The following is an 81,260-nucleotide window of genomic DNA, read 5'->3' on the forward strand; positions in this document are numbered from 1 at the left end:
GCCAACAGCAGGCAGACCGTTTTTTTCCAGGACCTTCAGGGTTCGCAGAATTCCCTCCAGACCTTTGTCCGCCATATGGTTATTGGCGGTAAGCGCCACATCAAATCCCGCGTTTTTCAGCGCTGTGGCGATGGCATCCGGGGAACTGAAATAAGGAAAGCCCGAGTAGGGTTTTCCGGAAAAAGTGGTTTCCACGTTGCACAGAGCCAGATCCGCCGCCTCAATGTAGGGCTTTACATATTGAAAATTGTTGTCGTAATTGTACTCTTTTTTCTTCGAATCGTACTGGGCCTCGGTCTGGGGATTATGGGACATGATATCTCCCACGCATACGATTGACAGCGGAATCTCCCTGGCCGGCTTGCTTGCATCTGTCGGAGCCCCAGCCGGCGCGGCGGCCGACAATTTTGTCCAGGCTAAAAGAATAGCCAGCCCCAGCAGAGCCAGGGCCAGCATACTAAAGACTCCTATTTTTAATTTATTTGTCTTTTTTTCCATTTTTTCTTCCGTAAAAGTTACTGAACTGCTTCGACTCCCTTGATCTCCGGATAGCTTTCCATCAGGATTCTCTCAACAACGCCTTTGATCGTCATCTGAGCGCCCGGGCATCCCGCACAGTGTCCCTGCAGTCTTACTTTTACAATGTGATCGTCCGTATATTCTACGAACTCGATGTCTCCTCCGTCTCTCTGGAGGAAAGGTCTGATCTGGTCTAATCCTTCTTTAATCTTCTGTTCCATTATTCATTCTCCTTTTTCTTATCTTTTTTCTTTGTGTTTTTTTCCGGTTCTACCGGATCAATGGTACATATCGGCTTGATTTTTTTATTAGCAATTGTATTTATAACAACGGATTTCTTAGGATCTCCGACGCTATCAAATGTAATCTTTCCCGAAGCGCCTTCAAAATCGGCAGTCTCGGCCAGGGCCTGGCGGATATCTTCACCGGTACTGTTTTCCCCTGCTGTCTCAATGGCTTTGATTGCCAGCAGATAGGCATCAAAGCCCAGAGCGGTTTCTGCCGCCGCGGTCTCATCCTTGCCGTACTCTTTGCTGTAAGCATCGAGGAACTCCTGAGACGTTTCCGTAACAGCCTCCTCTTCCGTATACAGCGTGGAGAAGGCAACATTATTATAAACGTATTTTCCGGCGCTGTCCATAAATTCATCGGTGGACCAGTCGCTGTCTCCCAGGAATGTCACATTGCTGATTCCCATTTTCTTGGCCTGTTTGAGAATATTGGCCGCATCGGGAATATCTCCCGGAAGGAATACCGTGCTTACTCTGGAATTGGCAATCGCCTGCAGCTGCTGGGAAAAGTCCTTATCTCCGCCCTTGAACTTCTGATAAACGGCTATAGCCTCCGAATCCCCGGTCAGCTCAACGAATTTGTCCTTAAAACTGCTGGCCATGGCAGTGGCCTGATCGTCGTCCTCCGGCGCCAGTATTCCGGTTTTCTTTTCCTTTAGCTGTTCGTATACGTATCTGGCCAGAGCATCGCCCTGATAGGACTCCACAAAGCACACCCGGAAATAATAAGGATGATTTTTGGTCACCAGCGGATTGACGTTGGTCATGGCGATTCCCGGAATCTTAGCCGCTTCCAGGTAATCGTTGGCCACCAGCGAGTAGATGCTCCCGTAACTGCCCAGAACAGCCAGAGGCTGCTTTTTAATCAAGTCGGCCATCGCCGTATCCGCGGCGTCAATATCCGATTTGTTATCGGCATAAATCAGCTCTACCTTTTTTCCCAGAACCTTGGGATATAGTTCGTGGGCCAGCTCGATCCCCTGGACTTCCAGCTCACCCTGCTGTTTATCCGCACCGCTCATAGGCTCGTAAACTCCGATTCTTATAGTATCATCCGCCTGTGGATTTTTATTTATAAATGCTTCTTTAAAATTGTCAAATGTCGTGCATCCTGCGAGCGACAATGAAAAAACGCCCGCCGCAAGAATGCCGGCTATTATTTTCTTCGCCTTTGTCATGCTATCATCTCCACCTTTTTTCCCTTATTCTCTAATCGCGAAACCGCCCTTCCGGGTTACATGTACATCAAATTATACCTGTTTTTTGCAAAAAGGTAAAGTCTGCTTAAAAAAAAGGTTGTTTCAATCCATATAAAGGTGGTATAACTAAGTTACAGCAAATTTACAAGAAAATATTGGGAGGTAGAAAATTATGAAATGGACTTGTTCAGTATGCGGATACACTCACGAAGGACCGGAACCACCAGCTCAGTGCCCACAGTGCAAGGTACCCGCTGAAAAATTCGTAAAGGTAGAAGAAGGAAAGAGAGAATGGGCTGACCAGCACGTTGTCGGCGTTGCGAAGGACGTTGATCCGGAAATCGTGCAGGGCCTTAGAGATAACTTTGCAGGGGAATGCTCCGAAGTAGGAATGTATCTGGCTATGGCAAGAGTTGCCCACAGAGAAGGATATCCTGAAATCGGACTTTACTGGGAAAAAGCTGCCTGGGAAGAAGCTGAGCACGCTGCAAAATTCGCAGAGCTTCTGGGCGAAGTTGTTACAGACTCCACTAAGAAGAATCTGGAAATGCGTGTAGACGCTGAAAACGGCGCGTGCGCAGGTAAAAAAGCTCTGGCTAAAATGGCTAAGGATCAGAATCTGGACGCAATCCATGATACGGTTCACGAAATGGCCAAGGACGAAGCAAGACACGGCTGTGCTTTCGAAGGTTTACTTAAGAGATACTTTGGTTAAAATCAAAGATAAAAAGGATGCGGTTATGTCTGCATCCTTTTTTCGTACACAGGAAAATTAATGGAAAAGGAGCAACACGCTTTATGAAAAAGTTTCAATATTACATCCCTACCCGGATTCTCTTCGGCAAGGGAGCCCTGGACGGGCTGCACAAGCAGCAGCTGCCGGGCAAAAAAGCGCTGATCGTAATCAGCAGCGGAAAATCCACCAAAGCCAACGGTTATCTGGCCAGAGTGGAGGAGCAGCTTGAAAAAGCAGGCTGTGAGCATGTACTGTTTGATAAGATCCTGCCCAATCCCGTACTGCGCCACGTCACGGAGGGCGGCGCTCTCGCAAAAGAGGAAGGCTGCGATTTCGTCGTTGGCCTGGGCGGAGGCAGCAGCATGGACGCTGCCAAGGCCATAGCGGTTATGGCGACCAACCCCGGCGATTATTGGGATTACAATGGAGGCAAAACCGGCAGGAATTTGCCGCTGGTCTGTGATCCTCTGCCGATCGTAGCCATCACCACCACCGCGGGCACGGGATCGGAAGCCGATGCTGCCACGGTCACCACCAAAGAGGAAACCAATGAAAAATGCGGTTTTGTTCACGAAAAGCTCTATCCGGCTATCTCCGTGGTAGATCCTGATCTGATGATGACCATTCCGCCGATGCTGACCGCCTACCAGGGATTTGATGCTTTGTTCCACGCAGTGGAGAGCGTCATCAATAAGTATGAAAACCCCATGGGCGAAATGTTCGCCCTCAAGGCCATCGAGTATATTGCCAAATATCTGCCGGTGGCCGTAAAGGATGGGAGCAACGAGGAGGCCCGCAGCTATGTGGCTCTGGCAAACACCCTGGCCGGATTCTTTATGATGTGCACATCGGAGCATTCCATGGAGCACGCTCTCAGCGCTTACCACCACGACCTGCCCCACGGCGCCGGACTGATTATGATCAGCCTGCCTTATCATAGTCATTTTGTGGAGACGCATACTTGTGACGAGCTCTACATCAAAATGGCTAAGGCCATGGGCCGTTATCATGCCAAATCGGCAGATGACTTTATCGATGCCCTGCGCCAGCTGCAGATCGACTGCGGCGTGGACCAGCTGAAAATGAGCGATTACGGAATCAAGCAGGACGACCTGTCGAAATACGTAACCAACGCAAAGGAATCCATGGGACGCCTCTTCGCCTGCGATCCCGCAGAGTTGACCGATGAAGATGTACTGAAAATTTATCAGCAGTCTTATCGCTAAAACAGTTTAAGGAGCGGCCGCCGGCTGATTTTGCCCGGCGGGACGCTCCTTAATTTTATTGGGAATCATTGGATCCCGTCATACACACTTTTTATTGAAAATTAATCTTCATATCTCCCATATCGCACTGGGATTCAATTCGATTGGCCGCAGCGGGATTTTCCATTACATAAGTGCCGCCTACGCTTTGACCGTTTATGGAGCAGTCTCCCATATTGGTCTCTGTCTTAATGGCATATGTGTTCTGCGGCAGTGAAGTAGTCAGCGTACAGTCCCCCGTATCACAGTCTATTTTCGTCGTCCCGGCAAAGGCTCCCGACAAGGTCATTGCTCCGGTGTTTAGTTCAACATTCGCAGAGGATGAACGGATCTCATTGCCTTTCAGGTCCCCGATATCAGCCCGTAGATTCATTCCCCCTACCGTAACCCGTTCTATAGTCACGTCGCCGGCATCGGATCCCACCTCCAGTGTTCCCGCGGTCAGGTCGCTGATTTTTACATCTCCCATATCACTTTCGACCTTAACCCGATCAAATTTCGTTCCCTTGGGATAATAAATCTTTACGACTGTGCCTTTATAATCTCCGGTGCGGAAGATATTCAGGTTAAGCCAGTGTCACCTGTGGTCGGCGGGCCGTACGTTCAGAATCCCGTTTTCCACGGACACTTTTGGTACGCCCGCCCGCTTTTCATAACTTACCTCCACCGCAAACTGCTGGCCTTCCATAAGTTCCACCTGACCCAGATCAGCATCTACATCAATGGATGAAAAGCTTTCCGCTGCTATCCTCTGGTTTTCTCCCTGCCCATAGGTAAGGCTGATCCAGGGGACTCTGTCTTCTACTCTGGACAAGCTCCCGATTCCCCCAAGCGCCGCTCCGACGATGCTGAGGATAAGACCTGTGCCTACCACGATTCCGCAAATCGTCAAAAACATTTTCATTCTTTTATTCATGTCTGCCTTCCTCCTTTGCCAGCTTTCTCTCCCGCCTTCTCTGGCTGCTCCTCTGCATTTCTTTAGCAGTAACGCGAAGCAGCGCTCTGGCGCCTATTACAACACCCACACACAAAACAGCCGTCAGCCCGGCGGCCACAAGACCCATACCGATCAGCATCATACCACTTGCTATGCTTCCGCCAAGCCCCGCAAAACCGATTCCCACCAGTGCGATGCCTCCGGCGCAGAAAGCAATCAGGCTGGCCAGCAGAGCGATGATCACTATGAAGATGCTGACGAAAACAGCAAAGGCCACGGCTCCCAGCGCAATGGCTACCGGAAAGGCTACCGGAGCCGCAAAGATTCCCAGGATCACCCAGAGGACTGCCGACAAGCCCTTTCTGGTCGTCTGACGCCCGTTCTCGCTGTCCAGCTGGCGAACCGCGTAGTCAGCTTTGATCTGCGTTGCCACCTTGGATGGACCCCCAAGCTCCCGGATAGTCTCCTCTTCCCTGTCCGGTCCGGCCTCATCAAAATATTCGCTGTAATAATCCATGGCCGCCCGGATTTCTTCCTTCGGCAGCTTTGATAACTCCGCCGCCAGCCGGTTCATAAACTCTTGTCTATTCATTATCTTCACCCCCGCTAAGCAAGGTATCAATTTGACCCTTGTAAACTTTCCACTCTTTCCTATACATTTCACATCGTTCTTTGCCTTTTTCCGTCACGGTATAATACCGCCGGTTCCTGCCCTGGTAGGGCTGATCATAGGTCCGCAGATAATCTTCCTTCTGCAGACGCCGCAGCACCGGATACAGGGTTGACTCGGAAATATCCAAAACCTTTTTCATGGATTGGGTCAACACGTATCCATAGGTGTCTTCTTTTGAAAGGACCGACAATACACACGCTTCCAGAAGGGCTGATTCAATTTTAAATCCCATAGCTCCTCCTTCTTTCTCACGCAATTCCTCCTTACTGCAAAGCCGTCTCAGCGTAAGGAATATCGCACACTATATTGTTTATCTATCAATACTATACGACGTATAATATTGTTTGTCAAGCAAAAATTATGAAAAAGTTATTGACTAAATCGGTCAACAGAGTTATGCTGGTGTTGACCGATTCGGTTAACGAAAGGAGTTTGCCCATGAATGAGAAGTTTTTTAATCTGACTGCGGAAAAGCAGATGGCTATTGTCAACGCCGCGCTTCACGTATTCGCCAGGAACAGCTACAAAAAGGCTTCCACTGAGGAAATCGCCAGGCTGGCGGGAATTTCCAAGAGCCTGCTTTTTCATTACTTTGAAAACAAGAACGGACTCTACTTTTATGTGTATCAATACGCCGAAAAGGCTATGCTTGAAGGTATGAAAGACTACTACGACGCCGATGAGCGCGACTTTTTCAAGGTGCTGATCAGCGCGCAGATGGCGAAAGCTCAGGTCCTTCGCAGGCATCCGGCTCTGATAGAGTTTCTGATGAATGCTTATCTGGAAAACGACGACGCTGTGGAAACTCAGATGGACAGCCGTTTTAAGGATTTGATCGCATCCAGCCGCGAGGCGATACTGGCGCGCACCGATACCTGCAAGTTTAAAGATGAAATTTCCGTCGCCCAGGCGCTGGACATTATCTTCTGGATGTCGGACGGTTTTATCCGCTCCCGGACAGAAGCGCAGCTTGCGGACATAGAGACGCTCAACGAGGAATTTCTTTTTTATATGGAGCTTCTGCGCCGTCAATTCTATAAGGAGGAATATCTGTAATGAAGATGATCGAGACAAAGGGCCTGACAAAATACTACGGAAAATCCAGAGGAATCATAGATTTGGATTTGTCGGTGGAACAAGGCGAGATCTATGGGTTTATCGGGCCAAACGGAGCGGGAAAGAGTACGACGATCCGCCTTCTTCTGGGGCTCATAACGCCTTCATCCGGCCAGGCAGCCGTAATGGGCAGGGATTGTGTCAGGGAGCGCACGCAAATCCTGTCTGAGACCGGTTACATGCCTTCTGAGGCTATGTTTTACGACAACCTGCGTGTAAAGGAAGTGATTGATCTTTCCGCTAAGCTGCATAAAAAAAATTGCAAAAAAGAGGCCGCACGCCTTTATGAACCCACCAGCGGTCTGGACCCGCTCATGCAGAAAGAATTTTTTTCACTGCTTGCGGAACGAAACCGGGAAGGGGCTACCATCTTTCTATCCTCCCACGTCCTCTCTGAAATCCAGCGCCATTGCCAGTCCGCGGCCATTATCCGGGACGGACGGCTGATCGTCAGCGATTCTGTGGAGGCGCTTTCCCGAACATCGGCGCGCAGGGTGGAGATTCACGGAATCAAGCAGCCTCCTGCGATCGACGGCATCGTTGACATCGACTGCGGCCCTGACAGCGTTCGTTTTCTGTACCAGGGGGAAATGCAGGCGCTCATTGCGTCCCTCAGCGGGCTTGGCATTGAAGATTTGTCCATATCGGAACCGGACATTGAAGAAATCTTTATGCATTTTTATAACGGAGGAGGTGCCGGAAATGGTCTTGTTTAGACATGAATTAAAACAGAGCCGTAAAATGCTGCTGATCTGGAGCTGTGCGGTCGGGTTCATGCTGCTGATCTGCATGCTCCTGTATCCGGAGATGGAGCGTCAGATGGGAAGTATGGATAAGATGTTTTCCTCTATGGGCGGCTTCACACAGGCCTTTGGCATGGACCGGCTGAACTTTGCGTCGCTCATGGGCTTTTATGGTATTGAGTGCGGCAATATTCTTGGAATCGGAGGTTCCTTTTTTGCAGCTCTTTTGGGAATCGGCATGCTGTCCAAGGAGGAAAGCGGCCATACGGCTGAATTTCTTCTGACCCATCCCATCAGCCGCATACAGGCGGTCTGGCAGAAGCTGGCGGCTTTGATCTGTCAGCTGGTTCTGTTCAATGTGATTTGCCTCGCCTGTGCGTTCCTCTCTTTCGCGCTCATTGATGAAAGCGTGGACGGAAAGGCCTTTGCCCTTTTCCACCTTGCGCAGTTTCTTCTGCAGCTGGAGATCGCCTTCGTGTGTTTCTGCGTTTCCGCTTTTATCCGCAGGAGCGGTCTGGGACTGGGGCTCGGTCTGGCAGCACTGCTCTATTTTCTCAATATTATCTGCAATATCAGCGATGAAGCCAAGTGGCTCAAATATATCACGCCCTTCAAATATGCGGACGCTTCCTCAGTAATTCCTGAGGCTCAGCTGGATGCCGGTCTCGTCACTTTGGGGGTGTGTTATGCGCTGGTCGCCGTCCTGGTCGCTGTCTTCCATTACCAGCGAAAAGATATCAGCGCTTAAACAGGAGGGGCTGTTTGGGGCATTTCCCGCTAAATGGGATGATTCTAAAACCAGACCATTATAAAGACACCCATATTTTCCTGAAAACAAGAGAATATGGGTGTCTTTTTTATTCGATTATGCTTCCGATTTCCTTTTTCAGTTCACTCAGCTCAGTGATGCTGTTGATGCTGCGCCGCACAGCCGCGGAGCCGCGGATTCCTTTCAGGTACCATCCCACATGCTTGCGCATCTCCCTGACGGCGGCATACTCCCCTTTGACCTCTGTCAAACGGTCGAGATGGATCAGCATGGTTTTCACCCTTTCCTCAAGAGATGGCGGATCGGGCTTTTCTTCGCCTTTCCAGATGGCGATCGCGTCCCGGAATATCCACGGATTGCCGAGGGCTCCTCTAGCGATCATTACCATATCGCAGCCGGTCTCCTCAAGCATGCGGTTGGCGTCTTCTCCTGAAAAAACGTCTCCATTGCCAATGACCGGTATGCTGACGCTTTCTTTCACCCTGCGTATCATATCCCAGTCCGCAGTACCGCTATAATACTGCTCTCTGGTCCTGCCGTGAACAGCTACGGCAGATGCTCCCGCCGCCTCGATGGCCCTGGCGGTCTCCACTGCGTTGATGGAATCCTTATCCCAGCCAATGCGGATCTTGGCTGTTACCGGTTTGCCCGCTTCCGAGACAGCGGCTTTCACCAGATCATAGATCAGGTCAGGGTTTTTCAGCAGGGCTGACCCCTCGCCGTTTTTAACGACTTTGGGAACCGGACAGCCCATATTGATATCGAAGGCTGCGTTCCTGCGGTCCCGCAGACTTCTGGCCGCATGAGCAATAATCTCCGGCTCGCTTCCAAAGAGCTGGAAAGCGATGGGTTCTTCACCGGGAAAGATTTTCAACAGCCTCTCCGTATTTTTATCCCTGTACCAGAGTCCCTTGGCGCTGACCATTTCCGAATACAGAAAAGCGGCCCCCTGTTCCTTCGCCAGACTTCTGGTCGGTCCGTCGGTGATTCCCGCAAGAGGGGCCAATACAAAAGGATTGTCCAGCTCAATGTTTCCGATCTTCATCATTTCTGCCTTTTGTTCTTCCTATGGATGATTTCCAGGCCTTCAAGGGTCAGCAGCTTGTCCACATGGTCGATACAGTCGATTCCGCTGTCGATGAGGGTAGCCAGACCTCCGGTAGCGATGACCTTTACCGGTTCTTCCGATTCGCTGTAATCCTGCAGTTCTTTTTTCATTTTTTTCACGATATAGTCAACCGTTCCCATATGGCCGTAAACCAGCCCCGACTGCATACTGTGGATGGTATTTCTGCAGATCACGTTTCCCGGCTCCTCCAGCTCTACCTTGGGCAGCTTGGCTGTTTTTTCGAAGAGGGCTTCGGAAGAAATTTTCAGTCCCGGCGCAATGGTTCCGCCGATGTATTCCGCCTTTTCAGAAACCGCACAGAAGGTTGTGGCAGTTCCGAAATCAATGATGATCAGCGGGCCGCCGTACTTGGCATGGGCTGCCACGGCGTTTACGATCCGGTCGGCCCCCACCTGCTTTGGATTATCGTATTTTACCACCAGGCCGGTCTTGATCCCCGGTCCAATGACGATTGCTCTTTTGTTGAAGTATTTCATGGACAGGTGCTGCAGCGTGAACAGTACGGAAGGTACTACCGTGGAAATAATCACATCTTCTACTTCCTTTACGTCCAGTCCTTCATACTGAAACAGCTGGTTGATTACCATTCCATATTCGTCGGCGCTCTTATTGTTGTCTGTCTCCAGTCTCCAGTTTTGGATCAGCTCTCCTTCTTTAAAAACGCCAAGTACAATATTCGTATTCCCTACGTCAAATGCTAGTAGCATGGTTCTTCTTTCTCCTTTGCTCTGCCTTTTTTGAATTCTGCAAGCTATTATACTCTAATATGCGGGCTATGTCGAGCTTATTTCCGCCCAACAATGAAAACTGGCGGGTGAAGATGCCCCGCCAGTTTTCCATCATAATTACATTTACTTATTTTAAAGTAACCAGAACGTCTCCGGCATTTACGGAAGCGCCCTTGGTTGCAGGTACGGTATCTACGGTTCCTGCAGCCGGTGCCATGATTTCGTTCTCCATCTTCATAGCTTCCAGAATAATCAGCACATCGCCGGCGTTTACGGCCTGGCCCGGTGTAACTTTAACTTCCAGAACAGTTCCCGGCATTGGAGCGCTTATTGTTTCAGCGCCTGCTGCTGCCGCAGGTGCGGGAGCCGGTGCTGCTTTTGGAGCTGCTGCCGGGGCAGGAGCTGCCGCAGGAGCCGCAGGAGCTGCTGCTCCGCCTACTTCTTCAACTTCTACTGCATAAGCAGTGCCATTTACAGTAATGTTATATTTTTTCATTTTCGTTTACTCTTCCTTTCCTGATAAATCCTACACTTTAAAACTTTCTGCTGTCAATACAGTCGGCACGGCCAGCATCGCTCCATGCTGTCGTTTCGCCTGACATTCTGCGAATTTTCCGAACTATGAAGTTGTTGGAGCCCCCTTGAAATGCGGCTATTGCTGCAGTGATGACTGCGATCAGGCTGTCATCGGCAGCTGCGTTTACTGTTGTTGCTGTTGCTGCCGGGGCTGCTGAGGGCGCGGCGGCGGCATCCGCCTTCTGCGGCGCCGTGTCTCCCTTCTTCGGACGATATGTAAACTTCGTCATTATCGCGATACATCCCCATAAGAGGATCAGTACGATAAAGGTGATTCCCATACCCATCAGGGTGGTGATTCCTGCACCCGCCAGTTTTTCACTCATTGACAGGCTGTGCATCATCTCGGGATTTGCGAATTGTTCCATTAAACTCATAGTGCCACCTCCTACAGCGGAATGTTACCGTGCTTCTTAGCAGGTAAGGATTCTCTCTTTGTGCTCAGCATATCCAGAGCACTGATGATTCTCTGTCTTGCTGTAGCCGGTTCGATGATGTCGTCTACATAACCCATCTCTGCGGCTCTGTACGGATTGTTGAATCTATCTTCATATTCTGCGATCTTTTCCTGTCTCTTGGCTTCCGGATCATCGGCTGCTTTGATGTCTTTCTTGAATACGATGTTAGCTGCTCCGGCTGCTCCCATTACGGCGATCTGCGCGGAAGGCCATGCCATAACGATGTCAGCGCCCAGTTCCTTGTTGCACATTCCTATGTAAGCGCCGCCGTAGGCCTTTCTCAGAATCATTGTAATCTTAGGAACCGTTGCTTCGCAGTAAGCGTACAGCATCTTGGCTCCGTGGCGGATGATTCCGCCGTATTCCTGGTCGGCTCCAGGCAGGAATCCCGGTACGTCTTCCAGCGTCAGAAGCGGAATATTGAACGCGTCACATCTTCTGATGAACCTTGCGGCCTTATCGGAAGCATTGATGTCCAGGCAGCCGGCTCCGAACTTCGGCTGGCTGGCAATAACGCCCACTGTCGCCCCGTCCATTCTGATATAGCAGGTAATGATATTTTTCGCGTAGTGCGGCATAACATCGAAGAATTTGCCATCGTCTGCGATCTTTGTGATGACATCGTACATGTCATACGCTTTATTTGGATTATCTGGAATGATATCGTTCAGTTCTGGAATCATTCTGTTAGGATCATCGTTGGTCGCGTAAATCGGCGCTGTCTCCAGATTGTTGGAAGGCATGTAGCTGAGAAGCTCTCTTACCTGCATCAGTGTATCTGTGTCATCCTTGCCTATAAAGTGAGCAACTCCGCTGACTGTGTTGTGTGTCATAGCGCCGCCCAGCTGCTCTGCGGAAATATCTTCACCCGTAACCGTTTTGATTACTTCCGGTCCGGTTATGAACATCTGGCTTGTTTTGTCTACCATGAAAATAAAGTCTGTAATGGCTGGTGAGTAAACAGCTCCGCCCGCGCAAGGTCCCATGATAACGGAAATCTGCGGAATTACTCCCGAAGAGATCGTATTGTTATGGAAAATCTTTCCAAATCCGGAAAGTGCGTTAACGCCTTCCTGAATTCTCGCTCCGCCGGAGTCATTTAAGCCAACGATCGGCGCTCCCATTTTCAGAGCCATTCCCTGGACCTTTACGATCTTCTCTGCGTGGTATTCACCCAGAGATCCTCCAAGTACTGTAAAGTCCTGCGCATAAGCAAATACAAGTCTGCCGTCCACTGTACCATAACCAGTAACAACGCCATCCCCAGGAGCCTTCGTGTCAGCCATGTCGAAATTGGTGCATCTGTGAGAAACAAACACATCGTTTTCTACAAAGCTTCCTTCGTCAAAGAGAACGTTCAGTCTCTCTCTTGCGGTCAGCTTGCCTTTTTTGTGCTGCGCATCGATCCTTTTTTGTCCTCCGCCCTGAGCTATCTTTTCTTTCAATTGGCGAAGTTCTTCAAGCTTGTTCATATATATTTCCTCCTTAAGTATTTTGGATGTTTTGTGAAATATTTATCAGTGCATGGTACACCAACCTCACTATAACGTACTTCAAGCCCTTTTGCAACCAAATTTCCGTTGTATACATTATTCTTCCAGCTGGTCTTTACAAGGGAAACAGCCGTTTTTACCGGGCTTCCGAAGATATAGTATAACCAGCGTGTTTCTACTAACACTATCTAGTAAAAGGAGGTGGTAAAATGGATCTTGGCGATATGACTTCAAAGGATCTGGGCAAACTGACTTCGGCAGGCCTTGTCAGCATGGGCAAAAAGGTTCTTGAAGAACAGGAAAGCGATGTCCCCGGAGCTTTAAAAAATCAAAATCTGGGCCACAATTCGAAAAAAGAAGGTCTGGGCCCCAACACAAAGCGATAAGTGAAAACAAAAGACAGAGCGGATCAATTGCTGATCCGTTTTTTCTTTCTTCTCACAGCGGTCCCGCCTGTGGCACTGTCGGCGCAGGCCAGACATAAGGCCTTGATGCGAGCCACTCACCAAAAAGAGCAGTTCCGGTAACTATTCCTAATTTTCGCGGAAAGTTACGCATTTTTCAACGATCCCGCAGCCTTCAGAACGGCCGGAAGCACAAATTTTCATTTTTTGCGATCTCGAACGCCCGCAAACCCACATCTTTGCGTAACTTTTCCTGATTTTTTTGAAAAGTTACCGCAGCCCGCTAGCGGGGCCGGAATGAGTCTCTTGGGGCTGGTGCCGCACGAACCCGACCATTGGGGACTCGCAAACCCTGCCATTGGGGTGGGGACTCGCAATTTTAACAATATGCACATTTGCTCAACAACGGATTTATTTCGGCTTTGTTGTTGATGTATTTCCAAGCTTTACGGTCTCCACTCCTGCGAAAATCCGCATATTGATCAAATTTCTCTGCCCGTATACGCCGTATCCTTGCAAAAAGTTCAACAAAAGTCTGGTTTCTGGCTGCCTGTTGATAAAAATTGCAATTTGCCTTTTGGGGGGCAGTTTTCATACAGACCGATTCTCAAGAACGGAGCCCAGTAGTGAGCTCCAGCAGCGAATTCCGGCAATGAGCTCCAGCAGCGGATTTCAACATCGAGTTCCAGCAACGAATTTCAACAGCGAGTCTCAACATCCAGATCTCCTCAGCACGCCATCAGAGCCCAAATGTCAATAGGCGCACAGCAGCAGCACAATTTTGATACTTTCACAGCGTTTTGGGTCAATGGAAGTCACTGAATATCAATGACACGTATTCTATTGCGCTGTTTTGATACTTTCGCCTGGATTTTACCGCATTCTTTCCTGAAAGTATCATTTCGCCTCGATATAATTCTATATTTTGATATTCACCCTCAGTTTTCGGTAGCAATCCAAGCAGAACTATCATTTTTTTAGTTTTTTCGGAGCCGGCTTGATATTTACTTATTTCCAATACCCAATGGCCGGGCATAAAGCATGATGCCCACAACTTTTGAGACCAATTAACATACGCAAAAGGAGCGAGATCCTGCCCACATTGCATCCCACTCCTTTTTATCGTTTGGCTGAGAATCGCTCACCAAAAACGCAGGTCCGGTAACTTTTCCTATTTTTTTCGAAAAGTTACGCATTTTTCAACGATCCTGCGGCCTTCCGAACGGCTGATAGCACAAATTGTCGTTTTTCACGATTTCGAACACCCGCAAACCCACATCTTTGCGTAACTTTTCCTGATTTTTTCGAAAAGTTACCGCGGCCCGCAAATATACTATTTCTGAATCGTATGCAGCGGATACTTTTCGCAAAGCTCCTTTACGATTGCTTTTGCCTGTTCCATGGCCTGTGGATCGTCAGGGTTGTCCAAAACAAGGGCCATAGCCTCTACGGTTTTGGCAACATCCTCTTCCTTGAAACCTCTGCTGGTCATGGCAGGGGTTCCCAGTCTCAGGCCGCTGGTAACGAAGGGGCTCTGCGGGTCGTTGGGAACAGAGTTCTTGTTGGTAGTAATATTGGCTTCGTCCAGCAGGTTTTCCGCCCGCTTTCCGGTCAGATTTTTATTGACCAGGTTCACCAGAACCAGATGGTTGTCCGTTCCGCCGGAAACCAGGTTAAATCCTTTTTCAATCAGTGCTTTGGCCAGCGCCTGGGCATTGTCGATCACCTGCTGCTGGTATACTTTGAATTCAGGTTCAGCCGCTTCCTTAAAGCATACGGCTTTTGCTGCGATAATGTGCATCAGAGGGCCTCCCTGGGTTCCCGGGAAGATTGCCTTATCGATGGCTTTCGCATATTTTTCTTTGCACAGGATCAGTCCGCCCCTCGGACCGCGCAGGGTCTTGTGGGTCGTGCTGGTAACGATATCCGCGTATTCCATCGGATTTGGATGATGCCCCGTTGCCACCAGACCGGCGATATGCGCCATATCCACCATCAGGATAGCGCCCACTTCATCGGCGATCTCCCTGAACTTATCGGTTTCAATAGTTCTCGGATAGGCCGATGCTCCCGCTACAATAAGTTTTGGTTTATGTTTCAGAGCCAGCTCTCTTACATTATCAAAGTCTATTTTCTCCGTTTCCGGGTTCAGTCCATACGCCACAAAGTTATAAGATTTTCCTGAAATATTGACCGGGGAACCGTGGGACAAGTGTCCGCCGTTGGAAAGATCCATGCCCAGAACGGTATCTCCATATTCCAGCACCGCCTGATATACGGCTGTGTTGGCATTGGCGCCGCAGTGAGGCTGCACGTTGGCATGATCGGCTCCAAAGAGCGCTTTTGCCCGTTCAATGGCCATCGCTTCCACTTCGTCTACGAATTCGCAGCCGCCGTAATAACGTTTTCCCGGATAGCCTTCTGCGTATTTATTTGTCAGGGCACTGCCCGCCGCTTCCATGATCTCGTAATTTACAAAGTTTTCCGATGCGATCATCTCAATCTTCGTTTCCTGCCTGCCGATCTCGCGTTTGATAGCTGCGCTGATCTCCGGATCAGCCTTGTCCAAGTAATTAAAATACATTCTGTGTTCTCCTTTTTATACAATATAAGATGCGCGCCATACCGCGCTTTCTTCGCTATTCTGTACTTTACGGCAGCGCCGTACAAGTCGGGGGCGAAGCCCTTTTTATCAATATACATATTTATTCAACACCGGAGTCATTTTAGCTTTGTTGTTGATGTATTTCCAAGGTTTGCGGCCTCTGTTCCTGTTCAAAGCCGCATATTGATCAAAATTTTATGCGCTCGCACAGTGTATCCTTGAAAAAAACTCAACAAGAACCTGATTTACCCCGGGGTGTTGATGAAAATCGCGATTTATCTTTTGGGCCGGTTTTCGTATGAGCCAATTCCCACAGCAAAGCCGATCCAAAATAAAACAGCTTAGCTAACCACCCGCTCAAGGCGTTTCAGGGCCAGAGCAATCGTCAGCCCCGGGATGACCCGGTTGCCGGTGATTTCCACTCCCAGCACGTCGTTGATCCGTTTCAGCCTGTACTGAACGGTGTTGGTATGAATCCCCATAAATTCAGCGGTTTTACCGCTGTTCATCCCGGCATCCAGCACAAAGGTTTCCAGGGTATCCAGCAGCTGCTTGCCTTTGTTTTCGCCGGCGCCTTTAAATGGCTCCAAAAGCTCCATATAATTTTTTTTGACGTAACCGCCCTGCAGCTGAATATTGATACAGTTGCTAACCAGGGCCAATTCGTATTTCGTGAAAACCCGCTTGTATGGAAATACGTTCTGGACAAAGGACCAGCTCTCGCTGATCAGGCGGTAGGCGTCTCCCGCGCCCTCAATGCCGTCCAGTCCCGTGACATGAAAAATACGAACAGTTTTATCCTCTTTCAGCTTATTGAACAGCTTAACACAGCTGCCCTTTCCGTCGATATCCACATCCGGATCATCCCGGTCAATGAGAATCATTCCGTAAGTCTCATCGCCCTCACTGATCTTCATGATATTCAGGCCCTCTTGTTTTTCAAATTCCGTGAGGATTCCCTGATTGATCCCTTTGGCAAAGAACACGCTGAGAATATCGTCGCCGTCTATGCCGGCCTCGTCCTTGAGGGTATACGCCAAACTCTTGTTACCCCGCATGAGCGCCTTAATAAACTCGGCCCTGGCATCCCGCTCAGGCGTGTATTTCCACATGCCCATGGCCAGCTCGATGATTTCCGCCAGCTTGGTTATTTCACCGGCGGAATAGGAATCTTCATTGTCCACGATGAACATAAAGTATTTATCATTGTTGATGGTAACGGGTCCCCAGTAGGTCAGGACGCCGTTGACATCGATCATGGTATAAACTTCCGATTGTTTTTCCACTTCCCGTTCTTTCCCCAGGCGAATCGCCTCTGCGATGGTCGCCTTGTGGCGGGTTTCCACGGAGAGAATCGGGTTGAAATCTTCGCTGAGAAGAATCAGCTGAAAATCATTATTGATGGCAGCCTCTCTGACTGCGGACTGAAAGTTGCTGTGTTTCTCAAAATTCAACAGATGGAAGATCGTGTTACTGATAAGCCGATTGCTGAAATTGTCGCTGTAAAGGACCTTTTCCATGATCTGTGTGATGACATGGGAATAGTGGACACGGCTGTCCTTTGGCATGACAATCAAAGGCAGTCCTGCCGATTCCGCGGCTTCAATGACCTTTTTATCCAGAGCCTGCACCACTGCGCCCACATAGAACACAACCAGCGCCGCGTGGCCGTCGGAGGCCACCTGCTTCACAATCTGGCATTGCTGAGAAACATCGTTTCTGACTGCGAAGAATCCGGTCAGAAGCAGCTCGCCTTTATCATCCGCATAGGCTTTCACCTCGTTGGGCGCCGTAGCCTCCAGAACCGAGACCGCTTTTACATCGTTTCCCAGCCCTGCTTTTCCCGCGACTACCTTCGCGCCTTTAAAAGCTCTTAATTCCAGGCAATCCTTTACTGTAACTTTCATCTATTTTTCCTCTTTATCTTCCTCCGAAGCCTTTTTCCTTTTTTCCTCTGCTTCTTCGTCGTCCGTCTCTTCCTCTGACGTTTCGTCTATTTCCTCATCGTCGTCCGCAAAATAGTCTTCGTCATATTTCGCCAGCTCTTCTTCACTGGGCATATCGTCGTCCGGATCTTCTTCATCTTCGCCGTCCGTTACCCAGTTCTTTTCTTCTTCTTTATCCAGAATCATATTGTTGAGCGCTTCTTCCGCCTCTCTGGCCTCGCGCTCTTCCTGCTCTCTCAGTAATCTGGCGGCTTCTTCTGCTTCGGCTGCGTTCTTTTCGCGGCGTTCGTCCTCCTTGGCCAGCACATCGTCCGCCAGCTCCTGGGCCGTCATTTTACCGCTGTACAAAAGCTCGAACTGCTCGCCGTCCAGCGTCTCGATCTCCAGCAGGGCTTCCGCCACTGTATTGAGTTTGTCAAGGTGTTCGGTCAGAATCGCCTTAGCCTCTTCAAAGCAGGCTTCCACGATGTTTTTAACTTCTTCGTCGATTTCAGACGCCGTCTCCTCCGAATAGTTCTGTCTGGTGGAAAAATCCTTTCCAAGGAAGACTTCATCGGATGAGCTGTAGTTAACCGGGCCCAGCTTATCGCTGAATCCGTACTTGGTTACCATGTCTTTGGCGATCTCCGTGGCCCGCATAATGTCATTGCTGGCTCCGGTGCTGATGTCGTCCAGGGTCAGCATTTCCGCCACACGGCCGCCCAGGAGATGGATAATCTGCTCCCGCATGGTCGTTTTGGTACCGTAATATTTATCTTCCTTCGGCAGAATCATGGTGAATCCGCCGGCACGTCCTCTGGGAACGATGGTAATCTGGTGTACCGGGTCTGTCTTTGGCAGTGAGTGGGCGACTACCGCATGGCCCGCTTCGTGGAACGCGGTCAGCTTTCGCTCTTCCTCGCTGATTACCCGGCTCTTCTTTTCCGGACCGGCGATTACTTTTGTAATAGCCTCCTCGATTTCGTCCATACGGATCTTGAGTCCGTTTCTCCTGGCGGTCAGAAGCGCCGCCTCGTTGAGCATATTTTCAATGTCCGCAGGGGTAAATCCCGGCGTCCGTCTTGCCAGGACCTTCGGGTCCACTTCGTCAGCCAGCGGCTTGTTCCTCGAGTGCACTTTGAAGATCTCTTCTCTTCCTTTGATATCCGGCACGCCGATCACAACCTGACGGTCGAATCTTCCCGGTCTCAGGAGCGCCGGGTCCAGAATGTCCGGCCGGTTGGTGGCAGCCAGAATAATGATGCCCATATTCTCTCCGAATCCGTCCATTTCAACCAGCAGCTGGTTCAGCGTCTGCTCTCGTTCATCGTGGCCGCCGCCCAGGCCCGCGCCTCTCTTACGGCCTACGGCGTCAATCTCGTCGATGAAGATGATGCACGGCGAATTTTTCTTGGCCTGTTCGAACAGATCCCTTACTCTGGAAGCGCCGACGCCGACGAACATTTCCACAAAATCGGAACCGCTGATGGTAAAGAAAGGAACCCCTGCTTCGCCGGCAGCGGCTTTGGAGATGTATGTCTTACCTGTTCCCGGAGGGCCAACAAGCAGAATGCCCTTTGGTATCCTTGCGCCCAGGCTGTTGTATTTCTTAGGATTCCGCAGAAAATCAACGACCTCCTGCAGCTCTTCTTTCTCTTCATCCAGGCCAGCCACGTCCTTAAAGGTGACTTTTCGCAGATCGCTGTCCTTCTGCAGCTTGGCCTTGCTCTTTCCGAAGGACATGGCCTTGCCTCCTCCTCCGCTCTGATTCATAATGATAAAGAAGAAGAATACCAGCGCACCGATCATAATCAGCGTCGGCAGCAGGGTTATAAAGATCGATTCTTTATGCGGCTCATCCGTCTTATACTTCAGCGTCTTGGCGTCAATCTGCGGATAAACGTATTTTTCATTGAACCACTGCAGGTCGATGGCGTTGGATGCGTATGCGTATACCTGCTGATCGTCCTTCAGCGTGGCGCTGATCTTGGTCTCGGTGATGTTGATCTCCGAAATCTGGCTGTCAGCCGCGTATTCAGCCATTGTGGAAAAAGAAACTTCCTTTTCCGCATCCTTGTCGGAACCGCTGCTGTAGAACCATGCCATAGCCAGTACCAGCCCGAAGATGATCAGGTAAATTCCTATATTTTTCGATAACCTTTTCAAATTTCCGTCCTCCCGTGTCGGTATTTTTATCTAAAATTTTGTTCTAATATCCAAAATTGGGTATGTCATTTTATCACATTTCACAAATAATTTCAAGCACAAGGACCATTTTTGTTGATGAATCCAATTTATATTTTTCACTGTAACGATGGGATTTAAAATCCGTTTTTCCATCGGCTATGATCCACAGTATTTCACTGCCAATGGCTGCCAGAGGTACGCTTTCCCGGTCCTCTTTCGGCACCTTCCTATCCACGAAGAAGTCCTGAAGCTTCTTGCGTCCGTTTTTTAGGCGAATATAATCGCCCGGCCTTCTTTTCCTCAGCTCTATCCCCGGAGCCTCTCCATGCGCCATACAAATCTTCTCCCAGTCAAAAGCAGCCGCACCGGGTGGAAGAGCCCGACCCGCACGCACAACCTCCGTCCGCAATCCCAGGGCGCCAGTTTCCTGCCAACTGTCCGTTTCATTGGCAGCCGCCGGTTCTTTATAGAAGCGAACCTCGTCATAACCGATGGTCATTCGGTAGCCGCCGGGGAAATCCAGCGTTTTAGAGGTTTCTCCCCCTAGCAAAAGCTGATCCGCTGCCGCCAGATGCCGCTCTGTGATATCCTGGTCCAGACCGCAGTCCGCGAAGGCTTTTCGCAAAACCCGGTGGCGGATAGCCGCGTCCAGCCCTTTCAGCCCTTCCAGTTCCAGAACTCCAGGCTTTATCATAATCTCTTTATATGACTGCTGTGTGATTTTCCAGAGATATTCTTTATCTTCCCCGGCAATTTTCGCCAGCCGCACCAATGCGCCTTCGATATTCCCGTTGAAATGCTCCTCCAAATATGGTATCAATTGCAGTCTCACTTTATTCCTGGTATAGATCGGCTGTAAATTGGTTTCATCAATCCTTGGGTTGAGCTTATGGTCATGGCAATAGGTCTCGATCTCCTGCCGCTTTACATCAAGCAGGGGCCGTATAATGGCAAAATCGCCTTCCCTGCGCAGGTAGGCCATTCCTGCAAGCCCATCGGGGCCGGTCCCCCGCAAAAGCCGCAGCAGCACGGTTTCCGCCTGGTCATTGGCGTTCTGTGCCACAGCGATCTTTATTTTCTCCGCCGGTATTCCGCTTTGCACCAGCTTTTGACCCATTTTATCGAAGGCTTCATAGCGCACCTTGCGGCCCGCCTCCTCGCCGGTCATTCCCAATTCTCCGGCCAGCTGCAGGCAGTCGCGGACAACGGTTTCACAGGGGATGCCTTCCCTGCCGCACAGCTCTTCCACATAAGCCTGGTCCTCCTCGGCCGCGCCGGGACGAAACTTGTGGTTCACATGGACTGCGTACAAAGAAAATCCCAGCTCCGCGCTGAGGGTTTTCAGAACATGAAAAAGGCACACTGAATCAGGGCCTCCGGAAAGGCCTATGACAATGTGCTCTCCTCTTTGTATTAAATTATGCCGAAAAATCGTTTTTTTAATCTTTTCTCTGACCATGGGATCAGTATACCATAGATCAACTGACTCTTACAGACAAAACCGTCAAGTCGTCTTTTTCTTTCAAACCGTAGTTTTCCACGGCCCGGTTCATGATTAAATCGCACATGGTCTGGGGGTCCCTGGATTTGATTTCGTCGATCGTCTCCTGGAGCCACTCCATGGAAAGATCCTCTCTTTTGGAATCGGTGACGCCGTCGGAGATCATAATGACCTGGTCCCCCGGATTCAGATGCACCGTCACATAGTCGATCTTCAGTCCGTCCACGATGCCCATAGGCATGGCCGAAACCTTCACGGTCTCTACGGAGTTTTTCCGTTTGATGAATGTCGTCGCCGCGCCGATCTTGTAAAATTTCATTTTTCCTGTCTTTTTATTGAATATCCCCAGGTCAATGGTGGAAAATATCTCATTTTCCGCATTGAGAAGGAGGATGGAGTTGAGCAGCTTCAGCACCAGTTCCACTTCCAGGCCCGCTTTCAGCAGCTTGATTACCGTGGTCACTGCCAGGCTGCTTTCCGTTGCCGCAGTCTTTCCGTTGCCCATCCCATCGCTGAGGACAATGGCGAATTTTCCGCCCGGCAGTTCCTCCCACATATAACTGTCGCCGGAAATTCCCCGGTCTTTGGCATAACCGGCCCAGGCCGGCTCAGCAGTAAATCGTGCCGGACCTTCTTTATTTTTATGACTGATTTCTCTGATGGTATGGTCCATAATTCTGGACATGGCTTTAAATTGGTGGGACATGAGGATACGATTGTTTTCCTGCGAAACAAAAAGGGAAGACAGGTCATCAAAATTTTTTTGAACCCGCTCCAAATAGGCGGCCGCTTCCGCGTTTTTTCGTTTTTCCTTATAGGTGCCGCAGCGCAGGAACGCGCAGAGAGCCGTGTCCAGCCGAAAAACCCATTTCTGCGGCAGAAACGCAAGAACCGCCCCCGCCGAAAGGGGGCCGTAAAAGGGCAGCGCCAGATTGACGGAAAGGTCCATCGTCCCCGCTCCCATGGTGACAGCCGCAAAGCACAGGGCCGCCACAATTTTATTCTGTCCCCTTGAAAATCCTGCTGTGAGCCCTCCCAGCGCCAGAATGAAGACTGCTCCGAACGCTTCGCCGCTAAGAATCAGGAAAACACCCGAAACAAAAGCTGCCAAAAGCCCCTCCATGGTCCCCAGCAGGTATCCTGCAAAAAGCGTCACCAGCATGGCCGCCGGCAGCAATATCCAGGAAAACCCCGTCCCGGAAACAACCAGCATGATTGCGGAAATCAGGGCAAGCAGCCCTCCCGCTATGCCGCTCTTAGGTTCCTTTTTTTCAAGCAGCTGCAGGAATATCTCAAATATTCCGCACAGCACTGCCACAAAACAGCCCTCAAGGAGAAGATCCGCCATGGAAATCCGATATGTAAATCCCGCGGCAATATAATAGACGCTCCTTGCAATTACCGTGATGGACCCTGCGATGATGGATTTTTGCCATGCTGCAAAACGGATTTTAGCGGTACACAGAAAAACCAGCGCGCATCCGCACAGTGCGCCCACATCCCCCCAAATGGAGATCCCACTGCTGTAAAACGTTCCCAGTCCGATGAGCATAACCGGAAGCAGATAAAAGTTCAGGGTGTAAAACGAAAGCAGCACCGTAAGCAACGCAATCCCTGCCGGAAACGTTTCCCCCATAAAACAGGCTCTGCTGACCAGAAAGCTGAATATGACCACAGCCGCCACAGACCATATATTAATATCCCCTTTTTCTTTGCCGATCACCGGTCTTTTCGATATAAGTTCCATTACAGACTCCTCCTTTTGTACAAGCCTGTCCGTATTATACCTCTGCCCAATATTTTCCTTTGTCGAAATGGGAAAGGAAAGACCGGTTTTTTTACGACAAATTTCGGGAGGATGGGTGCTGATGGCCGGAAAAGATGGGTACGGGATCCCGGGAAAAAGATGGGCACGAAAGGCAGGGAAAAGGTGCCGTTTTATCAGGGAGCCGGGGTCATTTTTAGCAATATGCATATTTGCTCAACAACGGGTTCGTTTTCGCTCTGCTGTTGAAGTATTTTCAAGGGTCTGCAGTCTTTGTTCCTGTTCAAAGCCGCATATTGAGCAAATTTCCGTACCCGCACCCTCCAGAGCCTTGAAAAAAGCTCAACAAGCATTTAATTTTTCGCTGCGTGTTGATAAAAATAGCAAATTACCCTTTGCACAGAAGCTTTCTAAGGACAGAGGTTTTATAAATGCATGGTTTGCTGTAAAGCTTGATGCAAAACCATGTCCAACCGGTAACTTTTGCTGATTTTTTCGAAAAGTTACGCACTTTTCAACGATCCTGCGGCCTTCAAACAGGCCTGTAGCACAAATTTTCATTTTTGGCAGTCCCGGGCACCCGCAAACCCACAACTTTGCGTAACCCGACGTCAGTTTTTTAAAAAAGTTACCGCAGCTCCGAACACAATAAAAAATGGCCGCAGGTTTGCGACCAAATTCTTCAGAATGAAATATTAAAAAACCGCTTGGCGTTTTCTTTGGTGCGTTCCGCCACTTCCTCCAGCGTGAGGCCCTTGATCTCGGCAATCTTCCCTGCCGTATATTCCACGTAAGGCGGAATATTGCGCTTTCCGCGAAACGGCTCCGGCGTCAGGTAGGGGGAGTCCGTTTCCACCAGCAGCACCTCCAGCGGCAGATCCTCCACAACGCCAATCGTCTTTTTATTGTTTTTATAAGTCACCGGCCCGGCTATGGAAATCGTAGCCCCCAGCCTGACGTACTGCTTCCCCAGTTCTCTGCTGCCCGAAAAGCAATGGAGCAGGACGCGGGCGTCTCCGCTTCCGTCATAGCGGGGAGGGAACCAGCCTTTTCTCTCCTGGGAAAAAGCGCCTTCTTCCCTGAGAATGTCCATGACTTCCTGATCCGCTTCCCGGGAGTGGATGACGATGGGCATTTTCAGCTCATTGGCCAGCCTGATCTGCTGGCGGAACCAGTGTCGCTGAATGTCCCTGTCCGAATAATCGTAGTGAAAGTCCAGGCCAATCTCTCCAATGGCCTGCACCTTATCCTTTTTAGCCAGCCCCTTTATCATGGCCAGCTGAATCTCATCCATGTCCTTGGTGTCATGGGGGTGGCATCCCACCGCAGCGTAGCACCATGGCAGGCTCTGGGCATGCTTTACCGCCAGGGCCGAGCTTTCCAGGTTAAAGCCGATGTCCATGACATAGTCCAGTTTGGATGCCTCAATTTTCTCAATGAGCGCCTGGCGCTCCTCCTCCGTGAAGGATTCATTATTTATGTGCGCATGTGAATCAAACAACATTTTCCTATTCCTCCGCTTTATTTCTCTCCGGCCCAGCTGTACTCGTAATACTGCCCGCCGAAATACAGATAGATCTGCACTCCGCCGCTCTTCCACTCCTTCGGAACCTCAGCCACCGCATGGAGCAGCTGGCTTTCCCCAGGTTTGAGAAAGGCCAGGTCCTTCATATTTTTACCGTCTTTCGTTTCCGTAGCGATGTAGCCGTAAGCCGTTTTATTATCTTTATTCGCCGAAATTCCAATGAAATTCGTGTCCCGGCATTTCTTGCTCTGCTGGTTTTCCGCCTGGATCTGAACATCCAGCAAAACGGTACCTGTTTTCTTTGGAGTGTAATAGGTATACCCGTCATATTTGGATGCCTTCGTAGGCTCAACTTTTTTACCGGTGCTGACCTTTTTCAGGGTCATTTTTCCATAGCCGTCGGCTGTAACAGTCTTTCCCTTTTCCAGCGGCACGGTCACAGCCACAGCTTTATTCGTATCCATATCCAGGTGATAAATGTCCTCACCCTCATAGCTGCTGTTGGTAAAGGTCATTTCCATGCTGGCTTTTCCCCTTGTGCTTTGCTCCCCGTCCATGAGAATATATACGGTTCCCTCCTGACCGGGCTCGATGGCGTCTCTCGTTGAAAGCAGCGTATTGTTCTCGGTCAGCAGCATAGTCTGATAAGTATCGTATTCCTTTTCTCCCTGCTTGAGAATCGACGTCACGAAATTCTGCATCTTGATTTTGTCCTTTGAGAGATTTTTTACCTTTGCTACCAGCGCCACATAAGCTGGATCTTCCAGTTCACCGTTGTAAACCCATCCGCTTTCATTGCCTGTGGGAGCGTACATTTCGTCCCCTGTCGCCAGGACATTTATCGGGGTAAATTCAATATAATCTTCCAATACCGTCTTTTCGCCCAGCTTCATGGAAATATCCTCCGCTCCGCAGGCGGACAGCGCGAGGGCTGCCAAAACTGCCAGCGCAAGCAGTAAGGCAATACTTTTCTTTTTCATTTCTATGCTCCTTTGAAAAAAGCGGACCGCCAAAGCAGCCCGCCTGAAACTTACCTGAAACTTACAAGATCAAACGTGTTTTATGTCACCGGGTTTCCGTCATCCGCTGCCGTTGTTACAAACTCAAAGGTCTCTTTTCCATCAACCTCATTATCAGCAAAGAGGATCATGCCCTTCGATTCCAGGCCTCTGAGCTTTCGAGGCTTGAGGTTGGCCACGATGACCACTTTTCTGCCAACGCAGTCTTCCGGCTTATGGTAGTCGGCTACACCTGATATGATCTGCCGCCTCTCCGTTCCCATTTTAACCTGGAATACCAGCAGCTTGTCGGCCTTCGGATGCTTTTCGCAGGAAAGGATCGTTCCCACCCGCAGATCCAGCTTGTCAAAATCGTCGTATACGATTTCATCCTTCAATTCCAGAGGAATGTTCTCTTCTTCGCCGCCGCCCTTGAGGGCTTCCAGCTCTTCCAGTTCCTTTTCAATGTCCAGTCTCGGGAAAATGGCCTTGCCCTTTTTCACCTGCTCGCCCTGCATCATATCAAAGGTGAAAGCGTCCTCCCAGGCAACGTCCGCGTACCACAGTCCCAGCTGCTTTCTGATCTCTGCTGAGGTGGTGTGCATGAACGGATAGATCAGGATCGATACGATCCGCAGCGCTTCCGCCAGGTTGTGGAGCACCGTGTCAAGGCGAGGCTTGTCCGCCTCGTTTTTAGCCAGGATCCATGGCGTGTTTTCATCAATATATTTATTGGCGCGTCTTACGACGATCCAGATTTCCTCCAGAGCCAGATTGAATTCAAACCGGTCCATGTGGGCTTCCACTTTGTCCGCAGCTGAAACAGCAATGGATTTGAGATCCTTGTCGGTTTCATCCTCCGGCGCAGTGCTTTCCGGCACATAGCTACCGTTGTATTTTTCAATCATGGAAACCGTTCTGGATACCAGATTGCCCAGGTCGTTGGCCAGATCGTAGTTCATCCTCTTGAGCATCACTTCATTGGTAAAAATGCCATCCTGTCCGAAGGTATATTCTCTCAGAAGAAAATATTTGAGAGCGTCGATTCCGTAGCGTTCGATCAGCTTTACCGGGTCCACCACATTGCCCTTGGACTTGGACATCTTGCCGCCTTCCAGCAGCAGCCATCCGTGACCCCTTACCTGCTTCGGAAGCGGCAGTTCCAGGGACATGAGCATTGCCGGCCAGATGACCGTGTGGAAACGCACGATTTCTTTGCCAACCAGGTGAACGTCTACCGGCCAGTATTCGTTGTAAAGCTCCGGATCATCCGGGTAGCCCAGGGCCGTGATATAGTTGGTGAGCGCGTCCAGCCATACATAGATGACATGCTTCTCATCGATCGGCACGGGAATTCCCCAGTCAAAGGTGGATCTGGAAATGCACAGATCCTCCAACCCCTGTTTTACGAAGGAAATCATTTCGTTTCTTCTGCTGTCCGGCTGCAGGAATTCCGGGTTGTTTTCAAACAAGTCCAGAAGCCTGTCCTGATATTTGGAAAGACGGAAGAAATATGCCTCTTCCTTTGCTTTCTCCACCGGGCGTCCGCAGTCCGGGCATTTTCCGTCTACCAGCTGGCTCTCTGTCCAGAAGGATTCGCAAGGCGTGCAGTACATGCCCTCGTATTCTCCTTTATAGATGTCGCCCTTTTCATAAAGCTGCGTGAATATTTTCTGAACCCGCTCCACGTGACGCGGTTCCGTGGTTCTGATAAAGTCATCGTTGGAAATCTCCATAGTCTTCCACAGGTCTTTGATGCCGTCCACGATTTTGTCCACGTATTCCTGAGGGGATACGCCCTGCTCTTTCGCTATGGTCTGGATCTTCTGTCCGTGTTCGTCCGTACCTGTCAGAAACCGTACATCATAGCCCGACAGCCGCTTGAAGCGCGCCATGGCATCTGCCATTACGGTACAATAGGTATGTCCTATATGAAGGTTGGAACTCGGATAGTAGATAGGCGTTGTAATATAATATTTGCCTTTTTTCTCTGTCATTTTCAAATCATTCCTTTCTTACGCCAGCCGCAAATGAGCGGCAGCAGTGTAACGCATGGAGACTTTACCCCATACGCCCGGGCAGATCCGTCCCCGCAGCGAAGCCGCAGTCAATGGATGGAGGTGCTATTCATTAGAATATCACGGTTGGGGTACACCCGTCAATGAAGGCAAAAATCTTTTTTAAAAAAAGTGTTGACAGATCCGTGCGTCCATAGTATACTTTTGGTTAGTTAAAGCTAACCAATTATTGAACAAGTCGCTGCAGGGAATTGCTAGATTCCTTATTTTTTACCTCATTGGTTAGCAATAACTAACTTTCAGGATCAGGAGGAACTCATGTTAGATAAGCATCTGGTTGCCCATTGCTCGCCAACACTGGCCGGACTGAAAAGTGCCAACATATTCAATTACTCTTTTAAATCAATAAAACTTTTAGAGCAGCAGCTGGAACTTCTCCGCGCCGATCTTCGTCCAAAAGGCGTATCCCTCCGTGTGCTGCGCAGATCAGGAAAACGTGCTCTGATCTATGTGTACCGCAGCGCCAGGGTCCAGGAAGAATTACAAAGACAGGGTGTTTTGGACTTCCTTTCAAACTATGGCTATGAAACGGACCGACTCGAAGTTTGTTTGCAATATCTCAGCGTGCGAATATCTTCTCACTTAGAATTTCCTCACGAGATCGGTCTGTTTCTCGGCTACCCTCTCGATGATGTCAAGGGCTTCATCGAAAACAAAGGAAGGAACAGCCGCTGCTGCGGCTGCTGGAAGGTCTACTGCAATGAATGTGAAGCGCAAAAACTTTTTGACCGATTCGAAAAATGCAGAGCTATTTATTGGAATCTGTTCAACCGCGGCAAGTCCGTCGTTCAACTGACGGTGGCCGCATAGCTAGTAAATAGCCATTAATAAAATCATGTAAGCGCCTGTACAGAGCAGGCGCTTGCCTCCTTTTTTGGGCAAGATCCTTGTTTGGGGCGGTATCCATAATTGTTCAACACCGCGTCCATTTCGCCTTGGTTGTTGAGGTATTTCCAAGGGTTGCGGCCGCTGCTTCTGCTCCAAGATCCCTCTTGACCCAGTTTCTACGCATTCATGTCCTGTTATCCTTGAAAAAAGATCAACAAAAGCCTGGTTTCTCGCTGCGTGTTGATGAAAATAGCAATTTGTCTTTTTTTGGCAGTTTCTCATAAGGCCATACTCGCCGCAAAACCATACCCGACCGGTAACTTTTCTCGATTTTTTCAAAAAGTTACGCATTTTTCAACGATCCTGCGGCCTCCCAAAGCGCCCGAAGCACAAACTGTCATTTTCTACGGCTCCGGGCACCCGCAAACCCACAGCTTTGCGTAACCTTGCACCGATTTGAAGAAAAAGTTACCGCCAGCAGTCCGGCTGCAACAAAAAATGGCCGCGGGTTTGCGGCCACCTTGATTTTAAAAAAACGTTTTAAATCCAAAATACCCCAGCACGATCACGCCCAGCACGATCCGATACCAGCCGAACACTTTAAAATCGTGCTTCTTAATATAATTCATCAGGAATTTGATGGCTGCCATGGAAACCAGGAAAGCCACGATCATTCCGTTAATCAGGAGCAGCGATTCTTCTCCTGTAAAGTTCATACCGAATTTAACCAGCTTGAGAAGGCTGGCGCCGAACATGACCGGGATTGCCAGAAAAAAGGTAAATTCCGCCGCCGTCGTTCTGCTGACGCCGATCATCAGTCCGCCGAGAATTGTCGCGCCTGAGCGGGAGGTTCCGGGAAATACCGCGGCGATCAACTGGAAGACCCCAATAATCAAGGCCTGTTTGTATGTGAGGTCGTCGATGCTGTTTACTTTTGGAACAGCCTTTTTATTGCGGTTTTCTATGACAATAAACAGCACACCAAAAATAATCAGCATGATTGCTACTGTCTGGTAGTTATAGAACAGCGCGTTGAGCACATCGTCCAAAAGAAGCCCCACCACTGCTGCCGGCACACAGGCCACAACGATCTTCACCCACATGATCCAGGTTTTTTTGCTGGTGGGAATGAGCCTTCTCCAATAGATGACCACTACCGCCAGAATGGCGCCCAGCTGTATGACCACCAGAAACATCTCCAGAAATTCCGGGGTTACCTTCAGCTTGATAAATTCATCCACCAGAATCATATGCCCGGTACTGCTGATGGGTAGCCATTCCGTGATCCCTTCCACAATACCGAGAACTATCGCTTTTATAATTTCAATCTCCATTTATTTTTCCCTTTCCCCTGTTTTAATGATGGAACAGCCTGAGCCCCGTAAAGGCCATGGTAATCCCGTATTTATCACACGTCTCAATAACATTGTCATCCCTGACCGAGCCGCCGGCCTGGGCTATGTATTTAACACCGCTCTTATGGGCCCGCTCAATGTTGTCACCGAATGGGAAGAAGGCGTCGGACCCCAGCGAAACTCCGTCCAGCTTTTCCAGCCAGGCTTGTTTTTCTTCTCTTGTCAGCACCTGTGGTTTTTCCGTGAAAAAGGCTTGCCAGATTCCGTCCCGCAGAACATCGTCGTAATCGTCGGAAATATACACATCGATGGTATTATCCCGATCAGCGCGCCGGATATCTTCTTTGAACGGAAGATTCAGCACCTTGGGATGCTGACGCAGAAACCAGATGTCTGCTTTGTTTCCGGCAAGACGCGTACAGTGAATCCGCGACTGCTGGCCGGCACCGATACCGATGGCCTGGCCGTCCTTGGCATAGCAGACCGAGTTGGACTGGGTATATTTCAAAGTAATCAGAGCAATCAGAAGATCCCTCTTTGCCTCTTCCGGCAGTTCCTTCTGCGCAGTAGGAATTTCGCGAAGCAGTTCTTCTGTAATGCGAGCATCGTTTCTTCCCTGCTCAAAGGTGATACCGAAGACCTCTTTTGTTTCCTGCTTGTGCGGGATGTATTGGGGGTCGATCTGAATCACCAGATAGCTGCCCTTTCTCTTGCTTTTAAGAATTTCCAGAGCTTTTTCTGAGTAGGACGGCGCGATGATTCCATCGGAGACTTCCCTTTTCAAAAACTCCGCGGTCTGCTCGTCACATTCATCCGACAGGGCTACAAAATCGCCGTAGGAGGACATGCGGTCCGCCCCTCTTGCTCTTATGTAGGCCGTCGCCATATCAGACAGCTCTACGCCTTCTACAAAATAAATCTTTTTTAAGGTCTCGTCCAGCGGCGTACATACCGCGGCGCCCGCCGGGCTGACATGCTTGAAGGACGCGGCGGCGGCCATGCCGGTGGCTTCTTTCAGCTCCTTTACCAGCTGCCAGCTGTTGAAAGCGTCCAACAAATTGATATATCCCGGCTTTCCATTGAGTATTGTAATGGGCAGCTGTCCATCCTTCATATAAATCTTCGCCGGTTTCTGGTTGGGGTTGCATCCATATTTCAGTTCCAGTTCTTTCACGTTTTATTCTCCTCTCAGCGTTGTACGCATAATTTTTAACATTCCAAGAAATATATTATCGGATATGCCCTCCAATGTCAAAAATATCTGTTGCTTTTTTTATTATAATCTGTCATACTTTAAAACATAATATTGAAAATTATATTAGGAGATATCAATTATGACAATTCGCACTTTTAAACCCAGAGAATATTGGAGCTTTTGGACCCACTTTATCGGAGCGATCCTGGCTGTTGCCGCTGCCGTACTGCTGGCTTGTTTCCGCCGGGAAGAAAACTCCTGGTCTTATGTGGTCTTTGGGCTGTCCCTCATCGCGCTCTATTCCTGCAGCAGCATCTATCACTATTCGCAGGGGTCTGAGAGCAGGGTGCGGAGGCTTCGCAAGCTGGATCACTCCATGATCTACGTTTTGATCGCCGGGACCTATACACCGATCCTGGCCAATTGTATGGAGGAAAGCCGCGGCCTTATCTGGCTGATCGCTGTCTGGAGCGTCGCCATCGTGGGAATTGTCCTGAAAGTCTGCTGGCTCAACGGCCCCCGCTGGCTGTACACTTGCCTGTATTTAATCATGGGCTGGGCGATCGTCTTTCAGATCGGGGCTCTGAATGTATCATCCGAATTTGTCTTCTGGCTGGCTGCCGGCGGAATCCTTTACTCCATTGGCGCAGTTATGTACATTATAAAAAAGCCAAACATCTTTGCGACATTTGGCTTTCATGAGATTTTCCATATATTTATCATTTTAGGCTCTATGTGCCATTTCCTGGCAATCTTCTTATTTATCTGAGCCGTCTTTACAGTAGTCCGACAGATATCTTCTTATTTCGGGTTCGGTATCAAAGCTGCAATCCTGCCCGCTGATATATGAGGCCGTGTCCCGCCAGCCCCTGCCTGTGTAAAGGTTATGGGGAATCCGATCGATTGCACGCAGAATATCGGCCTTTTTGCCGACCTGATGCAAATCGGAAAGAAAGCTGCATCCGGCTTTCTCGGCAATCTCTTCAAGCAGCAAACTGCTGTCTTCCATGGCAACCGTCACCTCCCCTGTTTTGGTCAGAAAATCAGACAAAATTCGCCAGCCATGATATACTTTTTCAGGAAGGATTTTTGCTCTATTTGCTTGAATTTTGCCTTATGTACCATGAAAACAGGGCTGGCTAAAAAAGTCTACTTTTTTTACCACAGGCCTCAGCCGTATCCGGGACGGGAGCTCGTTCTAAAGGAAGTCCTTCGCCCATTTGAAGAAGGTGTTGTGGGTTACGTTAAGCCTGCGGGCGGCTTCTCTGCCGCTGATCTGGCCCGTTCTCCACATTTCCCGCAGGAAAAAGAAATCTTCAGGAATCTGCTTCTGCGGCCTTCCAAAGCGCACGCCTCTGGCTTTGGCCGCCGCGATGCCTTCGGTCTGCCTCTGGCGGATGTTTTCCCGCTCGGTCTGGGCCACATAGCTGAGCAGCTGCAGGACGATATCGGCGATCAGAGTGCCCGTCAGATCCTTGCTGCCCTGAGTGTTGAGAAGCGGCATATCCAGCACCGTCACGTTGACCCGCTTCTCCTTGGTCAGCAGTCGCCACTGCTCCAGAATTTCCTCGTAGTTGCGTCCCAGCCGGTCAATGGATTTGACAGCCACTACATCCCCCGGTTTCAATCTGCGCAGGAGCCGTTTGTACTGGGGCCGGTTAAAATCCTTTCCGCTCTGCTTATCCAGATAGATGTGATCGGCCGGAACGGAAAATTCTCTAAGAGCGATTATCTGCCGATCTTCGTTTTGTTCCCGGGTGGATACCCTTGCGTATCCATAGAGTTGTTTCATAATCTCTCCTCTCTCCTTTTCTTTTTTTCGTTAGTATATCCAATTGAATACCGAATCAAGCATTTGCGCAAATCAAAAAGGACCGTCATCCGTCCCGACGGTCCTTTTGTTTCAATTGTTCGTTTGCCGCTATCGATCCAGCTTCAATTCCAGATAATCCTTGATGATCTTCACGATATTTTCTATGGATATGTATCCGCTGTCAATACACAGGTTGTAGTTGACCGGATCTCCCCATTTGCGGCCGGTGTGGTAATTATAGTAATTGGCACGGGCTTTATCCGTATCGTTCATGATTTTTTTAACATCCTTTTCAGGCACTCCGTATTCTTCCACCGCGCGTTTGATCTTATCCTCCGCCTCTGCGTAAATAAAGATATTGGTTGCGCCATGAATGCCGCGAAGCACATAGTCCGCACATCTTCCTACGATGACGCAGGAGCCTTCATCTGCGATTTTTCGGATCGTATCGAACTGAGCCAGGAAAAAGCGTTCATTCAGAGACAGGCTGTCCGGGCCGGAATCCCCGGTCCCAAAGGCGGAAGACAGACTGTAAAAAAAGCTGTTTTTCGCTTTCATCTCTGCCTCTTCCATCATTTCTCTGGAAAAGCCGCTTTCTTCGGCAATCCTCGAAAGGAGTTCTTTATCATAATAGGGAATCCCTAAATCGTCAGCCAGACGTCTTCCGATCAGTCTACCCCCGCTGCCAAACTCACGGCTGATGGTTATAATTTGCTTTTTCATAACGTTGCCTCCCTTGATTTATTTTTTCTATTATACCAGATTTGCGTTGATTATTCCAATATCATTTCTGTACTGCATTCCATCAAAGGAGATTCGCTTTACATTATCGAAGGCTTTTGCTCTTGCCTGCTCGTGGGTATCGCCCGTTGCCGTAACGCCCAGTACCCGGCCTCCGGAAGTTACCACCGCGCTGCGGCAGGAATTTTCATCGCACAGATGCTGGGAGGCAGTGCCGGCATGGAACACGACCACGTCTTCATCGACCTTATCCAGCCCCTTGATTTCTTTGCCCTTTTCATAGCTTCCCGGATATCCGCCGGAAGCCAGCACAACGCATACGGCCTTTTTATCGCTCCATTTGATCTCTACATCAGCCAGCTTATTTTGTGTCACTGCCAGAAAAATATCGAGCAGGTCGCTGTCCAGTCTGGCCAGCACAGACTGGGCCTCCGGGTCACCGAAGCGATTGTTGAATTCAATTACTTTGGGAGCGCCTCCGGAAATCATCAAACCGATGAAAAGAACGCCCTTAAAGTCCAGTCCATCCTCCTGAAAGCCTTTGAGGGTCGGCTCCAGAATCTCTTTTCGTATCCGTTCTTCCAGCGCTTCATCAAATACCAGGCTTGGAGAATATGTTCCCATTCCCCCTGTGTTGGGGCCTTTGTCCCCATCCAGGATTCTTTTATAGTCCTGAGCGGATTCCATGGGAACGATGGTGTTTTCATCCACAAAGCACAGCATGGACGCTTCGATTCCCGTAAGGAATTCTTCCACTACCACCTTGTCTCCGGCACTGCCAAAGACCCGGTCGCCCATCATTTCCTCAATGGCTGCCTTTGCGTCCTCTTCATTCTCAGCGATGACAACGCCCTTGCCCGCCGCCAGCCCATCGGCTTTCAGCACCATCGGATAGCCAAAGAGACCCACTGCGTCCAAAAGCTCCTGCTTGTCGGTGAATTCCTTGTATCCCGCCGTAGGGATTCTGTGTCTCTCTAAAAAGCTTTTGGTAAAGGATTTGCTGGCTTCCAGCTGAGAACATTTTTTATTTGGCCCAAAGGCAGTGATTCCCGCCTTTTCCATTTCATCCACAATTCCCATAGCCAGCGGCACTTCCGGTCCGATGACCGCCAGATCGATCTGATGATCTTTAGCAAAGGCGCGGAGGCCTTCAATATCCTCGGCCTTAATGGCAACACACTCGGCGTCCAGAGCAATTCCCGCATTGCCCGGTGCGCAATAAATTTTATCTACTTTCGGGCTCTGGGCCAGCTTCCACACGATGGCGTGTTCTCTGCCGCCGCCGCCCACAACTAATACTCTCATATGCCTCTCCTGAACTTAATGTTTGAAATGACGGACTCCGCAGAATACCATAGCGATACCCAGCTCGTTGGCCTTATCGATGGATTCCTGATCTCTCATGGAACCTCCCGGCTGGATGATGGCCGTAATTCCCGCCGCTGCCGCTGCGGTTACGCAATCGTCGAAGGGGAAGAAAGCATCCGATGCCAGCACCGCGCCTTTGAGCGAAGAGTTGGCCTGACGAATGGCGTTTTCCACTGCCCAGATACGGTTCACCTGTCCCGGTCCGATGCCTACGGTAGCCTGATCCCTGGCGATAACGATACCATTGGATTTAATGTGCTTGACAACCTTCATCGCCAGCTTCATGTCTTCCATTTCCTTTTCAGTCGGAATCCGGTCTGTCACCACCTTCAGCTCCGCTTCGTCAAAGAGTATGTCATCGGTTCCCTGTACCAGCAGGCCGCCGCTGACCTTTTTAATATCAATCTGCCCCTCCGGTCCCTTGTCGCCGATATCTTCCAGCTTGAGCAGGCGGATATTCTTTTTCTGTGTGAGGATGTCCATAGCTTCTTTGGTGAAATCCGGCGCAATGACGATCTCAATGAAGATCTTGTTGATCTCTTCCGCCGTAGGCCCGTCGATGGGACGGTTAGCCGCTACGATTCCTCCGAAAATGGAAGTCGGGTCGCAGTCGTATGCCTTTTTATAGGCGCTCAGGATATCGAATCCGGTTCCCACGCCGCATGGATTAGCATGTTTTACCGCCACTACCGTCGGCTCTGTAAATTCTTTCAGCGCTGCCAGGGCTCCGTTGGTGTCATTGATATTATTGAAAGAAAGCTCTTTGCCGTGCAGCTGCTCAGCTCTAACCAGGCTTCCGGCGGCCGGCTGAATTTCTTTATAGTAAGACGCCTTCTGGTGGGGATTTTCTCCGTAGCGCAGCTCCTGCACCTTTTCAAAGGTCAAGGTGAGGTTATCCGGCAGCTCGCCGTCGATCTGTTTTCTCAGATAATCGGAGATCATGGCGTCGTAAGCGGCCGTATGCTGGAAAACCTTCAGCGCCAGCCTGTATTTCGTGTCATAGGAAACCGTCTTGTTTTCCTTCAGCTCTTCGATGACTTTCCCGTAATCCGCAGGATCGCAAACTACAACCACGTCCCGGTGATTTTTCGCTGCCGAACGGAGCATGGTCGGTCCTCCGATATCAATATTTTCAATGGCGTCTTCCAGAGTCACGCCCGGCTTTAAGATCGTCTCCTTGAATGGATACAGATTGATGGCAACAATGTCGATCGTTTCGATGTTCAGATCCGCCAGCTGCTTCATATGATCCGGCTTGTCCCGCATAGCCAGAATTCCTCCGTGTACCGCCGGGTGGAGGGTCTTGACTCTTCCGTCCAGACATTCGGGAAACCCGGTTACTTCTGAAATACCGATCACATCTACGCCGTTGTCCGCCAGCCGCTTGTGGGTTCCTCCCGTGGAAATGATCTTTACGCCTAATTTTTCAAGTTCCTGCGCGAATTCTACGATTCCGCTCTTATCCGAAACACTAAGTAATGCTCTCATTTTTCATTATTCCTTTCCGTTCCAACAATAAGTGCAAAGGTTACAGCTGTCCACGCCAATAGCCTCTATGGTATCCTCCAGGTTCTGGAATTTCAGGCTGTCAAATTCAAGCCTGCTGCGGATTTCCTCGACCATTGCCTCATGCTTTTGGCTGTTGCTGTCCGCGTATTCCGCCAAAAGCTCTTCCGGAATTTCATCCCCTTCGATTTTTTCCAAGTGTTTAATTACCCGGCGGGTGATTAACTCCATATCGCTGACTGAGCGGGAAAAATTGAGGAATTTGCATCCGTACATGATCGGCGGACAGGCCGAGCGGACGTGGATCTCCTTGGCGCCGTTGTCAATGAGGTAGGACACGGTTTCTGAAAGCTGCGTTCCCCTTACAATGGAGTCGTCTACCAAAACGAACTTTTTATCCCGGATGATCTGGAATACAGGCACCAGCTTCATTTTGGCGATCAGATTACGGGCCTTCTGGTTCTGGGGCATAAAGCTCCGGGGCCAGGTCGGCGTATATTTAATCAATGGCCTTGCGTATGGAACCCGCGATTGATTGGCGTATCCCAGGGCATGGGCGATACCGCTGTCCGGAACACCTGCCACATAGTCCACGTCCAGATCCCCGTCTCTCTGGGCCAAAAGCTCCCCGTTGCGGTTCCGCATCAGCTCTACGTTTCTGCCTTCATAGATGGAAGTGGTGTAGCCGAAATAAGTCCACATGAACGCACAGATACGCATGCCCTCCTGCGGCTCACCGACGGTCTTCTCGCTGTCGGCAGTGAGAAAGGCGATCTCCGCCGGACCCAGTTCTCTCTGGTATTTATAGCCTACATTGATGAAAGCAAAGGATTCGGAAGCCGCACAGTAGGCCCCATCCTTTTTGCCGATAATCAGGGGAGTCCTGCCGTACTTATCCCTGGCGGCATAGAGTCCCTGCCGTGTGAGAATCAGCATGGTGAGGGAGCCGTCAATTTTGGCCTGGGCAATACGGATTCCGTCTACAATATCGCGCCCCGTGGAAACCAAAGCCGCAACCAGCTCCGTATTGTTGATGGCCCCACCGCTCATGGACATAAACTGTGTCGGACGGTCTTTCAAAAGCTCCTTCACAATTTCCTCTTTATTATTGATACGTCCCACCGTAGTGATGGCATAATCTCCCTGTCTGCTGCAGACAGTCAGCGGCTGGGGATCTCCGTCACTGATGGCGCCGATTCCCATATTGCCCTCCATCTCTTCGATGTCGCTTTCGAATTTGCTGCGAAAAGGTGAATTTTCTATATTATGAATCGAACGGTTAAAGCCGTTTTTCTGTAAAACGCACATGCCGCCGTTCTTTGTTCCTAAGTGAGAGTGGTAATCTGTTCCGAAAAACAGGTCCATTACGCAGTCCTGTTTGGAAACAAATCCAATTACTCCGCCCATTGATTGCCTCCTTCTTTCTCTGGCAGTTCTGCCATTACCTTCTTGATTCCTTCTGCTAAAATTACATGCTCTGTTTCAAGTACTCTGGCGGCCAAAGTATCCGCCGTATCGCCGGGCTTCACCGGGACCTCTCTTTGAAGGATAATCTCCCCGGTGTCTACGCCCTCGTCCACAAAATGCACGGTAGCTCCGGAAACAGATTCGCCTCCGTCCAGCACGGCCTGATGCACCCGCTTGCCGTAAAAACCCTTGCCGCAGTATTTTGGAATCAGGGACGGATGGATATTGATGATCCGCTTGCGGTAGGCATCGATCACCGCCGGTTCCAGCACCTTCATATAGCCCGCCAGCACCACCAGATCGGTCTCCGCCTCGGCCAGCTCCTGCAGCAGCCTGCCGGTCTCCTTAACCACTTTTCCCTTGATTCCGGCTTTTGCGGCCCGCTCCAGGGCATAAACCCCTTCTCTGCTGGCGATGACCTGAACGATTCTGGCGCCTTCCAGTTCCCCGCCCTGAATCTTATCGATAAGCGCCTGCAGATTGGTGCCGCCGCCGGAAACCAGCACGGAAATATTCACCATTTATTTGTCCTCCAAAATCACTTTATCGTCATCGGTTTTAACTACCTGACCGATAATGTCCGCAGTCTCGCCGGCGCCGCGCAGCGCCTTTACCACTGCGTCCGCGTCTTTGGCATCTACGATCATCATCATTCCCACACCCATGTTAAAGGTGGAAAACATTTCCGTCTTTTCAATGTTTCCGCATTTTTTAATGTAGGGGAAGATCGGCGGCACCTTCCATGTGCCGATTTTAATTTTGGCGGCCAGGCCTTCCGGCAGAATCCGCGGGATATTTTCAAAGAATCCTCCGCCTGTGATGTGGACGATTCCGTTGACTTCGTATTTGGGAAGAACCGCGTTGCAGGCATTGGCATAGATCTTGGTCGGAGTCAGCAGTGCTTCGCCCAGGCTCATGCCCAGCTCTTCCACATGGTCCCTGACGTCCATTTCCATCTTATCAAAGAAAACCTTTCTTACCAGGGAGTAGCCGTTGCTGTGGATTCCGCTGGAAGCGATTCCCACGATCACGTTCCCTTCGGCTACCTTATCTCCTGTAATGATCTTCTCTTTGTCCACCATACCTACTGAAAAACCGGCCATATCGTATTCGCCTTCGCTGTAAAAGTCCGGCATTTCCGCGGTTTCTCCACCTACAAGCGCGCTTCCCGCCTGACGGCAGCCTTCCGCGATTCCTTTCACAATGTCGGCGATCTTCTCCGCTTTTACCTTTCCCGTGGCGATGTAATCCAGGAAAAAGAGCGGCTTGGCTCCCTGACAGAGCACATCGTTGACGCACATGGCCACGCAGTCAATCCCTACGGTGTCATGCTTGTCCATGAGAAAAGCGATTTTCAGCTTTGTTCCAACTCCATCGGTGCCGGATACCAGGACCGGCTGTTTCATTGCGGCCACGTCGATCTGAAAAAGGCTGCCGAAGCTGCCCAGACCTGTGAGAACATTCTCATTAAAGGTCCTTTTCACATGATCTTTCATCAGGGATACCGCCCGTTCGCCTTCCTTTGTATCTACACCCGCATCCTTGTAGGTCAGTTTTTTCATATCATCCATGGTTCATCCTCCAGTTCCATGTCCAGTTCCGGCAGCCTTATGGGATACTCTCCCGTAAAGCAGGCCGTACATACCTTATCTTCACCCATTCCAATGGCTTTCAGCATACCTTCCACGCTGAGATAGCCCAGAGAATCCGCACCGGTCTTTCTGCGGATCTCTTCCACGGAATGGGCTGCTGCAATCAGTTTACTCTTATCAGGCGTATCGATTCCGAAAAAGCAGGGGTCGGTGACCGGTGGAGACGCCACTCGCAGGTGAACCTCTCTGGCACCGGCGTCTTTGAGCATTTGGACGATTTTGCCGCTGGTGGTTCCCCGTACTACCGAGTCATCCACCATGATGATCCTCTTGCCCTCCACGTTATCCTTGAGCACATTTAGCTTGAGCTTTACGGAAAGCTCGCGCATCCGCTGGTCCGGCTGAATGAAAGTCCTTCCCACATAGCGGTTTTTAATCAGTCCTTCTCCATAGGGAATTCCCGATTCCTCCGCATAGCCGATGGCGGCCACCGTCCCTGAATCGGGAACGGAAATGACCATGTCCGCCGCTACGGGACATTCTCTTGCCAGGATCCTGCCGCATTCGCTCCGGGCCGTATAAACGCCGATCTTGTCCAGCCTGCTGTCCGGCCTTGAAAAATAAACGTATTCAAAAGCGCAGGACGCCCGTCTCTCCCGGGGCCCATAGCTGAAGGATTTCAGCTCTCCCTTTTCAATCACAATCATTTCACCCGGCGCCACGTCCCGCAGGAGCTGTGCTCCCAGTACCGGGAAAACGCAGCTTTCCGACGCCAGCACAAAACCCTCGTCATTCCTGCCGATGCATAAGGGCCGTATTCCGTTGGGGTCCCGCACGCCGATCAGCTTATCGCCCGCAGTGATAACCAGGGCATAACCGCCCCGGATCACATCCAGCGTTTTAGTAACTGCTTCTTCAATTGTCCCTTCATTTCCGTATCTGGCAATGAGGGCCGCGATCACTTCCGAATCAATACCTGTCTGAAATTTGACGCCGTCATCCTGCAGGTTCTTGCGCAGGATATGGGCGTTCACTAAATTTCCGTTATGGGCCAGCGCTACCGCTCCGCCTCTGTAATAGGCCACCAGAGGCATGGCGTTGACGGCATGGCTTTCACCCGCCGTAGAATAGCGCACATGGCCGATGGCAATATCCCCCTGCAGCCGTCCGATGATCTCATCGTTAAAGATCTCCTGGACCAGGCCCATGTCCTTATAATACCGGATTTTTCCGCCCCTGTTGGAAGCAATTCCCGCGCTCTCCTGTCCCCTGTGCTGCAGAGCGTGCAATCCGAAATAGACGCCGCGGGCAATGTCTTCTTTTCCCGGAGCATATACGCCTACGACGCCGCATTCGTCATGAAACTTCTCATCCTCGAGCAGTCTGTCCAGCCGATATTCTGTTTTTCTCTCTTTCATCCCTTTTCCCCTGAATTTATTTTTGTACTCGTTTCAGCACTTCCTGGTAGGTCTCTTCCACATTGCCCAGGTCCCTTCTGAAACGGTCTTTGTCCATCTTTTCGTTGGTCTTCACGTCCCAGAGTCTGCAAGTATCGGGAGAGACTTCGTCCGCCAGGATTACTTCTCCGTCATAAAGGCCAAACTCAATCTTAAAGTCGATGAGTTTCAATCCTTTTTCCAGGAAGAATTCTTTCATGGTCTCGTTAACGACAGCTGTATATTTTTTGATGGTTTCGATCTGCTCTTCTGTGGCAAGTCCCAGGGCCAGAGCGTGGGATTCGCACATGAGCGGATCGCCCAGGTCATCGTTCTTATAGGAGAATTCGAAGGTCGGATTCTCGAACACAATGCCCTCTTCCACGCCGTATCTCTTAGCGAAGGAACCGGCGGAAACGTTTCTGGTGATTACTTCCAGAGGTAAAATTTCAACAGCCTTTACTACAGTTTCCCTGTCGCTCAGCTGCTCCACGAAATGAGTGGGAACGCCCTTCTGTTCCAGCAGCTGGAACACGATGTTGCTCATTACGTTGTTTACTGCGCCCTTACCTGCGATCTGGCCTTTCTTTTCGCCGTTGAAAGCCGTGGCGTCGTCTTTGTATTCTACGATATACAGTTTCGGATCATCTGTTTTGAAAACTTTCTTTGCTTTTCCCTCATAGAGCTGTTCTAATTTTTTCATTGGTATTTCCTCCCTTTATTTATCTGAAATAATGACTTTCTGTTCCGGCGGCGCGTTGAATTCCTCGTCCAGCTTGATAATATCTTCTTCCATCTTCTTCTTGTAATCTTTGATGGCCTGTCTCAGCTGTGGGTATTTGGTGCTGAGGATCTGCACGGCCAGAAGTCCGGCGTTTTCAGCTCCGTCAACCGCCACGGTGGCAACAGGCACGCCCTTTGGCATCTGCACCACGGAGAGCAGGGAATCCAGTCCGTCCAGAGTGCTGGATTTCATTGGGATTCCAATTACCGGCAGCGGAGTCGTAGCAGCCAGAACGCCTGCCAGATGCGCGGCTTTTCCCGCAGCTGCGATGATTACTTCAAATCCCTTTTCCTCTGCCGTGGCGGCAAAGTCTTCGGCTACTCTCGGTGTTCTGTGCGCGGAAATAATTCTGGTTTCTGTCTCCACATTGAAATGTTTTAAAATATCTTCGGCTTTCTGTACCACCGGGTAGTCGGATTTACTGCCCATAATAATTGCTACTTTCACTTCTATTACCTCCTGATTATACTTACTCTGTTATTTAAAATACTTTACACCGGATTCAAAGATCTGCTGATCCTTGTTTCCGTCCACATTCTTATATACATACTGTCCGATTCTCTCTGAGTGGCCCATCTTACCCAGCACTCTGCCGTCCGGGGAAGTGATTCCTTCAATGGCCATATTGGAGAAGTTGGGATTGAAGGCGATGTCCATAGACGGATTGCCGTCAAAATCCACATATTGCGTAGCCACCTGTCCGTTGGCGATCAGAGATTGCATAACCTCTTCACCGGCGATGAACCTTCCTTCTCCATGGGAGATGGGAATCGTGTGGATATCTCCCACCTGGGCGCCGGCCAGCCAGGGCGACTTAACCGATGCCACCCGTGTGCGGATCAGACAGGATTCATGACGCCCGATCTTATTATAGGTCAGAGTCGGGCTGTTTTCGTCCGGATCGACGATCCTTCCCTGCGGCACCAGTCCCAGCTTGATTAAGGCTTGGAAACCGTTGCAGATTCCCAGCATCAGGCCGTCTCTGTTCTCCAGAAGATCAGTAACCGCTTCCTTGATTCTCGGATTGCGGAACACTGCGGTAATGAATTTGGCGGAACCATCCGGTTCATCGCCGCCGCTGAATCCTCCCGGAATCATGATAATCTGGCTTTCCCTTATTTTGCGTTCCAGCTCTTCGATGGAATCAATCAGCTGGCTCTGGGTCATATTGCGGATAATGTGAATGTCCGCCTGGGCGCCGGCCCGCTCGAAAGCTCTCTTGGAGTCCATCTCGCAGTTGGTTCCCGGGAAAGCGGGGATCAGCACCCTTGGCTTTGCGATTTTTACAGCCGGAGCTTTGGTGTTTCTCTCTGTAAAGGAAAGCTTTTGCGGTTTTTCGTCCGTATTGTCCTTTGTCCTTACCGGGAATACGCTTTCCAGCGGCTGCTCCCAGCGGCTGATTATATCGGAAAGATCCATGGAGACACCCTTCATCTCAATGATGCTCTCTTCCGTAGTTTTTCCAATTAATCGGTATTCTACGCCCTGTAAAATGGCAGCGATATCTTCACTGGCATCCAGCTCCAGCACAATGCCGCCGTAATCCAGTCCTGTGTTCTCCGTATCCGGCGCCGATACACCGATCTTATTGCCGACGGCCATCTTAACCAGGGTCATAAACAGGCCGCCTTCGCCGATGGCGGAAGCTGCCAGCACCTTGCCGGCTTTCGTCAGCTCTCTTACTTTATCCATCGACGTTCTGTATGCGTCAAAGTCGATAATTCCCTCTTCATCTCTGGAGGACGGCAGATAAACCAGCCGGCTTCCTGTTTTCTTCAATTCCGTGGATACTACCTGATCCGCATCCAATACCGCTACAGCAAAGGATACCAGGGTCGGAGGAACGTTGATGTCCATGAAGGTTCCCGACATGCTGTCCTTGCCTCCGATAGACGGGATTGCCAGTTCTCTCTGCACCCGCAGGGCTCCCAAAAGGGCAGCCATGGGTTTTCCCCAGCGCTTGGGGTCCTGTCCCAGCTTTTCAAAGTATTCCTGGAAGGTGAGGCGGATGGTTTTATAGTCCGCTCCCATGGCTACCATCTTTGTTACGGAGTCAATGACTGCGTACATAGCGCCGTGGAACGGGCTCGTCTTCGCGATCTTGGGATTGAAGCCATAGGTCATCAAGGTGGCGGTCGTTGTTTCCCCTTCCGTTACCGGCAGCTTGGCTGCCATTCCCTGTGCCGGGGAAAGCTGGTATTTTCCGCCCAGAGGCATCAGCACGGTGGAGGCTCCGATGGTGCTGTCGAACCGCTCGATCAGTCCCTTTCTGCTGCAGCAGTTGAGATCCTCAAGCGCCTCCTCAGCGGAGAAGGTCTCCGTCAGCGCCTGTGGGTCAAACCCGCCAGCTACATCTACCGATGCCTCCTGCCTGGCGCCGTTGGTATCGAGGAACGCACGGGAAAGGTCGAGAATGAGCTTGTCCCTCCAGTACATTCTAACCCGGCCTTCATCGGTTACTTTGGCAACGGTGGTTGCTTCCAGATTTTCCTCATGGGCGTAAGCGATGAATTCCGCTTCTTTATCTTTTTCGATCACTACGGCCATTCTCTCCTGCGATTCGGAAATGGCCAGCTCTGTTCCGTCCAGACCTTCATATTTTTTCGGAACCAGATCCAGGTTGATATCCAGACCCTCGGCCAGTTCGCCGATGGCAACGGATACTCCGCCCGCTCCGAAGTCGTTGCAGCGTTTGATCAGTGTCGCCACTTCTTTTCTGCGGAACATTCTCTGAATGTTCCTTTCTACAGGAGGATTTCCCTTCTGTACCTCTGCGCCGCATTCAAGGATGGAATCTTCGGTATGTTCCTTCGAGGAACCGGTAGCTCCGCCGCAGCCGTCTCTTCCTGTACGTCCGCCCACGAGAATAATCACGTCTCCCGGCTGCGGAACTTTACGAACAACGTGGTCCGCCGGGGCCGCGCCGATTACCGCGCCGATCTCCATGCGTTTTGCCACGTAATCTTCATCATAGATTTCGTCCACCAGGCCGGTGGCAAGGCCGATCTGGTTTCCGTAGGAGCTGTAGCCGGAAGCCGCTCCCTGGGTAATCTTTCTCTGAGGCAGCTTACCCGGAATCGTCTCGGAAACCGGCTTTCTCGGGTCCGCCGCTCCGGTCACGCGCATAGCCTGATAAACGTAGACCCGCCCTGAAAGGGGATCGCGGATCGCTCCGCCCAGGCAGGTGGCCGCGCCGCCGAAAGGTTCGATCTCCGTCGGATGGTTGTGAGTCTCATTTTTAAACATTACCAGCCAGTCTTCATCCTTGCCGTTGATTCTGGCCTTTACTTTTATGCTGCAGGCATTGATCTCTTCCGACTCGTCCAGATCGTGAAGAACGCCCTTCTTTTTCAGGTATTTGGTTCCCATGCAGGCCATGTCCATGAGGCAGACATCCTTTTCCCGGTCGCCGTAAACCTCATTTCGCATGTCCAGATATTCGTCAAAAGCTTTCTTTACCATGGCGCCGTAAGGCCCCTCTTCAAACCGGATATCCGTAAGGCTGGTGTTGAAGGTGGTGTGTCTGCAGTGGTCGGACCAGTAGGTATCGATTACCTTCAGCTCCGTTATGGATGGATCTCTCTTCTCTTCGTTTTTAAAATAGTCCTGAATCACCCGAATATCGTCAGGGCTCATGGCAAATTCCATTTCTCTGCGGAACAGTTCCAGAGCCTCTTCATCTTTTTCAATAAAGCCGTCCATCGTCTTCACGTCCTCCGGAACCACGGTCTCCATTTCAAGTGTCTCCGGCTTGGCGTTTTCCGCGATCTGCGAATCCACCGGATTCACGCAGTAATTTTTGATCGCCGCGACCTGCTGTTCCGTTACCTCGCCTTCCAGCACAATGACTCTGGCAAACTTTACGGTCGCGTCTGCCTGAGCGTTAATCAGTTTGATGCACTGGGCCGCGGAATCCGCCCGCTGGTCGTACTGGCCCGGCAGGTATTCAACAGAAAAAAAAGTTGCAGAACTCAGCTCCTCCGGCATATGCTCATCGTAAGCAATGTCAATGGCTGGTTCTGCAAACACGGTATATCTTGTTCTTTGGTAGGTGGCATCGTCTATGCCGTCCACGTCATAGCGGTTTAAAATTCTTACTCCCTTTAATCCGTCTACATGGAGGTTCTGCTGAATGTCCTCCAGCATACTCTGCGCCTCTACGTCAAATCCCTTCTTCTTTTCTACATATATTCTTCTTACCATGTTTCCGCCCTTTCCGTACATTTTTGGTATCATAGGCAAATATTGTTCGCCTTTTTGTCGGTTTTTACTCAGTTTACGGAATAATTTTAGCATCTTTGGGCGACTTGTTCAATGAAGAATGGGCGAAAAAAAGAAGTTTTTTTGAAGTACATCGAACGTTTAATCGGCATACAGGCTATATTGTTCGCCTTTTTGTCCTTTATTCGTCTTTTTGGCTTTTCTGTCTCCTCGACAAAAGACAGGCCAGCGCGGCGGCCGTTACTCCCGCCGTCAGTTTGCCCGCCAGCAGAGGCACGATCATCTGCGGGCTGTAGCTGGCGGTAAATCCCAGATGATCCCCCAAAACAAACGCGCCTGAAACAGCAAATGCCATATTCATAACCTTTCCCCTGGGGTCCATGTCTTTCAGCATACCGAACATGGGAATGCTGTTGGCCAGGCTGACCAGGAATCCGGCCGCGGCAGGACGGTTGATCCCCAGAAGGCGGCCTGCCTTAATCAGCGGCTTTTCAAAGAGACGGGTGATCAAATGCACCAGCGGAAAGGCCCCGGCCAGCAGGATGGCGATATTTCCTATAATAAGAAATACTTCTTTGAGAGAAGTCATACCCTCAAAGGCCGCAAAACCTGTAAGCTGGTCAACAAGCCCCAGCGCCAGGCCGATGATGCTGACAGTCACAATAAACCTGCCAAACCACACAAAAATTGTAATCAGCCTTTTTTCCCACTTCCACATTCCAAAAGCAATAGCCAGAGAAATAACAGCAATAGGGATGGTATTTCTCAACACCATCCCTGCTGAAAATCCGGCAGTCAATCCGCCCGTAATCACTCCCAGGGGAATTGTAATCAGTCCGGTCAGGATACCTTTTGCCAGAATCTGGCGGTCTTCGCCGCGCACGATGCCCAGAGCAACCGGTATTGTAAAGACGATCGTAGCCCCCAGCATGGAACCGGTTATGATTCCTCCGAGAGCCGCGGCCTGCGCGTCAGCTGTCATCTCTGCCGCCAAAGGCGCGCCGCCCATATCAATGGCAAAGAGAATACCGGCAAACATCGCCGGATCAGCGCCGATTTTCTGAAAGACCGGTACGATCACCGGACCCAGATACCTTGAAATTACCGGCGTCAAAACAAGCAGTCCCGCCATAGAGATCGTAAGCGGCCCCATAGCCATAATGCCCTCTGTGAATTTACCGCCCAGTCCGAACCGGTCTCCCGCGATATAATCGGCTGCGCCCAGCAGCGCGAAAAATACCATAATATAAATAATGATCTGATTGATGTCGATTTCAGTTCCCTCCCCGGCGCTGCGCTGTTCCTCACGCCTCAAGTATTATATCAACCTCTTTTCCTCAAGTAAAGGGACTCCTCTCACATCTGCGTCAGGACCCGATCCATTGTCCTTTCCAGGTCCCTGCGGCAGTTTTTCTTCAGCTCTTCTTCACTCCTGTAAATGCCGGGATCTGTCTGAAAGACTTTTTCCACTCCCAAATCGTAAATTGGCGATACGTCTCCTTTTACAGTTCCCACCACTGCAATCACGGGAACTTCCGCTTTCCTGGCGCGTCTGGCTATACCTACTACGACCTTTCCGCCCAGACTTTGCCGGTCCAATTGTCCCTCGCCGGTAAAAATCACTTTACACTCTCTGAGGATCGTTTCAAAGTTCAGCAGATCAAGGATCACATCAATCCCCTGCTTCAGCTCCGCTCCCAGAAGCGCAGAGGCTCCCGCCCCCATTCCTCCTGCGGCTCCTCCTCCTGTGAGCAGGGAGACGTCAATTCCGGTTGCTTCCAGGATGCGCCGTGCGTAAACCCGCAGATTCTGGTCCAGCCTTTTCACCATATCAGGATCCGCGCCTTTCTGCGGAGCAAAGACGCAGGCCGCTCCATTGGGCCCGTAAAGCGGGTTGTCAATATCGCACATGGCTTCAATTTCCACGCCTTTCAGCGTTCTTTCGCACTCTGCGGTATCTATGCGGCAAATTCGGTCAAGGTCTTTCCCCGCAGGGATAAACTCCTCCCCTTTCGCATCGTAAAACTTTACTCCCAACGCTGCCGCCATCCCCGCGCCGCCGTCATTTGTACAGCTTCCTCCCAGACCCAGTATGATTTTTTTCATACCGTCGGACACGGCGGCCTTCATTAACTCTCCCACTCCGTAAGTAGTTGCCGCCGAAGGATCGTTTTTTCCCTCTTTTCCTTTGGAAAATCCCGATACGGCGGCCATTTCCACAACTGCGGTCTCCCCGATCCTTCCGTAGCAGGCCCACATGGGCTTTCCGTAAGGGCCGGTTACCCGCACCGTTCTTTTCTTTCCGCCAAAGGCATGAAGAAAGCAGTCCACGGTTCCTTCACCGCCATCGGCGATGGGCACGCTGATGACCTGGGCCGCCGGATCGTGCCTCAGAATCGAGGCTTTCATGATCCGGCAGACTTCAATGGCGTCCATCGTCCCCTTAAATGAGTCCGGCATTAAAAAATATTTTTCTTGTGTCGGAGTTTCTCTATCCATTCTTTACATCCTTTGATTCCAACTTCTTGTACATTACGCCGCATACGATAGCTGCCGCCGCGCAAAGGCCTGCCGCTACAGCAATGAGCAGCATGAACGTATCAAAAATTGTTGCTGGTCCATAGACTTCGGCATAATATGCCGGGTCTTCATATCCGGGCAAAAACAGTCTTCCAATAATCATCAGCACTGCCAGAAGCCCAAAGGCGAAAGCCAGGCGTTTTGTATCTCCCACTGCCAGCTTCGTACGATTGTTGATGGGATACTTCTGCGGATCGTTCTTATACAGCCCTCCATAGGCCCGTTTAAACAGGATATAGGCGATCGGCCCGCTGATCATCCCCAAAAGCCCCAGTACAAAATAATCGGCTCCATTTATATACAGCGCAATGAAAGCTACGATTACCGGTATGGCGCAGAAGATGTCCGTGCCCACTTTTCCCAGGCGGATCCTGTAGCGCCTTGGCAGATCCGGCTCGGTCCGCCGCAAAACGATCTGAGAAATCATAATCAGTGAATAGAGTCCCAGGTTGAACAGAGCTACGATCGTAACCAGAATATCAAAGTTAAAAGCGCATAAAACCATAGATACAATCGCAAGGCTCAGAATCGCCACATAAGGTACGCCGTGTTTCTTATCGCACTTTGTCAACGCTTTCGGCGCCAGATTGTCTTCCGCCATTACGAAAAATCCCCTTGCTCCTGAGGCCAGATATACATTGAACATGGAAATGTTCGAAATAAAAGCCACCAGCATAAACGCCACGCCAAAAGCCGGTGCGTACTGCATAGCCACGTTCACATAGGAAACGCCGTTGGAGCCCCAGTCCTCCCACTGGCCGATGGACCCAAGGGAAGCGACGGTCGGCAGCACATAGGTGCCTATGATCAGGGGCAGCGCTATGATAATTGCCTTTGGTATGATCTGCGGATTTTCCAGTTCTCCCGCCAGGCTGGACATGGACTCGTAGCCGGCATACATCCACATGCCGATGGCTATGCTGGAACCAATGCTGCCAATTGCGGTCTGACCTGTAGCGATCACCGGTTCAAAGGGATTCTGGGAGAAGTTCAAAAATCCGATAATGGCAATGCCCGCAAAGGCCACCAGGATCGCACCCGAAATAATAGAGCTGACAATCGCCACGTCTTTTACGCCCCTCAGATTAATCCATGTGAAAACAGCGATAATGACGATTTTGCAGATATAGCTCTGGATATGGTTCATCCCTATGTAAGAAGCCAGATAGTCCGTAGCCAATACCACAAATACCGCTACATTGATATATATGCCGATATTTTTCAGCCAGCCGATCTGGAATCCCCAGAATTCACCCAGCGCCCGCTGTACCCATCTGTAAAATCCGCATTCATCGGGAATTGCCGATCCCAGCTCACAGGAGGCCAGCGCAATGGGGAAAGCCCATACCAGCGGCAGAACGAGCAGCATGATGATTGTCATGCCCGGCCCCGAAGCGGAAATCATATCTTCAATCCCGTAGGCTCCTGCCGCAGTCATGGCATAGATCATCCCTACAATACCGATTACCCCTACCTTATGCTGTTTCAGTCCGTTACTGCTCATTTTTCTACCCTTTCTATCAAACTCTGATCGTACGGCATTCCGCATCCCGCGGCTGAATCCCTGAAATAATCCAGCATCAGATAGTTGATTCTCGTATGGGGCAGCTGTTTTTTGATCTTTTCAGTCAGGGCTTTTGCCGCCTCCAGACTCTGGGTAAAGGCCTCCTGTGACAGATTTTTCAGTTTCTCCTGATTTCCGTCATATTCTTTTTTCGCGTTTTCCACCTGCTGAATAAACTGGTCTTCCATAGGCAGGAAGACTTCCTTTGCCAGCGGAGCGAAGTCATCGTAGCTCAAAGCGATATACCGTTCCAGCTGTGTGAAAGTCCACCACGGACTGTTGGCACTGTACATGCCGTCAGCAATGGCCAGCTCCTGCGGAATCCATCCTATATTGAACTTCGGCGTAAAGATCGAGCAGCACGGAGGCGCCATGCTCCCCCAGTAGACAAACTTAAAGGGATCCTCTGCGTTTTTATCCAGGGAGCACACTACGCTGGCCGCGGACGCGCAGCCGTTCATTCCGCCCGGATGACAACAGATCGTCGGCATCTTGGAAGTGGCGATATCGTAAGGCAGCGGCTTGCGGTAATCGGCATCGTAATGATCTCTCAGATTATTCATCATCATTTTTACGGTAAAGGGCTCTCTCCCCGTCATCAGCTCCTCCTGCCGGATATACCGGAAATATGCTTCGCCATCCTCGTAATCACAGTCGGAGATGGAGAAGGTCTGGCTGATGTTGATGCGGTCCTCTTTTCTGCACCATCCCTTTTGGGAGGCCTCTTCAATTACCTTGCTGCCGATCATTTGATAGTCATCGGTCAGTGCGTAGATATTTCCAATGTGCCCTACATGTTCGATCTTCCTGGCAGCCCACATCCGCTGGCAGGATTCGAACATATATGCCTCTTCACAGTCAGCTATGATATAGTTGGCGTTGAAATACTGCGGGCGGATCAGCGGGTCCCCGCCTGTTCCGTAGGTTTCCAGCAGTTCGCCGATAATCTCCACGGCCTTTGCCGCGCTGTCCGCACGTTCCAGAGCCAGCCTGAGCATGTCCATGCCGATCAGTCCCCACTGGCGTTCCGGCGTTTCTCTGCCCGTAACCGCCTCGTTGCCGATCATGACACCTTTTTCATTGATTCCGTGTTCAAAACCGAAAATATTATATGGTCTTGAGCCGATATATCCGTAGGTATGTCTGACCTGGGGAATCTTAATATAGGTACATTGTACCATATCTCCCTGCCTGTGATCCGCAGGCGGATAATATTCCAGCGGCTGTGATTCGTTGACCGGACGGTCGCTGTTCTTGCCAAAGATAATATCTCCCTGTTTAGTGGCACTTTGAAGCGCGATCAGTGTGGAACATGATCTGCTGGTGCCGGCGCTTTTTTTCATTTTCCTACCTCCGTTGGGAGCATCCGCTGCTGAGCGGATGCCTCCTGTCCCATAAAATTGTTTTAAAACCATTATACAAATCCATGGAACAAATAGAAATGGGCATCTGCCTAAAAATAACGCCGTATTATTGTTACACGTACTAAATTGCGACACTCGTACCGCCGCAGCAACGGAGTTTCATATCTTCCACTCATTCTTCCCTGCCCCTATAACATCCTCAAATACCCGTCCAGCCTCGCATTCACATATCCGGCAAACAGTTTCTCCATCCCATCCGCCTTATGCTTTGCCTGATACTCATCAAAAGCCCTATAATACGCCACCCGGTCCGTAAATTTAATATCAATGGGCGGATATCCTGCTTTCATCAGTTCCAGATTTACAAGCAATCGCCCAGTGCGGCCGTTCCCGCCGATAAAGGGGTGAATTCGCTCAAACTCGATATGAAACCTTGCCAGTTTCGAAATGATGTGCCCTGTATTGTTCCGATAGCTTTCCAGCAACTGTTCCATCTTCGGCTGAATCAAATAAGGCTGTGCCGGATCATGCTTTACTCCCATAATTCTCACAGGCACTCTCCGGTAAACGCCGCGGTCCTCTCTTTTATCCGCCAGCACAAGATAATGGACCTGCTTGATGATTCTCTCGGATAAAGGCGCCTGCTTTTTCACCAGCTCCTGCACAAACTGGAAAGCCTCTTTATGACCAACCGCCTCCATATGATCCTTCAGCGGTTTCTGGTCAATGGTTAAACCACGCAGCACCATATCGGTTTCACGAAGCGTCAGCGTGTTCCCTTCGATTGCATTGGAATTGTAAGTGTACTCCACTACAAACTCTTCTGTCAGCCGTTCCACTTCTCCCTCCGTCAGTGGCCGTCTGGTATCCAGCTCCGCTTTCTTTCTGTCGATCATCTCCAGCAGACTCTCCGCTGTTTTATAGCGCCCATCCTCCGGCTTCTCCGCATCTGCCGGTATCATCCAACTGCGTCCCTCACGGGTAACTCCCGGAATTTTCCCCGCCGAACATAGGGCCCGTACTCTTCTATCTGAAATACCCCATTTTTCCGCAGTTTCTTTTACTGTCATAAACATAGATTTGCACCTCGCTTCAAAAGCAGTATACCCTCTATTCGGAATAATAGCAATGCTTGCGGAATGATATTTCCCATTCATCGGAATAATATAAAAATTTGGCAACCGTATCAAAACTCTGCGGAATAAATCTCCGTATAGGTAAGAATTCCTTTGATCCGTTCTGACCGCACCAGGCTGATGCGGTCGATCCGCTGTGTTATCTCCGGCAGCTCTTCATTGACTGTTTCCAACTGAAAGCCGCTGTCCATGACCGCACGCCTTGCCAGGGTGACATGCGGGCGAAATTGTTTTCCATCCGGCTGAAAGCCTCTCTGTCGCAGCTGGCAGATAAGCTCTTTTTGCATTTCTGTCAACTGCTGATTTTCCAGAGCCCCCAGCCAAAAGAGACTCTCCGCTCCCCGGGAAAAACTTCCGATCCGGTTAAAGCGCAGCTCCAAAGCGGAGCAGTCGATGGTATCCATAGCACACTTTACATCGTATACACGATCCTCCGCCACCTCGCCTAAAAAAGCCAATGTTAAATGCAGATTCTCCCTGCGGGTCAGGCTTCCCCGTTTCATATATTTTTTCAGGGTACAAGCGATCTTCCGCATTTGCCGTTTCGTTTCTTCGTTAAAATTGACTGCAATGAATAAACGCTGTCCGTTCATGATAACACCTCCCTTATCATTCTTAATATACCACAGCTCCGCGCCCTTCAGGAGGTCTGCGCGGGCCAGTATTCCTGCAGCTCCCGGTAGTCCTGCCAGCTCAGTCCCGTAATCTGCTCGATCATCGGCCACTCCATGCCCATTCTCCGCATCCGTCTGATTATGGATATTCTGGCCTCGATGCGCCCTTCCCGGTAGCCTGCGCGGAAAGTCTCCTGTCTGATTTCCGTAAGCATGGATTCTATCTCAGTCCTTGGATCATTCTTTTGCTGCATGTGCTCCATTTCCATTGCCGCTTCTCCCTCCATGTAATATTTTTACATTTACATTCTTTTCCATATCATAACGTGCCTTTGCCCTTTTGTCAACCATATTTTTCCATTATTTAGTTATCTTTTCGTTTATGTCTTTCACAGGCTTTCTCTGCTGTGGTATAATAGGCTCCAAGAGAAGGGGGATTTTTATGGATTTGTCCGTTTACGAGCTTGCAGCTTTCTTTTTTATATATGGCTTTCTGGGGTGGTGCACGGAAGTATGCTTTCAGGCTCTGAGCAAAGGGAAATTAGTCAATCGGGGCTTTCTCAACGGAGCGATATGCCCGATTTACGGCGTGGGAGTGGTCAGCGTGGTCTGGCTTTTGGAGCCTCTGGCTTCCCACGGACTGGCTCTGTTTTTCGCATCCATTGTTCTCTGTTCTTTACTGGAATGGATCACCGGCTTTGTCCTGGAAAAGCTTTTTCACCAAAAATGGTGGGACTACTCAGATGAACCGTTCAATATCGGAGGTTACATCTGTCCCCGCTTTTCCATCATGTGGGGGTTCGCATGTGTGTTCGTTGTATATATTGTTCACCCAACCATCGCCTGGCTGGCATCCCTGGTTCCGCACACATTAGGGATTGTGCTCCTGTCCCTCCTGGGCGCGGCCTTTATCACGGACTGCGCCGCAACTGTCAAGACTATGATCGGCTTCAACCGGGAGCTGAGGCGAATCGACGAGGGCGCAGCCAAACTAAAAGAGATTTCCGACGACCTTACCGAGGCTCTCTACGAAGGAGCGGTCAGGGCCAGGGAAGAGGCGGAAAAGGCCAGGGAAGAAACCGAAGAATTCAAGGCCAAGGTATCCGCAGAAAAGGCCCAGCTGGAAATTCGCAGAAAAGAATTGGAGAAAAAGCTTACTTACGGGCAGCGCAGATTGCTGAAAGCTTTTCCCGGCGTGAAATCCACCAGGCACATCGAGGCTATGGAAGAAATGAAGCGCCGGCTTGATGAATATATAAAAACAAATAGGAGATAAACATTATGAAAGTATTAAAAGTATTTGTGGCGTTGATCGTATCGTTCCTGCTCCTCTGCACGCAGGGACTGTTGATGGGAGCATTCGCCTGCGACCGCTCGTTTTCTGCGGGTTCTGTGACAAAGGCTATTCAGGAGACCAATTTCACCAAAGAAATCTATGAACAGGCTCTGGCCGCTTCCGATCAGGACGCGGACAAAAAAGTCCAGAGCTTCCTCCTGCAGGCGATGGGGACCGACACCGCAACAAACGCCATCGGCCAATACGCTTCATCCGCGATTAATTCCGTCCTGTACGGAGAGCAGTTCAGTCAATTTACGTTGGAAGATCTCAATCGACTGGCGGAGGACAGTCTGAACGAATTGTCTTCACAGACCGGCGTCGCCATTTCCGACAGTCAGAAGGAACAGGTGCTAAAATATGTAAATAAAAATGGCCCCGAGATCGTAAACGAGATCAACAACACCCTCCCGGTCCTGGAAGACGATTCAACCATGGGCAGCAGTGAGCTGGCAGCCATTTCTCAGGTGCAGACTTTCCTGGGGACGCCTATACGAATAGCCCTCTGTGCCGTTTGTCTGATTTTAGGAATTATTTTGATTGCTCTGTTCTGGGGCAGCAAGCTGGGCTATATCTGGTGGGCTTTCGTCAGCTTTATTCTGGGCTCCGTATTCCTGCTTCTGGGGACCTCCAGCAACATGCTCAGCAGCTACATTCAGGACACCGGAGAAGGTACCACCTTTTCTCTGCTCCTTACCGGAATGTTCACACGGGGGTTCACCTTTGTGGGCGTCGCCTCCCTGGTTCTGATGGCAGTTCTCATCGTACTCTGCCTTGTGGGCAGGAGCGTTTCCAAAAGACGCGCCGCCTGATCGGCAGGAGCGCTCAAAACCGGATACAATACAGCGTAATACAAAAAGATACGGCGCAGCCCCTTGATTGGAACCGCGCCGTATCTTTTGCATTGTCCTTACTTTACCATATATGCATCGTAAACGATCGTCTGCATGTCCTTTATGCCGATCACGGCGAAGCAGCAGGCCGCGTTGAGCCACTGATACCGCGGATCGCCGGTCTCGAACAGCAGGTGCTGACGAAAATAGTAGTCGTCCGGGTCCACATACTCACCCCGCTCCATTGCCGCGTCCTGCTCCGGCTTTATCGCCGCCCGCCCGACGGTGGACAGAGAAATCAGTGCGCCATCGTCAGTTTTCAAAAGATAGCGGGTATCCACGCAGTTGAGATAGCTGGGATACATCAGATTCCAGTCCGCACCGAAATCCAGCACCTGACCCCGCAGCTTTTCACCCTCGAACCTTCCTCCGGAAATGGGACAGATGACCAGATCGCCCCTGCCCACATCGCCCACCTTATACTCTTCTTTGTGAAGCGTTACTTCGATATAAAACAAATGCTCCAGCGCTGCCTCCGGCAGCTTCATACGTTCTTTCATATCACACCTCCCTGATGGGAATCTGTATTTCCGTCAGATAATCTTCCCCAGATCACCTCTCCTTCAAAAACAACGGAATGGAATTCAATATCCTTGATCTTCCCCGGCTCCACGGAAAACGGATTTTCTGAAACAATGCAGAGATTAGCCAGCTTGCCGGGTTTCAGACTGCCCATGATTTCCTCCCAGTGAAGCTGCTCTGCCCCGGCAATTGTGTAACCCCTGAGCAGCACCTCCAAAGACAGACGCCCGTTTTCCGGCGGCCGCACGCTGCCGGGATAAACCTCAGGGTCCAGCGGGAACTGCGGATCAATCCGGGTATTGGCCACCTGTATGCCGAAAAACGGATTGGCCCGGTCCAGCTCATAATAGGTTATCACATCGCTGGAAAACGCCACCTGTGTTCCCGCGGCCAGCATAGGATTGAATTGATACATATTGTTCCACTTTTCTTCGGAGATAAAGTGCTTGGCATCATCGCCAAAGTAGCCGCCGGACCAATGGCAGCTCCAATTAACGCGGATGCCCAGCTGAGCGGGCTTTTCCATATCCGCCGGGTCCACCAACTCGCAGTGGGCGAATACAATCTGGGAAACCCACTCCTTTCCCCGGGCCGCCGCTTCCTTTTTTGCCGCCGCTGCAGCCTTCCAGCCGGTGCGGAAGGCCCGGTCCCCTACAATATGCAGGTGCACATCCAGCCCTTCCTCATTACAGAGCAGAAAGCAGCGCTTCAGCTCTTCCTCCTCCATCTTGATTTCCCCGTAATTGGCTTCCGAAGGGTCGTTGATATGCGGCTCCAGATAGGCGCCGTTTCCCGACTCATTGGTCCCATCTAAAAACAGCTTCATGGTCTGCAGTTTGATATGACGGCTGCCATATTTCCTTTGATACTCCCGCAGAACGGCAATTTTTTCCGGCAGATCGGCAAAAGACCGGAAGCGCACCGCTCCGTCATAATACAGCTTCAGCCTGCCCCCATCGTCCATAGCCCGGAGCACGCTCAGCTGCTCCTCACTTTCAACGACGGCATCGAACAGCGCCGTAATTCCGTTCTCTTTAAAAAAATTCAGAACTGTTCCCAGGGACTTCTCCGTAATTTCTTCCGGCGGTTTCCAGCCGATTTTTTCATACATTTTATCTGCAAAGGACATCCAGGCCCTTTCCTTTACCCAGCCGGTAGGATTGCCCTCTTCATCGCGCACAAACATTTCCAGACCGGGTACCGGGTCCGGCGTACGCGCATCCACCTCCATCAGCTCCAGCATTTTAGAGTTGACCCAGTGCATGTGGTCGCCAAAGTCCTGGCAGAGACACGGCCGGTCGCTGACTGCCGTGTCCAAAAGCTCTTTTGTCGGCCCGTCCGCACTGAACATATTGGTCGGATAATATTCGAAATAGAGGAACGGGATCTCTTCTTTCGGGTGATCGGCTGCGTAGGCTTTGATATATGCCAAGAGTTCCCCGGCCCGCTCAAACATGGGGACTTTGATGTGCCAGTTGCTCATGGCCACTGCTGCCGGATGGATGTGGCTGTCGATAAATCCCGGCAGAACAAACTTCCCGCCCAGATCGACAATCCGGGCCTCTTCACCGACTAGCCGGCCCCACTCCTTGGGATCGTCCTTTCCCACATAGATCAGCCGTTCATTCTCATAGGCAACGGCCTCCGCATACGGCTGCTCTTCCTCTGCAGTAAACACCTGCGCATTTCTCAGTAACGTAATCATAGCGAATAAACCTCTCTGCCTTTAAAAAATGTCTTTTCTGCTTTCAGCGTTTCAATTTCCTCTTTCCTGACATCTGTGATCCGTTTATCCAGTAGGACAAAATCCGCCGATTTCCCTTTTTCCAGCGACCCGGTCCGCTCATCCAGAAAACACTGATAGGCGCTGGAAATACTGTATCCTTCTATCATATCGTCTAATGACACTTTTTCTTTTTCCGCGCCCAGAGAAATCCCTTTATATTTTTGATATTCCGGATGAGCCGGTGTGATTTCTCTGGTCATGCCTGTCTGTATTCCGATAAAGGGACTGGGCGGGATGGTGACCGGAAAGTCGGTGCCGCAGCTGATCCGGCAGCCGGAAGCTCTCAGCGAGCCGAAGGGATACGTCCTGTGTATCCGCTCCTCACCCAGCATGGCTGCCCCCGCTTCCTCGCTCATGCTGTCGGCGATGGCCCACATGGGCTGTATGGCGGCGATGATGCCCAGCTCTCCCATCCTGCGGATGTCCGCTTCGTCAGCCAGCATGATATGGGTAATGGTATGGCGGTTCTTTCGGATATCGTTAAACCCGGCCGCGTATTCAAACGCATCCAGGGCCATGCGGACGGCCCCATCAGTCATACAGTGAAGATGAATCTGCAGTCCGGCGCTGTCCAGTTTGAGAAAATATTCGTTTAGTTCCTCCTGAGTCCACTGGGCATAGCCCCGGTAGCCCTCTTCCATGCCGATGCTCTCCAGCCATTCCTTTTCAAAAGGCTCATTGAGGAAAAATGTCAGGCCCGACCCGTCGATAAAGAATTTGACCGTCCTGATGGTAAATCCGTCGGAACAGTACCTGTCTTTCTCCGCGATGATAGTGTCAAATTGTTCGGCAGGAAGGGACGGGTCCGCGTAAAAGGAGGATCTCACCCGCAGGTTCAGCGCCCCTTCCTGTTCCAGCTCCATGTAAGCTTTCCTGGCGTTTTCGCTGCAATAGGCATCGAAGATCAGTGTATTGCCGTAGAGACTGCCGAACTTAGTCTGGTAGTATTTGATTCCCTCTTTATATTCCTCGACCGAATAGTCGGCCCCGGGCAAATTGCGAAGCAGCAGATCGATGGCCGTCGTTTCCTGAAAAATTCCGGAGGGGTTGCCTATGGGCCCTCTTTCCACAACGCCGTTGCGTGGCGACGGAGTGTCCTTTGTAATTCCGGCCAGCTCCAGGGCCTTGCTGTTAACCCAGAGATAGTGGTGGTCAAAGGAGCGGAGGATTACCGGAATGTCCGGGCAGACTGCATCGATATCCGCAGCCATAGGCTGCCCCATAGGATCGGAAACAAACAGAGTCGGATTCCAGCCCGACCCCCGGACAATTGCCACATCCCCATTGTTTTCCACATAAGCCTTAATTTTTTCCTGATATTCCCGGATGTAATCGTCCCGGGTCTTATCCGGCGTGAATTCCACACCTCTGAGATCAAAATCAAAGATCAGTTCTGCGGTCATGGACGCATGGAGATGGGAATCAGCCAGACCCGGCAGCACCGTCTTTCCTTCCAGATCGAGGATTTTCGTTTTTTCAGCGATCAGCGGTTTCATGTCCTCATTGGTACCCAAAGCCAGAATGGTTTCTCCTGAGACTGCCATGGCCTCGTATTCCACCCGCTTTCCGCTGCTATTAATGGAGTAAATTTGTCCGCCCCGCAAAATCAGATCCGCCGTATTGTTTTGTGAAAACATAGTGATCCCCTCTTTCTACTGTTCCTTCAGTTCTGTGTATTTTCTCTTGGAAGATGTGCAGATACCTCTGATAATGGCTACCACAACCAGCACGCCTGTCATAATCAGCCAAGGTATGTGATATGCGCCAAAGGTCTGATACAGTACGCCTACTGCTGTGGCTCCGATGGCACCGCCGATGCCGACAAATACATTGACGTATCCAATCAGCCTTCCCAGTTCTTTTTCTCCGTACATATGGCTCATCATCAAAGGCGAGATGATGTTGATGGCCGGAACGCCGAACATATATCCGATCATGAAAACCGGGGTGCCCCAGGCCGCTGTACCAGTATAGGCCAGGCCAAACACAGCCAGAGCGAAGAAAAGCGCAGTCCCCGCAGCTGCTACCGACAGTCTGAACTTATCGCAAATTATACCGATGATCGGTCCTGTAACAATCATGACTAAAGACATGGTTGAAATGAGCGCGGTAGCCTTTGTCTGTGAAATGCCTCCGATTACCATGGTGGCGATGCCGTGCTGCAGAATTGAACTGGATACAATAACAGCCAGAGTGCAGGATATGAAGGCCAGCCAGGTGATGGGCTTTTTCAGTGCGGCCGCAAATCCGATTCCCGACACTTCCCCCTGCTGCATAGCTGCCATTTCGCTTTCATCCAGATCTCCCACTCGCTTGATTCCCTTCTGCGCCGGGCTCCATACGACAGCCTTGAAAGCAATCAGCACACAGATCGCAACGCATACCGCCAGGATCACGTACCCGGTTCTCCATCCATAGGAAAGAATCACATAGTTCAAAGCATTCATCAGAATTACGGTAATGATGGACATGATGGCCAGGAAAATACTCATAGCTCTTCCTCTGGCTTTCTCGCCAAACCAGTTGCTCACCAGAATCTGACACGGGGTCATGGTGAAGGCGCCGAAGCAAAAGCCCTGGGGAATCGCAAAAATGTAAAACCACATCAGAGATTTCGCCATGGCAAACCCGATAAAGGAAACGATTCCCAGAATCCCTGCAACGATCATGATTTTTTTAATGTTCCTTTCGTTGAGATATTTGGAAATGAACAGCAAAGTCACGATGTTTGTCAGGGACATGATGGTTATGTAGAAAGAATAACCTGCTACCGGCAGACCCAGCGACTGGGTGACCGGCATCAGAAATACGCCTGTAACCGAGACAATGCCGCTGTAGACCAGCCCGCAGAAGATGGCTGCCGCCAGGACAATCCACCATCCGAAGTAAAATTTTCCGTTTTCATCGCGGAATGTAAATGATTTCATAAGACTACCTCCTTGGCCTGAAAATAAAATGATATTAATTGAATCTTTTAAAAGTTCACACTTATAAAATACAGTATTTTCTGAAATTTACAATTCAATTTTTGGGGTATTTTTATGTTTAAATAACACGAAAAAAGCCCCATCCACTAAAGTGGACAGGGCCATCTTCCAAAGAAACAGTTTATTTTTGTAATTCCATACTGCGCCGTGCTTCCTCAATCTTCCTGTGTTTTTTTACCTGCAAACAGGCTGCCCAGCATCATGAGAATAATGGGCACGCAGAGGGAAACCGCCATCCCGAGAAACTGATCCCATTGGTTATCCGAGGGCACGGCGATCCAGATCAAAAGTCCTGCGATAATCCCCAGCGAGGTTGCCGCAATGGGCAGGTTGCCGAAGTTTTTTCGAGCGAGAAACCCTATAATCAGCGGGCCGCAGGGGGCTGCAAAGAAAATGGCACAGAAAACGTCGATGGTCAGAAGACTGATGTCCTCCAAAGAAATAGCTACCAGTGCGCAGAATACACCTATGGCTACAGTCATCACCCTGCCGAACACCAGCATTTCTTTTTCCGAGGCCTGGGGCCGCAGCACCGATTTATAATAATCCGTGGCAAAGATGCCCAGCATGCCCATCAGATAGTGGGCAACCGTGCTGATACCAATAAAGGTAATCACAATGGCAAAGATCACGGCCACGGTTCCTGTAAACAGCTCGGCGGTGTCCTTGCTGGAAACAATCGAGGCTCTGCCCAGATACAATGAGCTGATCAGCGACAGGCTCCCCCACAGGAGAATGCCTCCGATGAGATAGGTTTTTTTCAGCTGACGGGTATCCGCGGCCAGCTTTCCCTTTATATAATAAGCCGGGTCGAACACCAGCTGACCGAAGGCAATCACAATGGCCATTACAAAATACCGGGCTGCGGGAATAAACACCGCGGCCATTGTCCGGCTTCCTTCCAGCTGCGGTTTGATCGGGTCGCCTTCGGGACTCCCGTGCCGGATAAGGAGGACTGCCAGCACTGCGAACCCGCCAATAATGACCCAGGAAGTGATTTTTTCACTGGTCAGCAAGCCTTTCATTCCGCCCAGGCAGATAAAAGCTACCGCCAGCATGACGCTGCAGAAAGCCGCCCATTTAAAAGAACTGCCGAAAAGGTTTTCCAGAAGATAAGCCACCCCTACCGCCTGCTCGATCAAAACGTAGGCCGAAACCGCAAAGGCAAAGATGTAGAAAAAAATCTTTGTTCTTTTCGAGTACCGTTTTTCTAAAAAATCCAGGTAAGTAACCGCCTCGGGCATCCTGTTTCTCAAACTGCACAGAACTGGAACAAACAGCCCAAAGGCGATACATGCTCCGACCACGTATCCCAGCGGTCCCCAGATACCGTATAAGAGATAGGCTTCGGAGGCGCCAAAAACAGAGGTTGTCCACATCCATGCCGCCAGCACGCTGAAAATCAAAGTGCTGTCTTTTGCCTTTCCGCCGGCAAAGATCATATTCCTGACGCTGCGTCTGTCAATACGTTTTTTATTTTTCAGATATAAATAAATCAGGCACAGCACCAGGCCGTAGCCGATCAGAATCAGGAACCCGGTCATATCTAGCATCCTCCTTGGTATTCAATGACAAATTCCCGTATATTATAGCACACTATTTTCCCCGATTGGAAGCGGCGTTGCGGGAAATTGAGGACTTGGATCGCAAACTGCGGCAATGGGCTGCGGTAACATTTCGAAAAAATTAATGCAAAGTTACGCAAAGTTGTGGGTTTGCGGGCATCCGAAACCGTAAAAAGTGAAAATCTGTGCTGATGGGCGTTTTGGAGGCCGCGGAATCCTTGAAAAGTGCGTAACTTTTTGAAAAAATCGTGAAAAGTTACCGCCTGACCGGCTGCGGGTTTGCCCAGTGGATGCGAGAAATCCACTCTTGACAAAATTCATTTTTGTTTTAAACTATTGGTATACAAATAATTTGTATACCAATAGTTTATTAAAGAAAGGATTACTGACTCAATGGATACCAGCTTACATTATTTATTGATGATCGTTCATTCCCTGTTTCAAAAACAGGTTCTTGGGGAGCTTTCTTCCCTGGAGCTTACCGCTGGCCAGCCCAAGATTCTGGATTACCTGGGGCGGCACGATGGCAGCGTGCAGAAAGCTATCGCCACGGGCTGCCAGATCGACCCTGCCACACTGACCGGCCTGCTCAATCGGATGGAACAAAAGGGACTCATCGAAAGAAAAACAAAGGATGGCAACCGCCGTTCATTTCATATTTATCTCACCCCCCTGGGCTGGAAGCGGCAGGAGGAAGTCATGTCTGCTTTTAAAAAGTGCGAGGAAAAGCTGCTGCGGGATCTCAGCGCCGACAGGCAGGAAGAATTGATCCGCACCCTCTCCGAGTTCTGCGGTAAAATGACGGATATCGAGGTGCTGCAATGAGTAAGATTGAATTATTGAAACGCTACATATTCTTTTTTCTGGGGCTGTTTATCAACTCCTTTGGAATCAGCTTTATCACCAAAGCTTCCCTCGGGACATCCCCGATTTCCAGCGTGCCCTATACTCTGAGCCTGGCCTTTACGCCAACCCTGGGCATGTTTACCTTATATATGAGTATTGTGCTGATTATCATTCAGCTCATTTTGCTGCGGAAAAACTTTCCCAAACAATATTGGCTGCAGCTGCCGATCTCTTTTCTGTTTTCCGGGTTCATCGACCTGACCATGTACCTGCTGAACGCCCTGGCACCGGAAACTTATATCGTCAAATTCCTATGCCTGCTTTTGGGCTGCGCAATCCTGGGGTTTGGTGTCTTTATGGAAATCGTGGCCGATGTGGTCATGCTGCCGGGAGAATGCTTTGTCAACGCCATATCCAAGACCTTTCACACGGATTTTGGAAAAACAAAAGTGGCGTTCGACTCCTCTATGGCCATCTCCGCTGCAATTATGAGTCTGATTCTGTTTCGCGAGCTGGCCGGTGTGCGGGAAGGCACCATTATTGCCGCGGTCCTTGTGGGAATGATTGCCCGTTTCCTGAAAAGAAAAATCGGCGCCCGGGTGGAGAGAACCTTCTTCTATTCCAAGGCGCAAAGGGAAGCGAAAGCGGCCGCGCCGCAGGCACCCGGCGTTTGCGGGCAGGAGCCCGTCATTATTACCGTTGCCAGAGAATACGGCAGCGGCGGCAGACAGATAGCGAAGCAGGTAGCGGAAAAGCTGAATTTTGCCTTTTATGACAGAGAAATTATCTCTAAAACCGCTGAGCGGCTTCACATGGCGGAATCGGAGGTTGAGAAAAAAGACCAGAAGCTGTCCAGCATCTTTCTGTATGACATGTTCTCCCAATTCTACGAGTTCTCCGAGCAGCAGCCCATACTGGATGAGGTCTATGAAGCGGAAAAGCAGGTAATCCTTGATGCCGCCGCAAAAGGCAGCTGTGTCATCGTTGGGCGGTGTTCGGACTATATCTGCCGGGAGCTTGCCAACGTAAAGCGAATTTTTCTTTATGCGGGGGAGGCCCACAAGGTACAGGAGATCATGGCCCGCGAAGGTTTTTCAGAGGCTGACGCTCAGAAGCGCGTAAAAGAGGTCAACCGTGAGAGGGCCTCCCATTATAAATATTATACCGGAAAGGTGTGGGGCCTTGCGGAAAACTACGATCTTTGTATCGATACCGGAAAAGTCGGTGTCGATAAGACCGTAGATCTGATTACTTCAATGATTTAGGCAGTCCTCCGACTTGCCCGGGTCAAATCAAATACCCTCCATTGATATTTCGCCGCTTCTATTTCCCCAAAGCGCTGTAAAAATATCAATATTATATGGTTTCTTTACAGGTATTGATATTTTGATGTTTTTGACCGCTGCCGGCGCGATTGCTACGCAGGAAGTTTACAATATCCTCTGTTTTGGGAACGTGTGGATAGGTATATTGGTCCGGTTCCGACTTTACCGCCTCCGCTACCGTTTGGATCAGCTCAGGGTCAGCGCCCAATTCCTTTAAGTTGGGAATACCGACATCCTCCGCCAGTTTTTCCACGGCTGCCGCAACCAGCGTGCCCAAATCGTCAATATCCATATCGTCAGGAATTTCCAATCCCATAATTTCGCCAATTGTTTTCACCTTTTCAGGCATAGCATGTACGTTGTCTTTGATTGAGAAGGGCAGCGCGATCGCGCAGGCAACTCCATGGGGGATATGCCAATAGGCTCCCATGGGATGAGCAATCCCGTGTCCCTGATTCTGAAAAGCATTGTTAAAGGCAAGTCCGGCCGTCAGACAACCCAGGCACATGCCCGTTCGATATTCAAGATTGTGCCCGTCATTTACCGCTTTGGGCAGGTATTCTGTAATCGTGCGGATCGCCTGCAGGGATAAGGCTTCTGTAATGGGCGTCGCGATCATCGACATATACGACTCCACCGCATGGGCCAGCGAGTCCATACCGGTGGCAGCCGTTATTCCTTTAGGAATGCCCAGGGCCAGAGTCGGATCGATCACTGCCAGATCAGCGCCCAAATGTTTGCCCCAGATGCTCACCTTTCGATTTTCCTCCGGCACGCTTAAAACGCCGCCGTCCGTTACTTCGCTGCTGGTGCCGAAGGTTGTCGGAACCAAGATCAGATATCCGCCCGGATATCGCATCGTGTCATAATCGTGGGAATAATCAAGGATGTTTCCCTCATTGCCCAACAAAGCATTTACACACTTCGCCGTGTCCATGGTGCTACCGCCTCCAATTCCCAGCACGCCTTTCACCTTGGCACTGCGGGCGATACCGGCCGCTTTATCCACGAGATCGGCAGGCGGATCGGAAACCACCTCATCGAATTCCACCACAGAAATCCCTTCGCCGCTGACATTCCCAAGAACCCGTTCTACAATGCCGGTGCTTTTAACGCCTTTATCATATATGCACATAATTTTATCAATCTCGGCTTCCTTAAAAAACTGACCCACGCTGTCCGCGTAATTTTCTCCAAACATGATCTTGCTTGGCACGTTAAAAATAAATTCCATGATTCTCTCCTTTCCTATAACAGCTCTTTAAATTTTTCTGTTGAATATAGCTGCCCCGCCTCTTTGAGGGCAATTGCTTCTTTAATCGCCGCATGTCTTTCTTTTGTCATCGGATTTGTGGCCGTTGAAATAATGGATAACAGCAGGAAAAAGCTGGTTCCCGCCGATAATAAAACGGCAAACCCCGTCAATGTGGTCTGCGACTGCTCCGCCAGCCCGGGATCATATCCCATCCAGGTGATGATCCATCCGCAGATGGCGACTGCGATGGCCGAACCCAATTTTTGAGTAAGGGAAGCCATAGAATAATAAAGACCTTCTTTTCTCTGTCCTGTCCGGAATTCGTCCACCTCAACGCAATCGGGGATGGATGCCCACGTAACCTGATAAATGGCGTTGTAGCCAACTACATAAATGCTGGTCATGACATATACCGCAATGGCATTACCCGGAGCATTGATTATCCATACGAAGATGAACAGGGTCGCGATCCAGATGACCATGGAAAAATTCCAGGCTGCCTTTTTTGAATATTTCAAGGCGATATGATTTGTCAGCGCGATCCAGAAAAAGGCCACTACCCACATAATTACCATTGCCGCCGAAATCTGATTATCCGACAGCTGCAAATTATAGGACATGTAATAAACAGTTACGGAAACCGCAACGGTCTGTCCGACGATTCCAAACAGATAGGAAAGCGCCACATGGCGAAAGGACTTATTGGAAAACGGCCCCTTAAAGGCCTTGGCCAGGTTGAAAGGCTCCACATCCGCCATTTCTGTACTTTCCCGCCCCTTGGTAGTCTTCCAGGCAATGAGAATCGTTATCGTGCACAGCACGCCGAACATCAAATTTGCCACAGACCACCCGAGTCGGGCCGAATCAAACAGTTCGCCCAAATACGCGGTTATTGCCATTGTAAATCCGCTCACGATGCCGCCCACCGTAGCCCAGGAGTAGCGGATGGAGCTGAGCTTCGTTCTTTCGTCGTAGTCCAGCGTCATCTCGGACCCCAGGGCCGTATAAGGAACATCGACTAAAGTCTGTACCACGTAAAACATAATGATCAGAACCGCAAAATAGACCATGGACATTGCCTGCCCGAATCCCCAGTCCGTAAACAGGAGCCAGGTGACGATGCCAAAGGGGATTGCAGCCGCAAGTAAAAATGGACGCCTCCTCCCTTTTCCGGGATCTCGCTTGTCACTGATCGTACCGATCATCGGATCCGTAATCGCGTCGACAAATGTGCCGATGCTCAGCAGCATCCCGGCAAATCCCGCCGACAGCCCCACCACGTCGGTAAAGAAATATAGTCCGTATGTAATAACGATTGTGAAAGTAAATAGTGTCGCATACCCGGCCGAGCCGTACCCGACCATTACTTTTAACGGAAGTCCTGTTTTTGTATTGCTGTTCATTTGCTTCCTCCTCATATAAATCTACAACACGTTTCCAATAACGACTTGTTATAAAAACCCCGGAAAACCCGAAGCCTCATGCTCCGGTAAATTTCCGGGGTTCTATTTTTTTAATCCTTTAAGTAATCTTCCGATTTAATTTCTTCCAGCACCTGATCGAAGTCAATCTCCTTCTTTACCTTGTATTTGCCGCTCTTGCTCATAACCGTAAAGATAACGTACGGAATCAGGAACCATGGAATTCCCACAATCACTGCGATTCTCGTATCCGGGTAGTAGGCGGTGATTCCAAAGGCCAGCGCCAGAATAATCAGCCCTACGATATTGGGCAGCGGGTACAGAGGCGTGTGAAACTTGAGATTTTTCTTAGTCAGCCCATGCTCTTTCAGTCTCCTTCTGAAGATCAGCTGGGAAATGCAGATTGCCGTCCAGCAGAAAATCGTCGCGATTCCCGATACGGAAAGCAGGAAGGCATAGAAGGAGCCGGAGCTGTCAAAGGAGTAGATAAACAGAATGATCCAAACTACCACCAGCGAGAAGATAGCCGCTGTGATGGGAACGCCTTTTCTCGTGGTCCTTCCCATAACACCGGGGGACATTCCTTCCTTGGACATGGAGAACATATCCCGGATCGCCGCATAGAGGTTGCAGTTGGCGCAGGACAGCGCCGCGACGATGATAATCAGATTGAACACATGGGACAGTCCGCCGAATCCGTTATACGCCAGCGCGTCCGCAAAGGCGCTCGTGTCATAGCTGCAGGTCGTCCAGGGCAGAATCACCGTAACCAAGAAAGTGGGGATGATAAACAGCAGTACCACTCGAATGGCTCCCGCTCTTACTGCGCTGGGCATAACCTTAGCAGGATTTTCCGTTTCCCCCGCTGTCAGCGCGACGATTTCGATTCCCGCAAAGTTCATAACAATGATGGACAGATTGGCAAAGATCGCCATAACGCCCAGTGGGAACAAACCGCCCAGCCCCGCCATATTGGACATTCCCGGCGCTTCATGGGTGCCGATGACGCCAAAGGCGATCAGAACCGCCAGCACGACGAAAACGACGATAGCCGCTACTTTGGTTATAGCCAGAATGGATTCAATCTTGCCCAGGTTGCTTACCTGCCGCAGGTTAATGATGGTAATTACAAGGCATCCCAGCACCGCTCCGGCAAATACGGAAATCTGCGGCACATACATATTGAGAATCGTTCCGATTACAATGCACTCCGATGGTATGTATACGATAATCGCGATCCAGTAGGTCCACCCTACGCCTGCCGCGCACCCGTCAGAAATAAATTCTCTGGAGTAAGAGATAAAGGAGCCCGTGGTCGGCATCGCTACCAGGAGTTCTCCCAGGCAGTACAGGGTGCAGAATACCAGGATTCCTCCCAGCGCAAAGGCCAGAAAGGCTGCCGGCCCGGTCATTTCTATGAACCCGCCCACTCCGTAGAAGTAAGCGGATCCGATTACCCCGCCCAAAGCCACCATTTGTACATGCAGTTTTTTCAGCCCCTTATTCAGGGTTCCGTCTTGTAATATTTTTTCTTCCATACCGGTCTCCTTTCCTCACTCTAAAGGATGCTGCGACTATCTACTTGATCTGAGCCTTTGGCTGCTGGAGCGTCATGCAGTGAACATTTCCGCCCGCCAGGGACCACTCTCTCGTATAAATGGGAACAATGTCTCTGTCCGGATAAATTTCCTGCATCTTTTCCATGGCTTCCTTATCCCTTGGATCTCCGAACTGGGGAACGAGAACCGCGCCGTTGATGAGATAAGAGTTGATATAAGTAACAGCCAGCGGAAGTCCCGATTCTCTTGAAGCCGCGTCCTGACAAATGTCAATGCCGTCGTTTTCCTCTTCCGTAATGTAGAGAACCTCCGGAATGTGGATCTTGATAATTTCAAACTTTCTTCCTTTGGCATCGGTTTCCTTGGAAAGAATATCGTAAGCTTCCTTGAGGCACGGATACTGCGGATGCTTCGGATCGTCCACCCAGGACAGCACGATTACGCCCGGTCTTGCAAAGAAGCATACATCATCCACATGTCCGTCCGTTTCATCAAAGGCCATACCGCGCTTCAGCCAGATCACCTTGTCGATGTTCATGTATTCCTTCAGGTATTTTTCTGTTTCCTCTTTCGTCATATCGCCGTTTCTGTTGTGGTTCATGAATACCTGTTCCGTTACGATCAGCGTGCCTTCGCCGTCAACCTGAGTGGCGCCGTTCTCCAGTACAAAGCCGGTGGCATCGTATCTGTCGCAGTTTTCGATTTCCAGAATCTTCTGTCCTACCTGAGAGTCCAGTTTCCACGGGAAGTAGAGTCCGCCTTCCAGTCCGCCGTAAGCGTTCCAGCCCCAGTGGACGCCTCTCACTTCACCCTTGTCGTTAATCACAAAGCTGGGTCCCTTATCCTGAGTCCAGGCATCATCCGTTGACATTTCAATGACTCTCACTGCTTCCGGAAGTCTTGCTCTCGCGTTTTCGTACTGAGCTGCCGATACCAGTACGGTCAGCGGCTCGTATTTTACCAGCTTTGTCGCCACGTCTACGAAAACCTTCTGCGCAGGCTTGCCGCCGTCTCTCCAGGTATCAGTTCTCTCCGGCCAGATTAACCAGGAACGTTCATGTTCTTCAAATTCTCCCGGCATTCTGAATCCGTCCTGTTTCGGTGTGCTCTTTAAAGTTCTTGCCATTGTCGTCTCCTCCTCATTATTTAAAGGTGTTTTCAGGTGATAAGTTTTAATCAGGCGACCGAATTGATTTACTAGACCGACCGGTCGGTATTGAAATAATACAATATTTTCTGAATATTGTCAACACGGAATTCTGCGAATTGACTTTTTATTTTTTTTATGCTTAAATGTTTTGACAGTTATCGAAACGACATTGGAGGTCAGCTATGAAATCAGCACGGAATACAAAACAGGAAATTGTCAACGCTTCTCTGGAGCTCTTTGCCAGTAAAGGGTACGGCGGAACCTCCATGAACGATATTATTTCTGCGGTGGGAATCAGCAAAGGCAGCGTCTACTGGCATTTTAAGAGCAAGGAAGAGATCTTCATGCAGGTTATCACGGAAAACTACGCGGAATGGATCGACCTGCTCAACAGGGAATTGGCCGTTATTGACAATCCCATCGACAAGCTGCGCAAATACGGCGAACTGTTCATCGCCACCATCGACATGCCGGTCTGGCGTATTTCACCGGAAACCTACTGGAACGAATTCAGCGCCGAAAACCGGGAGATTCTCGACGCCTGCTTTTCTCAGGATGACATTATCATCCGGCAGATTTTTCAGGATGCCATTGATCGGGACCTGATTATCGGAGACAATTCGGAAAAACTGATGTGGATCTATATTTCCAGCCTGGAGGGCATGTTTGAGAAGATTATTCTCTCCTACAAAAACCACGATCATAACTGCGAAACCCTGGAGCAGTACGCTGCCTCAGGTATTGAACTGTTTTTGAGTACCATTCAGAAGTAAGGCTGCCGTCTGCTGACGGGCAGTCTTTTATTCCTTTCGTGTCAGCCGCTCTGACTGACTTTTCCGGCAGGCCGGCCTCAGATCATCCCCGCTGTCGCCATTGATTTTACCCCTTGTCTGTGCTAAACTGTTATTCATAAATGATTAATTGTTATTCACGGATGATTAAATGCACGATTGCGAGGGGACTATGAAGAGTAAATCGGATACAAAGCAGCGGATTTTGGATTCCTCTCTGGAGCTTTTTGCTTCCAGAGGATATTCCGGTACTTCCATGAACGATATTATTTCCCAGGTCGGCATCAGTAAGGGAAGCGTTTACTGGCATTTTAAAAGTAAAGAGGAAATTTTTGTCCGTGTCCTTACCACCAACTACGCCAAATGGATCGATTTAATCAATTCTGAATTAAAGGGTATTGACGATCCCATCGAAAAGCTGAAAAAATACGGTGAGCTGTTTATCTCGACCGTAGAGATGCCCATCTGGCGCATTGCTCCCGAAACATACTGGAATGAATTCAGTGAGGAGAATCAAAAGATTTTAGACAAATGTTTTTCACTGGATGACGAAATTATACTGAACATTTTCAATGACGCGCTGGATAAGGGCCTGTTAAAGTACGAGGATACGAAAAAGCTTACCTGGTTCTACATCTCTTCCCTTGAAGGAATGTTTGAGAAGGTAATTCTTTCCTATAAAAGCAAAGACGGTGACAGGAAGAAAGCCGAGGACTACGCCGTATCGGCCATTTCCTTCTTTCTGGATACCATCACCGTTTAAGATTACATACGTCAAAGAGGGCATACCGCATCAGACAAAACTGAATGCGATATGCCCTCTTTTCTTTAGCTGCGGTCCGGATTGCCGGGCCGCGTTTATTCTAATACCATTTCCGCCGGAAGCTTTGTGAAGAACTTCGTTGTCCAGGCCAGATAGAGCAGCCCGATAATCAGCCAGCTGAAGCCCAGGATCATGGAGAAACGGTCCAGGCTTACCCAGATGGCAAAGGTAAAGGCGGCTCCCAGAAGCGGTGCTACCAGGTAGCGGAAGATATCCATGCCATGTCTGCACTTGCCCTTTACAAAATAGTGGGCGATCACGGAGACATTGACCATCGTAAAGCCCAGCAGCGCTCCGAAGTTGAGCAGTGAAGTGGCCGTAGTCAGAGAAATAAACAGGGCGGCCAGGCTGACAACAGCCATAATCAGGATGCTGTAGGTCGGAGTCTTTCTCTTGGGGTTCAGATATCCGAACACCTTCTTCGGCAAGATCTGGTCTCTGCCCATTCCGTAAAGCACACGGGAAGCCGACGATACGGACGAGATGGAGGAAGCCAGGCAGCCGATGGAATACGCGGCTGTGAAGAAATATGCCATTCCCGCGCCGGCAATCTTCATGATAACCTCATAGGAGTTATCCGGATCAGCCATATCCATCCATGCGGTTGGCCAGGCCAGCTGCAGCACATAAGTCAGAATAACGAATACCGAACCCGCACCGATGCAGGCGATGAGGATCGCCCGTCCGATGTTCTTCTCAGGGTTGATCGCCTCTTCACTGAGCGTCGAAATCGCATCGAAGCCCAGATAGGAAAGGGCCAGTATCGAAGCGCCGGAGAACAGAACCGGCAGGCCCATCCCCTCCTTAACCAACTCCGTGGTATTGGCAAAAGCGCTTACGTCCAGCAAAGTACCTGCTCCGCCGCCGCCAAGGATATATTTGAGAGTGATGATTACAAATACGGCCAGGAAAATAATCTGCAGCCAGACAATCCCCTTGTTGAAAATATCGGTAACCTTAATTCCAAAATGGTTTACAATGGTAACAATGGTAATCATGCCGACGATCCAAACCCACTTGGGCACCTGCGGAATCGCAGAGCTGAGATACATGGCGGACACCAGGTAGTTGAGCATCGGCAGGAACATGTATCCGATGAGAATTACCCATCCGGACAAGAAGCCCAGGTGAGGGTTAATGGATTTATGTACGAAGGTGTAAACCGATCCTGCCACCGGATAGGCCTTTGTCATCCTCACATAGCTGAACGCCGTAAAGGCCATGCAGAATGTGGTGACAACGTAAGTCAGGGCCACCATGCCGTGGGTCAGGGTTGTCGCCAGACCGTAAGTCGTGAAAATCGTCAGCGGCACCATGAAGGCCAGGCCGTAAAAAATCAGAGAGGACAGCGGGAGCACCCGGTTCAGAGTCTGTTCGCCGGTGTCTTCTGTCTTTGATAGATTCTCATTTATCGCTTTATTTTCCATATCTCAATTTCTCCTTTTTCTATAAAAACTTTTTATACAATTCAGGTCTGTAATCGGGAACGCCTGTAAACCGGCTGTTCTTTGCCAGCCTTCTTGTGGCCAGAGACAGATCCAGCGTCTCCATGTAAATGCCCTCCTGAACGTTATCCTTGTTTCCCGCATAGTAAGTCATATTGGTTTCGAAAAACGGAGTGATCTTCGGCCCGATGATGCAGCTGCCGCCGCCGAAGTAATTCACCTGATCCGTGCCCGTCAGGTTGGCGCTGGCCACAAAGATCGTATTGCACAGCACTCCGTATTCCAGAGTCGGCGCATAGTAGTCGATAAACGCCTGACGGCTGCCCTCTTTGGGAATCTCTTCGATAACCGCGGTGGGGTTGAGATACAGCCGGGAACCCTTATAAACATAGTGGCGCATCAATTCCGGGAACTGATAGGTATCAAAGCAGATACCCACGGAAATCGGACCCCAGGGGGTATCGAACATGAAAGGCTCATCGCCCTTTTCGCACCAAACGCTTTCGGTCTCGAAGGGATGCATCTTCCGGTACGACCCGATAACGCCCTCCGGCCCTGCTGCTACCGCTGAGTTATAAAGCACCGCGTCCTCTGTGTCCTCTTTCTTCTCCGCCATGCCGAAAACCGTATAGATTCCGTATTTTTTCGTAATCTCCGCAATGGCGGCGCAGGACGGACCGTCTATGGTTTCCGCCGTAGCAATCTTGGATTCCTGCGAAACCGCCTCGTCCACATAGTAATCGTATCCGTAAAGGCATAGCTCCGGAAACAGGACCACATCGGCGCCCCGCTTAGCCCCGGCTTCCAGGAATCCGCACATTCTCGACAAATTGCTCTCTTTGTCAGCAGCGTCCACCTTAAAGTTGACAACCGCTACTGTGATAATGTCTTTCATAATGTTACCTCTCACCTCTTAATCAGCAAAACAACATACATGTTTGTTCATTATTGTACAACACCGTCATTTTAGTATAATGACAATTCTTTGTCAATCCTTTTTCGAGAATTTTCTTAAAACTCCGCCTGTTTTCCGGGCAAAAAAAGACTGCTTTCCGCAATTTTCCATGCGAAAAGCAGTTTTCTGCAACAAATAAAAAATTTTATTTTTCCGGTAAAGCAGGCCCTTCCTACTCCCTGTCAAAGGAAATCCGAAGCTTTGATCTGGCGAAACAGAAGCTGACGGCCAGATTCAGGGCCATGCCCACGCAGACCTGCAGCGGCCCCGCCTTTATGAATCCCAGGCCCATGGCGAAAACGTAAAGCGCCCCCACGATCATGCCCGCCATGGCCCCTCGGGTGGATGTATGCTTGGAGAACCAGCCCAGGAAATATCCCGGCACCAATATGATCGAGGTCATTCCGATCCCTGTCAGCCACAGGTAGAGAATATCCTCAATATTGATCGCAAAAGCAAAGGCGATCGCACCTGTAACCACCACAAAAACCCGGGCAAAAAAGATCATCTCCTTATCTCCGGCATCCCGAATAATGAATCGTTTGATGATGTCCTCCGATATCATCACTCCGCTGGCCAGAAGGAAGGAATCGGCCGAGGACATGATGGCAGCGATCAGGGCCACCAGAATGGGGATCATCCATTTGGAATCAGCCAAGTTGAAAATAAAGTTGTAGATGATGGAGGCGGACTCCGCGGTACCGTTGAAGATCGCCCGCTGAAATACCCCCAGGTAAGTAATCATCACCAGCATAATCATTGTGACCACCAGCGGAATCATGAATCCCCACTTGGCCGTTTTGCTGCCTTTGCTGGCGTAGATCCGCTCCCAGTTGGTTTGATCGTTCATCAGAAAGAACAGTCCAAAGGCGATGATATACAGCAGGATCTCATACCAGGACATGTCCGTCGCGAAGAGGCTGAGGTTTTCCAGGTTTCCCTGAGCATTGTAAAAGGAGGTTACCGCCTTCATGCCGCCGGCAAACCTGAGGGATATTATCACCAGCATTACCAGACCTGCCGTTTGGAGCAGTCCCTGAAAAATATCGGTTACCGCCACGCCCCACAGCCCGCTGAGGACCGTATAGGAAATAATAACCAAAAAAACCAGCAGCAGCGCCAGATTGCGGTTAATACCGAACACAAAAGTAACCAGGTACGACAGAGCCGCGAACTGCATGGCAACCATGGTCACGTTGCGAATCAAAAGCGCGGCCACAGCCGGAATCCGAACGGCCTCCCGATGTCCGGGATATCGCAGAGCAAAAAAATCAGTGACGCTCTTGAGTCCCAGTCTCCTGATTTTTCCGATAAAGAACAGCGCAAAAAACAGCTCGGCCACACAGGACATGGCGATAATCCAGTATTGGCTGGCTCCAAAGTCATAGCTCCTGCTCACCAGCCCGATGATGGTTCCTCCTCCGATCCAGGTTCCCAGATAGGTGAAGAACACAAAGCCTATGCTCAGAGACCGCCCGCAGTATCCGTATTCCTCAAAGGAATTAAGCGCTTTCCGAATCAGAAAAGCGCTTAGAAGGAACAGTATTAAGATATACGCGGCCACAAAATAAAAAGAGTTAATCATCGCCATCTGTTCTGCTGTTGGATTTTACCCATGCTACAACTTCATCCTGATCGAACCGTATGTTTTTGCCCAGTTTAATAAAGGGCAGCCCTTTCTTTTTGAGATTATAAATCGTGGTTCTGGTGACCTGCAGCATTTCCGCAACATCTTCTACTGTGAGAAACTTAATATCAGAAGACATCCCGTCACCTCCCTTTTTATGTATTATCGGCTGTTATTATCTAATATTGTATAAGAAATTTTCAAATTAATCAAGGGTTTTCCCTTTTTTCCGATTTATGCTATACTGTGACAAGATACCCTATAGTTACTGCAACCTTAGGAGGAAACGTTATGGACTTACAGAAACTGACCATCGGACAGATGGCAAAGCTAAACCGTATTTCACAGCAGACACTGCGCCTTTATGACCGGGAGGGACTTTTGACTCCCATGATTACCGACTCCCATACAGGCTACCGCTACTATCACATCATTCAATCCGCCAGACTGGATATGATCCAATATATGAAGGCTTCCGGCATGACCCTCAAGCAGATCCGCCAGCAGCTGGACGAAGGCGATTCCGAAACGATTCAGCGCTTTCTGGCCCAGCAGCAGGACGCCATCGACCGGCAGATCGAAGACCTGATCCGCAGCAAACGTTCCATTTCCAGGACTCTGGAAAACTACCGCCAGTACAAAGCGCTGCCCAAGGACGGGCAGATGTTCATGGAATACATCCCTCAGCGCTATATCTATCGTTATACTTCGGAGAAGGATTTTTTCGATCAGGACTATGCCGGCTATGAATACATGCTCCGTGAGCTGAAAATGCATTTGGACAACAATGATCTGTCCATGAGCTACTTCTGCAATGTGGGCACCATCATGCGTCAGGAAAACCTGCTGGAAGAAAATTTTTCCGCCAACGATGTTTTTCTTTTCGTAGATCCTGAGGACGATATGGTTGCTGCGGAAATCATTCCCGCCGCCATGTATTACTGCGTCTGCTCCGATGATTTTTACGCGGAAAAATCCAATGCCAGAAACCTCCTCAGGCTGATCCGGGACAGCGGTTTTGAAGTATGCGGAGATTATCTGTGCGAGGTGCTGGTGGAATTTCCGGTCTTTGAAAATGACCAGAGGAATATGTTCTATAAAATCGAAATTCCCGTAATTCCGAAAAAAAGTCAAAAAAACCCTTGACCTTATACCAAGTACAACCTTTATACTGATGGTAATAAAAGATAAGTGTCATCTTCTGACTTAAAATAATTACGCTTATACAGCAGAAAAGGGCCCCTGCCTAGCCAGCCGGGGCCCTTTTCTTCTCTTTATCTCATTACAGGGATACCCTTTTTCACTTTGGAATATTTGCTGTAATATTTTTTCTTGTCAACCGTCTTGTAAGCCCGCACTTTGTAGTAATATTTCTTGCCTTTTTTGAGGCGGGTATTGTTCATCTTGGTTCCCTTCTTTACAGTTTTAACCTTCTTATATTTTCCTTTTTTGGAAGAAGCCTTATAGACCACGTATCCGTTGGCGCCGGAAACCTTTTTCCAGGTGATTTTCAAAGTTGTGCTGTTTACTGCTTTTACGGATTTAATCTTGGGAACCTTTTTCTTAAAGGCCGCGATTTCTTTTTTCTTTGTCGGTACGGCCTTCATCTTCGAAATAGCTTTATCGTATATCGTCTGGGCTTCCGCTCTGGATTCCGCGTACATGAGGTCGTCCGACGCAATCCAGTAGATCTCCTCGATCTTCTCTAATGCCTGATCGGTATAGAGGTTCTCGTCCAGGCTATTGACATAGCGATCCAGCTTTTTATCCAGTTCTGTCAGAATCGGATATTCCTCCATTGGGAATTCAATGCTGGTGATAGCGGTATAGTCTTTACCTGCCTGCATATAAATCTGCACGATTTCTTCCATCATTTCCGCAGCGTTGATCTCTCTGACAGCCCGGTCGCGGATAGCGGTCAGCCGTTTCCAGTCATAAGCCGTATAGCGTGCCGGATCCAGGCCCAGGTTGACATACTGTTTGATATCGGCATTGGCCTGCATGCGCAGGTCCTGCAGATCCTCCCGGGTATAGGAGTTTTCCATAGCGTTCATAGCAGTCAGGTATCCGCTGATGGCGGTCCGGAAGTTCTGCGCGCCGTTTATCAGTTTGAGCCCTACATATCTTCCGTCCTGAATGCGGTCCCAGTAATAATCGCTGTACATGGATGCCTTGTAAGTTTTATACTGTTTTTCAATCTCCTTTTGATAGCTTGTCTTCAGCCCCGGGAGATCCTGCTTCGTGCTTCTGACCCAAGTCATTTCTCCCAGCATGGATAAAAGATTAAAGTCGTTTCCCAGGCCTCCCTCTTCATCCACCAAAAGAACGTAAAGATCCTCTTCGCTCATGCTGGCGATGCTTTCCATCATCCCCTTATAGGAGGTCTGTATTTCCTTCCAGATGTCGGCGCAGTAATTTTCTTTTGCCTGTATGCTCTCGATGTACAGCTCATCCAGCCATTCCAGAGCCAGTTGTTTCAATTGTTCTGCGTAGTCCTCATCAATTCCCGCCGAAACCGGGACTTTGCTTTTCAGCTCTTTTCGCTCCGTGGCCGCGAAAGATGCGGACGGAATCAGGGTAAACAGCATCATGCAGGCTGTGAGCACAGCCAGAATTGTCTTTTTTCTCATCGCTTTCTACCTCCCTATCTGTATGTGCGGACAGCAGCCTTGGAATACGGTCCGTAAACGCGTTTTCCTCCGATGGTGCGGTAGGCCCTGACTTTGTACTTATACGTTTTGCCCCACTTTACTTTTTTATCCGTATAGACGCGTTTCTTCGCTTTGCTGGATTTAACCGTCTTTTTCCTCACGTATTTTTTCTTGGAGGCGGAGTATTTGTATACGGTGTAACCCGTGGCTCCCCTTACTTTGGACCAGGTAACTGTAATTTTCTTGTTTTCTTTTTTCGTTTTCACAGACGCCTTTTTCAGCTTTGGCGTCGCGCTCTTGGCGGAAGAGTACCCGCAGTACTCGATTTTGTCTCCGGCTTTGTAGTACGCCCGAATTTTATATTTGTATTTGGTCCCGGTTTTCAATTTCCCGTTCTTCCAGGACTTCTTTGTTCCGTCCAGCGTCTTTACTTTCGCGTACTTTCCTTTGCCTGCGGCTCTCCAGATCTCGTATCCATCGGCGCTGGGGATGGATTTCCAGGTCAGTTTATTTCCTGCGTAGCTGTAGGGCGAGGCTTTCAGTCCGTAAGCCTTTCCCGAATAATCGGTTTTAAACACCGTGATCCGCAGGGAGGCGAGTTTTCCGTTGGGCGCCGTGGCTTTGATGGTGGTCTGACCTGTCCCGACAGTGGATACCGCTCCCGCTTTCTTATCAATATCCGCTACGGAACGATTGCTGCTGGACCAGGTAACCGGAAGGCTCTGGTTGGCATTATCGGGTGAAAAGGCCGCTTTAAAGGTATAGCTGGTCCCCAGCTTAATCTTTTTCTGGGAGGCAGTAAGCTTTACGCCGGCAATCTCCGCATAGGTAACGGACACTTCCACGATCTGCGCCACTTTGTTGCCGGGGCTCAGGTCCTTGGAAGGATCCTTATCCTTGCTGTTATACGTGTAGCCGATGATCCGGGCCTTTCCGATGCCTCTTGCTTCCACCAGGCCGTCTTCATCCACGGTAACGACATTTTTATCGCTGCTCTTCCAGCTGATTTCCGCGTTGTGAGCATTCTCCGGGAATACCCGGGCATCCAGGGAGAAGGCGCTGCCCATTGCCATATTTTTCGCTTTGTCGCTGTTGAAAATCTTGAGGGAGGTCGGTTCGATTACCGGGGCGACCAGCACGGTGCAGACTGCCTTTTTCGATCCGATGGTGCAGGATATCTCCGCTTTACCGGCCTCACGTGCAGTCACCCTTCCATCGTCGTCGACTGTGGCAACTGCTTCGTTTGAGCTTTCCCATTTAGGATTACCTGAAACATTGGCCGGTTCCACCCGCACCTCCAGCATCTGGCTCTGGCCCTCGTCGATACGCTCGCCTGCCGCTTTAAAGGTAATGCTCTCCGGCTCGGCGGCAGCTCCGGTCATAGCCGCTTTCACAGCTTTTTCGGCGTTTACAAGACCATATCCGGTAAGTTTATCAAATTTCCGGTCGCCTGTGTTTTCCGCCCCCATGTCCTCACCCAGATACTCGGCCGTATCGCAGAGAATGTTTTTCACCTGGAACGGTTCCATATCCGGTTTGACCGAATAAAGCATGGCGGCCACAGCGCTGACCATGGGCGCTGACATGGACGTTCCACTCATCTGTCCGTAATCCCCGGGGACTGTGCTCAGTATGTTGGTTCCCGGCGCGGAAATGTCCTTCGCCTGTCCGTAGTTGGAGCCGTATTCGCCGGTGTATCGTTTGTTCTGTCTGGTCAGGCTGCAGACACTGATTACTTCCCCATAATCGGAAGGAAAGCAGATTTCATCGGTATTCTCATTGCCCGCTGCGGCTACCACGGTAACACCCTGATCGTACGCCGCCTTGATGGATTCCTCAAGAATGTAATTCTTGCCGGCGCCGCCCAGGCTCATATTGATCACCTTAGCATTTTTAGATAATGCGTAATCGATGGCTTCTACCAGATTATAGGTATTAAAATACAGGCCGTCGTCGTATTTGGTCGTTGCATCGATGGCCATGAGCTTAACCCGGTTGCCCGTTCCTGCCGAAGCGATTCCGGCGATTCCCTTGCTATTGTTGGAAATTGCGCCGACAATGCCCGCTGTGTGGGTTCCGTGGGACTCGGAATCGCCCCTGAGTTCTGTGATGTTTCCCGAGGCGTCCAGCTTGATGGAGTCTCCGCTCACGTTGGATTTAAGGTCCTCATGGGCCTTGTCGATTCCCGTGTCAATCACTGCCACGGTCACCGGAGAAAGGGATCCTTTTTTCGTCTCCATGAGATTCCATGCTTCCCGCGCTTTGATGTTGGTCAGATACCACTGATTGACCCCTTCGTCATTGGCGTAAGGATCGTTGACTGCCGCCGGCTTGTACCGATAATTGGGCTGGGCGTATTCCACCTTCGGATTCTGCGCCAGCTTGGTGATGGCCTCTTCAACCGAGTCGTTTTTGTTGATGTCTGCCACTGCAATCTTGGCATCCGCCGCGGAATCGGTGATTTCCAGACATTTGGCATCCTCAGTTTTGATTTCCTTTTTGATCCTGGCGTCCGACACGCCGTCTTTGAAGACGACGATGACCTGATCGTCCACATAGTCGCCGTCCTTGACCATTTCCTTTGCTTCTGCCGATACGGAGGCAGGATCATTCTGATTTCCCCCCTGACCTGCGGTCTCGGCCATGACTGAGCCGGCTGTGGCAAAAAACAAAGCCGCGGCCGACAGCAGCGCAATCAATTTCCTTGTCTTTTTCATAAGCTTCCTCTCTTTTATTGATTTCACACAGTAACGATATATCCTTATTATAACTTGCCGGTCGCGCCGTGACAAGCCATGAGGAGGCTTCACGCTTAAATTTTACAGAATATTGGGAAATATTACTAAGGTGTGGTGGTTGCGGGGTTGTGGGGTTGCGACCAAACCCCTGTTTTTCCCGAGAGATTCCGCGACCATTGGCCCCACAAAGCCCCCTTGGTCGCAAATCTAGCACTTGGCGCCGCGGGGTTGCGACCAATTCCTGATTCCTCGAGGAGATCCCGCGACCATTGGATCCAGAAAGCTGCCTTGGTCGCAGGTCCTTCATTTACCGCTATGGGGTTGCGACCAATTCACAGTTTTCCTGAGAAATTCCGCGACCTTTGGCCCCAGAAAGCTGCCTTGGTCGCAGATCCGTCACTT

The 81,260-nt window shown here is 50.1% G+C and carries 72 protein-coding genes (1 of these 72 cut by a window edge); 16 read left to right on the top strand and 56 right to left on the bottom strand.

Features of this window, described 5'->3' with window-relative positions:
* The 3 genes in view from NE619_RS05285 to NE619_RS05295 are tightly spaced (at most 17 nt apart) and all read right to left on the bottom strand, a layout consistent with a single transcriptional unit that may run on beyond the window.
* Nucleotides 1–498, bottom strand: partial view of a CapA family protein gene (locus tag NE619_RS05285; RefSeq protein ID WP_256131330.1) — the beginning only. 726 nt of this gene lie to the left of the window's left edge; only the first 498 of its 1,224 coding nucleotides appear in the window; its start codon is at nt 496–498; its stop codon lies beyond the left edge, outside the window.
* Nucleotides 499–515: 17 nt separating this feature from the next.
* On the bottom strand, nt 516–740 hold the full coding sequence (locus tag NE619_RS05290) for a NifU family protein (RefSeq protein ID WP_256131331.1): 225 nt from the start codon (nt 738–740) through the stop codon (nt 516–518).
* Nucleotides 740–1,987, bottom strand: a complete 1,248-nt coding sequence (locus NE619_RS05295) for an ABC transporter substrate-binding protein (RefSeq protein ID WP_256131332.1) — start codon at nt 1,985–1,987, stop codon at nt 740–742. Before NE619_RS05295 ends, NE619_RS05290 begins: the two co-directional genes overlap by 1 nt.
* Before the next feature lie 190 nt (nt 1,988–2,177).
* Here NE619_RS05295 and NE619_RS05300 point away from each other — a divergent pair, with 190 nt between their 5' ends.
* Together NE619_RS05300 and NE619_RS05305 are read left to right on the top strand one after the other, a co-directional pair.
* Nucleotides 2,178–2,723, top strand: coding sequence for an NADH peroxidase (locus NE619_RS05300; protein WP_256131398.1), 546 nt, complete (start codon nt 2,178–2,180; stop codon nt 2,721–2,723).
* An 83-nt stretch (nt 2,724–2,806) separates the two neighbouring features.
* Entirely contained in the window at nt 2,807–3,970 is a 1,164-nt protein-coding gene (locus tag NE619_RS05305; protein WP_256131333.1) for an iron-containing alcohol dehydrogenase, read from the top strand.
* 91 nt (nt 3,971–4,061) lie between these two features.
* On the opposite strand, the gene NE619_RS05310 is transcribed toward NE619_RS05305, so the two are convergent.
* From NE619_RS05310 to NE619_RS05325, 4 genes are read right to left on the bottom strand one after another with little or no spacing between them, the layout of a single operon-like run.
* The gene (locus NE619_RS05310) at nt 4,062–4,574 is read right to left on the bottom strand and encodes a DUF4097 family beta strand repeat-containing protein (RefSeq protein ID WP_305146586.1); all 513 of its coding nucleotides are present in this window, start codon (nt 4,572–4,574) and stop codon (nt 4,062–4,064) included.
* 12 nt (nt 4,575–4,586) lie between these two features.
* Nucleotides 4,587–4,925: a hypothetical protein gene (locus NE619_RS05315; protein ID WP_256131334.1), complete on the bottom strand. Its 339-nt coding sequence runs from the start codon at nt 4,923–4,925 to the stop codon at nt 4,587–4,589.
* On the bottom strand, nt 4,918–5,538 hold the full coding sequence (locus tag NE619_RS05320; protein WP_256131335.1) for a DUF1700 domain-containing protein: 621 nt from the start codon (nt 5,536–5,538) through the stop codon (nt 4,918–4,920). Before NE619_RS05320 ends, NE619_RS05315 begins: the two co-directional genes overlap by 8 nt.
* A complete protein-coding gene (locus NE619_RS05325) occupies nt 5,531–5,851 on the bottom strand; it encodes a PadR family transcriptional regulator (protein ID WP_256131336.1) in 321 nt (106 codons plus the stop codon). The genes NE619_RS05320 and NE619_RS05325 overlap by 8 nt, the downstream gene beginning before the upstream one ends.
* Before the next feature lie 206 nt (nt 5,852–6,057).
* On the opposite strand from NE619_RS05325, the gene NE619_RS05330 reads away from it, so the two are divergent.
* Genes NE619_RS05330 through NE619_RS05340 form a run of 3 tightly spaced genes read left to right on the top strand, consistent with a single transcriptional unit; the run spans nt 6,058 to nt 8,226 of the window.
* The gene (locus NE619_RS05330) at nt 6,058–6,675 is read left to right on the top strand and encodes a TetR/AcrR family transcriptional regulator (protein ID WP_256131337.1); all 618 of its coding nucleotides are present in this window, start codon (nt 6,058–6,060) and stop codon (nt 6,673–6,675) included.
* The gene (locus tag NE619_RS05335) at nt 6,675–7,451 is read left to right on the top strand and encodes an ABC transporter ATP-binding protein (protein WP_256131338.1); all 777 of its coding nucleotides are present in this window, start codon (nt 6,675–6,677) and stop codon (nt 7,449–7,451) included. The genes NE619_RS05330 and NE619_RS05335 overlap by 1 nt, the downstream gene beginning before the upstream one ends.
* On the top strand, nt 7,438–8,226 hold the full coding sequence (locus tag NE619_RS05340) for an ABC transporter permease subunit (RefSeq protein ID WP_256131339.1): 789 nt from the start codon (nt 7,438–7,440) through the stop codon (nt 8,224–8,226). The genes NE619_RS05335 and NE619_RS05340 overlap by 14 nt, the downstream gene beginning before the upstream one ends.
* Nucleotides 8,227–8,335: 109 nt before the next feature.
* Here the strand turns inward: NE619_RS05340 and dusB are convergent, their stop codons facing one another.
* The 5 genes from dusB to NE619_RS05365 form a co-directional block, all read right to left on the bottom strand.
* Complete coding sequence (gene dusB, locus NE619_RS05345; RefSeq protein ID WP_256131400.1) at nt 8,336–9,292, bottom strand: tRNA dihydrouridine synthase DusB; 957 nt, start codon at nt 9,290–9,292, stop codon at nt 8,336–8,338.
* Nucleotides 9,292–10,083, bottom strand: a complete 792-nt coding sequence (locus NE619_RS05350) for a type III pantothenate kinase (protein WP_256131340.1) — start codon at nt 10,081–10,083, stop codon at nt 9,292–9,294. The genes dusB and NE619_RS05350 overlap by 1 nt, the downstream gene beginning before the upstream one ends.
* 148 nt (nt 10,084–10,231) lie before the next feature.
* Nucleotides 10,232–10,600, bottom strand: coding sequence for a biotin/lipoyl-containing protein (locus NE619_RS05355; RefSeq protein WP_256131341.1), 369 nt, complete (start codon nt 10,598–10,600; stop codon nt 10,232–10,234).
* A 37-nt stretch (nt 10,601–10,637) separates the two neighbouring features.
* On the bottom strand, nt 10,638–11,057 hold the full coding sequence (locus tag NE619_RS05360; RefSeq protein WP_256131342.1) for an OadG family protein: 420 nt from the start codon (nt 11,055–11,057) through the stop codon (nt 10,638–10,640).
* An 11-nt stretch (nt 11,058–11,068) separates the two neighbouring features.
* Nucleotides 11,069–12,610: an acyl-CoA carboxylase subunit beta gene (locus NE619_RS05365; RefSeq protein WP_256131343.1), complete on the bottom strand. Its 1,542-nt coding sequence runs from the start codon at nt 12,608–12,610 to the stop codon at nt 11,069–11,071.
* A 230-nt stretch (nt 12,611–12,840) separates the two neighbouring features.
* On the opposite strand from NE619_RS05365, the gene NE619_RS05370 reads away from it, so the two are divergent.
* Complete coding sequence (locus NE619_RS05370) at nt 12,841–13,017, top strand: hypothetical protein (RefSeq protein WP_256131344.1); 177 nt, start codon at nt 12,841–12,843, stop codon at nt 13,015–13,017.
* A 1,351-nt stretch (nt 13,018–14,368) separates the two neighbouring features.
* Here the strand turns inward: NE619_RS05370 and glyA are convergent.
* The 5 genes from glyA to NE619_RS05395 all read right to left on the bottom strand — a co-directional run bounded on the left by glyA (nt 14,369) and on the right by NE619_RS05395 (nt 23,000).
* Nucleotides 14,369–15,619 carry a serine hydroxymethyltransferase gene (glyA, locus tag NE619_RS05375; protein WP_256131345.1) on the bottom strand — a complete coding sequence of 417 codons (1,251 nt, stop codon included), beginning with the start codon at nt 15,617–15,619 and terminating at the stop codon, nt 14,369–14,371.
* 362 nt (nt 15,620–15,981) lie between these two features.
* Nucleotides 15,982–17,547: a PucR family transcriptional regulator gene (locus tag NE619_RS05380; protein ID WP_256131346.1), complete on the bottom strand. Its 1,566-nt coding sequence runs from the start codon at nt 17,545–17,547 to the stop codon at nt 15,982–15,984.
* Complete coding sequence (gene ftsH / locus NE619_RS05385; RefSeq protein WP_305146580.1) at nt 17,548–19,731, bottom strand: ATP-dependent zinc metalloprotease FtsH; 2,184 nt, start codon at nt 19,729–19,731, stop codon at nt 17,548–17,550.
* Nucleotides 19,732–19,804: 73 nt separating this feature from the next.
* On the bottom strand, nt 19,805–21,211 hold the full coding sequence (gene tilS / locus NE619_RS05390; RefSeq protein WP_256131347.1) for a tRNA lysidine(34) synthetase TilS: 1,407 nt from the start codon (nt 21,209–21,211) through the stop codon (nt 19,805–19,807).
* A gap of 19 nt (nt 21,212–21,230) precedes the next feature.
* On the bottom strand, nt 21,231–23,000 hold the full coding sequence (locus tag NE619_RS05395) for a SpoIIE family protein phosphatase (protein ID WP_256131348.1): 1,770 nt from the start codon (nt 22,998–23,000) through the stop codon (nt 21,231–21,233).
* A 121-nt stretch (nt 23,001–23,121) separates the two neighbouring features.
* Here NE619_RS05395 and NE619_RS05400 point away from each other — a divergent pair, with 121 nt between their 5' ends.
* Nucleotides 23,122–23,508, top strand: coding sequence for a hypothetical protein (locus NE619_RS05400; RefSeq protein ID WP_256131349.1), 387 nt, complete (start codon nt 23,122–23,124; stop codon nt 23,506–23,508).
* Nucleotides 23,509–23,700: 192 nt separating this feature from the next.
* On the opposite strand, the gene NE619_RS05405 is transcribed toward NE619_RS05400, so the two are convergent.
* From NE619_RS05405 to metG, 3 genes are all read right to left on the bottom strand, one after another.
* Nucleotides 23,701–24,522: a TatD family hydrolase gene (locus NE619_RS05405; protein WP_256131350.1), complete on the bottom strand. Its 822-nt coding sequence runs from the start codon at nt 24,520–24,522 to the stop codon at nt 23,701–23,703.
* Between the two features lie 17 nt (nt 24,523–24,539).
* Complete coding sequence (locus NE619_RS05410) at nt 24,540–25,523, bottom strand: hypothetical protein (protein WP_256131351.1); 984 nt, start codon at nt 25,521–25,523, stop codon at nt 24,540–24,542.
* Nucleotides 25,524–25,603: 80 nt separating this feature from the next.
* A complete protein-coding gene (gene metG / locus NE619_RS05415) occupies nt 25,604–27,538 on the bottom strand; it encodes a methionine--tRNA ligase (RefSeq protein WP_256131352.1) in 1,935 nt (644 codons plus the stop codon).
* Nucleotides 27,539–27,877: 339 nt separating this feature from the next.
* On the opposite strand from metG, the gene NE619_RS05420 reads away from it, so the two are divergent.
* Complete coding sequence (locus NE619_RS05420; RefSeq protein WP_256131353.1) at nt 27,878–28,429, top strand: DUF3793 family protein; 552 nt, start codon at nt 27,878–27,880, stop codon at nt 28,427–28,429.
* Nucleotides 28,430–28,974: 545 nt separating this feature from the next.
* Here the strand turns inward: NE619_RS05420 and NE619_RS05425 are convergent.
* On the bottom strand, nt 28,975–29,781 hold the full coding sequence (locus NE619_RS05425; protein WP_256131354.1) for an undecaprenyl-diphosphate phosphatase: 807 nt from the start codon (nt 29,779–29,781) through the stop codon (nt 28,975–28,977).
* 22 nt (nt 29,782–29,803) lie between these two features.
* Nucleotides 29,804–30,976: a phosphoribosylaminoimidazolecarboxamide formyltransferase gene (locus NE619_RS05430; RefSeq protein WP_256131355.1), complete on the bottom strand. Its 1,173-nt coding sequence runs from the start codon at nt 30,974–30,976 to the stop codon at nt 29,804–29,806.
* Between the two features lie 160 nt (nt 30,977–31,136).
* On the opposite strand from NE619_RS05430, the gene trhA reads away from it, so the two are divergent.
* Nucleotides 31,137–31,766, top strand: a complete 630-nt coding sequence (trhA, locus tag NE619_RS05435; protein ID WP_256131356.1) for a PAQR family membrane homeostasis protein TrhA — start codon at nt 31,137–31,139, stop codon at nt 31,764–31,766.
* Here trhA and NE619_RS05440 read toward each other — a convergent pair.
* The 19 genes from NE619_RS05440 to NE619_RS05530 all read right to left on the bottom strand — a co-directional run bounded on the left by NE619_RS05440 (nt 31,755) and on the right by NE619_RS05530 (nt 53,452).
* Nucleotides 31,755–32,006 carry a hypothetical protein gene (locus NE619_RS05440; RefSeq protein WP_256131357.1) on the bottom strand — a complete coding sequence of 84 codons (252 nt, stop codon included), beginning with the start codon at nt 32,004–32,006 and terminating at the stop codon, nt 31,755–31,757. The two genes, trhA and NE619_RS05440, sit on opposite strands and share 12 nt — an antisense overlap.
* A gap of 189 nt (nt 32,007–32,195) precedes the next feature.
* Nucleotides 32,196–32,789, bottom strand: a complete 594-nt coding sequence (locus tag NE619_RS05445) for a recombinase family protein (protein WP_256131358.1) — start codon at nt 32,787–32,789, stop codon at nt 32,196–32,198.
* A 129-nt stretch (nt 32,790–32,918) separates the two neighbouring features.
* Nucleotides 32,919–33,533 (bottom strand): AAA family ATPase, encoded by a 615-nt coding sequence (locus tag NE619_RS05450; protein ID WP_256131359.1) that lies wholly within the window; start codon nt 33,531–33,533, stop codon nt 32,919–32,921.
* A 30-nt stretch (nt 33,534–33,563) separates the two neighbouring features.
* Nucleotides 33,564–34,856, bottom strand: coding sequence for a phosphoribosylamine--glycine ligase (gene purD, locus NE619_RS05455; protein ID WP_256131360.1), 1,293 nt, complete (start codon nt 34,854–34,856; stop codon nt 33,564–33,566).
* Nucleotides 34,857–34,871: 15 nt separating this feature from the next.
* Nucleotides 34,872–36,407, bottom strand: coding sequence for a bifunctional phosphoribosylaminoimidazolecarboxamide formyltransferase/IMP cyclohydrolase (purH, locus tag NE619_RS05460; protein ID WP_256131361.1), 1,536 nt, complete (start codon nt 36,405–36,407; stop codon nt 34,872–34,874).
* A 6-nt stretch (nt 36,408–36,413) separates the two neighbouring features.
* On the bottom strand, nt 36,414–37,832 hold the full coding sequence (locus NE619_RS05465) for an amidophosphoribosyltransferase (protein WP_256131362.1): 1,419 nt from the start codon (nt 37,830–37,832) through the stop codon (nt 36,414–36,416).
* Entirely contained in the window at nt 37,820–38,413 is a 594-nt protein-coding gene (gene purN / locus NE619_RS05470; RefSeq protein ID WP_256131363.1) for a phosphoribosylglycinamide formyltransferase, read from the bottom strand. Before purN ends, NE619_RS05465 begins: the two co-directional genes overlap by 13 nt.
* On the bottom strand, nt 38,414–39,454 hold the full coding sequence (gene purM, locus NE619_RS05475) for a phosphoribosylformylglycinamidine cyclo-ligase (RefSeq protein ID WP_256131402.1): 1,041 nt from the start codon (nt 39,452–39,454) through the stop codon (nt 38,414–38,416). It lies immediately after the preceding gene.
* Complete coding sequence (gene purF / locus NE619_RS05480; protein ID WP_256131364.1) at nt 39,451–40,902, bottom strand: amidophosphoribosyltransferase; 1,452 nt, start codon at nt 40,900–40,902, stop codon at nt 39,451–39,453. Before purF ends, purM begins: the two co-directional genes overlap by 4 nt.
* A gap of 16 nt (nt 40,903–40,918) precedes the next feature.
* Nucleotides 40,919–41,623: a phosphoribosylaminoimidazolesuccinocarboxamide synthase gene (gene purC / locus NE619_RS05485; protein ID WP_256131365.1), complete on the bottom strand. Its 705-nt coding sequence runs from the start codon at nt 41,621–41,623 to the stop codon at nt 40,919–40,921.
* 15 nt (nt 41,624–41,638) lie between these two features.
* A complete protein-coding gene (gene purE / locus NE619_RS05490; protein ID WP_256131366.1) occupies nt 41,639–42,151 on the bottom strand; it encodes a 5-(carboxyamino)imidazole ribonucleotide mutase in 513 nt (170 codons plus the stop codon).
* 30 nt (nt 42,152–42,181) lie between these two features.
* Entirely contained in the window at nt 42,182–45,907 is a 3,726-nt protein-coding gene (locus NE619_RS05495; protein WP_256131367.1) for a phosphoribosylformylglycinamidine synthase, read from the bottom strand.
* A gap of 199 nt (nt 45,908–46,106) precedes the next feature.
* Nucleotides 46,107–47,240, bottom strand: a complete 1,134-nt coding sequence (gene eutH, locus NE619_RS05500; protein WP_305146581.1) for an ethanolamine utilization protein EutH — start codon at nt 47,238–47,240, stop codon at nt 46,107–46,109.
* Nucleotides 47,241–47,281: 41 nt separating this feature from the next.
* Entirely contained in the window at nt 47,282–48,424 is a 1,143-nt protein-coding gene (locus tag NE619_RS05505) for a glycerate kinase (RefSeq protein WP_256131368.1), read from the bottom strand.
* A complete protein-coding gene (locus NE619_RS05510) occupies nt 48,417–50,009 on the bottom strand; it encodes an APC family permease (protein ID WP_256131369.1) in 1,593 nt (530 codons plus the stop codon). The genes NE619_RS05505 and NE619_RS05510 overlap by 8 nt, the downstream gene beginning before the upstream one ends.
* Nucleotides 50,006–51,412, bottom strand: coding sequence for a C69 family dipeptidase (locus tag NE619_RS05515; RefSeq protein WP_256131370.1), 1,407 nt, complete (start codon nt 51,410–51,412; stop codon nt 50,006–50,008). Before NE619_RS05515 ends, NE619_RS05510 begins: the two co-directional genes overlap by 4 nt.
* A gap of 209 nt (nt 51,413–51,621) precedes the next feature.
* On the bottom strand, nt 51,622–52,509 hold the full coding sequence (locus NE619_RS05520) for a DNA-binding protein (protein ID WP_256131371.1): 888 nt from the start codon (nt 52,507–52,509) through the stop codon (nt 51,622–51,624).
* A gap of 110 nt (nt 52,510–52,619) precedes the next feature.
* Nucleotides 52,620–53,162 (bottom strand): RNA 2',3'-cyclic phosphodiesterase, encoded by a 543-nt coding sequence (thpR, locus tag NE619_RS05525; RefSeq protein WP_256131372.1) that lies wholly within the window; start codon nt 53,160–53,162, stop codon nt 52,620–52,622.
* 47 nt (nt 53,163–53,209) lie between these two features.
* Complete coding sequence (locus NE619_RS05530) at nt 53,210–53,452, bottom strand: hypothetical protein (RefSeq protein ID WP_256131373.1); 243 nt, start codon at nt 53,450–53,452, stop codon at nt 53,210–53,212.
* A gap of 173 nt (nt 53,453–53,625) precedes the next feature.
* Between NE619_RS05530 and NE619_RS05535 the strand changes: the two genes are divergently transcribed.
* Both NE619_RS05535 and NE619_RS05540 read left to right on the top strand, forming a co-directional pair.
* Nucleotides 53,626–54,459: a putative ABC transporter permease gene (locus NE619_RS05535; RefSeq protein ID WP_256131374.1), complete on the top strand. Its 834-nt coding sequence runs from the start codon at nt 53,626–53,628 to the stop codon at nt 54,457–54,459.
* 5 nt (nt 54,460–54,464) lie between these two features.
* Entirely contained in the window at nt 54,465–55,331 is an 867-nt protein-coding gene (locus NE619_RS05540) for a hypothetical protein (protein ID WP_256131375.1), read from the top strand.
* Between the two features lie 98 nt (nt 55,332–55,429).
* On the opposite strand, the gene NE619_RS05545 is transcribed toward NE619_RS05540, so the two are convergent.
* From NE619_RS05545 to NE619_RS05565, 5 genes are all read right to left on the bottom strand, one after another.
* Complete coding sequence (locus tag NE619_RS05545) at nt 55,430–55,912, bottom strand: DUF3237 domain-containing protein (RefSeq protein WP_256131376.1); 483 nt, start codon at nt 55,910–55,912, stop codon at nt 55,430–55,432.
* On the bottom strand, nt 55,909–57,639 hold the full coding sequence (locus tag NE619_RS05550; RefSeq protein WP_256131377.1) for an amidohydrolase: 1,731 nt from the start codon (nt 57,637–57,639) through the stop codon (nt 55,909–55,911). Before NE619_RS05550 ends, NE619_RS05545 begins: the two co-directional genes overlap by 4 nt.
* A complete protein-coding gene (locus NE619_RS05555) occupies nt 57,636–59,357 on the bottom strand; it encodes an amidohydrolase (RefSeq protein WP_256131378.1) in 1,722 nt (573 codons plus the stop codon). Before NE619_RS05555 ends, NE619_RS05550 begins: the two co-directional genes overlap by 4 nt.
* Before the next feature lie 15 nt (nt 59,358–59,372).
* A complete protein-coding gene (locus tag NE619_RS05560) occupies nt 59,373–60,647 on the bottom strand; it encodes an MFS transporter (protein WP_256131379.1) in 1,275 nt (424 codons plus the stop codon).
* A 215-nt stretch (nt 60,648–60,862) separates the two neighbouring features.
* On the bottom strand, nt 60,863–62,251 hold the full coding sequence (locus NE619_RS05565; RefSeq protein WP_256131380.1) for a sodium:solute symporter family transporter: 1,389 nt from the start codon (nt 62,249–62,251) through the stop codon (nt 60,863–60,865).
* Nucleotides 62,252–62,665: 414 nt separating this feature from the next.
* On the opposite strand from NE619_RS05565, the gene NE619_RS05570 reads away from it, so the two are divergent.
* Nucleotides 62,666–63,097 (top strand): MarR family winged helix-turn-helix transcriptional regulator, encoded by a 432-nt coding sequence (locus NE619_RS05570; protein ID WP_256131381.1) that lies wholly within the window; start codon nt 62,666–62,668, stop codon nt 63,095–63,097.
* The gene (locus tag NE619_RS05575) at nt 63,094–64,383 is read left to right on the top strand and encodes a cytidylate kinase family protein (RefSeq protein WP_256131382.1); all 1,290 of its coding nucleotides are present in this window, start codon (nt 63,094–63,096) and stop codon (nt 64,381–64,383) included. Before NE619_RS05570 ends, NE619_RS05575 begins: the two co-directional genes overlap by 4 nt.
* A gap of 91 nt (nt 64,384–64,474) precedes the next feature.
* Here the strand turns inward: NE619_RS05575 and NE619_RS05580 are convergent, their stop codons facing one another.
* The 4 genes from NE619_RS05580 to aguA form a co-directional block, all read right to left on the bottom strand.
* Nucleotides 64,475–65,677 (bottom strand): iron-containing alcohol dehydrogenase, encoded by a 1,203-nt coding sequence (locus tag NE619_RS05580; RefSeq protein WP_256131383.1) that lies wholly within the window; start codon nt 65,675–65,677, stop codon nt 64,475–64,477.
* 14 nt (nt 65,678–65,691) lie between these two features.
* On the bottom strand, nt 65,692–67,101 hold the full coding sequence (locus tag NE619_RS05585; RefSeq protein ID WP_256131384.1) for an MFS transporter: 1,410 nt from the start codon (nt 67,099–67,101) through the stop codon (nt 65,692–65,694).
* A 110-nt stretch (nt 67,102–67,211) separates the two neighbouring features.
* On the bottom strand, nt 67,212–68,657 hold the full coding sequence (locus tag NE619_RS05590) for an amino acid permease (protein WP_256131385.1): 1,446 nt from the start codon (nt 68,655–68,657) through the stop codon (nt 67,212–67,214).
* Between the two features lie 40 nt (nt 68,658–68,697).
* Nucleotides 68,698–69,804: an agmatine deiminase gene (aguA, locus tag NE619_RS05595; RefSeq protein ID WP_256131386.1), complete on the bottom strand. Its 1,107-nt coding sequence runs from the start codon at nt 69,802–69,804 to the stop codon at nt 68,698–68,700.
* Nucleotides 69,805–70,010: 206 nt separating this feature from the next.
* Here aguA and NE619_RS05600 point away from each other — a divergent pair, with 206 nt between their 5' ends.
* Together NE619_RS05600 and NE619_RS05605 are read left to right on the top strand one after the other, a co-directional pair.
* Nucleotides 70,011–70,601 (top strand): TetR/AcrR family transcriptional regulator, encoded by a 591-nt coding sequence (locus NE619_RS05600; protein WP_256131387.1) that lies wholly within the window; start codon nt 70,011–70,013, stop codon nt 70,599–70,601.
* Nucleotides 70,602–70,791: 190 nt separating this feature from the next.
* The gene (locus NE619_RS05605; protein ID WP_256131388.1) at nt 70,792–71,382 is read left to right on the top strand and encodes a TetR/AcrR family transcriptional regulator; all 591 of its coding nucleotides are present in this window, start codon (nt 70,792–70,794) and stop codon (nt 71,380–71,382) included.
* A 95-nt stretch (nt 71,383–71,477) separates the two neighbouring features.
* On the opposite strand, the gene NE619_RS05610 is transcribed toward NE619_RS05605, so the two are convergent.
* The 4 genes from NE619_RS05610 to NE619_RS05625 all read right to left on the bottom strand — a co-directional run bounded on the left by NE619_RS05610 (nt 71,478) and on the right by NE619_RS05625 (nt 75,608).
* Nucleotides 71,478–72,869, bottom strand: a complete 1,392-nt coding sequence (locus tag NE619_RS05610) for an APC family permease (protein ID WP_256131389.1) — start codon at nt 72,867–72,869, stop codon at nt 71,478–71,480.
* A gap of 19 nt (nt 72,870–72,888) precedes the next feature.
* Nucleotides 72,889–73,782: a carbon-nitrogen hydrolase family protein gene (locus tag NE619_RS05615; protein ID WP_256131390.1), complete on the bottom strand. Its 894-nt coding sequence runs from the start codon at nt 73,780–73,782 to the stop codon at nt 72,889–72,891.
* 232 nt (nt 73,783–74,014) lie between these two features.
* A complete protein-coding gene (locus tag NE619_RS05620) occupies nt 74,015–75,433 on the bottom strand; it encodes a sodium:solute symporter family protein (protein WP_256131391.1) in 1,419 nt (472 codons plus the stop codon).
* The gene (locus NE619_RS05625; RefSeq protein ID WP_256131392.1) at nt 75,420–75,608 is read right to left on the bottom strand and encodes a helix-turn-helix domain-containing protein; all 189 of its coding nucleotides are present in this window, start codon (nt 75,606–75,608) and stop codon (nt 75,420–75,422) included. Before NE619_RS05625 ends, NE619_RS05620 begins: the two co-directional genes overlap by 14 nt.
* A gap of 152 nt (nt 75,609–75,760) precedes the next feature.
* On the opposite strand from NE619_RS05625, the gene NE619_RS05630 reads away from it, so the two are divergent.
* Nucleotides 75,761–76,615, top strand: a complete 855-nt coding sequence (locus tag NE619_RS05630) for a MerR family transcriptional regulator (RefSeq protein WP_256131393.1) — start codon at nt 75,761–75,763, stop codon at nt 76,613–76,615.
* Nucleotides 76,616–76,743: 128 nt separating this feature from the next.
* On the opposite strand, the gene NE619_RS05635 is transcribed toward NE619_RS05630, so the two are convergent.
* The gene (locus NE619_RS05635; RefSeq protein ID WP_256131394.1) at nt 76,744–78,099 is read right to left on the bottom strand and encodes a fibronectin type III domain-containing protein; all 1,356 of its coding nucleotides are present in this window, start codon (nt 78,097–78,099) and stop codon (nt 76,744–76,746) included.
* 14 nt (nt 78,100–78,113) lie between these two features.
* Entirely contained in the window at nt 78,114–80,837 is a 2,724-nt protein-coding gene (locus NE619_RS05640; protein ID WP_256131395.1) for a S8 family serine peptidase, read from the bottom strand.
* Nucleotides 80,838–81,260: the final 423 nt, after the last annotated feature.

It is taken from the genome of Anaerovorax odorimutans (assembly GCF_024459955.1).
Lineage (GTDB): Bacteria > Bacillota > Clostridia > Peptostreptococcales > Anaerovoracaceae > Hominibacterium > Hominibacterium odorimutans_A.

Bases quoted from the DNA above. Each gene is read 5' to 3' on its own strand.
- NE619_RS05330 (WP_256131337.1), top strand. From the start codon at position 6,058: ATGAATGAGAAGTTTTTTAATCTGACTGCGGAAAAGCAGATGGCTATT.
- NE619_RS05545 (WP_256131376.1), bottom strand. From the start codon at position 55,912: ATGAAAGAACGTATGAAGCTGCCGGAGGCAGCGCTGGAGCATTTGTTT.
- purM (WP_256131402.1), bottom strand. From the start codon at position 39,454: ATGAAAAAACTGACCTACAAGGATGCGGGTGTAGATACAAAGGAAGGC.
- NE619_RS05380 (WP_256131346.1), bottom strand. From the start codon at position 17,547: ATGAAAGTTACAGTAAAGGATTGCCTGGAATTAAGAGCTTTTAAAGGC.
- NE619_RS05445 (WP_256131358.1), bottom strand. From the start codon at position 32,789: ATGAAACAACTCTATGGATACGCAAGGGTATCCACCCGGGAACAAAAC.
- NE619_RS05495 (WP_256131367.1), bottom strand. From the start codon at position 45,907: ATGGTAAGAAGAATATATGTAGAAAAGAAGAAGGGATTTGACGTAGAG.
- aguA (WP_256131386.1), bottom strand. From the start codon at position 69,804: ATGGCAAGAACTTTAAAGAGCACACCGAAACAGGACGGATTCAGAATG.
- NE619_RS05325 (WP_256131336.1), bottom strand. From the start codon at position 5,851: ATGGGATTTAAAATTGAATCAGCCCTTCTGGAAGCGTGTGTATTGTCG.
- NE619_RS05295 (WP_256131332.1), bottom strand. From the start codon at position 1,987: ATGACAAAGGCGAAGAAAATAATAGCCGGCATTCTTGCGGCGGGCGTT.
- NE619_RS05450 (WP_256131359.1), bottom strand. From the start codon at position 33,533: ATGAAAAAGCAAATTATAACCATCAGCCGTGAGTTTGGCAGCGGGGGT.
- NE619_RS05510 (WP_256131369.1), bottom strand. From the start codon at position 50,009: ATGAGCAGTAACGGACTGAAACAGCATAAGGTAGGGGTAATCGGTATT.
- NE619_RS05370 (WP_256131344.1), top strand. From the start codon at position 12,841: ATGGATCTTGGCGATATGACTTCAAAGGATCTGGGCAAACTGACTTCG.
- glyA (WP_256131345.1), bottom strand. From the start codon at position 15,619: ATGTATTTTAATTACTTGGACAAGGCTGATCCGGAGATCAGCGCAGCT.
- NE619_RS05630 (WP_256131393.1), top strand. From the start codon at position 75,761: ATGGACTTACAGAAACTGACCATCGGACAGATGGCAAAGCTAAACCGT.
- NE619_RS05640 (WP_256131395.1), bottom strand. From the start codon at position 80,837: ATGAAAAAGACAAGGAAATTGATTGCGCTGCTGTCGGCCGCGGCTTTG.
- NE619_RS05585 (WP_256131384.1), bottom strand. From the start codon at position 67,101: ATGAACAGCAATACAAAAACAGGACTTCCGTTAAAAGTAATGGTCGGG.
- NE619_RS05465 (WP_256131362.1), bottom strand. From the start codon at position 37,832: ATGGGCGGAGTAATTGGATTTGTTTCCAAACAGGACTGCGTAATGGAC.
- NE619_RS05440 (WP_256131357.1), bottom strand. From the start codon at position 32,006: ATGGAAGACAGCAGTTTGCTGCTTGAAGAGATTGCCGAGAAAGCCGGA.
- NE619_RS05615 (WP_256131390.1), bottom strand. From the start codon at position 73,782: ATGAAAGACATTATCACAGTAGCGGTTGTCAACTTTAAGGTGGACGCT.
- NE619_RS05395 (WP_256131348.1), bottom strand. From the start codon at position 23,000: ATGGAACTTATATCGAAAAGACCGGTGATCGGCAAAGAAAAAGGGGAT.
- purN (WP_256131363.1), bottom strand. From the start codon at position 38,413: ATGGTGAATATTTCCGTGCTGGTTTCCGGCGGCGGCACCAATCTGCAG.
- NE619_RS05505 (WP_256131368.1), bottom strand. From the start codon at position 48,424: ATGGATAGAGAAACTCCGACACAAGAAAAATATTTTTTAATGCCGGAC.
- NE619_RS05540 (WP_256131375.1), top strand. From the start codon at position 54,465: ATGAAAGTATTAAAAGTATTTGTGGCGTTGATCGTATCGTTCCTGCTC.
- NE619_RS05570 (WP_256131381.1), top strand. From the start codon at position 62,666: ATGGATACCAGCTTACATTATTTATTGATGATCGTTCATTCCCTGTTT.
- purC (WP_256131365.1), bottom strand. From the start codon at position 41,623: ATGAAAAAATTAGAACAGCTCTATGAGGGAAAAGCAAAGAAAGTTTTC.
- NE619_RS05335 (WP_256131338.1), top strand. From the start codon at position 6,675: ATGAAGATGATCGAGACAAAGGGCCTGACAAAATACTACGGAAAATCC.
- NE619_RS05315 (WP_256131334.1), bottom strand. From the start codon at position 4,925: ATGAATAAAAGAATGAAAATGTTTTTGACGATTTGCGGAATCGTGGTA.
- NE619_RS05535 (WP_256131374.1), top strand. From the start codon at position 53,626: ATGGATTTGTCCGTTTACGAGCTTGCAGCTTTCTTTTTTATATATGGC.
- NE619_RS05635 (WP_256131394.1), bottom strand. From the start codon at position 78,099: ATGAGAAAAAAGACAATTCTGGCTGTGCTCACAGCCTGCATGATGCTG.
- NE619_RS05550 (WP_256131377.1), bottom strand. From the start codon at position 57,639: ATGATTACGTTACTGAGAAATGCGCAGGTGTTTACTGCAGAGGAAGAG.
- NE619_RS05620 (WP_256131391.1), bottom strand. From the start codon at position 75,433: ATGGCGATGATTAACTCTTTTTATTTTGTGGCCGCGTATATCTTAATA.
- NE619_RS05515 (WP_256131370.1), bottom strand. From the start codon at position 51,412: ATGAAAAAAAGCGCCGGCACCAGCAGATCATGTTCCACACTGATCGCG.
- NE619_RS05605 (WP_256131388.1), top strand. From the start codon at position 70,792: ATGAAGAGTAAATCGGATACAAAGCAGCGGATTTTGGATTCCTCTCTG.
- NE619_RS05530 (WP_256131373.1), bottom strand. From the start codon at position 53,452: ATGGAAATGGAGCACATGCAGCAAAAGAATGATCCAAGGACTGAGATA.
- NE619_RS05555 (WP_256131378.1), bottom strand. From the start codon at position 59,357: ATGTTTTCACAAAACAATACGGCGGATCTGATTTTGCGGGGCGGACAA.
- trhA (WP_256131356.1), top strand. From the start codon at position 31,137: ATGACAATTCGCACTTTTAAACCCAGAGAATATTGGAGCTTTTGGACC.
- NE619_RS05575 (WP_256131382.1), top strand. From the start codon at position 63,094: ATGAGTAAGATTGAATTATTGAAACGCTACATATTCTTTTTTCTGGGG.
- purH (WP_256131361.1), bottom strand. From the start codon at position 36,407: ATGAGAGCATTACTTAGTGTTTCGGATAAGAGCGGAATCGTAGAATTC.
- NE619_RS05405 (WP_256131350.1), bottom strand. From the start codon at position 24,522: ATGTTGTTTGATTCACATGCGCACATAAATAATGAATCCTTCACGGAG.
- NE619_RS05520 (WP_256131371.1), bottom strand. From the start codon at position 52,509: ATGTTTATGACAGTAAAAGAAACTGCGGAAAAATGGGGTATTTCAGAT.
- NE619_RS05580 (WP_256131383.1), bottom strand. From the start codon at position 65,677: ATGGAATTTATTTTTAACGTGCCAAGCAAGATCATGTTTGGAGAAAAT.
- NE619_RS05425 (WP_256131354.1), bottom strand. From the start codon at position 29,781: ATGGAGATTGAAATTATAAAAGCGATAGTTCTCGGTATTGTGGAAGGG.
- NE619_RS05410 (WP_256131351.1), bottom strand. From the start codon at position 25,523: ATGAAAAAGAAAAGTATTGCCTTACTGCTTGCGCTGGCAGTTTTGGCA.
- NE619_RS05355 (WP_256131341.1), bottom strand. From the start codon at position 10,600: ATGAAAAAATATAACATTACTGTAAATGGCACTGCTTATGCAGTAGAA.
- tilS (WP_256131347.1), bottom strand. From the start codon at position 21,211: ATGGTCAGAGAAAAGATTAAAAAAACGATTTTTCGGCATAATTTAATA.
- purD (WP_256131360.1), bottom strand. From the start codon at position 34,856: ATGAGAGTATTAGTTGTGGGCGGCGGCGGCAGAGAACACGCCATCGTG.
- NE619_RS05565 (WP_256131380.1), bottom strand. From the start codon at position 62,251: ATGACCGGGTTCCTGATTCTGATCGGCTACGGCCTGGTGCTGTGCCTG.
- NE619_RS05340 (WP_256131339.1), top strand. From the start codon at position 7,438: ATGGTCTTGTTTAGACATGAATTAAAACAGAGCCGTAAAATGCTGCTG.
- NE619_RS05400 (WP_256131349.1), top strand. From the start codon at position 23,122: ATGGCCGGAAAAGATGGGTACGGGATCCCGGGAAAAAGATGGGCACGA.
- NE619_RS05560 (WP_256131379.1), bottom strand. From the start codon at position 60,647: ATGAAATCATTTACATTCCGCGATGAAAACGGAAAATTTTACTTCGGA.
- dusB (WP_256131400.1), bottom strand. From the start codon at position 9,292: ATGAAGATCGGAAACATTGAGCTGGACAATCCTTTTGTATTGGCCCCT.
- NE619_RS05420 (WP_256131353.1), top strand. From the start codon at position 27,878: ATGTTAGATAAGCATCTGGTTGCCCATTGCTCGCCAACACTGGCCGGA.
- thpR (WP_256131372.1), bottom strand. From the start codon at position 53,162: ATGAACGGACAGCGTTTATTCATTGCAGTCAATTTTAACGAAGAAACG.
- NE619_RS05365 (WP_256131343.1), bottom strand. From the start codon at position 12,610: ATGAACAAGCTTGAAGAACTTCGCCAATTGAAAGAAAAGATAGCTCAG.
- NE619_RS05350 (WP_256131340.1), bottom strand. From the start codon at position 10,083: ATGCTACTAGCATTTGACGTAGGGAATACGAATATTGTACTTGGCGTT.
- NE619_RS05360 (WP_256131342.1), bottom strand. From the start codon at position 11,057: ATGAGTTTAATGGAACAATTCGCAAATCCCGAGATGATGCACAGCCTG.
- NE619_RS05290 (WP_256131331.1), bottom strand. From the start codon at position 740: ATGGAACAGAAGATTAAAGAAGGATTAGACCAGATCAGACCTTTCCTC.
- NE619_RS05590 (WP_256131385.1), bottom strand. From the start codon at position 68,657: ATGGAAGAAAAAATATTACAAGACGGAACCCTGAATAAGGGGCTGAAA.
- NE619_RS05320 (WP_256131335.1), bottom strand. From the start codon at position 5,538: ATGAATAGACAAGAGTTTATGAACCGGCTGGCGGCGGAGTTATCAAAG.
- NE619_RS05305 (WP_256131333.1), top strand. From the start codon at position 2,807: ATGAAAAAGTTTCAATATTACATCCCTACCCGGATTCTCTTCGGCAAG.
- NE619_RS05610 (WP_256131389.1), bottom strand. From the start codon at position 72,869: ATGGAAAATAAAGCGATAAATGAGAATCTATCAAAGACAGAAGACACC.
- NE619_RS05600 (WP_256131387.1), top strand. From the start codon at position 70,011: ATGAAATCAGCACGGAATACAAAACAGGAAATTGTCAACGCTTCTCTG.
- purF (WP_256131364.1), bottom strand. From the start codon at position 40,902: ATGAAAGAGAGAAAAACAGAATATCGGCTGGACAGACTGCTCGAGGAT.
- NE619_RS05625 (WP_256131392.1), bottom strand. From the start codon at position 75,608: ATGTCTTCTGATATTAAGTTTCTCACAGTAGAAGATGTTGCGGAAATG.
- metG (WP_256131352.1), bottom strand. From the start codon at position 27,538: ATGACAGAGAAAAAAGGCAAATATTATATTACAACGCCTATCTACTAT.